General features: G+C 41.6%; 111 protein-coding genes, 1 tRNA gene, 3 pseudogenes and 1 riboswitch (1 of these 116 running past the window's edge). Of the genes and pseudogenes, 92 read left to right on the forward strand and 23 right to left on the reverse strand.

The window, feature by feature from the left end:
- The first annotated feature begins 7 nt into the window (after positions 1-7).
- The 4 genes from RZO55_RS06485 (at position 8) to RZO55_RS06500 (ending at position 3,034) form a co-directional block, all read left to right on the forward strand.
- A complete protein-coding gene (locus RZO55_RS06485) occupies positions 8-160 on the forward strand; it encodes a hypothetical protein (protein ID WP_318063716.1) in 153 nt (50 codons plus the stop codon).
- 40 nt (positions 161-200) lie between these two features.
- Positions 201-1,478: an MFS transporter gene (locus tag RZO55_RS06490; protein WP_318063470.1), complete on the forward strand. Its 1,278-nt coding sequence runs from the start codon at positions 201-203 to the stop codon at positions 1,476-1,478.
- A gap of 193 nt (positions 1,479-1,671) precedes the next feature.
- Positions 1,672-2,130: a helix-turn-helix domain-containing protein gene (locus RZO55_RS06495; RefSeq protein ID WP_318063471.1), complete on the forward strand. Its 459-nt coding sequence runs from the start codon at positions 1,672-1,674 to the stop codon at positions 2,128-2,130.
- Positions 2,123-3,034 carry a HipA domain-containing protein gene (locus RZO55_RS06500; protein WP_318063472.1) on the forward strand — a complete coding sequence of 304 codons (912 nt, stop codon included), beginning with the start codon at positions 2,123-2,125 and terminating at the stop codon, positions 3,032-3,034. Before RZO55_RS06495 ends, RZO55_RS06500 begins: the two co-directional genes overlap by 8 nt.
- A gap of 529 nt (positions 3,035-3,563) precedes the next feature.
- On the opposite strand, the pseudogene RZO55_RS06505 reads toward RZO55_RS06500, so the two are convergent.
- Positions 3,564-3,848 (reverse strand): annotated as a pseudogene (locus RZO55_RS06505) (IS3 family transposase); the annotation flags it as partial.
- Positions 3,849-3,971: 123 nt separating this feature from the next.
- A riboswitch (cyclic di-GMP riboswitch) is annotated at positions 3,972-4,061 on the forward strand.
- 158 nt (positions 4,062-4,219) lie between these two features.
- Between RZO55_RS06505 and RZO55_RS06510 the strand changes: the two are divergent.
- The 5 genes and pseudogenes from RZO55_RS06510 to RZO55_RS06530 all read left to right on the forward strand — a co-directional run bounded on the left by RZO55_RS06510 (position 4,220) and on the right by RZO55_RS06530 (position 7,254).
- Positions 4,220-4,639, forward strand: coding sequence for a sigma-70 RNA polymerase sigma factor region 4 domain-containing protein (locus RZO55_RS06510; RefSeq protein WP_318063473.1), 420 nt, complete (start codon positions 4,220-4,222; stop codon positions 4,637-4,639).
- Between the two features lie 632 nt (positions 4,640-5,271).
- Positions 5,272-5,571 (forward strand): annotated as a pseudogene (locus RZO55_RS06515) (type II toxin-antitoxin system PemK/MazF family toxin); the annotation flags it as partial.
- 71 nt (positions 5,572-5,642) lie between these two features.
- Entirely contained in the window at positions 5,643-5,861 is a 219-nt protein-coding gene (locus tag RZO55_RS06520; protein ID WP_283674579.1) for a helix-turn-helix domain-containing protein, read from the forward strand.
- A 146-nt stretch (positions 5,862-6,007) separates the two neighbouring features.
- Positions 6,008-7,048 carry a tyrosine-type recombinase/integrase gene (locus RZO55_RS06525; protein ID WP_318063475.1) on the forward strand — a complete coding sequence of 347 codons (1,041 nt, stop codon included), beginning with the start codon at positions 6,008-6,010 and terminating at the stop codon, positions 7,046-7,048.
- Complete coding sequence (locus RZO55_RS06530; protein ID WP_318063476.1) at positions 7,003-7,254, forward strand: tyrosine-type recombinase/integrase; 252 nt, start codon at positions 7,003-7,005, stop codon at positions 7,252-7,254. The genes RZO55_RS06525 and RZO55_RS06530 overlap by 46 nt, the downstream gene beginning before the upstream one ends.
- A 160-nt stretch (positions 7,255-7,414) precedes the next feature.
- On the opposite strand, the gene RZO55_RS06535 is transcribed toward RZO55_RS06530, so the two are convergent.
- A tRNA-Ser gene (locus RZO55_RS06535) sits at positions 7,415-7,503 on the reverse strand.
- A gap of 133 nt (positions 7,504-7,636) precedes the next feature.
- On the opposite strand from RZO55_RS06535, the gene RZO55_RS06540 reads away from it, so the two are divergent.
- The 3 genes from RZO55_RS06540 (at position 7,637) to RZO55_RS06550 (ending at position 10,501) form a co-directional block, all read left to right on the forward strand.
- Positions 7,637-7,933 carry an HPr family phosphocarrier protein gene (locus RZO55_RS06540; RefSeq protein ID WP_318063477.1) on the forward strand — a complete coding sequence of 99 codons (297 nt, stop codon included), beginning with the start codon at positions 7,637-7,639 and terminating at the stop codon, positions 7,931-7,933.
- 176 nt (positions 7,934-8,109) lie between these two features.
- Positions 8,110-9,705 (forward strand): ClC family H(+)/Cl(-) exchange transporter, encoded by a 1,596-nt coding sequence (locus RZO55_RS06545; protein WP_318063478.1) that lies wholly within the window; start codon positions 8,110-8,112, stop codon positions 9,703-9,705.
- 67 nt (positions 9,706-9,772) lie between these two features.
- On the forward strand, positions 9,773-10,501 hold the full coding sequence (locus RZO55_RS06550; protein WP_318063479.1) for a peptidoglycan recognition protein family protein: 729 nt from the start codon (positions 9,773-9,775) through the stop codon (positions 10,499-10,501).
- A gap of 28 nt (positions 10,502-10,529) precedes the next feature.
- Here the strand turns inward: RZO55_RS06550 and RZO55_RS06555 are convergent, their stop codons facing one another.
- Complete coding sequence (locus RZO55_RS06555; protein WP_318063480.1) at positions 10,530-10,961, reverse strand: C-GCAxxG-C-C family protein; 432 nt, start codon at positions 10,959-10,961, stop codon at positions 10,530-10,532.
- 39 nt (positions 10,962-11,000) lie between these two features.
- Positions 11,001-11,777 (reverse strand): TMEM164 family acyltransferase, encoded by a 777-nt coding sequence (locus tag RZO55_RS06560; protein ID WP_318063481.1) that lies wholly within the window; start codon positions 11,775-11,777, stop codon positions 11,001-11,003.
- 181 nt (positions 11,778-11,958) lie between these two features.
- Here RZO55_RS06560 and RZO55_RS06565 point away from each other — a divergent pair, with 181 nt between their 5' ends.
- Genes RZO55_RS06565 through RZO55_RS06575 form a run of 3 tightly spaced genes read left to right on the forward strand, consistent with a single transcriptional unit; the run spans position 11,959 to position 14,224 of the window.
- The gene (locus RZO55_RS06565; RefSeq protein WP_318063482.1) at positions 11,959-12,774 is read left to right on the forward strand and encodes a basic amino acid ABC transporter substrate-binding protein; all 816 of its coding nucleotides are present in this window, start codon (positions 11,959-11,961) and stop codon (positions 12,772-12,774) included.
- Positions 12,775-12,792: 18 nt separating this feature from the next.
- Positions 12,793-13,485 (forward strand): amino acid ABC transporter permease, encoded by a 693-nt coding sequence (locus RZO55_RS06570; RefSeq protein ID WP_318063483.1) that lies wholly within the window; start codon positions 12,793-12,795, stop codon positions 13,483-13,485.
- A 16-nt stretch (positions 13,486-13,501) separates the two neighbouring features.
- On the forward strand, positions 13,502-14,224 hold the full coding sequence (locus RZO55_RS06575; RefSeq protein ID WP_369293198.1) for an amino acid ABC transporter ATP-binding protein: 723 nt from the start codon (positions 13,502-13,504) through the stop codon (positions 14,222-14,224).
- Between the two features lie 264 nt (positions 14,225-14,488).
- Here RZO55_RS06575 and RZO55_RS06580 read toward each other — a convergent pair whose 3' ends face one another.
- On the reverse strand, positions 14,489-14,983 hold the full coding sequence (locus RZO55_RS06580) for a GNAT family N-acetyltransferase (RefSeq protein ID WP_318063484.1): 495 nt from the start codon (positions 14,981-14,983) through the stop codon (positions 14,489-14,491).
- Positions 14,984-15,151: 168 nt separating this feature from the next.
- Between RZO55_RS06580 and hemA the strand changes: the two genes are divergently transcribed.
- The 7 genes from hemA (at position 15,152) to ftsH (ending at position 23,204) form a co-directional block, all read left to right on the forward strand.
- Complete coding sequence (gene hemA, locus RZO55_RS06585; RefSeq protein WP_318063485.1) at positions 15,152-16,303, forward strand: glutamyl-tRNA reductase; 1,152 nt, start codon at positions 15,152-15,154, stop codon at positions 16,301-16,303.
- Positions 16,304-16,305: 2 nt separating this feature from the next.
- Positions 16,306-16,947 (forward strand): precorrin-2 dehydrogenase/sirohydrochlorin ferrochelatase family protein, encoded by a 642-nt coding sequence (locus tag RZO55_RS06590; protein WP_318063486.1) that lies wholly within the window; start codon positions 16,306-16,308, stop codon positions 16,945-16,947.
- Positions 16,937-17,839: a hydroxymethylbilane synthase gene (gene hemC, locus RZO55_RS06595; RefSeq protein ID WP_318063487.1), complete on the forward strand. Its 903-nt coding sequence runs from the start codon at positions 16,937-16,939 to the stop codon at positions 17,837-17,839. Before RZO55_RS06590 ends, hemC begins: the two co-directional genes overlap by 11 nt.
- An 18-nt stretch (positions 17,840-17,857) precedes the next feature.
- Positions 17,858-19,369 carry a uroporphyrinogen-III C-methyltransferase gene (cobA, locus tag RZO55_RS06600; protein WP_318063488.1) on the forward strand — a complete coding sequence of 504 codons (1,512 nt, stop codon included), beginning with the start codon at positions 17,858-17,860 and terminating at the stop codon, positions 19,367-19,369.
- 5 nt (positions 19,370-19,374) lie between these two features.
- Positions 19,375-20,649, forward strand: coding sequence for a glutamate-1-semialdehyde 2,1-aminomutase (hemL, locus tag RZO55_RS06605; RefSeq protein ID WP_318063489.1), 1,275 nt, complete (start codon positions 19,375-19,377; stop codon positions 20,647-20,649).
- A gap of 166 nt (positions 20,650-20,815) precedes the next feature.
- Positions 20,816-21,358: a flavodoxin family protein BilS gene (gene bilS, locus RZO55_RS06610; RefSeq protein WP_318063490.1), complete on the forward strand. Its 543-nt coding sequence runs from the start codon at positions 20,816-20,818 to the stop codon at positions 21,356-21,358.
- The gene (ftsH, locus tag RZO55_RS06615; protein ID WP_318063491.1) at positions 21,342-23,204 is read left to right on the forward strand and encodes an ATP-dependent zinc metalloprotease FtsH; all 1,863 of its coding nucleotides are present in this window, start codon (positions 21,342-21,344) and stop codon (positions 23,202-23,204) included. The genes bilS and ftsH overlap by 17 nt, the downstream gene beginning before the upstream one ends.
- 51 nt (positions 23,205-23,255) lie before the next feature.
- Here the strand turns inward: ftsH and RZO55_RS06620 are convergent, their stop codons facing one another.
- From RZO55_RS06620 to RZO55_RS06635, 4 genes are all read right to left on the reverse strand, one after another.
- Positions 23,256-25,808, reverse strand: a complete 2,553-nt coding sequence (locus RZO55_RS06620; protein ID WP_318063492.1) for an ABC transporter permease — start codon at positions 25,806-25,808, stop codon at positions 23,256-23,258.
- Complete coding sequence (locus RZO55_RS06625) at positions 25,805-26,491, reverse strand: ABC transporter ATP-binding protein (RefSeq protein WP_318063493.1); 687 nt, start codon at positions 26,489-26,491, stop codon at positions 25,805-25,807. The genes RZO55_RS06620 and RZO55_RS06625 overlap by 4 nt, the downstream gene beginning before the upstream one ends.
- A gap of 82 nt (positions 26,492-26,573) precedes the next feature.
- Complete coding sequence (locus tag RZO55_RS06630; RefSeq protein WP_318063494.1) at positions 26,574-27,563, reverse strand: sensor histidine kinase; 990 nt, start codon at positions 27,561-27,563, stop codon at positions 26,574-26,576.
- Positions 27,550-28,236: a response regulator transcription factor gene (locus RZO55_RS06635; RefSeq protein WP_318063495.1), complete on the reverse strand. Its 687-nt coding sequence runs from the start codon at positions 28,234-28,236 to the stop codon at positions 27,550-27,552. Before RZO55_RS06635 ends, RZO55_RS06630 begins: the two co-directional genes overlap by 14 nt.
- Positions 28,237-28,404: 168 nt before the next feature.
- Here RZO55_RS06635 and RZO55_RS06640 point away from each other — a divergent pair, with 168 nt between their 5' ends.
- Positions 28,405-28,896, forward strand: a complete 492-nt coding sequence (locus tag RZO55_RS06640; RefSeq protein WP_318063496.1) for an RNA polymerase sigma factor — start codon at positions 28,405-28,407, stop codon at positions 28,894-28,896.
- The gene (locus tag RZO55_RS06645; RefSeq protein ID WP_318063497.1) at positions 28,889-29,668 is read left to right on the forward strand and encodes a hypothetical protein; all 780 of its coding nucleotides are present in this window, start codon (positions 28,889-28,891) and stop codon (positions 29,666-29,668) included. The genes RZO55_RS06640 and RZO55_RS06645 overlap by 8 nt, the downstream gene beginning before the upstream one ends.
- 7 nt (positions 29,669-29,675) lie before the next feature.
- On the opposite strand, the gene RZO55_RS06650 is transcribed toward RZO55_RS06645, so the two are convergent.
- Positions 29,676-30,623 carry a helix-turn-helix domain-containing protein gene (locus RZO55_RS06650; RefSeq protein ID WP_318063498.1) on the reverse strand — a complete coding sequence of 316 codons (948 nt, stop codon included), beginning with the start codon at positions 30,621-30,623 and terminating at the stop codon, positions 29,676-29,678.
- 285 nt (positions 30,624-30,908) lie between these two features.
- Between RZO55_RS06650 and RZO55_RS06655 the strand changes: the two genes are divergently transcribed.
- The 12 genes from RZO55_RS06655 (at position 30,909) to RZO55_RS06710 (ending at position 47,926) form a co-directional block, all read left to right on the forward strand.
- Positions 30,909-31,865, forward strand: a complete 957-nt coding sequence (locus RZO55_RS06655; protein ID WP_318063499.1) for an ABC transporter permease — start codon at positions 30,909-30,911, stop codon at positions 31,863-31,865.
- A 13-nt stretch (positions 31,866-31,878) separates the two neighbouring features.
- A complete protein-coding gene (locus tag RZO55_RS06660) occupies positions 31,879-32,793 on the forward strand; it encodes a carbohydrate ABC transporter permease (RefSeq protein WP_318063500.1) in 915 nt (304 codons plus the stop codon).
- A gap of 33 nt (positions 32,794-32,826) precedes the next feature.
- Positions 32,827-34,500: an extracellular solute-binding protein gene (locus tag RZO55_RS06665; RefSeq protein ID WP_318063501.1), complete on the forward strand. Its 1,674-nt coding sequence runs from the start codon at positions 32,827-32,829 to the stop codon at positions 34,498-34,500.
- Between the two features lie 81 nt (positions 34,501-34,581).
- Positions 34,582-35,787 (forward strand): rhamnogalacturonan acetylesterase, encoded by a 1,206-nt coding sequence (locus RZO55_RS06670; RefSeq protein WP_318063502.1) that lies wholly within the window; start codon positions 34,582-34,584, stop codon positions 35,785-35,787.
- Positions 35,784-37,940 (forward strand): 1,3-beta-galactosyl-N-acetylhexosamine phosphorylase, encoded by a 2,157-nt coding sequence (gene gnpA, locus RZO55_RS06675; protein ID WP_318063503.1) that lies wholly within the window; start codon positions 35,784-35,786, stop codon positions 37,938-37,940. The genes RZO55_RS06670 and gnpA overlap by 4 nt, the downstream gene beginning before the upstream one ends.
- 136 nt (positions 37,941-38,076) lie before the next feature.
- Positions 38,077-40,233 (forward strand): methyl-accepting chemotaxis protein, encoded by a 2,157-nt coding sequence (locus RZO55_RS06680; protein WP_318063504.1) that lies wholly within the window; start codon positions 38,077-38,079, stop codon positions 40,231-40,233.
- A gap of 759 nt (positions 40,234-40,992) precedes the next feature.
- Entirely contained in the window at positions 40,993-41,706 is a 714-nt protein-coding gene (locus RZO55_RS06685; RefSeq protein ID WP_318063505.1) for an AzlC family ABC transporter permease, read from the forward strand.
- Positions 41,703-42,038 carry a branched-chain amino acid transporter permease gene (locus RZO55_RS06690; RefSeq protein ID WP_318063506.1) on the forward strand — a complete coding sequence of 112 codons (336 nt, stop codon included), beginning with the start codon at positions 41,703-41,705 and terminating at the stop codon, positions 42,036-42,038. Before RZO55_RS06685 ends, RZO55_RS06690 begins: the two co-directional genes overlap by 4 nt.
- Before the next feature lie 228 nt (positions 42,039-42,266).
- The gene (locus tag RZO55_RS06695) at positions 42,267-44,321 is read left to right on the forward strand and encodes a methyl-accepting chemotaxis protein (protein ID WP_318063507.1); all 2,055 of its coding nucleotides are present in this window, start codon (positions 42,267-42,269) and stop codon (positions 44,319-44,321) included.
- A gap of 193 nt (positions 44,322-44,514) precedes the next feature.
- Positions 44,515-46,026: a sensor histidine kinase gene (locus RZO55_RS06700; RefSeq protein ID WP_318063508.1), complete on the forward strand. Its 1,512-nt coding sequence runs from the start codon at positions 44,515-44,517 to the stop codon at positions 46,024-46,026.
- A gap of 13 nt (positions 46,027-46,039) precedes the next feature.
- A complete protein-coding gene (locus RZO55_RS06705) occupies positions 46,040-46,843 on the forward strand; it encodes a response regulator transcription factor (protein ID WP_318063509.1) in 804 nt (267 codons plus the stop codon).
- 18 nt (positions 46,844-46,861) lie between these two features.
- Positions 46,862-47,926, forward strand: coding sequence for a TRAP transporter substrate-binding protein (locus RZO55_RS06710; protein WP_336624270.1), 1,065 nt, complete (start codon positions 46,862-46,864; stop codon positions 47,924-47,926).
- A gap of 56 nt (positions 47,927-47,982) precedes the next feature.
- On the opposite strand, the gene RZO55_RS06715 is transcribed toward RZO55_RS06710, so the two are convergent.
- Positions 47,983-48,189, reverse strand: coding sequence for a hypothetical protein (locus RZO55_RS06715; RefSeq protein ID WP_318063510.1), 207 nt, complete (start codon positions 48,187-48,189; stop codon positions 47,983-47,985).
- A gap of 148 nt (positions 48,190-48,337) precedes the next feature.
- Here RZO55_RS06715 and RZO55_RS06720 point away from each other — a divergent pair, with 148 nt between their 5' ends.
- Entirely contained in the window at positions 48,338-48,757 is a 420-nt protein-coding gene (locus RZO55_RS06720; protein ID WP_318063511.1) for a LytTR family transcriptional regulator DNA-binding domain-containing protein, read from the forward strand.
- Positions 48,758-48,969: 212 nt separating this feature from the next.
- Here the strand turns inward: RZO55_RS06720 and RZO55_RS06725 are convergent, their stop codons facing one another.
- Positions 48,970-49,626 (reverse strand): DUF6709 family protein, encoded by a 657-nt coding sequence (locus RZO55_RS06725; protein WP_318063512.1) that lies wholly within the window; start codon positions 49,624-49,626, stop codon positions 48,970-48,972.
- A 188-nt stretch (positions 49,627-49,814) separates the two neighbouring features.
- Here RZO55_RS06725 and RZO55_RS06730 point away from each other — a divergent pair, with 188 nt between their 5' ends.
- The 10 genes from RZO55_RS06730 (at position 49,815) to larE (ending at position 58,774) form a co-directional block, all read left to right on the forward strand.
- Complete coding sequence (locus tag RZO55_RS06730; RefSeq protein ID WP_318063513.1) at positions 49,815-50,864, forward strand: LacI family DNA-binding transcriptional regulator; 1,050 nt, start codon at positions 49,815-49,817, stop codon at positions 50,862-50,864.
- Between the two features lie 362 nt (positions 50,865-51,226).
- Positions 51,227-52,588 (forward strand): ABC transporter substrate-binding protein, encoded by a 1,362-nt coding sequence (locus RZO55_RS06735; protein ID WP_318063514.1) that lies wholly within the window; start codon positions 51,227-51,229, stop codon positions 52,586-52,588.
- Positions 52,589-52,660: 72 nt separating this feature from the next.
- Entirely contained in the window at positions 52,661-53,545 is an 885-nt protein-coding gene (locus RZO55_RS06740; RefSeq protein WP_318063515.1) for a carbohydrate ABC transporter permease, read from the forward strand.
- A 1-nt stretch (position 53,546) separates the two neighbouring features.
- Positions 53,547-54,389, forward strand: coding sequence for a carbohydrate ABC transporter permease (locus tag RZO55_RS06745; protein ID WP_318063516.1), 843 nt, complete (start codon positions 53,547-53,549; stop codon positions 54,387-54,389).
- A gap of 152 nt (positions 54,390-54,541) precedes the next feature.
- Positions 54,542-55,210, forward strand: a complete 669-nt coding sequence (locus RZO55_RS06750) for an exonuclease domain-containing protein (protein WP_318063517.1) — start codon at positions 54,542-54,544, stop codon at positions 55,208-55,210.
- A 10-nt stretch (positions 55,211-55,220) separates the two neighbouring features.
- Positions 55,221-55,397: a hypothetical protein gene (locus RZO55_RS06755; RefSeq protein WP_318063518.1), complete on the forward strand. Its 177-nt coding sequence runs from the start codon at positions 55,221-55,223 to the stop codon at positions 55,395-55,397.
- A 14-nt stretch (positions 55,398-55,411) separates the two neighbouring features.
- Complete coding sequence (locus tag RZO55_RS06760; RefSeq protein ID WP_318063519.1) at positions 55,412-55,930, forward strand: GNAT family N-acetyltransferase; 519 nt, start codon at positions 55,412-55,414, stop codon at positions 55,928-55,930.
- Between the two features lie 36 nt (positions 55,931-55,966).
- Positions 55,967-56,710, forward strand: coding sequence for a nickel pincer cofactor biosynthesis protein LarB (gene larB, locus RZO55_RS06765; RefSeq protein ID WP_318063520.1), 744 nt, complete (start codon positions 55,967-55,969; stop codon positions 56,708-56,710).
- On the forward strand, positions 56,711-57,931 hold the full coding sequence (larC, locus tag RZO55_RS06770; protein WP_318063521.1) for a nickel pincer cofactor biosynthesis protein LarC: 1,221 nt from the start codon (positions 56,711-56,713) through the stop codon (positions 57,929-57,931).
- Positions 57,932-57,937: 6 nt separating this feature from the next.
- A complete protein-coding gene (larE, locus tag RZO55_RS06775) occupies positions 57,938-58,774 on the forward strand; it encodes an ATP-dependent sacrificial sulfur transferase LarE (protein WP_318063522.1) in 837 nt (278 codons plus the stop codon).
- 37 nt (positions 58,775-58,811) lie between these two features.
- Here larE and RZO55_RS06780 read toward each other — a convergent pair whose 3' ends face one another.
- From RZO55_RS06780 to RZO55_RS06790, 3 genes are all read right to left on the reverse strand, one after another.
- Complete coding sequence (locus tag RZO55_RS06780) at positions 58,812-59,729, reverse strand: ketopantoate reductase family protein (protein WP_318063523.1); 918 nt, start codon at positions 59,727-59,729, stop codon at positions 58,812-58,814.
- Between the two features lie 123 nt (positions 59,730-59,852).
- Entirely contained in the window at positions 59,853-60,791 is a 939-nt protein-coding gene (locus RZO55_RS06785) for an FAD:protein FMN transferase (protein WP_318063524.1), read from the reverse strand.
- 1 nt (position 60,792) lies between these two features.
- On the reverse strand, positions 60,793-61,725 hold the full coding sequence (locus RZO55_RS06790; protein WP_318063525.1) for a LysR family transcriptional regulator: 933 nt from the start codon (positions 61,723-61,725) through the stop codon (positions 60,793-60,795).
- 170 nt (positions 61,726-61,895) lie between these two features.
- On the opposite strand from RZO55_RS06790, the gene RZO55_RS06795 reads away from it, so the two are divergent.
- The 30 genes from RZO55_RS06795 (at position 61,896) to RZO55_RS06940 (ending at position 90,652) form a co-directional block, all read left to right on the forward strand.
- Positions 61,896-62,495, forward strand: a complete 600-nt coding sequence (locus tag RZO55_RS06795) for an NADPH-dependent FMN reductase (protein WP_318063526.1) — start codon at positions 61,896-61,898, stop codon at positions 62,493-62,495.
- Between the two features lie 14 nt (positions 62,496-62,509).
- A complete protein-coding gene (locus tag RZO55_RS06800) occupies positions 62,510-64,930 on the forward strand; it encodes a flavocytochrome c (protein ID WP_318063527.1) in 2,421 nt (806 codons plus the stop codon).
- Between the two features lie 222 nt (positions 64,931-65,152).
- A complete protein-coding gene (locus RZO55_RS06805; protein WP_318063528.1) occupies positions 65,153-65,707 on the forward strand; it encodes an RNA polymerase sigma factor in 555 nt (184 codons plus the stop codon).
- The gene (locus RZO55_RS06810) at positions 65,697-66,401 is read left to right on the forward strand and encodes a DUF4367 domain-containing protein (protein WP_318063529.1); all 705 of its coding nucleotides are present in this window, start codon (positions 65,697-65,699) and stop codon (positions 66,399-66,401) included. Before RZO55_RS06805 ends, RZO55_RS06810 begins: the two co-directional genes overlap by 11 nt.
- A 90-nt stretch (positions 66,402-66,491) precedes the next feature.
- On the forward strand, positions 66,492-66,941 hold the full coding sequence (locus RZO55_RS06815; RefSeq protein WP_318063530.1) for a hypothetical protein: 450 nt from the start codon (positions 66,492-66,494) through the stop codon (positions 66,939-66,941).
- An 8-nt stretch (positions 66,942-66,949) separates the two neighbouring features.
- Positions 66,950-67,153: a hypothetical protein gene (locus RZO55_RS06820; RefSeq protein WP_318063531.1), complete on the forward strand. Its 204-nt coding sequence runs from the start codon at positions 66,950-66,952 to the stop codon at positions 67,151-67,153.
- A 212-nt stretch (positions 67,154-67,365) separates the two neighbouring features.
- Positions 67,366-68,271, forward strand: coding sequence for a tyrosine-type recombinase/integrase (locus RZO55_RS06825; protein WP_318063532.1), 906 nt, complete (start codon positions 67,366-67,368; stop codon positions 68,269-68,271).
- A 301-nt stretch (positions 68,272-68,572) separates the two neighbouring features.
- Complete coding sequence (locus tag RZO55_RS06830) at positions 68,573-69,310, forward strand: CpsB/CapC family capsule biosynthesis tyrosine phosphatase (protein WP_318063533.1); 738 nt, start codon at positions 68,573-68,575, stop codon at positions 69,308-69,310.
- A complete protein-coding gene (locus tag RZO55_RS06835; protein WP_318063534.1) occupies positions 69,297-70,082 on the forward strand; it encodes a YveK family protein in 786 nt (261 codons plus the stop codon). The genes RZO55_RS06830 and RZO55_RS06835 overlap by 14 nt, the downstream gene beginning before the upstream one ends.
- Positions 70,036-70,737, forward strand: a complete 702-nt coding sequence (locus RZO55_RS06840; RefSeq protein WP_318063535.1) for a CpsD/CapB family tyrosine-protein kinase — start codon at positions 70,036-70,038, stop codon at positions 70,735-70,737. Before RZO55_RS06835 ends, RZO55_RS06840 begins: the two co-directional genes overlap by 47 nt.
- 29 nt (positions 70,738-70,766) lie before the next feature.
- Entirely contained in the window at positions 70,767-71,012 is a 246-nt protein-coding gene (locus tag RZO55_RS06845; protein ID WP_318063536.1) for a hypothetical protein, read from the forward strand.
- On the forward strand, positions 71,002-72,435 hold the full coding sequence (locus RZO55_RS06850; RefSeq protein WP_318063537.1) for a sugar transferase: 1,434 nt from the start codon (positions 71,002-71,004) through the stop codon (positions 72,433-72,435). The genes RZO55_RS06845 and RZO55_RS06850 overlap by 11 nt, the downstream gene beginning before the upstream one ends.
- A gap of 18 nt (positions 72,436-72,453) precedes the next feature.
- Positions 72,454-73,422, forward strand: a complete 969-nt coding sequence (locus RZO55_RS06855; RefSeq protein ID WP_318063538.1) for a nucleotidyltransferase family protein — start codon at positions 72,454-72,456, stop codon at positions 73,420-73,422.
- A 29-nt stretch (positions 73,423-73,451) separates the two neighbouring features.
- Positions 73,452-74,693 carry a nucleotide sugar dehydrogenase gene (locus RZO55_RS06860; protein WP_318063539.1) on the forward strand — a complete coding sequence of 414 codons (1,242 nt, stop codon included), beginning with the start codon at positions 73,452-73,454 and terminating at the stop codon, positions 74,691-74,693.
- A gap of 21 nt (positions 74,694-74,714) precedes the next feature.
- On the forward strand, positions 74,715-75,179 hold the full coding sequence (gene pssD / locus RZO55_RS06865; RefSeq protein WP_330400771.1) for a PssD/Cps14F family polysaccharide biosynthesis glycosyltransferase: 465 nt from the start codon (positions 74,715-74,717) through the stop codon (positions 75,177-75,179).
- Positions 75,180-75,200: 21 nt separating this feature from the next.
- Entirely contained in the window at positions 75,201-75,728 is a 528-nt protein-coding gene (locus tag RZO55_RS06870; protein ID WP_318063540.1) for a glycosyltransferase, read from the forward strand.
- Positions 75,716-76,861: a polysaccharide pyruvyl transferase family protein gene (locus RZO55_RS06875; RefSeq protein ID WP_318063541.1), complete on the forward strand. Its 1,146-nt coding sequence runs from the start codon at positions 75,716-75,718 to the stop codon at positions 76,859-76,861. The genes RZO55_RS06870 and RZO55_RS06875 overlap by 13 nt, the downstream gene beginning before the upstream one ends.
- Positions 76,854-78,011 carry a Coenzyme F420 hydrogenase/dehydrogenase, beta subunit C-terminal domain gene (locus RZO55_RS06880; protein WP_318063542.1) on the forward strand — a complete coding sequence of 386 codons (1,158 nt, stop codon included), beginning with the start codon at positions 76,854-76,856 and terminating at the stop codon, positions 78,009-78,011. Before RZO55_RS06875 ends, RZO55_RS06880 begins: the two co-directional genes overlap by 8 nt.
- Positions 78,012-78,025: 14 nt before the next feature.
- The gene (locus RZO55_RS06885; protein ID WP_318063543.1) at positions 78,026-79,120 is read left to right on the forward strand and encodes a glycosyltransferase; all 1,095 of its coding nucleotides are present in this window, start codon (positions 78,026-78,028) and stop codon (positions 79,118-79,120) included.
- A gap of 10 nt (positions 79,121-79,130) precedes the next feature.
- Positions 79,131-80,261: a polysaccharide pyruvyl transferase family protein gene (locus tag RZO55_RS06890; protein WP_318063544.1), complete on the forward strand. Its 1,131-nt coding sequence runs from the start codon at positions 79,131-79,133 to the stop codon at positions 80,259-80,261.
- Between the two features lie 16 nt (positions 80,262-80,277).
- Positions 80,278-81,312: a Coenzyme F420 hydrogenase/dehydrogenase, beta subunit C-terminal domain gene (locus tag RZO55_RS06895; RefSeq protein ID WP_318063545.1), complete on the forward strand. Its 1,035-nt coding sequence runs from the start codon at positions 80,278-80,280 to the stop codon at positions 81,310-81,312.
- A gap of 35 nt (positions 81,313-81,347) precedes the next feature.
- Complete coding sequence (locus tag RZO55_RS06900) at positions 81,348-82,553, forward strand: glycosyltransferase family 4 protein (RefSeq protein ID WP_318063546.1); 1,206 nt, start codon at positions 81,348-81,350, stop codon at positions 82,551-82,553.
- A gap of 8 nt (positions 82,554-82,561) precedes the next feature.
- Positions 82,562-83,458 carry a glycosyltransferase family 2 protein gene (locus RZO55_RS06905; RefSeq protein ID WP_318063719.1) on the forward strand — a complete coding sequence of 299 codons (897 nt, stop codon included), beginning with the start codon at positions 82,562-82,564 and terminating at the stop codon, positions 83,456-83,458.
- Positions 83,418-84,752: an O-antigen ligase family protein gene (locus RZO55_RS06910; protein ID WP_318063547.1), complete on the forward strand. Its 1,335-nt coding sequence runs from the start codon at positions 83,418-83,420 to the stop codon at positions 84,750-84,752. Before RZO55_RS06905 ends, RZO55_RS06910 begins: the two co-directional genes overlap by 41 nt.
- Positions 84,730-86,175 (forward strand): lipopolysaccharide biosynthesis protein, encoded by a 1,446-nt coding sequence (locus RZO55_RS06915; protein ID WP_318063548.1) that lies wholly within the window; start codon positions 84,730-84,732, stop codon positions 86,173-86,175. The genes RZO55_RS06910 and RZO55_RS06915 overlap by 23 nt, the downstream gene beginning before the upstream one ends.
- 5 nt (positions 86,176-86,180) lie before the next feature.
- A complete protein-coding gene (locus tag RZO55_RS06920) occupies positions 86,181-87,380 on the forward strand; it encodes a polysaccharide pyruvyl transferase family protein (protein WP_318063549.1) in 1,200 nt (399 codons plus the stop codon).
- The gene (locus RZO55_RS06925) at positions 87,377-88,588 is read left to right on the forward strand and encodes a Coenzyme F420 hydrogenase/dehydrogenase, beta subunit C-terminal domain (protein ID WP_318063550.1); all 1,212 of its coding nucleotides are present in this window, start codon (positions 87,377-87,379) and stop codon (positions 88,586-88,588) included. The genes RZO55_RS06920 and RZO55_RS06925 overlap by 4 nt, the downstream gene beginning before the upstream one ends.
- 27 nt (positions 88,589-88,615) lie before the next feature.
- Positions 88,616-89,131, forward strand: a complete 516-nt coding sequence (locus RZO55_RS06930) for a VanZ family protein (protein ID WP_318063551.1) — start codon at positions 88,616-88,618, stop codon at positions 89,129-89,131.
- 140 nt (positions 89,132-89,271) lie between these two features.
- The gene (locus RZO55_RS06935) at positions 89,272-90,117 is read left to right on the forward strand and encodes an SGNH/GDSL hydrolase family protein (RefSeq protein ID WP_318063552.1); all 846 of its coding nucleotides are present in this window, start codon (positions 89,272-89,274) and stop codon (positions 90,115-90,117) included.
- A 52-nt stretch (positions 90,118-90,169) separates the two neighbouring features.
- Positions 90,170-90,652, forward strand: coding sequence for a hypothetical protein (locus RZO55_RS06940; protein ID WP_318063553.1), 483 nt, complete (start codon positions 90,170-90,172; stop codon positions 90,650-90,652).
- 31 nt (positions 90,653-90,683) lie between these two features.
- On the opposite strand, the gene RZO55_RS06945 is transcribed toward RZO55_RS06940, so the two are convergent.
- Positions 90,684-91,628, reverse strand: coding sequence for a LysR family transcriptional regulator (locus RZO55_RS06945; protein WP_318063554.1), 945 nt, complete (start codon positions 91,626-91,628; stop codon positions 90,684-90,686).
- A gap of 181 nt (positions 91,629-91,809) precedes the next feature.
- On the opposite strand from RZO55_RS06945, the gene RZO55_RS06950 reads away from it, so the two are divergent.
- From RZO55_RS06950 to RZO55_RS06985, 8 genes are all read left to right on the forward strand, one after another.
- Positions 91,810-92,643 carry an ABC transporter permease gene (locus tag RZO55_RS06950; RefSeq protein WP_318063555.1) on the forward strand — a complete coding sequence of 278 codons (834 nt, stop codon included), beginning with the start codon at positions 91,810-91,812 and terminating at the stop codon, positions 92,641-92,643.
- Positions 92,636-93,418 (forward strand): ABC transporter permease, encoded by a 783-nt coding sequence (locus RZO55_RS06955; protein ID WP_318063556.1) that lies wholly within the window; start codon positions 92,636-92,638, stop codon positions 93,416-93,418. Before RZO55_RS06950 ends, RZO55_RS06955 begins: the two co-directional genes overlap by 8 nt.
- A gap of 12 nt (positions 93,419-93,430) precedes the next feature.
- The gene (locus RZO55_RS06960) at positions 93,431-94,468 is read left to right on the forward strand and encodes an ABC transporter ATP-binding protein (protein WP_318063557.1); all 1,038 of its coding nucleotides are present in this window, start codon (positions 93,431-93,433) and stop codon (positions 94,466-94,468) included.
- A 48-nt stretch (positions 94,469-94,516) separates the two neighbouring features.
- Positions 94,517-95,587 carry an ABC transporter substrate-binding protein gene (locus RZO55_RS06965; protein ID WP_318063558.1) on the forward strand — a complete coding sequence of 357 codons (1,071 nt, stop codon included), beginning with the start codon at positions 94,517-94,519 and terminating at the stop codon, positions 95,585-95,587.
- A gap of 11 nt (positions 95,588-95,598) precedes the next feature.
- Positions 95,599-97,311 carry an adenine deaminase C-terminal domain-containing protein gene (locus RZO55_RS06970; RefSeq protein ID WP_318063559.1) on the forward strand — a complete coding sequence of 571 codons (1,713 nt, stop codon included), beginning with the start codon at positions 95,599-95,601 and terminating at the stop codon, positions 97,309-97,311.
- A gap of 5 nt (positions 97,312-97,316) precedes the next feature.
- The gene (locus RZO55_RS06975) at positions 97,317-98,657 is read left to right on the forward strand and encodes an amidohydrolase (protein WP_318063560.1); all 1,341 of its coding nucleotides are present in this window, start codon (positions 97,317-97,319) and stop codon (positions 98,655-98,657) included.
- Positions 98,658-98,842: 185 nt separating this feature from the next.
- Positions 98,843-99,109 carry a 30S ribosomal protein S15 gene (gene rpsO / locus RZO55_RS06980; RefSeq protein WP_097002902.1) on the forward strand — a complete coding sequence of 89 codons (267 nt, stop codon included), beginning with the start codon at positions 98,843-98,845 and terminating at the stop codon, positions 99,107-99,109.
- A gap of 228 nt (positions 99,110-99,337) precedes the next feature.
- Positions 99,338-101,476 carry a polyribonucleotide nucleotidyltransferase gene (locus RZO55_RS06985; protein WP_318063561.1) on the forward strand — a complete coding sequence of 713 codons (2,139 nt, stop codon included), beginning with the start codon at positions 99,338-99,340 and terminating at the stop codon, positions 101,474-101,476.
- A gap of 55 nt (positions 101,477-101,531) precedes the next feature.
- Here the strand turns inward: RZO55_RS06985 and RZO55_RS06990 are convergent, their stop codons facing one another.
- From RZO55_RS06990 to RZO55_RS07005, 4 genes are all read right to left on the reverse strand, one after another.
- Positions 101,532-102,230, reverse strand: coding sequence for a hypothetical protein (locus RZO55_RS06990; RefSeq protein WP_318063562.1), 699 nt, complete (start codon positions 102,228-102,230; stop codon positions 101,532-101,534).
- Positions 102,214-103,617, reverse strand: coding sequence for an AAA family ATPase (locus RZO55_RS06995; RefSeq protein WP_318063563.1), 1,404 nt, complete (start codon positions 103,615-103,617; stop codon positions 102,214-102,216). Before RZO55_RS06995 ends, RZO55_RS06990 begins: the two co-directional genes overlap by 17 nt.
- 146 nt (positions 103,618-103,763) lie before the next feature.
- Positions 103,764-104,534 (reverse strand): tetratricopeptide repeat protein, encoded by a 771-nt coding sequence (locus RZO55_RS07000; protein ID WP_318063564.1) that lies wholly within the window; start codon positions 104,532-104,534, stop codon positions 103,764-103,766.
- Positions 104,535-104,536: 2 nt separating this feature from the next.
- Positions 104,537-104,713 carry a helix-turn-helix domain-containing protein gene (locus RZO55_RS07005; protein ID WP_318063565.1) on the reverse strand — a complete coding sequence of 59 codons (177 nt, stop codon included), beginning with the start codon at positions 104,711-104,713 and terminating at the stop codon, positions 104,537-104,539.
- Between the two features lie 225 nt (positions 104,714-104,938).
- Between RZO55_RS07005 and RZO55_RS07010 the strand changes: the two genes are divergently transcribed.
- The 4 genes and pseudogenes from RZO55_RS07010 (at position 104,939) to RZO55_RS07025 (ending at position 107,713) form a co-directional block, all read left to right on the forward strand.
- Entirely contained in the window at positions 104,939-105,694 is a 756-nt protein-coding gene (locus RZO55_RS07010; RefSeq protein ID WP_318063567.1) for a DUF3784 domain-containing protein, read from the forward strand.
- A gap of 5 nt (positions 105,695-105,699) precedes the next feature.
- The gene (locus RZO55_RS07015) at positions 105,700-106,083 is read left to right on the forward strand and encodes an SdpI family protein (RefSeq protein WP_318063568.1); all 384 of its coding nucleotides are present in this window, start codon (positions 105,700-105,702) and stop codon (positions 106,081-106,083) included.
- Positions 106,084-106,100: 17 nt separating this feature from the next.
- A pseudogene (locus tag RZO55_RS07020) lies at positions 106,101-106,517 on the forward strand (VOC family protein); the annotation flags it as partial.
- Between the two features lie 515 nt (positions 106,518-107,032).
- Complete coding sequence (locus RZO55_RS07025; protein WP_318063720.1) at positions 107,033-107,713, forward strand: aspartate/glutamate racemase family protein; 681 nt, start codon at positions 107,033-107,035, stop codon at positions 107,711-107,713.
- A 56-nt stretch (positions 107,714-107,769) separates the two neighbouring features.
- On the opposite strand, the gene RZO55_RS07030 is transcribed toward RZO55_RS07025, so the two are convergent.
- A complete protein-coding gene (locus RZO55_RS07030; RefSeq protein ID WP_318063569.1) occupies positions 107,770-108,600 on the reverse strand; it encodes a formylglycine-generating enzyme family protein in 831 nt (276 codons plus the stop codon).
- A 92-nt stretch (positions 108,601-108,692) separates the two neighbouring features.
- A complete protein-coding gene (gene xynA / locus RZO55_RS07035; protein WP_318063570.1) occupies positions 108,693-109,331 on the reverse strand; it encodes an endo-1,4-beta-xylanase XynA in 639 nt (212 codons plus the stop codon).
- Positions 109,332-109,785: 454 nt separating this feature from the next.
- On the opposite strand from xynA, the gene RZO55_RS07040 reads away from it, so the two are divergent.
- Together RZO55_RS07040 and RZO55_RS07045 are read left to right on the forward strand one after the other, a co-directional pair.
- A complete protein-coding gene (locus tag RZO55_RS07040; protein ID WP_318063571.1) occupies positions 109,786-111,087 on the forward strand; it encodes a DUF1576 domain-containing protein in 1,302 nt (433 codons plus the stop codon).
- Between the two features lie 66 nt (positions 111,088-111,153).
- Complete coding sequence (locus tag RZO55_RS07045; protein WP_318063572.1) at positions 111,154-113,034, forward strand: ABC-F family ATP-binding cassette domain-containing protein; 1,881 nt, start codon at positions 111,154-111,156, stop codon at positions 113,032-113,034.
- Positions 113,035-113,089: 55 nt separating this feature from the next.
- Here the strand turns inward: RZO55_RS07045 and RZO55_RS07050 are convergent, their stop codons facing one another.
- Positions 113,090-114,835 carry a methyl-accepting chemotaxis protein gene (locus RZO55_RS07050; protein ID WP_318063573.1) on the reverse strand — a complete coding sequence of 582 codons (1,746 nt, stop codon included), beginning with the start codon at positions 114,833-114,835 and terminating at the stop codon, positions 113,090-113,092.
- Positions 114,836-115,057: 222 nt separating this feature from the next.
- Here RZO55_RS07050 and aspS point away from each other — a divergent pair, with 222 nt between their 5' ends.
- Positions 115,058-115,343 carry the 5' portion of an aspartate--tRNA(Asn) ligase gene (aspS, locus tag RZO55_RS07055; protein ID WP_336624277.1) on the forward strand. It continues 794 nt past the right edge of the window, so only the first 286 of its 1,080 coding nucleotides appear in the window; the start codon lies at positions 115,058-115,060; its stop codon lies off the right edge, out of view.

Here is a 115,343-nt window from a genome sequence, read left to right on the forward strand (position 1 = left end):
GGGTAAGATCAGACGTGTTGCTGGTACAAGCCTTGAAAAATGTAAGAATACCAGAGACTGGGCTAAAATTAAAGCTATGTTAAAGGATGATATAGGGGAATTTCTTTGGAAAGAAATAAAACGCACCCCTGTCATTCTGCCGATTATTATGGAAATATAATTTGTTCACTTTTAATGCTGTAGTTAGAAAGGAAAGAAGATTGAAATTATCTCCAAAAAGTTTATACAGTAATAATAAATTTAATTATGGCTGGATGATTGTCTTTGTGGCTGCACTGTCTTACTTTTTTTCGGCTCCCGGTCAGACATTTTTCATCTCAGGATTTATTGATATCTATGTAAAAGAATTAAAATGGGATCGTACAATAGTCTCCAGCCTTTATTCAATTGCTACGTTATTTAGCGGTCTGTTTATTTTTAGTGTTGGACAGATTGCAGACAGGATTGGTACTAAGATTACCATGATTGCTGTTGGCATACTTTTAGGTCTGGTTTGTATCTGGAATAGTTTTAACTTTAGCCTGTTTAGTTTGTTTATTGGATTTGCGTTCAGCCGTTTTCTCGGACAGGGATCCATGACATTATTACCATCTTTGGTTCTTCCTAAATGGTTTATAAAGAAAAGGGCAATGTCTTTTTCTATTATGTCAATTGGAGGTGTTATAGCATCGACTTTAATTCCGATAATTAACGCAAGCCTCTTTAAAATAATCAGTTGGCGGGAAGTCTGGAGAATATGGGGCTTCCTTGTCTGGATTATTTTTGTGCCAATTACATACTTTTATTTATTTAATAGACCTGAGGAGATAGGACTGTTACCAGATAATGAAAAAAGGGCTGATGAACATTTAAGGAGCATAAAATTTTCCGATAAAGAGGAATATTTTACGCCGAAAGAAGCTATGAAAACCTTTGCTTTTTGGGGGATGCTTTACTGTCAGATCATACTTCCCCTGATAACCACTGGATTAACATTTCATTTAATTTCAATTATGGAATCAAAAAATATGACATCAGGAAATGCTGCTATGATTTTAAGCTTTTTTTCTATGGTAAGTTTCCCAGTCACCCTTATTTCAGGAAAATTTATGGATGGAGTAAAGCAGCATCATGTCGCTGCTGTTATTTCAATGATTGAATTGGCCGCATTGCTGGTACTATTTTTCACAGATTCACTACCAATGGCTATTGTTTTTGCTGTTTTACATGGGACGGCCACAGGATTGCAATCGATTAATAATGGTGTTGTGTGGTCGAATTATTTCGGGACTTTATATCTTGGAAGTATTCGTGGAATTTCTATGGTAGGTAATGTTATCAGCTCCGCAGTCGGACCGTTGCCCTTTGGCATTTTATTTATGAAATTCGGTAATTATAATGCGGTATTGTTGTTAATGATGGTTTTGCCTGTGATCGGGTTCTTAATTGCATTATTTTCTAAAAAACCAAATGCACCTAAGCGGTATTCTGTTGTTTGAAAAAATATCATAATGCATTAAAAATAATAACTATTCTAAAATATGGAAAGACTGTGAAAACAAATCACAGTCTTTCTTACTATAAAGTTTCAATATTATAGAGCCATTAGCAAATCTGTCTAAAGACAGGATCGTATCAACATATCTTGACACTGTATCGGAACACCGATATAATGGTATCAGGTGATTAAAAATGACAATACAGCAACTTATGCAGGACATGAAAATGTCCCGATATCGTTTATCAAAAATTAGCGGAATTCCATGGGCAACTCTAGTAGACATTTATTCGGGAAAAACGAATCTGAAACGGTGTGGTGCTGGTACGATGTCCAAGCTCTCTAAAGCACTTGGACTATCTATTGAGGAACTATTAATATTGGAAATAGCTCCGGAAAAAAATACAGCCGATGGTAAACCCAATATTAAAACATATTTGGAAACTGGGCTATCGGGTAACATTCAAAAGGCGATTAAAGAATACTTGCAAGGTGAAAAGGAACAGGTACTGCATCTTGACTGCCTCTGGGGAGAATTATATGGAGCGATTAATGCTGATCTTTGGGCTGGCTCTATTACTCAGCAACAGGCAAGCTACCTGCGAGAAAAATATCTAGGTTTAGCAGGAAAGGAGGAACAACCTAATGATTGATTTTACGTCATGTGAAGTAAATCGGTTTAGAGCCTATGGCGGAGCAAACGGGAACAAAATCAATATAATTTATGAAGGCAAAAGCTATATGCTGAAATTCCCGCCTACCCCAAATCGTAATAAGGTCATGAGTTATATCAACGGCTGTATCAGTGAATACCTTTCCTGCCATGTCTTTGCTTCTCTTGGATTAAGGACACAGGAAACTCTGCTTGGGACTTATACTGATTCACGCGGAAAGGAAAAGATGGCAGTGGCATGCGGAGATTTTACGGAAGGCGGTAAAAAACTGATTGAGTTCGCACACCTTAAGAATACCTGTATCAGCAGTGAACAAAGTGGATATGGCACAGAGCTTTCATCTATTCTGCAGGCAATTGACGAGCAGACGCTTTTGCCAGCGGATCAGCTTAGGGATTTCTTTTGGGATATGTTTATAGCGGATGCATTCCTTGGTAATTTTGACAGGCACAATGGAAACTGGGGTATTCTTGTAGACGAACAGTCAAAGACTGCAGAAATCGCTCCTGTATACGATTGTGGCTCCTGTCTCTTCCAGCAGCTTGCGGTCAAGGATATGGAAGCAATTTTAAACAGTGATGATGAGATTAATAGGCGTGTATATGTTTTTCCTACCTCGCCCATTGAAGAAGATGGAAAGAAGATCCCTTACTTCGAGTTTATCGCTTCTCTGAAAAATCCAGATTGCAATGCTGCTCTCGAAAGAATCTCTGCACGGATTGATATGGAAAAAATACGCGTATTAATTATTGAAACACCCACACTGCTTCCAGTGCAGAAGGAGTTTTATACGGTGATGATATCAGAACGAAAGGCAAAGATTATTGATTTTACTATGGAACAGCTAATGAAGTTGGAACAACAGGAAACGATGCATGAGTAACAGCAAGATCATGGACAGCAGTTTTCCGTGTGATAACAATTGACTATATTATAGATAGAACCTTAATTTTAAACCAGTATAAAAATATAAAAAGTCAGGCATTCATGCAGACTAAAAAGCAGATCATTTTGAGCAGAGTGGTCTGCTTTTTTCATAGACTGCGCCATGGTTCGTAACGCATCGTGTGGATAACTCCTCACTGTAAGAAAACTTAACGGCAGAAAAAGAACAATTGGTCTGTACAAATAGATTGCTAATACAGCAAATATATAAGAGATATATTTGACATTACCTTCCAGCAGTCTTTTCCTTAAGACGTTACAAAATATGAGATATTTAGTGCATTTCACATATTAATCGATATTATTAATTGTCGTTATCCGTTGTTTTAGAAGTGTATACATATTATAATTTATACAGTTACAGAAAATTACAAACACATTCCTTTTTATTGCTATATTACTCAAAGGATAGCCGTGATTGTAACAAGTATTTTTAAAATATAACAAGGTGGATTGTCAACAGTTTTCTAGACTACTTTTTTAATGGTAATCATTCTATACTTCACCGGTGACAAATATCCTAGCGAAGAATAAATTCTGTGGTTGTTGAACCAATTCATATAATCAGCCAATTCAATCTGAAGATGGTATAAGCTGCTAAAGGTCTGGTTCCTGACGAACTCTGTTTTGATTATTTTAAATGTTGCATCTGCAACTGCATTATCATAAGGACAGCCTTTATGGCTTAGGGAGCGTTGAATTTCAAATGCTTTCAGAGTTTCATCAATCGTCTGATTCTTGAATTCGTTACCCGTTCTACACTCAAGGAGTGGGCATTGATATCACTCACGTTAAATTCCCTATTACTCAATGAGCAATAGGGAATTTTACGATTTGCGGTCGGGGTGTGCATTTTATCAATAGACGGTATTAGAATATAGCAAGGGCAAACTCGGCTAAAGCCGGGGACGCAAAGCTACAGGGTCTAAGACGTTTTCGGACGTTATGATAGTCTGGCTGCCAAAAACCACGCAGGGCCTGCCCTCTCACAATGAGGGCAGGCCCTTGCACTTTTTTACGGCTTTTTACGGATCATTTTGATATAGAGATACCGGCTATCGTTCCGCGCCGAGGCGAAAGGGGCATCCCTATGGGTAATAACAGAAAACGGAGGACAAGCCATATGGCAGAGAAAAAAGAATATCGAATAAAGGTGCAAGGACAGCTCATGCCGGTCAGTGAGGAAATCTATTTGACTTACCACCGTATGAAGCGCCGTGAAACCTATCTGGAAGAAAGAGATACGACAAACGGCGTGTTTTATTACAGTGCCTTAGACACGGAAGGAACCAATGGCGAGGATGTAATTCCTGACCTTATTTCTCCTCGTGTGGAGGAAGCGGTTATGGACAAGCTCCTCTCGGACAAGCTTCACAAGTGCCTTGCACAGCTTACCAAAGAGGAACTGGAGCTCATTTTAACGCTGTTTTTTCAGAATAAAAGTGAGCATCAACTAGCGGCAGAAACCGGAATCCCACGCATAACACTCCATGATCGAAAGACAAAAATTCTACAAACTTTAAAAAAACTTATGGAAAAGTAAAACTTTTTTCGTCCACCCCCCTCACGAAATCGGCTTAGTAGTGAGGGGATTTTTCTATTCTCCCTTACAGCTCTTTGAAAATTTTATATCCGATGACCTGAATACGTTAGCTGACGGACCCCAAAAGGGAAAGCGACCCCGGAGGATGCGCCAAGACCACCTGTAGGCAGGCAGCAAGAAAAGCGAAATCACTTTTTTTCTTTTCGCCTGTTTCTTCCTGCTCCTATCAAAGACGGCCAATTAAGGTGCAAAGCGGTACCCATCCGACGGTCAGACAGGCTGTGGCAGCCTGTCTCGCAATGACCCCGTTAGCCTATATTGATACTTCTGTCCCGTCACAGCCCCCCTTGACCGGGGGATCACGCAATGAGGGCAGCCGGCAGAGATCCTGGCGGGGGTGAGATTCCCATGATGCGGTGAAGCCAGCCGCAGTTTAGGCCATCGCCTTTGTTGTGCAAGGCATTGCTTTGCACAGTGCGCTTGGGGAGTAGTGTCGAATTAAGAGCCTTGATTACAGAAAAATGACTTAATGTCAGAAGCGATGGGGATCGCTCTGCCTTTACAGCAAAGCGGTCCCTATATTTGTGCCATTAAGAAAAATGTAGGAATTACGAATCAAGGAGGTGTGAAGTTTGGATACGATAAAGCAAGGCGTCAGCCACGGCGATATTTACTACGCTAATCTAAACCCCGTTGTGGGCTGTGAGCAAGGAGGCATCCGTCCTGTACTTATCCTGCAAAACGACATAGGCAACCGTCACAGCCCCACCACCATCGTCTGTGCTATTACAGGCAGACCCTGCCAACCCATACCATCATTAATGTGGGCGGACAGATTGGCCAGAGAGTCCTTCGTACTTCTGGAACAGATACGCACTATTGACCGGACACGGCTTCGTGAATGGCTTGGTCGGCTGGATGAGCAGGCAATGTAGGAAATCAATCAAGCACTTTTATCGACGTCGGACTTAATCCGGAGATTTTTTATGAAGGAGGAATTTTTATGAGCAACAAAACAACCATGTTTGAAAAATACCCCGACGTAGTCGAGGTAAATCAATTACGGGAAATGCTCGGAGGCATCAGCCGGAAGCTGGCATATAAACTGCTTTCAGAAAAAGAGATACATAGTGTTCGCATTGGGCGGACCTATAAGATTCCTAAAGCATGCGTCATTGAATATTTACTGAGTGAAGAAATGTGTCATATCAAGATTGGTTGATATGGCTTTTTGCTTATTATTGGCCCAACCGTAGAAAACTCCTTCGGATTGTTTCCGCGTAAATAAGTAGCTATCCTATGCTTTCTATGGTATTGTGATGTTGTCAATGGTAGGCAAATCCGCTGTTATTTCAAAGGAGGATAACAATGATAACAGGCTGTCTACAAGAAAAAAACAATACTTACTATGCCGTCCTATATATCAAAGTGGATGGCAAAAGAAAACCTAAATGGGTTTCTATCGGACTTCCGGTAGCGGGAACCAGCGACAGGAAAGCCCAAAAAGCCTTCGACCAAATCCGGTTGGAATATGAACAGGAGCAGGTAGAAAAGGAGCGTCGGGAAGCTGAGGAAAGAGCCAGAGAACTGATTGAAGGCAAACGGAATCCCCAGGCGGATGTATTATTTACCAACTACCTTCAAAAATGGCTGACCCAATCAAGGCCCACGATAGCCAAAACAACATTCAAAGGCTATCAAACCATGCTGGACGGGCGAATCAGCCGGTACTTTACCGAGCTGAACATCACCTTGGGAGAGGTTACCCCACAGCATATCCAGGACTTTCATCAATCAATCTTTGATGAAGGATACACACCGAACACCGTTATCCATTATCACGCAGTCCTCCGCAGAGCATTGCAGAATGCAGTGAAAAAAGGGATCATTAGCAGCAATCCTGCTGACCGAGTAGACAGGCCAAAGAAGAATGTGTACCATGCTCAGTTTTATTCCGCAGGGGAAATGATGGCACTGTTTGATGCGATATCGGATGATCCCTTGGAGATTTGTGTGAAGCTGGCAGCTTACTATGGCTTGCGCCGAAGCGAAGTCCTCGGATTAAAGTGGGACGCGATCAACCTTGAGCAAAAGACCATCTCCATCAAGCACAAGGTGATTGAGGACACGGTAGATGGCAAATCGATAGCGGTAGGTGAGGATGTACTGAAAACCAAGTCCAGCTTCCGCACACTTCCGTTACTGCCATCAGTAGAAAAGCTACTGCTTGCAGAAAAGGAAAAGCAGGAAATGTACCGAAAGCGATTCAAACGCTCGTACTGCTGTGATTACCTCGACTACATATGCCTTGACCAAACAGGGAAGCTCATGCGCCCTAATTATGTAACGGATCACTTTAGCGGGTGCTTGAAAAAGCCGACCTCAAAAAAATCCGGTTCCACGATTTAAGACATTCATGTGCCAGCTTACTACTTGCAAATGGGATATCAATGAAGCAAATCCAGATATGGCTGGGGCACAGTACCTTTGCAACCACAGCGGACATTTACTCTCATCTGGACTTCCACGCACAAATCGAATCCGGCTTGGTTATGGATGGGATGTTTGAAAGAAACCGAGTGGCAGAACCTACTGGACTTGCAGCGGCCAATTGATTTTCTACGGACTGCTTTATCAGAACACGGAAAAAACTTATAAAACAAGGGTTCAGGCATATCCGTTTTCTACAGAAACAAAAAAACGCCCTCAAAAGAGAGCGTAGAAAAAACTAAAAAAAGAAGAGCCGGTTGTGGACATTGACCACAAACAGGCTCATGGCGGAGGCGGTGGGATTCGAACCCACGTGCCCGTAAGGACAACCTGATTTCGAGTCAGGCTCGTTATGACCACTTCGATACGCCTCCATTTGAAAACACAACGACACAATTATACACGATAATTCAAAATTTGGGTAGTCTTTTCCTTAAAAAAAAATACACTTTTCAGGTATAACTGTTCACCGGATGGAAACAATAGGAATAAATAGTTAAAGTGCACATGATTGAGAAAAAAAACAAGATTTATTTAGTGAAAATCATGAATGAGACGATGAAAAGAAAGATGGTGTCTGAGGTGAGAAAGATCAACCACACATTTTCCACTGTTGAGGAACTGGTGGCATTTGTAGTAAAGGCGGAGCGGTGCAGTTTTGAAATAAAAGTCATCTCAAACCAGTTGGTGATCGACGGAAAATCACTGATGGGGGTTATGATTATTGGAATTGGGATACAGGTGGAGATCATCTGCTATAATGAAACATTTTCACCAGAGCAGTTAGTGGACTATGCAGCATAAACAGAATAATCAGATCAGAAATAAACCGGTTTTTTCCTGTCAGCAGTACAAGATGAAGCCGGTTTATTTTAGAAGTATTCCGGATTTTGCCTTGCAATCGGCACATTCAGGAGCTATAATTTTATATTGTGTGCAAGTCGGCCATAAAAAAATGATTTACAGGAGGAAAAAGCGTTATGCAGACGGAAGGTCATACGGTACAGAAAACGATTAACCGTTACCGAAGTTTTCGTTATGAATTGATATTGGAAGGAATTATAACAGGAGCCTTAGCTGGTTCCGTAGTTGTGTTTTTTCGGTACTTACTCAGCCATGGAGATGAGCTTCTTAAATGGGTGTTGAATGCTGTGAAGGGAAATCCGCTTATGAGTGTCATCTGGTTTCTTGTACTCACTGCAGGTGCTCTCTTTGTTACAATCATGCTTAAATGGGAGTCTTTAATTTCAGGAAGCGGAATTCCACAGGTAGAAGGGGAGATGATAGGTGAACTGGATCCCTGCTGGTGGAAAACCCTTGTTGCAAAGCTTTTGGGCGGACTGGTATCACTTGGCTTCGGACTTTCCCTGGGACGGGAGGGTCCAAGTATTCAGCTGGGCGCCATGGCAGGAAAAGGACTTTCCCGCATATCAAAAAGGTCTAAGACAGAAGAAAAGCTGTTAATCACATGTGGTGCAAGTGCAGGCCTTTCTGCCGCTTTTAATGCGCCGATCGCCGGTGTTTTGTTCTCCCTGGAAGAGATACATAAACATTTTTCACCGGAAATCCTCTTATCCACTATGGCGTCATCCATCACTGCAGATTTCGTTTCCCGGAATGTATTCGGTTTAAAGCCGATTTTCAATCTTAATATTACAGAAATGATTCCACTTAAATGTTATGGATATGTAATCTTATTTGGCGTGATTATCGGTGCGATGGGTGTGTTGTATAATACATCCCTTTCAAAAACCCAGGATCTGTATCAGAAAATTGCAAGTCCGTTTCTAAGGTTGATGGTTCCGTTTATACTGGCGGGAGTGTTTGGCCTTTATTATCCCCAGGTACTGGGCGGTGGTCATCCGCTGGTAGAGGTGCTGACCTCCGGCGAGATGTTATTTGGAGCAATGTGTCTTCTGTTCCTGCTTAAATTTTCATTTTCCATTCTAAGCTTTGGCTCCGGTGCTCCGGGCGGCATCTTTCTGCCTCTTCTTGTGCTTGGCGCAGTCATCGGAAGCATATACTTCAGCGGAATGGAACTCATGACCAATTCACTTGGTGGGCTTTTAGGAAATTTTATCATACTGGGAATGGCCGGATATTTCTCTGCGATTGTCCGTGCCCCTATTACCGGCATTATTCTGATCAGTGAAATGACAGGCAGCTTTAGCCACTTACTTTCCCTGTCCCTTGTGTCACTGATTGCCTATGTGATTCCTGACATGGTCCGGTGCGCTCCTGTTTATGACCAGCTGCTTCACCGGCTGTTAAGAAAACTGAATCCCAACAGGGATACGTCCCTTACCGGAGAAAAAGTGCTGGTGGAGGGGAGGATATTTCATGGAAGTATTGCGGAAGGGCGAAAGGTTTCTGAAATCCAGTGGCCGCGTACCTGTCTGCTGATCTCTCTATTCCGTGGAGAAGCTGAATTTGTCCCCAGAGGTGAAACGAAATTTTTTGCAGGGGATAAAATCGTCATTCTCTGTGATGAATCAGCCCAGGGAAAGCTTCATGCGGTTCTGCAGGATGTGTGTGAGACGGTTAAGATGGAAGCAAGAACCCAGACAGAATCCTGAAAATTGATTGACTTTTTCCTTGGTAAAGACGTAAACTGTTAGAAAAGGCAGATCAGGAGTTTTCACCATGAATAATCAGACAAAAGATGGAATAGATGAACTGGAACGCCGGCGCAGATCAAGGCTGCGCCGGTATAAACAAAAGAAAAAGAAGAAAAGAAGAGCATTCTTATACATATGCTTCCGTTTTTTGCTGTGGACAGGAGTGTTATCCTTAATGATATGGGGATTGATTTCTCTGTTTGGCAGAAACTATGTGGATATACAGTCAATTACCATGCCGGATTATGTAGAGCCGGATTACATTGAAGTCAATCCCTACTCAAGACCCGGAATCAATATGAAGCGGATTAATGGCATTGTGGTTCACTATGTTGCTAATCCCGGCACAACTGCGAAACAGAACAGGGATTACTTTGCCAGCTTAAAAGACCAGACAGGAGAGAAAAAGATTTCTGCAAGCAGTCATTTTATCATCGGACTGCAAGGAGAGATTCTTCAGGAAATACCAGTCTATGAGGTAGCTTATGCGACCAACAGGGAAAAAAATAAAGATACGATTTCCATAGAATGCTGCCACCCGGATGAAACCGGTAAATTTAATGACCAGACCTATGCCTCTTTAGTGAAGCTGACAGCCTGGCTGTGCAGAGAACTGAAACTGACAGAAAAGGACGTAATCCGGCATTATGATGCCACTGGGAAGGATTGTCCCAGATATTTTGTGGCACATGAGGATGCATGGAAGCAGTTCTTAAAAGATGTAAAGGCGGAAAGAACAGGGGATAAGAAGTGAATGATGAAAGAATAGAAGAATCGGATTTTTATTCCGATTCTTCTGAAAATAGCTTCTGTTCAATGATTTTTACCGCATCTGTGATACAGTCATTGCAGGAACGCAATACGTTACCTGTCTCAATTCCTTTTAAATCCTTACATACAACACTTCTATTTTGTTCTTTAAAGCTTGCAAGGCATGCTCTGGAAGCTTCATAAGACACTCTTTTGGAGTCAGGCTTGTCAAGTTTTGCCGTACTGTTTTTTAATCCGGATAAAACGGCAGCAGCACCTATGGCACCACATGTGCCTTCCATTCCTCCCATCCCAAGTCCCAGGCCTTCTGTAAAACGGAACATGGTCTCTTCATCCACTCCGGTTATGTCACAGAAAACGCAGGAAACAGCCTGTGCACAATTATAACCGCTGGCGTGTTTTTTGAGAGCTTCCTCAGCTCTGTTATCAATAAAATCTGACATGTGTCATTCCTCCTGATGATGTAAAAAATATATACCCGGTCACGAATTCTGCCGGGAAGAATAAAGATGAAATTTTCCAAATATCACATGAAACACAAACCCTCCCAGGCAGGTAGCTGCCAGATAGAAGGAGTTCCCCATGGAAATCCCATAGTTTATCGCAATATCATGAAAGACCATCTGGGCGGACGGATAATAAGGAGATATGTAGAACATATCTGCCTGCCCTAAAGGTTTTGCTGTCCGGTTGATGACGGACGCCACAATACAGCAGATAAAAAACAAAGGAAGTGTGCGGGCAAATCCCCGTAAAGTGGTATCGGAACAGCGGGAAAAGGCAATTACCAGACCAATATAAATCAGCAGCAGATGCCAGATCAGTCCATGGATGGTCAGTACCCAGTAAGGATGAAACAGCCCCGATGGCTCTGCCAGAGCCATAATTCCTCCTAAAAGGTTAAAGTCCTGCATAAAAGTGTAGAGCACCGTCTTTTTGCCAGGCGCGGACACGAATGGCAGCACCAGACAGAAATACATGGGCAGACTGCACAGCTGAAATGGAAAATACCACCAGTTGTATGTCTGGTCATTCACCACATAATATAAGAATAATTGTTTGTAGCATTCAGAGGCAGCCAGTACAATACCGCAGAGAAACAAAAGTCCGGGTATCCGGTCATTCTTAATTCTGCCTGTGGTGTAATAGGACAAAAAAACTACGCAAATTAGCCCTGCAGAGACAAAAAAAAGGTGGAAAAGCGAATAGGGGGCAGGCGGTGTCATGGGCCATGCCGTTTTTACAAGGATATCCTTCATAGCGGTTCCCTTTCTTCCCTGATTATTAATCAGCTATATTATAATAGATGGGGGAAAAACATGCAAGGCAATTGAACAATCTTCCCCCGAAGTACTTGATTAATTCTGAAAATGATATATAATGTATAACTGATACAATTTTTATAATTATGCAAATTTATGTATAAGAGGAGGAACTATTATGAAGAAAAATAAAATTGCAATTGCAGTGGCACTATGTATGGCAGCTGTATTAACTGCATGCGGCACACCAGCAAAAACAGAGACTACAAAGGCAGCAGAAGCTGAAACAACAAAAGCAGAAGCAGAAAGTTCAGCAGCAGAAAGCTCAGCAACAGGCGGCAAGCTGGTTATGGTTACCAATGCAGAATTCCCTCCATACGAATATCATGAGAACAACGATATTGTAGGTATTGATGCTGATATTGCGAAAGCCATTGCAGATAAGATGGGTATGGAGCTGGAGATCCAGGATATGGCATTTGATTCCCTGATCCCTGCTGTTCAGTCCGGCAAGGCAGATTTTACAGCAGCTGGTATGACTGTTAATGAAGACCGTAAGAAAAACGTGGACTTTACTGATACTTATGCACAGGCAGCTCAGGTTATTATTGTAAAAGAAGGCAGTGAGATCAAGACTCCGGCAGATTTAGACGGAAAGAAGATCGGCGTTCAGACCGGAACAACCGGAGATATTTATGCAGGAGACATTAAAGACGCAGCTATCAATCGTTATAATAAGGGAATGGATGCAGTTATGGCTCTTACCCAGGGTAAAATAGATGCTGTGGTAATTGACCGTGAACCAGCGAAAGTATTTGTAAAAGAGAACGCAGGTTTAAAGATTCTTGATGAGGCATTTACAGAAGAAGAATATGCCATTGCTGTTAAGAAAGGCAATACGGAACTGTTAGATAAGATGAATAAGGCAATCAAGGAATTAAAAGATTCCGGTGAGCTTCAGAAGATTGTGGATCAATACATCACAGCAGAATAAGAAAAAAGGAAGAGTGCTATGTGGGAAAAGCTAAGAGATGATTTCTATCAGAATTTTATCGTAGACGACCGTTGGAAATATATTACCGACGGATTGCAGAATACGCTGAAAATCACGTTTTTTGCAGTATTAATCGGAATACTGCTGGGATTTTTGGTGGCAGTTATACGGTCAACCTATGAAAATACGCATAAGCTGAAAGTACTCAACTGGATCTGCGGCGTCTATCTGACGGTAATCCGCGGAACGCCGGTGGTGGTTCAGCTCATGATCATGTATTTTGTGATCTTTTCCTTGCATGATCCGGGACAAATATTTACTGCGGTTGTAGCATTCGGTATCAACTCAGGTGCCTACGTGGCAGAAATCTTCCGAAGCGGTATCAGCAGCATTGAAAAGGGACAGTTTGAAGCAGGAAGAAGTCTGGGCTTTAATTACGCCCAGACCATGTGGTTTATCATCATGCCCCAGGCGTTTAAGAATGTAGTTCCTACTCTTGCCAATGAGTTTATTGTTCTTTTGAAGGAAACATCTGTTGCAGGTTACATAGGACTGCAGGATTTAACCAAAGGCGGAGATATCATTAAGAGCCGCACTTATTCTGCGTTCATGCCTCTGTTAGCAGTGGCAGTCATTTATCTGGTTATGGTTATGTTGTTTTCACAGCTGGTAAAAGTACTGGAGAGGAGGCTGCAGAGAAGTGAACATTAATAACATGGAAAAACCTCTGATTCAGGTACAGAATCTGGGAAAGAAGTTTGGTGAGATGGAAGTCCTTAAAGACATTTCCGTCGATATATACAAAGGTGATGTGGTTTGCGTCATCGGTCCCTCTGGCTCTGGAAAAAGCACATTCCTCCGCTGCCTAAACCGGCTGGAAGAACCAAGTGGCGGCCACATTCTTTTTGAAGGCACTGATATCGTAGATAATAAAACCAATATTGATAAGCACCGTCAGAAAATGGGGATGGTTTTCCAGCAGTTCAACTTATTCCCTCACATGACGATTTTAAAGAATCTGACGCTTGGCCCTGTAAAGCTTCAGGGGAAAAGTGAGAAAGAGGCCAGAGAGCAGGCCTTAAAGCTTCTTCAGAAAGTAGGGCTTGCTGACCGGGCGGATTCATATCCAAATCAGCTTTCCGGTGGTCAGAAGCAGAGAATTGCCATAGTGCGTGCTCTGTGCATGAATCCGGATGTGATGCTTTTTGATGAGCCGACTTCAGCTCTGGATCCGGAGATGGTAGGAGAAGTTCTAACCGTTATGCGGGAACTGGCTGATGAGAAGATGACTATGGTCGTGGTCACTCATGAGATGGGATTTGCCAGAGAAGTGGCGACCAGAGTTATGTTTATGGATGGCGGTTATTTTCTCGAGGAGAATGAGCCTGAAGAATTTTTTGCGAATCCGAAGAATGACAGGCTGAAATTGTTCTTAAGCAAGGTGCTCTAAATAAAATAGTTACAAAATTTAATATTATAGTTTGAAATGTCACTGATTTGTTGCTTGATCAGTGACATTTTTTCTTTATTTATGATAATATTCCAAAGTATAAAAAAATACATCTTACAATTTGAAAAACATATGATATACTACAAAAAATATAGCAATATACGTTTTTGTGACAAATATTCAAAGAATATTGGTAAGGTCAAATTTTGATAAATGCTGCTTTTTTGCGTTTCTCAATCAGGGGAATTTCTTATACCTCAATACTTATAAAAGTTTTGCCATATAAAATTCATCAACAGCGGTTCCATCAACAATCATGGAACGTTCTTTTTTTCCCTCAATGACAAATCCCATTTTTTCATACAGATGACGCGCCTGTTCATTTTCACTTACTACGGTCAGTTCAAGCCTTGTTATTCCGCTTTCCTTTGCCCACTTTTCCATTTCCTCAAAAAGCATTGTTCCGTATCCCCTGCCCCTGTAGTCCTTTAATATTCCGATGACAAGATAGGCACTGTGACGAATTCTTTTTGGTTCCCCTCTGGAAGCAGAAAGAAAACCTGCTAAATCCCCCTCATTTTCCAAAAGAAGAAAAAGGGAACCAGAGCTTTCCCAATGTTCAATTCTATGTTTCATATCATCAGCAGTAGAGGTCCGTTCTCCAGGTTCATACATCATAAAGCTTGTTTCTGTATCCAGCTGTTTTAGCATTTTAATCAGCAGGTCCGAGTCTTCTGGTCTGACAGTTCTGATCTTCATAAGTAAGCTTCTCCTTCTCAGATTATTTTTTCTTATTATACATCGCATTTGAAAAAATGCAATTGTAGTTTTAACACTCCATTGCCCTGTGTATGGGGTTGTGGTAGAATAGGAACGTGGTTTTAATTACGATGTTAAGAGAAGAAAGCTGGAACGAACATGTATTGTATGAGTGTGAGCCATAAGAAGGCTCCAGTGAGTATCAGAGAAAAATTTGCTTTTACTACGAAGGAAAAAACGGAACTAATATACCGGCTGATGAAAAAGGATTCCATAACCGGCGTTGTGGTTCTTTGTACCTGTAACCGCAGTGAGATTTATGTTTCCGGATCCAGATATGCTATTGGCGAGCTTCAGCGGGAGGCTGCTGATTTAAAAGGAGTCCGCCTGGGAGAGCTGATTAAATACCTCAATGTTTACAACGATGAGAATGCCATACGGCATCTGTTTAAGGTTACCTGCGGATTTGACTCCATGGTTTTAGGGGAAGATGAGATACTGGGGCAGGTAAGGGAAGCTTATCAGTTTTCAAAAGAATCAGCAGCTGCGGATTATGAGCTGAATGTGCTGTTTCAAAAAGCGATGGCAGCGGCAAAGCGGATAAAAACAGACACCAGACTGTCTAAGACCCCTCTTTCCATAGCAACCCTTGTGGCAAATGAAGTATTTCATTTCAGTAAAGAGGGAGAATACAAGAATGTTATGGTGATTGGCATGACCGGAAAGATGGGTGGCACCATAACAAAGAATCTGTTAAGCAAACCGGGAATCCGTGTGACCGGCACAATGCGGACCCATTCCTCCGATCTTCTGCTGAAGGCAGACAGCAGCCGGATCAGAGAAGTGGATTATAAAGAACGATATAATTATATGAATGAGATGGATGTGGTAATAAGTGCAACTTCAGGACCTCACTATACTGTGACCAGAGAAGAAGTGGCCGGCTGTATGAGTGCAGAGAAGAAGCGGCTTTTTATTGATGTGGCGGTTCCGGTTGATATGGATCCGGAGATCGGGAAATTTTCCGGACTAACGTTATATGACATTGATTATTTTGAAACATTATCAAAAAATAATACGGAGATCAAACTGAAAGAACTGGACTGTGCAAAAGTGATTATGGAAGAAGAACTGGATGGGGCATTAAAGGAAGTTTTGTTTCATCCTTATATTTCCCAGATGGGTGAATTAAAGGAAGCACTGTCCGGGAAACGGTTTGACACCCTTCTATACCGAATTCGGGATCATGTTACCAGCGATGATTTAAAAGTGGTACTGCGTACGATAGATGGTTTAAAGGACTGGATAAGAGAGGAGTGACAATGGCTTATTTTCCGTTTTTTGTAGAGCTTGCAGGGAAAAAGTGCCTGATTACAGGCGGTGGAATGGTAGCTTACAGAAAGGCACTGGTGCTAAAGGATTTTGGACCAAAGATCACCGTGGTTGCCATGGAGATGATTCCTGAAATGGAACAGCTCACCGCACAATGTAACGGATCAATGACTTTATTGAAGCGGAGCTTTGAGGATAAAGACATACAGGATGTGGATTTTGTGATTGCTGCAACTTCAGATGAAGAGCTGAACAGGCACATATCAGTATCCTGCAGACAGCAGAAAATTCCTGTGAATGTGGTGGATGTACAGGAGGAATGCAGTTTTATTTTTCCTGCTCTGATTAAGGAAGAAGAGATTGTTGTGGGAATATCCACGGGAGGAAGTTCCCCTACCATTGCCCAGTATTTAAAAAAACGCTTTCGACAAGCCATCCCCTCAGGATTTGGTATGCTGGCTGTCCAGCTCGGCTCCTATAGGGAGCTGGTAAAAGAAAAGGTGTCATCTCTTCCGGTCAGGACTGAGATTTTTAAGACCATGGTGAAAGAGGGAATCCGTCAGGGTGGAATATTTACCAGAGAACAGGCCATAGAACTGATAGAAAGGAAACTTGGGGAACATGAACAGTGATACAATCCGCATAGGAACCAGAAAAAGTGCACTCGCCGTAGCACAGACACAGCTGGTTGCAGATGCTTTAACCAGGTTTTCTCCTGGTATGACAGCGCAGCTGGTGAAAAAGCAGACAGAAGGAGACAGGGTCCTCAACAAGCCGCTTCTGGAATTCGGCGGAAAGGGAGTGTTTGTAACAGAGTTTGAAGATGCTCTCCTTCAGGGTGAGATTGATCTGGCTGTTCACAGCGCAAAGGATCTTCCCATGGATTTAAAGGAAGGTTTAGCAATTGTGGCGGTCCCGGAACGTGAGGATCCAAGAGATGTGCTCATTACCTTAAAAGGCAGTGAATTGAATGGGAAAGAGGAGATCGTAATCGGAACTTCCAGCTTAAGAAGAAGAATTCAGATCGAGGAAATAGGTACTTCCTTATGGAAGGGGATACCGGTCCGGTGTGAGAATTTAAGAGGCAATGTTCAGACACGTTTAAAACGGCTTTTGGAAGGTGATTATGATGGAATTATACTTGCAGCAGCAGGATTAAACCGTCTGGGTATACAGTCAGACCCAGCCTTTTCGTATCACTATTTTGACTGTGAGACCATGATTCCTGCCGGCGGACAGGGGATTCTGGCTGTAGAAGGCAGAACGGGAATGGAGACCTGGCCAGAAATATGGGCAATTGAAAATAAGGAGGCAAGGCTCTGTCTGACACTGGAACGCAGGATATTAAGGCTTTTAAATGCCGGCTGTCATGAACCAGTAGGAGTTTATTCCCGCATTATCAGGGAAGGACAGATTGAAGTCTTTGGAATCATCAGGAGAGAAGACCAGATAAAAAGGATTCATCTTCAGGGGAAAACAGAGGAACTGGACAGTCTGGCAGAACAGGCTGCAAAAGGACTTTAACAGAGAACGGAGGAAATCATGAAGAAAAACGGAGTGGTATACTTAGTAGGTGCGGGACCCGGTGATCCCGGTCTGATTACCCAAAAAGGATTAAAACGGCTTGAAAGCTGTGATGCTCTTGTTTATGACTCTCTTGCTTCAGATTGTTTCCTTGATAAGGTGCCGGATCACTGCAGAAAGATTTATGCAGGCAAGCGGGCCGGCGCCCATTCCATGAAGCAGGAGGAAATTAACCGCCTCTTAGTGGATCTGGCACAGGAAGGCTTAAACGTGGTTCGTTTAAAGGGAGGAGATCCTTTTGTATTTGGACGGGGAGGAGAGGAGATTTCAGCACTTTTAAAGGCGGAAATTCCCTTTGAGGTGGTGCCCGGTGTAACCTCAGCCGTGGCAGCACTTTCCATGGCAGGAATTCCGGTGACGCACAGGGCGGTCAGCCGCAGCTTTCATGTCATGACAGGACATACCGTTTCTGAAAATGGAACGCTTCCGCCTGATTTTGATTCTTTTGCAAAGCTTTCCGGAACGCTTGTATTTTTAATGGGTCTTTTCAATCTTCCCCTGATTGTCAATGGACTTATAAAAAATGGAAAGCCTGCATGCACACCGGCAGCAGTGATTGAAAACGGCACGCTTCCACAACAGAGAACGGTTCGTGGGACACTGGCAGATATTGAAGAAAGGGCGAAACAGGCTGAAATAAAAAGTCCTGCAATTATTGTCGCCGGAGATGTGGCAGCCCTGGATTTTTCTTCTACAATAAATCTTCCGCTTAAGGGGTGCCGGATTGGAATTACTGGAACCGATTCCTTTACGGCCAGGTTTAACCAGGAACTTTTATCCCTCGGGGCAATAACAGACAGTGTTTTGACGCTGTCTATTCAATCCAGCCGTCTGGGTGATGAGATGAAAGAAGTGTACAAAGAGCTTAGGACTTATTCCTGGCTGATTTTAACCAGTGCCAACGCAGTCCGGGAATTTTTTGCCGGTCTTTTGGAAGGCGGGTATGATTTGCGTTCACTGGGAGGGATAAAGTTTGCAGTGATAGGAAAAGGGACGGAAAGCGAACTGCTTAAGTCTGGTTTTCATGCGGATTATATTCCGGAACGTTATCAGGTAAAGGATCTTGCACAAGGACTCATATCCCGGCTGACAAAAGAGGAACGGCTTCTCATTCCCCGGTCAGCAGGCGGATCACCGGAGCTTAATCTGGCTTTTGATGAAGCTGGGGTATACTACGATGATAAGGTGCTTTATGAGGTGGTACTAAAAGAGAAAGAACAGGAGCATATGGAAAAAAGCCTGGCTCCCCTTCACTATTTAACCTTTGCCAGCGCTTCGGGTGTGGATGCATTCTTTCAGAGAGAAAAAGCCCTGTCCTTACCAGTCTCTTTAAAAGTAGTCTGCATTGGTGATATAACCGCAAAGGCTCTTTCCAGTTATGGAAGAGAAGCGGATTTAATTGCATCGGTTTACAGTGTTTCAGGGCTGACAGAAGTCATATGCCAGGACTGGTGCAGAAAAAAGGAGTAATGAATATGAACACAGAAGAGTCAAAGAAACTATTTGAAGAGTCCGGAAACCATTTCCCCGGAGGGGTCAACAGCCCAGTGAGAGCCTTTGGTTCCGTTGGCGGAGCTCCTGTTTTTATAAAAAAAGCAAAAGGTTCCCATATCTATGATGAGGATGGGAATGAATATATTGATTATGTGAATTCCTGGGGGCCCTGTATACTGGGACATGCATATGAGCCAGTGGTAGAAGCGGTCAGAGAAGCCTGCCTTTCCGGATTGTCCTATGGTGCTCCAACCAGAAGAGAGCTGGAGCTTGGAAAACTGATTACAGAATGTATTCCGTCCATGGAGATGATGAGAATGGTCAGCTCAGGTACAGAAGCGGTAATGAGCGCGATTCGTGCAGCAAGAGGATTTACAGGACGAGATAAAATCATTAAATTTAAGGGATGCTATCATGGGCATTCCGATGGACTTTTGGTAAAGGCAGGGTCAGGAGCCCTGACAGGCAGTGCACCAGACAGCGCCGGTGTGCCTGCTTCTTACACGAAACACACACTGTTAGCCGGATACAATCAGGAAGATACCGTAGAAGAATTATTTAAACAGTATCCCGGGGAGATTGCAGCCATAGTAGTAGAACCAGTCGCAGCGAATATGGGGCTGGTCGCACCAAAACCAGGCTTTCTTCCATTTTTAAGAGATATCACAACCAGATACGGTGCCCTTCTGATTTTTGATGAGGTAATAACAGGTTTTCGTATGGCTCTTGGCGGAGCTCAGGAATATTATCAGGTGAAACCAGATCTGACCACTCTTGGCAAGATCGCAGGAGGAGGCATGCCCATGGGAGTTTACGGCGGACGAAAAGAGATCATGGAAGTTGTATCACCCCTTGGCAGGGTGTATCAGGCTGGAACTCTGTCAGGCAATCCCATTGCAACAGCTGCAGGGACTGCAACCATAAAAGCCCTGATGAATCAGCCTGGTCTCTATTCTGCTCTGGAGAAAAAAGCAGATTTCCTGGTACACACATTAAAAGAAGTTCTGCCAAAGGCACAGATAAATCAGGCGGGTTCTTTATTCAGTGTATTTTTTGCACCCCAGCCAGTAGTGGACTATGAGTCAGCACTCCGATCGGATACAAAGATGTATGCCCGGTATTTCCATTACCTCCTGGAGCATGGGATCTATACAGCACCCTCCCAGTTTGAGATCCTGTTCTTATCAGCCGCTCATACGCAGGAAGATTTGGATGAGACAAAGAGAATCATGAAAGAGGCTGCAGCAAATTTATAATCAGACATGAAACGGGGATGTTACAATCTGTATCATCCTCTTTTTTTATTGTTCTAAAAGAAGTGGTATAAATTCTAAAAGAACCATAAATTGTATTAACATTTAGCGGAATCTATTGATAAATAATCCGATTTGGTATATTTTATTGATAGAGGAGGCGAAATAGATGGACTATTTAGTTGTGTATACAAGTAAAACCGGAAATACTCAGAAGGTAGCCATGAAGATTTTTGAAGCGCTTCCGGGAAAATCAAAGGATATTATTAATCTGGAAGAATATCATGGAGAAGAAGCTGATACGTATTTTGTAGGATTCTGGAATAACAGAGGTGTCTGTACAACAGAAGTCATGGATTTCCTCTCCGATCTTCATGGCAAAAAGATTGCTTTATTCGGAACCTGCGGAATATTTGAAAATAAAGAATATTTAAAACAGGTGGAAAAAAAGGTTTCTGCTTTTCTGCCGGACGATAATGAATACCTGGGCTGCTTTCTATGCGGAGGAAAGATGGGAACGAAGGTGCTGGAAAAATGCAGACAGATGCAGGCAAAGCTTGATACACCTCAGATTCGGGAGATGATATCAGCCTATGAGGATGCCATGCTCCATCCCAATAAGGAAGATTTAGACCAGGCATGTGAATTTACAGAATCTGTACTATACAGGATTCGAAGGAAAAAGGAGGAGTCAGATGGGATTAAAAGATGATGGAAATTCAGGAAAGAACCATAAAAAACCATTCATTTATTATTATATGATTGTATTGATACTGATGATTATATTCAATGCAATGGCAGTGCCGTGGCTCCAGGCTAAGACAGTGACGGAGGTTCCATACAGCACCTTTTTAGAGATGGTGGATCAGGGAAAGGTTCAGGCGGTTGCCAAAACGGATACAGAGATTCAGTTTAAAACCGAGTCCGAAAAAAAGGACTGGGAGGGAAAGCCGGTTTACAATGTATACAAAACAGGAAACTGGCCGGATAATACGCTGATGGAAAGGCTGATCAGCCACGATGTACAGTTTGAGAAAACCATTGTAAAGGAGATGTCGCCGTTACTTTCGATTCTCTTAACCTGGATTGTCCCAATTCTGATTTTCGTATTTCTGGGTAACTTTTTATCCGGACAGATGCAAAAGCGTATGGGCGGAAATACCATGTCATTTGGTAAATCAAATCCGAAAATTTATGCAGAATCTGAAACAGGAAAAACGTTTCAGGATGTAGCTGGTCAGGAAGAAGCAAAGGACGCATTAAGGGAGATCGTGGATTTTCTTCATAATCCCAACAAATATGTCTCCATTGGAGCGACTCTTCCCAAAGGAGCTTTACTTGTGGGACCTCCCGGTACCGGTAAGACACTTCTGGCAAAAGCAGTGGCAGGAGAAGCACATGTGCCCTTCTTTTCTATCTCCGGTTCGGAGTTTGTAGAGATGTTTGTAGGTATGGGTGCTGCAAAGGTTCGGGACCTGTTTAAACAGGCGAATGAAAAAGCTCCCTGTATCGTATTTATAGATGAGATTGATACCATTGGTAAAAAGCGTGACGGAGCCGGATTTTCCGGAAATGATGAGCGGGAACAGACGTTAAATCAGCTTCTGGCTGAGATGGATGGATTTGACGGCAAAAAAGGAGTTGTAATACTGGCGGCAACCAACCGTCCCGATTCCTTAGACAAAGCACTTCTGCGTCCCGGCCGGTTTGACCGCCGGATTCCTGTGGAACTCCCGGACCTGAACGGACGAGAGGCCATTTTAAAAGTACATGGAAAGAATGTAAAATTATCTGACGATGTGGATTTTCATGGAATTGCACTTGCAACCTCAGGAGCAAGCGGAGCTGAGCTGGCGAATATGATTAATGAGGGTGCCTTAAGAGCTGTCCGCATGGGAAGACAAACAGTGATTCAGACGGATCTGGAGGAAAGCGTGGAAGTGGTCCTTGCCGGTTATCAGAAAAAGGATTCTGCCGTCAACGTGGAAGAAAAGAAAATCATTGCGTACCACGAAGTAGGGCATGCTCTGGTGGCGGCATCCCAGACCCAATCTGCACCAGTTCATAAAATTACCATTATACCCAGAACCTCAGGTGCCCTTGGATATACCATGCAGGTGGACGAAGAAGAACGCCATCTGCTGACAAAGGAAGCTGCATTAAATAAGATTGCTACATTTACCGGTGGAAGGGCAGCAGAGGAGCTGATATTTCAGACAGTTACAAGCGGTGCATCAAACGATATTGAACAGGCCACAAGAATCGCAAGGGCAATGGTTACCCGTTATGGTATGACCGACGAATTTGACATGGTCGCCCTTGAAACAGTGACAAACCAGTATCTGGGCGGTGACACGACCCTGGCATGCTCTCCTGATACCGCAAAACGGATAGATGAAGCCGTGATAGACATAGTACGGCAGCAGCATAAGAAGGCTTATGGGATCTTGAAGGATAACATTCTTAAGCTTCATGAAATCGCAGAGTATTTGTTGGAACGTGAGACGATTACGGGTGAGGAATTCATGGAGATATTTAGAGGAACTCGTGCGTTATAATAAAAAAGAATCAGAGCCGGTTATGACTCTGATTCTTTTTTCGATGCCCCGTCATGTTATATCATCCCGAAGTGCATCAATGATATCTTCTTTTTTTATCTTGTTTGTGGCATACAGCATGGTAATGAATACGATAAAGAGCACGCTGAAGATACTGACTACCATACTGCCCCAGGGAAATACAAATTTAAAATGATCCATCTTTTCTACAGACGCCAGCCCATCGTAAATAAGCCAGGAGAGGATTCCGGCAATTGGAAGTCCGATCAGCAGGGTTCTCATACCATAAAAAATACACTCAAAATTCATCATCTGATGGAACGATCGGTCTGACATACCCACTGAGCGGAGCATGGCAAGTTCCCGTCTGCGCAGCCTGATATTTGTGGAAATTGTATTGAACACATTGGCCACAGCAATCAGTGAGATCATGATAACAAATATATAGGTAAAAATATTAATAACAAAGGACATACTGTGGTATTGTTCCAATATCTCATATACATTGTGCAGCGTGTATTCTGATGTAATCCCCATGCCCTGAATCATTGATTCCATTTCAGCTGTTGATTGGGAGGGATTCTTTGACCGGAAGGACAGACCTATATTCGCGTGGTTATTCTGGGTCTCAAACCTCTCTTTTACCGAAAAGGGAGCAACCATCATAAAGACGCAAGGATTCTGTTTTAATTTTGAATCTTGTTTTGGAGGAGGATCCACTGGATACGTATCAACAAAAGTAATAGTCAGGCTGTCATTGGTTGCGGTAGGGGCTTTAAAATTCATGGTACGGTTTGCAAAAATGTCAAACACTTCGTCTGCTCCATCTTTGGTGTTCACCCGCTGTTTGGCAACGGCAATCATTTTCCCGTCCGGTCCGGTATATTCTTCGGGTGATAATCCTGATTCTTTGATAAAATCAAGATATTCACTGTCAGGAATAAACTGGAGATCCATGGGCAGATTCACTGTTTTATCAGATGTTGTATAACCAGAGAATGTACGGAAGCGGTCTGAGAAATCACTTACATTAACTGCGCACGAATACGGGAAAACCTCTTGGTATGAGCTTTCGTAAACCCCGTCAGCTGATTTTAATTTGTCATAAAGTGGATACATTTCCCTGTCGTCCATGTCCTCGGCAGCAAAGAGAATATCATAGTCAATATCCACGATGTACTGTTTAGAGAGCCGTTTCAGAGTCAGACCAAAGGTGCTTCCAGATAGAAACAAAACCACGCTTAAAACCAGAGACAGAACAATGCTGCGGTAGCGCTTCTTGTTTCTCTTGAAATTTTTTAATGCAAGAGTTCCTTCTAAACCGTAAATACGCTGTGTGAATTTTGATGTTTTAACAGCTTTCGCTTGGGTTTTAACTTCATTGGTCTGGCGTATACTTTCCATTACAGGTGAGTTTGCTGCTTTTCTGGCTGGAATATAGGCCGAAATTAAAATGGTAATTAAGCTGACAACAACCGCTCCCACAACTGCAGACAATGATACTGATAAGGTTAAAGGTATCGTGCTGTAGAGGATGTTTTTTAACTTGCCGGCAACAATGGGAAGAATAAGCCAGATACTGCCAATACCTGTTATAACACCAATCGGTATGCCGACTGCTCCAATTAAAAGTCCTTCAAATAATACTGAATTTCGCAGCTGTTTTGCAGTAGCTCCTACTGATGCGAGTATACCGAACTGGCGTGTGCGTTCGTTCAGTGATATGTTAAATGAGTTATAAATCAGAAAAATTGATCCTGTCATGATGATTGCAATCAAAATTCCTCCAACTGTGTACAATAGTGTGTTAAACAGTTTATCGTTGGAAATGCCCATAAAGCGCAGCACATAATCATTCAGAATATAAGTTGGCGTTCCGGCTATGCCTTTTGCGTAAGTGCTGACCTTACGCGGATTCTTCAGTGTGACAAACAGGCTGAAGCTGCCCGCCTGGTCCGTGGTGCCGGTATTCGTTATCAATGTATATCCAGGTGCGGAGTGTTCCTCAAATCCGGGCCTTTCACATGTTCCCACTACCTTGTAGGTTTTCTCTGATTCTGGAACAAGGGACTCTTTTTGGGACTGATAGGGATCGTGCTGACCTAGATTTTTATTTTCCTCCATGCGGTTACCGACCAAAAGTGTAAGCGTATCTCCCACCTTGAACCGAACACCGCCTTTTGCTGCTACGTGAGCAGGAACAATAATCTCACTGCTGTTTTCAGGCAACCTTCCGGAAATCAGGCTTATGGGCAGTGTCTGAAAGGTATTCTCATTAAATCCAGCTATAAAAAGATAGGGTTTATCAGGGCTTTTTACACCATTAAGCGCAGCATAGCCGATATTTTCAAACGACGCGGCATTCTTAACCTCTTTGTCGCGGTTTCGATCCTGCACGAAAGAGGAATCCACATCTGAAAAAGCAACGTGCCAGCCCCCATATTTTGCAATAGAACTGTTGACAAGATAATTTAATAGTGAGGTGCCAAATGAGGCTACTGCAGTTATCATGGCTGCGGACAGTATCACTCCAATAATTGTAACAACTGTCCGGGTGCGGTTTTTTTTCATGCTCTGCAGGGTGACTTTATGGAATATATTCATGGCCGCACCAGCCTCTCATCCCGTGTCACTTTACCGTCCGATATGCCGATAATGCGGTCTGCCTGCAGGGCTATGTTTTCATCATGGGTGACGAGCAGAAGAGTCTGCCCGTATTTTTTATTGCTTTCCTTCAGCAGCTTGATGATTTCATGGCCATTATGGCTGTCCAGACTGCCTGTGGGTTCATCGGCAAGCATGACAGCCGGAGCGTTCATCAAGGCACGGCCTATGGAAACGCGCTGCTGCTGGCCGCCTGATAGCTGATTGGGTAAATGAGATCTGCGGTCCTTAAGACCAAGCATGACAAGCAGATCATTCAGCCGCTCTTCATTGACTGAACGTTTATCCATCAGGATCGGAAGTGTGATGTTTTCCACCACATTCAGAGTTGGTATGAGGTTATGAAACTGGTAAATCAGTCCTACCTGCCGTCTGCGGAAGATGGCCAGCTTTTCATTACTCTGAGCATATACATCCTGCCCTTCTAAATATACCTTTCCGCTTGTGGGTACGTCCACACCCCCGATCATGTGAAGCAGTGTGGATTTGCCGGAACCGGAGGAACCGATGATAGCAGTGAATCCTCCTTTTTCGATTGTGAGGGATACATGGTCCAGTGCAGTAACCTGATTTTCACCCTTTCCATATACCTTACAGAGATTATCAATTTTTAAGAACTCCATTATGTGAGTCTCCTTTCTAATGGTTTACCCATATAATAGAACTTTGAACTTACATCTGTGTGACTTTTTGGTGAGAGATCTGTCACTTTGGGAAACGAATGGTAAATACGGCTCCTCCCTGTGGGTGGTTTTTTGCGGTAATTGTACCTCCATGCCCGGTTATAATCTTCTTGCTAAGAGAAAGGCCGATCCCGTATCCTGCCGCTTTGTTATTTGTGCCGCGGTAAAACCGGTCAAACAGACAGGGGAAATCCTCTTGCCTAAAACCGGTACCGTTGTCATGGATGGAAAGTTCGGTAAAGAGGGGGTTATCCGTACAGTTTATTTCAAGCTTCCCATTCTCACCGGTATTTTCTATGCAGTTTTTGAGGATGTTCTGAACTGCTTCAGAAAGCCAGCTTATATCGCCCTGTATCGTAATCTCCTTTGGTGCATTGATTTGAAAATTAATATTGTGTAGTTCCATTTGAATCAGAAATGGGCGGAGTGCACCATGGATTAAGTCGTTGAAATCCAGCTGCTCACGTTGGAATACCACAATGCCTGCGTCTAAGCGGGATAATTTTAACAGGGTGGTGATGAGCCAGTCCATACGCAGGAGCAATCCGTCCATTTCCCGAAGAAATTCCTTCCTCTGGTTTTCGTCAGGATTATTTGCCAGCAATGACAGAATAAGATTCAAAGATGTGAGTGGAGTTCGAAGCTGGTGGGCGATGTCCGCCAGCAAATCGGCAAGAAGCTTTTTCTCTTTTTTTAACGCTTCGTTTTGTTCCCGTATGCGCCGCGTCATCTTGGCTATCTCGCTGTGCAGTATGGACAGCTCGCCTTCGTCCGACTCACCAATATAGAGAAGGTCCGCATTGTGAAGTACAAGATCAATCTGATCTGAGATCCGGGCAATGTTCTGATAGCGGGTGTTGGTAAATGCATAAAATGCAGCACCAAATGCTAAAGCAGTGCATGCAGCGAGGATTCCAGCCAGCCAATTGATTATAAACCCAAGAATAATGGAAGCAGCCGCTATGAAAAAGAACAATATGGCAAACTGCCGAAACTCTCTATTGCGCAGCATATCCGCCTCCTAACCGATAGCCTGTCCCTCGGACAGTCAGGATAATCTGGGGATCTGCCGGATTATTCTCGATCTTCATGCGCAGACGTTTGATGTACACAGTCAGTGTATTGTCATTAACAAATTCACCCGCAGCATCCCACAATTCGTCAAGCAGCATTCCCCTGGTTATAATATTTTTCGGGTTGTTGATAAAAACCAGAAGCAGGCGGTATTCTAAGGCCGAAAGGAAAATCTCTATGCCGTTTTTTTTCACAACGCCTGTGGCTGTGTCCACATGCAGTCCCTGAATTATAAAATCCGAATTGGAACGGCCGCTTTTGCGCAGGGCGGTACCAATACGGGCGACCAGCTCACGGGGGCGAAACGGTTTGGTAATGTAATCATCTGCACCCATGTTCAGACCAGTAACTACACTGGCCTCATCTCCGGATGCGGTGAGAAAAATAACTGGAATATCCTGGGTTTCTTTAATTTCAGAGCAAACAATAAAGCCATTTCCATCAGGCAGAGAAATATCAATGAGCGCCAGGTCAAATTTATTACCGCCAAGCGCAGCGAGAGCTTCTCCCTGGGCAGAAGCGTGGGTGACTGTAAAGCCTTCTGATTTCAGCAAAAGCATAAGGTTTTTAGCAATTGCCTTATCGTCTTCAATTAAGAATATACGCGGCATTCGTCTATCCTCCGATTTTTCGTTTTTTAATACTATCACGCCCTATTATATTTCTTTTGACGGGCAGATACAAGCCGAAGTATAATTTAATAATGAAAAAATGAACCGTTCAGGGTATTAATGACTCTTAATATATAGATGCATCTAAAAAAGGAAAGGAAACAGGTTATGAACGAAGAAAAGAAGGCTTTGGTGGAACGCATGCTTGGCGGAAGCGAAGCTGCATTTGACGAGTTATACCGTTCCTGTTCCGGAAAGCTATACCGTATGGCGTATTTTATTACTGGCAACCGGTCTGACAGTGAGGACATCCTGCAGGAGACCTTTGTAAAATGCTTTCTTCACAGAGATAAATTAAGAGAACCGGAACGATTTGAGCCGTGGCTCTATCAGATTCTGGTGAGAACTGCCTGGCGGGCTGAGAAAAGGAAGAAGAGCAGGTCTGAACTTTCATTTGAAGGTATTCTGGATCACGAGGAAGATCAGATCAAAGCAGAGTGGATTAATGAGTTAAGTACAAAGGAAATCGCCAGGGTAACCGGAACGATGGAGGGCACAGTGAAATCCCGCCTGTTTAAGGCAAGGAAACTGTTAAAGAGTCTTCTGGAAGCTGAAAACATCTCGGAAGGGGAAAAGGAGAGGGGGATTTGCCATGGCTAGGACCTCAGAGAACGATTTTAAACGCTTTATAAAAACAGAACTGGATTCCATAACCCCGGAAATGGATGAAGACCGACGGCTTCTGGAAATCCATAAAAAATTAACTAAAAGGAGTAATTTCATGAAATTTCGAAATAATAAATTTGCAGCAGCAATTACAGCAATGTTGGTTATTACAGTGTTGGGAACAGTTACAGCAGTCGCAGCCGGTAAAATTACAGGCTTTGTCAGTGTAAGTGATAATGATAAAAACGTGCATTCCATAATGGAATTACGTGAACTGTCAAAAACTCAAATGAAAGCATCTCCGAAGCTTCCCGACAATTTCACCAATGGTATGGCATTTGTAAAAGGCTATATTTCACAGGTAAAGGGAGTCGATGAAAATAATAATCAGGTTATTACCTATTCAGAAGCATACGCGGAATATGGTGAGAATCCTCAGGTGACTCTGGCCAGCCATGTGCATCTGGATGCAGTTTCCGAAGGAGATCAGCCAGGTCAGAAAGAGGTATATCAGGGCGTTGAACTGAATTCTGCTGAAGTACAGTATGTATTTCTTCCGGAGGGGCAGGAGCCTTCTGAGGAAGATAAGAAACTTCAGGATGAAGGAAAACTGATGATCAGCTATGGATCCAATCAGGAAGAACGCAAGCTTTTCAAATCAGTAAATTGGTCTGAGAATGGAATTGATTATCTGCTGTTTACATTTGAAAATGTTGAATTAAATTCTCTGACTGCTATGGCAAAGGAAGTAATAGGTTCAAAGTAATAGGCAGCTATTTTTTCTTCAAAATCTCCGCATACATCCATCCATTATATTTAAACAGCGACTGCTCCTTCAGGATAGACATTTGTTTTCTCCATTCTTTGGGAGTTTCTCCCATAATGGCGAGAAAATGACGGTTAAAGCTTGAGATGGAGTGGAACCCCACCCGCTCGGAGATATTTAAAACAGATTCTTCCGTCATGCGGAGTAAATCTGCAGCCTTTCTGATGCGGGTAGTATTTAAGTATTCCAAGGGCCGGTTACTCATGATAGTAGAAAAAAGCCTTCTGAAATGGGCAGGGCTTAAGCAGCATAAGGCAGCAAGCTGTTCCATGGGGAAGTCTTCCATATAATGATACCGGATAAATTCCAGGGCCGGTGCAATGACCAGCGCATTTTCAGGCGTCTGGTCTTTTTTCTTGTGGTTTAAGGATGCAGCTCTCATAAGATTGGCCGCCAGTGCCAGAAAAAGTCCCCGCACAGCAAGCTCATAACCAGGTTCTCTCTTTTTCAGCTCTTCTATGATTTCGGTGACAATAGAATAAATGACCGGATATTTTGTTTTTCCCATAATCAGACTTAAATGATGTTCCAAAAAGGAAAAAAGTTCTACATTGTGAAGATCTGTACCAGAAAAGAATGGGTGGAGAAGCTCGCCCATATCCACAAATAAATATGACCATTTGCTATTGGTTCCAGGTGCGCTGTATGTGGTGTGGGGGATATCACAGGATACGGCAGTAACGTCTCCGGCATTAAAGAGGTGAGTGGTATCTTCAAATTTAATCGTTCCGCTGTCCGTTTCGCATACCCCGATCTCCAGGCAGTTATGGATGTGGAGGCGCCCGGATGGAACATCTGAGATTCTCCAATGATCTCCAGTCAAAAGAAGAACTGGAAAGTGAGCGGGTAAATCATAATCTCTGAATTCAATTACAGTTTTTTTCTTTTTAGGCATATATTCCTGATACCTCCTCATTTCACTTCTGTAATTATACATGATACCTAATTCTTATTTCAATCAATAATAAATCAATAAATGCATTTATGATTAAAAAGAAAACCATAAAATAATAAAATTCACAGGAATGCTCGAAAAACAAGGAAAAAATGCTTCGATTTTTCCATGTCCCGTAATGATAAATGATTGAAATTGCATAGTTTTCAGGTTGATTTGATTGGAAACTGAATTGTGCATTTCTTATAATATAATTATTTAGAATTGGGGAGATGGGAGGATATTATGGTTAAATCTGATATAAGGGCAGGCAGCGGTCAAAGAAAACAGAAAAACAGGAACCAGTTCCTACGTTATTTACAGCGGGACTGGCAGCTTTATGTACTCATGGTTCTTCCCATGCTGTTTATCCTGGTATTTAAATTTCTGCCATACCAGGGGCTTACCATTGCATTTAAGGATTATAAGGTAGCTAAGGGGTATGCCGGGAGTTCCTGGGCGGGACTTTCCATTTTTCGGAAGGTTTTTGGTAAAAGAGATTTTGGTCAGGCGTTCAGTAATACTCTTCTGTTAAATATCCTGGACCTGGTATTTGGTTTTCCCATGCCGGTTATTTTAGCTCTGATTCTTAATGAAATCAAAAACAGATATTTTAAAAGTATTATGCAGACATTGCTATACCTGCCTCATTTTCTATCCTGGGTTATTGTCGGAGGAATTGGATACTCCCTGTTCTCTGTCAGCAGCGGTGTAGTGAATGTCCTGATCAGGAATGCAGGACACAGTCCCATCCCGTTTCTTCAGGAGAATACCTGGTGGTTGATCAGCTATGTACTTATCGGAGTCTGGCAGTCCATGGGCTGGGGAACCATTATTTACCTGGCAGCAATTACAGGTGTGAATTCCGAGCTTTATGAGGCGGCAAGAGTGGATGGTGCCGGCAGGCTGAAACAGTGCATTCATGTCACGCTCCCCTGTATTCGAAGTACCATTGTCACACTGCTGATCATGAATCTTGGAAAACTGATGGGAGGTTCCTTTGAACGGATATATGCTCTGGCCAATGCCAAGGCGACAGAATACACCACAACAATTCCGGTTTTGGTATACCGGTGGGGAATTGAGAGCGGAAAATTCAGTGAAGCAACTGCGCTGGGACTGTTCCAGTCAGTCATTGGTCTGGCACTTGTGGTGGCAGCTGATCTTATAGCAAAACGGCTGGGTGAAGATGGTCTTATTTAAGGAGGGGAAGAAAATGAGCCGAAATCAGCATAAAAAGCCCTGGGCATGGACCAGGACCAGAAAAAAGGATTTTGTGGTTGATGTATTTTTTCATATCCTGATATTTGTGATATCCATGACATGCCTGCTCCCGTTTATTCATATATTTGCCAAGTCCGTCAGCAGGGAAGCTTATGTAATTGCAAATAAGATCTTTCTGGTGCCAAAAGATATTAACTTTGATGCGTACAAAAAAGTTTTACAGGATTCATCCATTGTAAAATCTTTATATGTATCCATAATTGTAACTGTTTCGTTTACAGCAATTGGGACATTTCTCACCATAAGTGCTGCCTATGCCTTAAGCAGGGTCCAGCTTAGAGGGAGAAAGCTAATGACTTTTTTAATCATGTTTACCATGTATTTTACAGCAGGCACCATACCGGATTATTTACTGATGAATAATCTTCATATGCTGGATACCTGGTGGTGTATGATCCTTCCGTTGTCTTTTGCAGCCTATAATTTCCTGATTATGAAAAATAATTTTAAGGCTTCCATACCAGACAGCCTGATTGAGTCGGCTTTAATAGACGGCGCCAGTCATTTTAAGATATTAAGTTATATCGTGGTACCGCTTTCCAAACCCATTATAGCAACAATTTCTTTGTTTTACGCTGTTGGACGGTGGAATGCCTATTCCGATGCGCTGTTTTATATTAAGCAGCGGGTAGATTTACGGCCGCTTCAGCTGAAACTTTATTATCTGGTAGTTGCTGCCAGCGAGTCCTTTAAGGCAGAAGGAGGAAATGCTGCAGGACAGATTACTAATCCGGAGGTCTTAAAGGCTTCCTGTATTATTTTTGCAACATTGCCCATTATCTGTGTCTATCCATTCATTCAAAGATATTTTGTACAGGGAACTATGATAGGTGCAGTTAAAGGCTGATGATATTGGAATGATAAGAGAAGGAGGATATTCATGAGGAAAAGGATGAGTTGGAAAAGGGCTGCTGCCTGGGGGACTGCTTTTGTAATGACAGCAGGGCTGGTGTCCGGATGCAGCGCAAAGAAGGAGGTATCTGTTCCTGCTGATGCAAGTAAGAAGGAGGAAACCAGTCAGGCAGCAGAAACCGGAACAAAAACGGAGGGGGAAAGTTACACGGATTATTCTTCGGGCTTTCCGGAAAACGTAACCATCAAGATCCCAGTGTATGACAGGGGCTTTGAAGGCTGGGATCCGGTGAATAATTATTACACCCGTTGGATCCAAAAAGAGTTTGGAGATAAATACAATGTGACGGTCCAGTATGTGGCAATTAACAGGCAGAATGAGATCGCTGATTACATGCAGATGATTGCTGCAGGCAATGCACCTGATATCATTTTCCATTACGACATGCCTCAGGCAGTGAACTACAATTCTGAGGGTGCTATGCAGGAACTGGATCTTGATGAAATAAATTATTATGCACCGGATTATTATAAGAATGCGGAGAAAATCATAAATCAGTACGGAAAACTGGATGGGAAGAACACCTTCTTTTTTGCACAGCGAAATCCTATTTATTATAACTGGGTGACACTCGTCCGCCAGGACTGGCTGGATCAAGCAGGAAAAGAGAAACCGGCCACAAGAGAGGAACTGCAGGAAGCAGCAAAAGCATGGAAGGAGGCAGGACTTGGTAAGCTGGGAGCGCAGATTGTAAATAAAAGCTATACTTATGAGTATCCTTTTATTGGATCCTCACCGGATAAAAAAGATTTAAACCTTTATCTGGATCTCAATGCAGCTCCTCTTACCTGGAGTGCCACAAAAGCTTACCTAAAAACCATGAACAAGGAATTCAATGATGGAATTCTTGATCCGGAATTTTATTTAAATGCAGATGATGCTGCATGGAAAGCCGATTTTGTAGCCGGAAATGTGGGCACCTATTCCTTTTATATTTCTGCGAATACAGATGTAATAAGCAGCTTAAAGGCAAATGACCCAAAGGCCGAGGTTTCTGTTTTAAGTCCCAGTGCACTGTCACCAAAAGACAGTCACCCATACTACTATAAATACCCGCCCTATGGAATGGTAATGGGAATCAACTCAAAGACAGATGAAAAGCAAAGAGCAGCAGTCTGGATGTTTTTAAACTGGATGTCACAGCCTGAGAATCTGTTCTACTTACAAAACGGAGTAGAGGGGGGCAATTATACTCTTGATTCCGATAAAATTGCAGTACCTGTCAAGGATTTCAAAGGAGAATCCAGGCTGTCTAATAATAATAACAAAGATTACTGGTGTCTGGTTACAGAAATGGCTGATTATGGTGACGATGCAAAAAACTTAAAGGCAAATATCAGGACGCTGGCTCCAGCCGGATATGAGGATCTGGTGAAACAATCCTATGATTATGCAAAGGAAGTGGAGCAGTATGGACTGGTCAGCCCTGTTTTCACCAGGAGTGTTGAGGCAACAAGCGAGTATGCGTCAGATTTAACAGCAATGTGGCAGGAGTTTTATGTGGATATGATCACATGCAAACCGGAGGAACTGGATGCGAAGTATGATAAATATTGTAAGGAATATTTAGACAACGGATATCAGGAGATTCTGGATGAAAAACAGAAGCTGATCGATTCCGGCGATTTTATTGCTCAATAAGAACATGGGGCTGTTGCAGATCTGGCATCAGCCCTTTCTTAAAAATATATCCATTCTAATACAGAAAAAAGGGAGTTTTTCATGACAAAATATGTTTTTTATCAGACAGAAACTGTAAAGGGAAAGGAAATCAATGTGAAACCATCCCGGTATTATAAATCCGGCGGAGACTTTGGCTTTTTTACGGAAAGGTCTCTTGAGTCGTCTCATTCTTGCAGTCTGCCGGAACTGAATACAGGCTTCATTCCCAGTCCGGGGTTTCAACAGGAGATAACAGTAAGGCAGGATGAGTACGGCTGTTATGTGGATTCTAAGTCCATATTAATTCCCTTATCTTTTCAGGCGGATACAGGGGACCAGGGAAAATACCTAATGACCATTACCCTTTTTGCAAAGGAAGAAGAGAAAGAGGTCCTTTTATTTGTTGGAAGGAGACAGTTGGTCTGGCGTGGTTGTCTAAAGCCGCAGGAAGAATGGAGCGGAGCTTTTCCGGTTTTCATCAGTGATTTTATACCAAGAGGAGAGACCGGGCGTTTTCGGGATGAGGCTGTTAAAGTAACAGTAATCAGCCGCTCAGTCCGTTTAAAAACTCTGAATATTGAGAAATGGGAAGGAAAAACCTTGTATCTTGCCGGGGATTCTACCGTGACAGATCAAAATGCCCAATATCCATATAATCCAGCAGAGAGCTACGGAGGCTGGGGCCAGATGCTTCCTGTCTTTTTAAATGGTAATTATGCTGTTTCCAACCATGCTCATTCTGGTCTGACTACAAAAAGCTTCCGGTCAGAGGGGCATTATAAAATTCTCATGGAACAAATCAGTGACGGAGATATCTGTTTGTTTCAGTTTGGCCATAATGACCAGAAAATTGATGACTTAAAAGCAGAGGGTGGATACCGGAATAACCTGATTCAGTATATTTTAGAAATACGGGAAAAAGGAGCCATTCCTGTATTGGTGACACCGCTGGCCAGAAACAGCTGGCTGGAGAATGGCAAAATATATAATGATCTTTTAAAAGAATATGCGTGTGAGGTTATAAAAATTTCACAGAGCATGGGGGTTCCTGTTCTGGATCTGCATGATTACAGTATGAAGTTTATAAAAAAGCATGGAATTAAGGACTCCGGGCGCTGGTTTTATCCATCCGATTATACGCATACCAATGATTATGGCGCATGGAAGATGGCTGGCTTTATATGGAAAGGGCTGGCCCATGCCGGTGTAATACCACCGGACGGGAATGAGGACCGGTTATCAATAGTTAAAGGAGAACATTTATGAGAGAGACAGAAAAAGGAAGCTTTACCCTTCCGGGAGAATCCGGCTATGAGGAACTGACCCTTCAGCTTGCCAGACGCTGGGGGGCAGATATGATACGCGACAGTGACGGAACAGTACTGTCTGATGAACTGACAAACGCTGGATATGGGATCTATTCCACCATCTGCCTGATCAGAGACCACAATGAGTGGGCAAAAGCACATCCGGAGCAGCTTCAGCAGACTTTTTTAGTCACAGAACCCAGATCAGGTACAGAGGTCTGCTTAAGTATTCCTTTGCTGGAAGACTTTTATAAGGACCAGTTTCGCGTCAATGAAAGCCCCGAATCCATAAAATACTGGCAGGTCTATGACCGCACGTCAAATCAGGAGATATCCCGCACTTCATGGAACTTTGATTCCAAAATCCAGTCAGTGATAATCAGTGAGACCCGGCCCTTTCATGAGTATACTGTCAATTTTATGGCTTACCGGATATGGGAAGAAATCTCCATGTATAATCATGTCACCAATCACTGGGAAAAGGAACACTTAATGCCTCTGGATCCAAGACATGAGGAAACGAGAAACTATTTATACAACTGGCTTAAGACATGGTGCGAGGAGCATCCTTTTACAACTGTGGTTCGTTTTACTTCTCTTTTTTACAATTTCACATGGATATGGGGAAGCAGAGAACGAAGACGGAATCTTTACAGTGACTGGGGCTCTTATGATTTTACTGTAAGCCCGGCAGCGCTTAAAGAGTTTGAAGAGGAATATGGCTACTGCCTTGTTTCTGAGGATTTTATTAATCAGGGGAAATTTCACGTAACCCACATGCCGCCCGGCAGACGCCAGCTTGATTATATGGAGTTTATAAACCGTTTTGTGGTTGATTATGGAAAAAAGCTGGTAGAGCTGGTTCACAGCTTTGGAAAAAAGGCCAGTGTGTTTTACGATGACAGCTGGATTGGTCTGGAGCCGTATCACAGCAGCTTTAAGGAGTTTGGATTTGATGGAATTATCAAATGTGTATTTTCCGGCTATGAAGCCCGGCTTTGTGCAGGTGTACCGGTTAAAACCCATGAATTAAGACTTCACCCATATTTATTTCCGGTGGGGCTAAAAGGAACACCCACATTTGCACCAGAAGGAAATCCTGCAAAGGATGCGCTGGAATACTGGAACAGAGTACGGCGTGCAATTCTCCGCCAGAAGATTGACCGGATTGGTCTTGGGGGCTATCTCCATCTGGTAGCTGATTATCCGGATTTTTGCAGATGTATTGAAAAAATCGCAGATGAATTCCGCTCCTTTAAAGAATTGCATGAAAAAGGAGAGGTTTATACTCTGCCCATAAAAGCTGCGGTTGTTCATGCGTGGGGCAAATTAAGATCATGGACGTTATCCGGACATTTTCATGAAACATATATGCACGATCTGATTCATATAAATGAGGCATTATCCGGGCTTCCGGTGCAGGTAGAATTCATCAGTTTTGAGGATGTAAAAAATGGTGTCCTTAATGATGTGGATGTTCTTATTAACGCAGGAGCGTCCGGCACAGCGTGGAGCGGAGGATCCGCCTGGGAAGAAGATGGTATCTTAGAGGAGATACTCCGTTTTGTACATAGAGGAGGTGTTTTTATAGGAGTCAATGAGCCTTCTGCCTTTGACGGTCACCATACCTTTTTCCGTATGGCTAACGTGCTGGGACTGGATCAGGATACCGGTGCGAGGGTGTGCCATGGACGAATGGAATATGAGGTGGAACGTGTTCCGGGACTAATACCGGATCATGCACGGGTGAAAGGCAAAAAAGGATTGTACTTAACGGATCAGGAAACCATTGTCCTGGGGGAAGAAGACAAGGAGCCTACAATTACTTATCATGCTTATGGGAAGGGAGCAGGAATTTATTTAAGCAGCTTCCAGATTTCTAATTCAAATACAAGATTGCTGCTAAGTCTTATGCTTTATGGCAGGAAGATGAACCTGAAACAGAAATATTTAACGGATAATCCGGAAACGGAATGTGCATGGTATCCGGACAGTGGGACACTGGTAATTATTAATAACAGCGAAAAACAACAGACAGTTTCTGTAGAGACCGATACGAGAAGTATCATGGTTTCACTAGCCCCTTATGAGACCGTATTTGAAAAACTATAACCGCAGTCTCAACCAGAGTGAATGACATAATTGGTTAATTGTTATGAAAAATATCAAAAAAACATTACAATTATTGTATAAATATGGTATAATCTGGTAGAGATACAGACATGCTGCGGAAGGGGGATTACGTAATATGTGGAAACGGTTAGATAAAAAGAAAAAAATACGGGTAAAAAGCAGGGTGAAGTTTACCCATCTCTCAACCAGGATTGCATGCATGGCGGGAATCATGCTGGTGGTGGTATTTGGTATATTAATAGGTATTACATCCAGAATGACAAAACGGGCAATGCAGCAGTCAGCTTTCGGAGAACTAAAAACGCTTGCATCAGAAAATGGAAAGGATATTCAACAGATTTTTGATACAGCACAGCAGGTTTCCAACCGGATTACCTATTATCTGGAGAATTCATCTGACAACCGAAAGCTGATGCTGGATCTGAGGATCAAGGCGGGTAATACGGCAGAACCATTTTATAAAAGCCGCGTTTCTGACAAAGTAACACTGGACACCAATGGTATGAGAATTGAGGATTATATGGCTTCCACCATTCGGTCTTCCATTATGTATTCCGAGGATATTAAGGGAATCAGTATTTTGTTCGAGCAGTATGGGTTAAGTTCAGCAGCCAGAAGCTATGGTATTCATGCCGGCCAGGATGGGAATGTGACCAGCAGCGGTAACTACGAAGATTATTCCATAAAAGACTATTATCAAAAGGCTCTTGAGACGGGGCAAAGAGTCATTACGGAACCTTATGAATCAAACGGTGAGATGATAATTACCATGGCTGTACCGGTAATTGTCAATGGCCGGACTCTGTGTGTGGTTTCCGTTGATGTGGGACTGGACCGGTTTAGCCAGGCGAAAACAGCCGCATCTTATCCAAGCATGTATACATTTATTCTGAATGAAGCCGGAACCATCATATCTGAAAGTACGGGAAAAGGGCTTGCCGGGACCAACGTTTCTGATTTTGTAACTACCCAGTCATGTAAAGACGGGATAAAAGCAGGTGCAGCAGCAGGAGAAGCATTCCATGTAATTGACGGGAATAAAAAAGGAGAAGTTTATTACTTTTTTGAACCGATTCAGTTAAATGGTGCCATCTGGTATTCTGTTACGGCCGTCAATGCCCGGGATATGAACCGTGAGGCGGAGCGTATGGCTACCCTGATGGCTGTTATATCCGTGGCGGCGATGATCATGATTCTGTTTATGATTACTGTTGTTATAACAAAGCAGTTAAAACCCTTACATAAATTATCTGAAGCAGCGGAACAGATTGCAGATGGAAACTTAAGCGGTTTTTCTGGTGTGGATTCGGGAGATGAGATCGGTCAGACAGCCCAATCCTTTGAACGGATGTCGTCCAACTTAAAAACCATAATTGACCGGATTTCCCTGGCACTTCATGAAATTGCAGAAAACCATTTGGATTTAGATGTGGATATGGGACTTTCCGGAGATTTCTTTAAGCTGGAAGAAGCTGTTAAAAAAATCACATTGAATTTAAATGCGGTTATGTATGAGGTAAACCAGTCGGCCGGCCAGGTGGCAGCAAGCTCCGGTCAGGTAGCAGAAGGGTCCCAGGTTCTGGCAGATGGAGCAGACACTCAGGAAAAAACCGTAGAACTGCTGTCAGGATCTGTCAACCATGTTTCCGGGAATATTAAGAAGCTGGCTGAAAAAGCAGGAGAAGTTTCCTTCCAGGTTCAGCAGACCGGAACGGAAGTGGTAAACTGTGATATGTCCATGCAGAACTTGTCAAAGGCCATGGATCAAATCCGTATATCCTCTGGTGAGATTGAAAAAATTATTAAAGTGATAGAAGATATTGCATTCCAGACCAATATACTGGCCTTGAATGCCGCTATTGAAGCAGCAAGAGCAGGAGAATTTGGAAAAGGTTTTGCAGTGGTAGCAGGTGAAGTAAGGAATCTGGCAGCCAAAAGTACGGAGGCGGCAAAGAATACAACCGATCTTATTCAGAGCTCTATGACGGCCGTTGAGAATGGAAACAGCCTTCTTGATGAAACGGTTCAGTCCATGATGAGGGTATTAGAGGACTCAGCAATGGCAGTGGAAGCAGTAGATTCGATCTCTGCTGCAGCGGGAAAAGAAGCCAGAGCTGTGGAGGAGATAACGAAGGAGCTTGACCGGATATCACTGGCTGTCCGTAATAATTCTGCAACAGCGGAAGAAAGTGCAGTATCCAGTCAGGAGTTATCCAGACAAGCCCAGTTAATGCGTGAATTAGTGGAACGGTTCCGTTTGAGAAAAGAATAGTGGAAAAACGCAGAGCAATGGAGTTACTTTTGCTCTGCGTTTTCTCTTTTTCGACAGAAAACAACAATTATTGTTTTAATTGAGTTAAAAATATATTCTGTTTTTAAATACAATAATGCATATTAAATCTAAATTAATGCATACAACTCGATAATTATCAATTTAATTATAAAATAAATAAAAATATATTGACAAATATAGGGCGTTCCGCTATAATTATGACATAACAAAGGGAAACCAGAGTTACAAAGAAGAGGAAAATTTAACGAAAGGAGGTACAGTCCACCAGAAAGAGCAGACTCGTTTCATTTGAAAAGATGAAACAAAGGCCCCACAATCTGCCGATGTGAATAACCAGCGGATACGAATTTCGTGATTTGTAATGAGATGAATCAATAAATAAAAGATAGTTTTATATTATAGAAGCTGGTTTGCAGCAACGGAGAGCGTAAAAAATTTATATAGATCATGTTGGTACATAGGTTACTTGTAAGGAAACATGACGGAAAAGAGGTATCAATTCCAATGGACGAGATAAATAGATAGGGATATCGGTGAGCATCAGTCAATCGATATCCCTATCTATTTGTGAATCAGTCATCAAGCCCTTCCAAATCAAAGGTAGGAGTGTATTCTTCTTTTGCACTGCTTTTTTCCTGCATAAATCTAGCCACAATATATTATTGACAAATAGAATTTAGTACTTTAATATAATAAAAAATATGCTGGAAAAAAGCAATCAAAAATGACAGGAACGTGATGATGAAAAAACAACATAAACGTATGGAGGCATTACAATATGCTTTTCCGAAAACAGTCCCGGTTATGGCTGGGTATCTTGTTTTAGGCGCAGCATTTGGAATCTTAATGAGAGTGAATGGCTTTGGCATTGTGTGGGCGCTCTTATGGAGCGTTTTTGTATATGCGGGAAGCCTGCAGTATCTTGGAATTACATTTTTTACTGCTGCGGTTAATCCATGGTACGCGTTATTGATGTCCGTAATGCTCAATGCAAGGCATTTGTTTTACGGACTGTCCATGCTTGATCGATTAAAAGGAGCGGGGAAGTTCAGACCTTATCTGATATTTTCGTTAACAGATGAGACATTCTCAGTTCTTTGTAGTGAAGAGGTTCCCGATCATCTTCCGGGAGACTGGGTTTATTTTTTTATTTCTTTACTGGACCAGTTCTACTGGGTTATGGGGACTCTTTTGGGTGCAGCTGCAGGAGCCATGCTCCGGTTTGACACTGCCGGAATGGATTTCGCCCTGACTGCTCTGTTTACGGTGATTTTTATTGATCAGTGGAAAGCCAGAAAGAACCGAAGGGCAGAACTGACTGGTGTTTTTTCTTCTGTTATATGTGTTTTGATTTTTGGTAAGGATGTTTTTATTATACCTGCCATGCTGATGATTTTATCTGTTATTACCATCGGCTATCTGAAAAGAAAAGATAAGGAGGAACCGATTTGAAACAAAATTACATAAATTACATCCTCATTACTCTGGCTATGATTGGAGCGACATTATTCACCCGGTTTCTGCCTTTCCTTTTTTTCCCTGCAGGAAAGAAGACACCCAGATATGTTACTTACCTAAGTAATACTCTGCCTTATGCTACCATAGGTCTGCTGGTGGTTTACTGTTTGAGAGGGATCTCTTTTACAGCCCGTCCTTATGGCCTGCCGGAGATTCTTTCCATTGGTGTCATTGCAGTATTACACGTATGGAAGGGGAATTCGATGCTTAGTATTGGAGGAGGGACCGTGTTTTACATGGCATTGATTCAGACTCTTTTTCGTTAGTTCTGGAACTTAAATTGTAAAAAGATATCTTATCCTTTAGTGAAAAAAGGAGAGGGATATCTTTTTTTTATAAGATTATAGACATTTGTCAATAAAAAGATAAATAAAATTCTAATGTCAATTTATGGATACGTTGACAAATAGTTACAAAATATCGTATAATATAACAAACCATTTAATAAATGTCATGGTTTATATTACCATTGATGAGACAAGGAGCATAAGACTATGAAGACACCGGGGGATAAGAAGTGGAATCGGAAAACCCAAAAGACAAAAAGGACTGGTCAGGGAAAGACAAAGAATGTGGGAACATCAATTAAGGCAAAGCTATCCGTAAAATCGCTTAAGATGAAGATGCTGATGTTTATTATTGCAATCATTCTTGGGCTATCCGTGACCAATATGATTGTCAGTATTTCAGTAAGTTTTAGCGGTATTACAGATGTCGTAAAAAGTGATCTGGAATCTACCGGAAAGCTGGTAAACAATTTAGTAGTGCAGAATTTAGACCAGATGAAAGTCAGCATCGAGGCAAGTGCTCAGGGGGGAAGCTTAAAGTCAATTAACTCCAGAGTAGTTACAGAATACTTAAACAATCAGTGTACTCTCTATGGTTATAAAGACCTGGCAGTAATCAGTAAGGAAGGCGTTGTTACACGTACCGCCAGCGGAGATCACATCGGTGACAGCTTTGCAGGAGTGGATTACATAACAAAAGCATTAAACGGACAGACCACTATTTCAACGACAGAATACGACAGCAACAATGAACTGGTAATCAGAGTGGCAACGCCCTATGATTTCGGAATTCTGGTTGGAACCTATGACGGTGCAATTTTAAGCAATCTGATTAAAGATTTCAAAATTGGCAAGACCGGCAATGCATTTCTTTTAGACAGTACCGGTACGTTAATTGCCGGTAATGATGCAGATCTTGTACAGCAGCGAAATAACATGATTGAGAAATCAAAGAGTGATTCTTCTTATTCCTCAATTGGGAAGATGTTTAAAAAGATAACTTCCGGTGCAACAGACGTTGGAAAATATGAATATAAGGGCATAAGCAGATACTGCTATTATAGTCCGGTAAGCGGCAGTGACGGCTGGTCACTTGGAGTGGTTGCTCCGATTAATGAGACCACTACATCTATTTATACAGTAATAGCTGGAATGGTAATTCTTCTTATAATATCCATCGTTGTAGGCTGCTTCCTGGCATTTTGGTTTGCAGGGTCCATCGCAGGTCCGGTTTCTGCAATTGCAGACAGAATGAAGCTTCTGTCAAACGGTGATTTAACCAGTGATGTACCGGTTGTCAAACGGAAAGATGAGATTGGACAGCTGGCAGAGGAAATCGGCAATTATGTAACCAGTGTCAGAAAGTATAACAACACCATTGCAGCATCTATGGACAAGATTGCATCTGGTGATTTCAGCACCTCTGAATCTATGGATTTCAACGGCGATTATGTTGTGATTCAGGATGCGGTACGTAAGGCGGAAGATATGCTTTCAAAAACAATGGAGACAATTAATGTATCTGCAGATGAAGTTGCAAAGGGCAGTGCCCAGGTATCCCAGGGAGCGCAGAATTTAAGCCAGGGCGCAGTGGAGCAGGCTGCATCTGTTGAGGAATTATCCTCATCCGTTAATGAAATATCAAATAGTCTTTTAAGTACAGCTAAGACAGTAGAGGGAATCAATAACCAGGCCGGCAGGGTTGGTAAAGCCATGGAAGACGGCAATGCACAGATGCAGGTTATGATGCAGTCCATGGGTCAGATCAGTCAGAAATCCAAAGAGATTGAGAAGGTTAATAAACTGATTGAAGATATTGCCTTCCAGACCAATATTCTTGCACTGAATGCAGCAGTTGAGGCAGCAAGGGCAGGAGAAGCAGGAAAAGGTTTTGCAGTAGTGGCCGATGAGGTGCGTAACCTGGCAGGCAAGAGTGCCAATGCAGCAAAAGATACTTCAAGCCTGGTTTCTGATACCATTGCAGCAGTCGAGAAGGGAACCGGAGTGGCTTCTTCCACAGGAGAATCATTAAATAGCATTCTTATGGAGACAAGAAGTATGGTTACTGCCATTGAAAAGTCTGCTGATGAGTTGCAGCAGCAGAGTGATAAGGTGACACAGGTAACCGTGGGAATCGAGCAGATCTCTTCAGTAGTTCAAAGCAACTCTGCCACAGCAGAGCAAAGTGCTGCAGCCAGTGAAGAACTTTCTGGTCAGGCAGAGAATTTACGGGAGTTAATGAGTAAGTTCCGTCTTCACTAAAAAGTAACAGATTATCAAACAACGAATAGGGTGCTGTCATACTAAGTAATTAGTGCGACAGCGCTTTTTGCTTTGAATAGGGTTCTGTTAAGATGATAATCTACAGGTGCATAAATATATAAAATCTGCTATAATAATAAAAGCTGGTTACTTTCCAAAATGATATGGGAGTATAAAAAGAGAGGGGAATGCGGTGAACGTGGGACTATGGGGGACAAAAAAGCTGCATGAGAAGTGGCTTTCTTTTACGTTAAAGCAGAAGATTAAGACAATCGCAGCCATGGTCATTCTGATCGTGGCACTTTCCATTATATTTAATATTGTAATACTGGATTTTGCGCTAAATGGATTCAATCAGATTCTGGAGGATAATTCCATGTGCCATGATTATCAGGCAGCTATGGAGGAAGAAGCCACAGCGTTTAAAAATTATGTGAGAGACCGTTCCGATGAGAGCAGGACCTTGTATGAGTCCGCATGCAACCGGACGAAACGAAGTGTATCTGAGCTGCCTTTTGACTATGACAGGGTGGGCAAAGAGCGGTATTCCATAACCTGGTCGATTCGAAATGGATATGAGAACTACAGTAAGTTTCGGGATTTATTTCTTATGGGTAAAGATGAAAATGGATTTTCTATTACCCAGTATATCAACGAACTGTATCGGATTTACCGGATGCAGGATTATCTTTCGGACTACGGGAAACGTCTGGTTCAGAGTACGTTAAGGGAAGGTACAGACGCTTATCATGCCAAGGTACCGATTTTGTACCGTTTTCCAGTAGTAATCCTGGTTCTGGCTGTATTGAGTATCAGCGCAACCTATTACGTCAGCCGTATGATGCACCGTGATATGGTAGTTCCTGTCGTTCGCCTGGCGTGTATATCCAGGAAAATAGCAGGGAATGATTTCAGCAATGAGGATGTGATAGTGGAAAATCAGGATGAGATCGGAGAACTCGTCCGAGCGTTCAATAAGATGAAACATGCAACCAGTCAGTATATTACCACTCTGAAAGAGAAAAATGAAATGGCAGATCTCCTGCATAAAGAGGAGATAGAAAAAATGGAGATAGAAAAAAGGCTTGATGCCGTTAAGCTGGAACTGTTAAAAAACCAGATTAATCCCCATTTTCTGTTTAACACCTTAAATATGATTTCCTGTATGGCGAAGCTGGAGGATGCAGGTACAACTGAACGTATGATTGAGTGTCTGGGCAATTTGTTCCGGTACAACTTAAAGACTCCTGAATCGGAGGTGTTGTTAAAGAAAGAGCTTCAGGTCGTGAGCGATTATATGTATCTGCAGCAGATGCGTTTTGGCAGCAGACTGCATTATGATATCCAGTGCCTGGTGGACAGCAGCCGGATTATGGTACCTACTTTTACGCTTCAGCCTTTGGTAGAGAATGCGGTAATACACGGCATTTCAAAGAAGGAAGTGGGGGGAAGCATACGCATAAGGATATGGGAAAAGGGCCAGAAAGTGATTATATCGGTTGCAGATACTGGGGTAGGAATGAGCGAGGAGAACTTAAATGAACTGAGAGAGGCGCTGGCTGTTCATTCCACTTCCAGGGTAGGAATCGGAGCAGGTAATATCTACCAGAGAATTCATCGTATGTACGATGATGGTGATTTTCAAATATACAGCAGACAGGGGCATGGAACAGCAGTCCTTCTTACCATACCGGTCAGACTGTAAAGAGGGAGCTTATATGTATCGGGTATTGATTGCAGATGATGAATTAATAGAAAGAAAGGTACTGTATAAAACACTGACAAAGGAACTGGGAGACCAGTGTAACATCTGGCAGGCGGAAAATGGACGGGAGGCATTGGAACTGTTTGATGAGCACGATATACAGATTGCGGTGCTTGATATAGAGATGCCTGGAATTAATGGAATTGAAGCGGCACAGGAGATGCGGCGCAGGAAAAAACAGTGCAGTATTATTTTTCTGACCGCTTTTGATGATTTCTCTTATGCAAAGAAAGCCATTGGAATCCGGGTTCTTGACTATCTGTTAAAACCCTGTAAGAAAGAGGAACTGATCAGTGTCCTGGATGAGGCGATGCGTCTCGCTGACAAGGCGGAGCTGGAAGAGAAAGAAGAGGAAGTGCCAGAGATGGTGGAATCTGCTCTTTTTAAACCGGCTGCTGAGTTGAATACAGGCGAAGGACAGGTGAGACTCCATAAGGTGGCTGAAGCCATACGTACCTACATGGAAGAGAATTATGTCAGGGAGCTGTCCATGCAGGAGGTTGCAAGGGTGATGAATTACTCAGAGGCCTATTTCTGTAAATTATTTAAACAGTGTTTCGATAAAAATTTTACAACATACTTAACAGAATGCAGAGTGGAAGCCGCCAAAAAACTCTTAAAAGAACCGATGGTAAATATAAAAGAGATTGGTGAGGCCGTAGGTTATAATGATTCCAATTATTTTGCCAAGGTATTTAAGCGGGTAACAGGTATCAGTCCCACGGAATACCGTATGAGCATATTTAACAAGAAATAAGTTAGGAGGAAGGGCTATATGAGAAGAGAACTACTAGGTTTGTTACTTGCTGCCGGTATGGCGGTAGCTCTTTCAGGCTGCAAAAACCCAGGCAAAACTGCTGCGAATGGAAGCTCATCCAGTGACAGGACAGCAGTGGAGGGAACAGGAAAAGGGATGTGGGAAAGCCCGGAATTTGTATTTACCTATGCTGAAAATCAGGCGGAAGATTATCCTACCACGCAGGGAGCTTATAAGTTTGCGGAACTGATCAGTCAGAAAACCAACGGAAGGATCTTAATTAATATCCAGGCAGGCGGGATATTAGGGGATGAGAAGTCTGTATGCGAGCAGCTGCAGTTTGGGGGAATTGACTTTATGCGGATATCCCTCTCCCCACTGGCCGAGTTTGTTCCGAAACTGAATGTACTTCAGCTGCCCTATCTTTACCGGGATGCAGACCATATGTGGCAGGTACTTGACGGGAAGATTGGAGAGGACTTCATGAATTCCTTTGAAGGCTCTGATCTGGTTCCTCTGTCCTGGTATGACGCAGGCGCCAGAAACTTTTACAGTTCGGTACGTCCAATCAGAAAGCTGGAGGATATGAGGGGGCTTAAGATCCGCGTTCAGGAGTCAGAAATGATGATTGGAATGGTGGAAGCCCTGGGAGCAAGTCCGGCACCCATGCCTTATGCAGAAGTTTATTCTGCGCTGCAGACTGGTGCCATTGACGGTGCAGAGAATAACTGGCCGTCCTATGAATCTACCAGTCACTATGAGGTGGCAAAATATTACACGCTTGACGAGCATAACCGCGTTCCGGAAATGCAGCTTTGCTCTCAGCCGACCTGGGACAAGCTGTCTGAAGCAGACCGGAAGATCATCAAAGAATGTGCATTGGAGTCAGCAGAATATGAGAGAAAGCTGTGGTCTGAACGGGAGAAGGAATCAGAGGAAGAGGTCCGGTTGGCGGGTTGTCAGATTATAGAGTTATCGCCGGAAGAAAAACAGAAATTCCAGAATGCGGTAAAGCCGATGTATCAGCGATACTGCAGTGATTATATGGATATTGTGAATGCCATTATTGAAACAGGAAGATAAAGAGGAAAACCCAGACGGATATCTTATGGATATTCTGGCTGGGTTTTTTTGTGAGATTACTGTTTATTATCTTTTACCCTTGCTTTTGGCAGATAAGGGTAGAGCTCCTGATATGATTCCAGTTCATCTTCTGATACCGGTTCTGAAGGAATCAGTCCGGTTAAATCGGTAGTGGAACAGGCTTGAATATCAATATCATAATTATTTTTTGCTGTGATACGGTCGGAAGATTTTGTGGCTTTTTCATTTTTTTCAGATTTCATATTTTATCTCCTTTCAGTGCGGTTAGGAATCTCATTGTTTTAGTGTGGAGAATTCTGTTGGAAATATTCATGGTTTCTTTCAGTTCCTTTTTGAGTTATAAATATATTAATGGCAATTTGTCATAACAGATTTACAGGGGGGGAAATTATGAGAATAGCCTTTTTGATTGATGAAAGGACGGATTTAATCGTATTATATCCGAAAAACAGGAGTATGGCGGATCTGGAAAAAATGAAATATTCTGCTTTTTTTAATGGTAAATTTTTTGCTTTTATGATCAGGGAAATTTATTATCTGGAATCCTATGAAAGGAAAACAAGTCTCATGCTAAAAGAAGGAAGAATTCGAATAAAAGCAAGATTGAATGAAGAAGAAAGAAAGCTTCCTAAAGAGTGGTTTGTCCGGATCAGTCGTCATAATATCATAAATATGCATCATGTCAGATCTGTAAAAGGTGAAAAGGTGGAAATAATCAATGGAGATATTCTGTATGTCAGCCATAACAGAAAGAAGATGTTTCAAAAAGAATACCGGATATTTTTAGAATTTTATAACCTGCTGGTGTAAGTAAAACGAAAAACGCAATGAAAATGGCAAAAAACGCACACCCCATTGTCAGGGCTGGCTGCAAATGCTATTGTTAATGTAACAGAAGTGAAACAAATTTATTTGTGGATTCTTCCTCGGCAGTTCTTATCTAATTTAAAACCTATCTTACGAAAATCTTTATGCAGGCAGCGGGAATTCAGCCGATTCCGTTGTCTGCATCTTCTTTTTGTTCATGCTACCGGCATATCTTTGGAAAATTCTTCTAATATGCAGAAACGTCTGTATATCTTCCTGAAGATTGCGGCTGAGAATAAAAGAAGTACAATGCCTGCTGTGAATAAAATACGATTAATAAGAAAGGCTCTGGGACGTATTAGAAAAGGAGAGCCCATTGCACTTATCTCCTCTTTACTGTATCCTGCCTGAGATAAATAGCTATGAAAATAGGGAATAAGATTCCGATCCATAGGAATGATTTCACCGTCAATAAATATTTTAAAACTGGGCTTTGGTCCCCCTTTGAGAAACGCATAAGTTTCCTTTGTCAGCTTGTCAAATGCCATATTATGGCTTCTGTCAGTTTTCAGCCCCAGATATCCGCTATTGAACGGAATAATATAATAATTTCCCGAATTTTTCCTGGGAATGATGATTCCTTCGCTGCTTTTTTCGTAAGTATTATCAGATGCAAAATAGTCAAGTGCATAGACCACATCCCCTTCTATGTGGCTCCCTGTTTTAATTTCTTTCCCTTCTAAAAGATCTTCGAAGGTGACAGGAGGGAGAAAAGATGTGATAAAACCAGAGAAAGAGAACAGTATGAGAATCATACCTGCTGCAAAAAACACTAGTATTCTGCTGTTTAAAGAATATATTAATTTTTTCATTGTTTTATAAACTCCTTCTCATAAGTCTATACTAAAACATGGTAACAAAAATATAAAAAAATGTCAATATATAAGGATGAATGAAACTGAATTATAAAAAAAACGCTTTTGTAAAACGTTTAACATTTATAGGTTGACAAATAATTAAAAATTTGAGTTAATAATACAAAAGATCACTGGAGGAAATAATGGCAACAATTAAGGAGCTTGCAAAGTGCTGCGGCGTATCAGTGGCTACCGTTTCCAATATATTAAATAACAAACCCGGAGCAAGTGAAAAAACCAGGAAGCTGGTTTTGGAAATGGCAGAACAGTTAAATTATACGCCTAATATTGTGGCAAAAAATTTGAAGATGCAAAAAACCAGAAGTATCGGTGTAATCGCAGAAGATATGACAATATTCAGCATACCAGATATTATTGACGGGATTACAGAATATTGCCAGAACCAGGAATATCAGATTCTGCTGACTAATTTAAGACTGTTTAAAAAATACAATGATACTTACTACAATAAAGAGGATTATTATGGACTGGTCAGACAGGAAATAAAAAAGCTCATGGAAAAACAAGTGGAAGGGATTATCTACGTGGCAGCTCATGAACGGGTTATCCGCTGTATACCGGATGATCTGCCCATTCCTACAGTGATGGCTTATGGGTATTCCAAAAGCAGCAGGATCCCGTCGGTTGTGGTGAATGATATCAGCGGAGCAGCCGAAATTGTAAAGCACATTCTGGACCATGGACACAGGAACGTTGGGGTAATAACCGGAAAGCCGGACAGCCTTCATGCCCAGGCCAGACTGGTGGGATACCAGCAGGTTCTTTTTCAAAATAAAATTCTTTATGATCCTGGACTTGTAGCAGAAGGGGACTGGACAAGAGAATCCGGGTACCGATGCGCCAGTGAACTGATAGAGAAAGGAGTCTCTGCCATATTTGCCATGAATGATCTGATGGCAGGCGGAGTTTACGACAGAGCGGAGGAATTAAAACAGACCATAGGCAGTGAGATATCCGTAGCCGGATATGATAACAGAGAACTGTCAGGATACTATCACCCACCCTTGACGACAGTCAGCCTGCCTCTCCACGATATTGGATATAAGGCAAGTAAATGGTTGATTGAGCTTCTTGGCGGCAGACAGCTGGAGCAGGAGGAGGAGAATGTCTGTGCACTGGACTGCACGCTTCTGGTCAGAAAATCTGTGAAGGATATTCCCCGGAGTTTGTAATTATGAGGGCGTTTATCAGTTATAAAAGGATAGACGTTCTTTTTTTTACGGAAAATCACAAAAGAAGACAGGATTTGACTGTAAAATGTGTAATATTACATAGTTAAACGATTAAAAAGTAATAAAAATTATGCAAAAATACTTTACATGAGTGTTTTGATGTGTTAGTATGCAATTATATTTAACGAATTTCATGCAAAAACAGTTGAAAATTAAACAGAAACACATGAAAATGCTGGTTTAAATAAAATACATATAAAACGTTTAATAAGCCGGCGCACTCTCCTGGGGGGACTTTTTTAGAATCATACAGATGGCAGGATCTGTCTTGATATCAAAGAATTTAAAAGGAGGATTCAAACATGAGAAGAAAAGTATTGGGGGCTGTTGCATGTGCGGCTATGGCAGTGTTTTTGGCTGCCGGATGCAGCAGTGCAAATGGCGAAGCGGGCAGCAAGGGAGCTTCTGCCGGAAAAAAGGCAATGGAGGTGGCAGGCGATAACGTGACTACATTAAATGTCTGGACGTTTATCGAACTTCACCAGGATTTTTATGTCAACATGGCTGAAAAGTGGAATGAAGCGCACCCCGATAAAAAGGTTAAGCTGGTGTTAAGCAACATGCAGTATGATGATATGCATAACAAGCTTTCACTGGCACTGGAATCGGGAGAGGGAGCTCCGGATATAGTGGATATCGAGCTTGGTAAATTTCCGGCTTTTATGGTTGGAGATATCGGGTTAATGGAACTGAATGATGTGATTGATCCTTACCGTAATAACATTGTAAAGTCCAGGCTGGAAATTTATTCTAAGGATGGTAAGGAATATGGTCTCCCCACCCACGTTGGTACCACAGTGGCATTTTACAATGAAAAACTATTAAAGGACGCAGGAATCAACTATCAGGATATTAAAACCTGGGATCAGTTTAAGGAAGCAGGAGTGAAGTACCATGAAGCTACAGGAAAATATTTTTCCTGTGTGGAAACATCGGCTTCCTGGATGGTCAACCTGATGCTGGCACAAAAGGGCGGAGATTATGTGGATAAAAATGGAAATTTAAACATTAACAGCCCTGAACTGACAGAAGTATTGGAATACATAAAAGGAATGCAGGAAACAGGGGCCTTTGCAACGGTTCCTGGCGGACAGCCTGATAATGAGGAAGCATATCCCTCTTATAATTCCGGAGAATATGCAGTACAGATCATGCCATTCTGGCAGACGTCCAGATTTGTAAATTACATGAAGGATTTAAATAAGCAGGTTGCCATTGCACCTGTACCTGTATGGAATACAGATGATAAAGAAACAGCAACAATTGGCGGAGGCGGAACCGGCACAGCAATTGTTAAATCTGGTAAGAATGCCCAGCTGGCTGCAGAGGTTATGGCTTACATCAAGCTTTCCGAAGAATCCAACCGTGAGGTATGGAATGTACTTGGATTTGATCCTGTTAATACCGCTGTATGGACAGATAAGACACTGACCCAGAATCCAGATAACAAATTTATCCAGTATTTTACCAATTATCCTTTTGATACTCTGTTAGAGAAAAAGGACAGCATTGGACTTTTAAGGGCTTATACGGATGAAAAATATCCTTCCATCAACAATGAATTATGTACGGTTACCTTGAACAGTATTTTTGAAGATGGTATAGATGTGAAACAAGTTCTTGAGTCTTCCCAGGAAACTTTAAATAATGAATTTAAAAAATAAAGACCAGCAATGCCGCAGGGAATGACAGCCCTGCGGCTGCTGTATCAGTAACATGACCGGAAGGGGGACAAAATGAAGAAATTCTTCTATTCAAAAAAAATAGCTCCTTATGTGTTCATCTGCCCTTTTGTAATTACAGTGCTGATTTTCTGGATGCTTCCTGTCTGCAACGGGTTGGTTTTGAGCTTTGAGGATGTATTAAAAAACAAATGGGTGGGGTTTGATAATTATTCCAGACTGGTGACAGATAAGATTTTCAGAAAAGCAATTTGGAACAGTTTTAAATACATGACAGGGACCCTGGTTTTGCTGATTCCATTCCCCATGCTTTTTGCAGCCATGCTAAACAGCAGATGGATTAAGAAAACTGAATTTTTCAAATCAGTATATTTTATACCGGCACTTACCTCTGTAGTGGTTGCAGGTACCATTTTCCGGCTTATGTTTGGAGAATCCACAACCTCTCTTTTTAACCAGGTGCTGGGATTTTTTGGATTGAGTCCGGTAAAATGGCTCAAGGGTGCAGGAACCAGCTTCTTTGCTCTGCTATTGCTGGCATGCTGGAGATGGACCGGAGTAAATATTCTCTATTTTCTGGCAGGTTTGCAGAGCATACCTTCTGATTTGTATGAGGCCGCTTCCATTGACGGGGCTTCCGGCTGGCAGCAGTTTCTTAAAATTTCAGTTCCTCTTGTGAAACCCACAACGGTCTATGTGCTGACAATCAGCATTTATGCAGGTCTTTCCATGTTCCTGGAGAGTAATATGCTGTTTAAAGGAAATAATTCACCTAATAACATTGGGTTGACTATCGTAGGGTATCTTTACAGACAGGGAGTGGAAAAACGGGCCCTGGGCTATGCATGTGCGGTAGGCTTTATTCTCCTTCTTGTGGTTATGGCGGTAAATTTAGTCCAGCTTAAGGTTACCGGAACATTTAAAGAGGGGAGGGACTGATATGAATAAAAGCACGACACACCGCACTGTTACACTTGTTTTCTATTTGTTTTTTACCCTTCTTGCTGCAGGGATTTTTCTTCCTGTCTGGGTTCTTTTCATAGCCAGCTTTAAACCTGGAGAGGATCTTCTTCAATACGGCCTGAATTTAGACATTCACCTTTCCGGTATGAATCTTAATAATTATACTCTTTTGTTTTTTGGTCAGCATGAATACTGGCGATGGTTTTTTAACAGCATTATTTTAACTGTATTCACCGTATTCGGAACCCTGCTGATCAGCTCTTTTGTAGGGTATGGTTTTGCTGCTTATGATTTTAAGGGGAAAAAGTTCCTGTTTATTCTGGTGCTTTTAATCTTATCCATCCCTCTGGAAGTGGTTATGCTGCCTTTGTATAAGCAGATATCCTCATGGAAGCTGATGGATAATTACGCTGCCATCATCCTTCCGTTCCTTGCTCATGCTTCAACCATATTTTTCTTCCGTCAGTATCTGCTCAGTATTCCTGCCTCTTTAATAGAAGCAGGGAGAATTGACGGGGCCACAGAGTACGGGATTTTTTACAGATTAATTATCCCGCTGATGAAACCGGCCTTTTCAGCTATGGCCATATTAAACGGAATGAACGCCTGGAACAACTATTTGTGGCCGCTTCTTGTAATCAGGTCTTCACAGAAGTATACTCTTACTTTAGGTCTGAATACACTGATTAATCCTTATGGGGATAATTACAGTCTTCTTATCGTAGGATCTGTTTTTTCTGTTATTCCGATATTTCTGCTTTTTGTAGCATTTCAGAAATATTTCATTCAGGGAATGATGGCTGGAGCAGTAAAGGGATGACTATTAATTTCATAACAGAGGTACGGATCAGCATTCCTTTTAACAGGGGTGCTGTTTTTTGACTTGATGAACGTAGCGTAAAACGTTATAATAGAAATGATACAACGGATATAAGGATTAAAGTCCTGTAACATACAGAAATGGAGGCAACTATGGCTGCAACAGAGCTGACAGGCAGACGTTTGAACCAATACATAGAAGATTACGTAGTATTTGATTTGGAGACAACGGGAGTGGATACTCAGGAAGACTCCATCATAGAGATATCTGCAGTGAAAGTGAAACATCATGTAATTACAGAAGAGTTTAACCAGTTAATTAATCCAGGCACACATATTCCGGCAGGAGCAACAAAAATTAACGGCATTACGGATGAGATGGTGAAAGAGGTGCCGTTTCTTTCTGAGGTTCTTCCGGATTTTCTTTCTTTTATAGGCGGAGAAGTTCTGGTGGGACATAATATTCAGTCGTTTGATCTGCGTTTTTTATACAGGGCAGCCGGGGAACTGATGGGAGTTTCATTACCAAATGATTATATAGATACCTTATTTATGGCAAGAGAACGCCTTCCGCAGCTGTACCGGCACCGGCTTACAGATATCTCTGCACATTTTAACATATCAACGGAGGGAGCCCACCGGGCACTTAATGACTGCACGATGAATCAGCAGTGTTATGAACAGATGGGAAAGCTGTCCGGGACGGAAGAGGTTTTTACATGTCCTCAGTGTGGTGGATTATTAAAGAAACGAAATGGCCGGTTTGGTGTATTTTATGGCTGCACCAATTATCCCCGGTGCCGGTTTACAAAGAATGGGTAGGAGGAGCAGTATGGATGATAAAAAAACGTATAATAAGGTCATGCTGATTGTGCTTTGTATTATTTTGATCTTGCTTTGCGCTGGAATTTATAGTTACATACAGGGATATGGCGCTGTGGAAATTCCTCTGGGGAGGGCCAAAATTGTCAGGGTCGGGATGGTTGTTCCTCCCGTACATATTCCCTGACAGAAAGGGAGCGAATGGAATTCAAGATTGAGCGTGCAAATGAAACAGATGCTGCTGTTATGGCAGATATCATTGAAAGAGTCTGGAAAGGCATCAATGATAAGCAGTGGTTTGTGGCGGATGACATAGAATATACAACTCGTATCTTATGCGGGAATCATGGTCTGGGCTATAAAGCAATAGAAATGGATACCAAAACGGCTGCTGGAATTTTCATTGTCTCTTTTCCTGGAATGAAGGAAGAAAATTTAGGCAGGGATATAGAACTTGCCGGTGTAGAATTGGAAAAAGTGGCGCATATGGAATCGGTTGCAATCCTTCCTGCATACAGAGGAAATGGGCTGCAGTATGCCCTGATGCAGCGGGGAGAAGCTGATTTACGAAAAATGGGATACAGGTATCTGATGTGTACAGTTCATCCGGATAATTCCTACAGTAGAAACAATATAATCAGACAGGGGTATGAGGTGGTTTTAACAAAGGAAAAATATGGGGGCTATATTCGGGATATACTACTAAAAAAGCTGTTTTAAGCGTTTATTGGGTGCAGCAGAGGAAAGGTGAGAGGGATGGACATTAAAGAAATGCTTAACCTGGTTAGAACCGGTGAGATGGGGGTAGATGAGGCACAGAAGATCTTAAAGGACCTTCCCTATGAAGATTTGGGATATGCCAAACTGGATCATCACCGGGCACTTCGCTCAGGCTTTGGGGAAACTGTCTTCTGCCAGGGAAAACCAGATGAATATCTGGTGGAAATATATAGAAAATTTTTTGAGCGTGATGGGGAAGTATTTGGAACCAGGGCTACGAAAGAGCAGTTTGAACTGGTAAAGGCTGTTGTACCGGAAGTTACCTATGATTCCATTTCAAGGATTCTGAAAGTGGAGAAAAAGGATAAATTAAGGAAGGGATGTGTGGCAGTCTGCACGGGAGGAACTGCAGACATACCCGTTGCGGAAGAAGCAGCCCAGACTGCAGAGTACTTCGGATCGTTTGTGGACCGGATTTATGATGTTGGTGTGGCAGGCATTCACCGTCTGCTTTCTAACCGGGACCGGATCGGACAGGCCAGTTGTATCATAGCGGTAGCAGGGATGGAAGGCGCTCTTGGAACGGTAATTGCAGGAATGGCGGACTGCCCGGTGATTGCGGTGCCTACATCGATAGGATACGGAGCCAGCTTTCACGGCTTGTCAGCATTATTAACCATGCTCAACTCCTGTGCTAATGGTATTTCTGTTGTAAATATTGATAATGGTTATGGAGCGGGATACATTGCAACACAGATTAATCGACTGGCGGTAAGATAAATGAAAAAAATACTATATTTAGAATGTAATTCAGGAATCAGCGGTGATATGACGGTGGGAGCTCTTCTGGACCTGGGAGCCGATAAAGAGGTCCTGGTTAAAACGCTGGAGAGTCTTAAATTAAGTGGATATCATCTTCATTTTGGAAGAACTAAAAAGTGCGGATTGGATGCTTATGATTTTGATGTTCATCTGGAAACAGATGCGGTGCATAACCACAGCCATGAGCATGAGCATAGCCATGAGCACAGCCACGGGCATACTCACGAGCATCGGAACATTGCAGACATCTATGAGATCATAGACCGGCTGGAAGCCAGTGAGCGGGTAAAGGCGATGGCAAGACAGATGTTCGATATTGTAGCAGAGGCGGAGGCAAAAGCACATGGTATTCCTTTGAATGAAGTACATTTCCATGAGGTTGGAGCGATTGACTCGATTATTGATATTATCAGCACGGCTGTCTGCGTAGATAATCTGGGAGTGGATAAAATCATTGTTTCCCCTCTGGCAGAGGGATCCGGAAGCATCCGGTGTCAGCATGGAGTTATTCCGGTTCCTGTTCCCGCTACAGTCAATATCGCATCTGCACACGGTTTAAAACTGCGTATGACGGACAATGACGGAGAGATGGTCACGCCAACTGGTGCGGCGATTGCGGCGGCCTTAAAGACAGATGACGAGCTTCCGTCCTCCTGCCGGATTTTAAAGACTGGCATGGGAGCAGGGAAAAAGGAATTTAAACAGGCCAATGTCCTGCGTGCCATGATTCTTACTGAAGAAGAAACGTCAGCAGGAGATGAGATGTGGGTTCTGGAATCCAACATTGATGACAGCACAGGTGAAGCGCTTGGGCTTGCTATGGAGTCTCTGCTTGATGCAGGCGCTGCAGATGTGTGGTATACCCCCATCTTTATGAAAAAGAACCGGCCTGCCTATATGCTTTCGGTTATTTGTAAAAAAAACCAGATAGATTTTATGGAAGAGATCCTTTTTATTCAGACAACGACCATAGGCATCAGAAGATATGCTGTTGAGAGAACGGTTCTCTCTCGTGAAAAAAGAACGGTTATGACACAGTGGGGAGAAGCAGAGGTAAAAGTCTGTCAATATAAAGACAGGGAATTCTGCTATCCGGAATATGAAAGTGTGAAAAACCTCTGCAAAAAGAGCGGACTGGACTACCAGACTGTTTACCGTATTCTTCAAAAGGAGGGATAAGATCACATGGATGAAAATTTGCAGAATCTCAAATCAAAACTTGAGCAGGCTATGAAGGAATATGCCAGAGAGGACATCTGTCTTGCATTTTCCGGCGGGGTTGATTCCAGTCTATTGCTGAAGGCAGCAGCGGAGGCGGTGAAAATAACAGGAAAAAAAGTATATGCTGTTACATTTGACAGCAGACTGCATCCCTCCTGTGATCTGGAGATCGCTTCTGAAGTAGCAAAAGAGCTGGGGGGCATTCACGAAATAATTACTGTAGATGAACTGGAACAGGAGGAAATCCGTTTCAATCCTGTGGACAGATGTTATTTATGCAAGAAAAAGCTGTTTCAGAGTCTGAAGGAGTTTGCGGGAGAAAGAGCGATTCCTGTTATTATGGATGGGACCAATGAGGATGATATGCATGTGTACCGCCCGGGGATCAGGGCGTTAAAAGAACTGGGTATCATTAGTCTTCTGGCAGAGCTTCATATTACGAAAGCGCAGGTCAAGGCGCTGGCAGGGGAATATGGAATCTCTGTTGCAAAACGGCCATCAGCTCCCTGCATGGCGACCAGGCTGCCGTATAATACGGAAATAGATTACGATATCTTAAGCAGAATCGGTGAAGGGGAGGAATTTCTCCGCTCCCGTTTCAGGGGAAATGTGCGGCTGCGGCTTCATAAGGATATTTTGCGGATTGAAGTGGATCAGGATTCGTTTGAAAGTGTTTTAAAAGACAGGGAGATTGTGATATCTTACTTAAAAAAGCTGGGATTTGCATATATTACTCTGGATTTAGAAGGGTTCCGGTCTGGAAGCATGGACCTGGGGATTGAAGAAACCGGGATTCAATAAGAAATGCGCGGCTGACTGGCCGCGCATTCCTTATTGATCAATAGGATGCTTCCAATTCTTTTATCTTTTCATAAAGCATGTCATTAACAGGGACGGAAAGACCATGTTTGGCAGCGAGTCTGCGTATTGTGCCTGAGAACATCTCAACCTCCGATGGCCTGCGGGCGATGCCATCCTGGCGCATGGAGGGAACGCCTTCGGGTGAAAGAGTTTTTAAGAGTTCTATGTAAGATTCCAGGTCGCTTTCCGCAAGGTTAATGCCTTCCTTTTGTGAAAGTGAAATTACTTCTCTCATGGCTCCGATTAACGTGTCATAAATCCTGCCCGGAGTGAGGGCCTGGGCATAATTGGCCTCATATGCCAAGCAGGTCTGATTAATTCCCACGTTTAACATGAATTTTCCCCAAAGCCGTTTTAGAATATCGTTTTCGGTACGATAGGCGATACCGGCAGAATCAAAATATCTGGTTAAGGCTCTCAGACGATGTTCCTGACCCTTTATTCTGGTTCCAAGACACAATTCTCCTGATCGTGTATAGGTTAAATTAGAATCAAATTTCATGGCATCCATACCCTGGGCGATACAATAGAGCACTTTTTCATCTCCGAAGTGATTACCTGCGATAGCTTCGCTGTCAATTCCGTTCATAACTGAAATAATTGTGGTATCAGGACCGACAGCGTGCTTCATCGTTTCAAGAGCTGAAGGCAGAGTGCTGTATTTGACTGCTATAATTATGAGATCTGCAGGATCTGCGTCTACAGGAGCTTTTATCGGAAAGGACCAGGGAATTCCGTTAATTGTAAAAGTCATTTTTTTATAGCGTTCGATTCGTTTCTGGTCTGCAAGGAAGTATACAGCATCAGATCCCAATACAGAACTGATCTGACTTGCATAGAGCATTCCCAGCGCGCCCATTCCTATGATGGCAGTCGTTTTTATTTGATGGTCCATTAATTGTCCTCCGATTTCTGAACTTATAAATTCTGCTATTAATCTATATCCTATCACAAATTTACAACATATGGAATATTGAAAAACGGAACAGTAATAAATACCACCTTATTCTTTGAAATATTACTTTAATACTGGATGAATTCTCCCTATAAGATTATCTGTACAGGCCAGTTTTCCATCCACAGTGATTACAACCGCACCCAGATCATTCATTGTGTTAACTTTACGGATTATTGATGCAGCATCTAATCCAAAAAATTTAGTCGTATAGATATCGCAGTCCAGCGACCGGTCAGCTATCACTGTTAAAGATGCGATGTTATTATCGATGGGTAAGCCTGTCCGGCTGTTAAAGATGTGGTGGTATTTGCTGCCTTCTTTTTCAAGTACTCTCTCATAGATTCCTGATGTTACAACGGATTGGTCTCTTATGCTCACAAGTGCCGCCACGTTGCCTCTGGGCAAAAACGGATTTTGTATTCCGACTTTCCAGCCGCCGCCTTCGGAAGGGGATTCTCCATAAACCAAAACATTGCCTCCCATATCCACCATAGCGGAGACAGCTCCGTTATCTTTAAAGAATTCCATCACTTTATCAGCAAAATACCCCTTCGCTATTGCTCCAAGATCTATCTCCATGCCACTTTTTAAGAGATATACAGTTTTATTATCGTCGTCCAGCTGTATATTTTCAGGTTTTAAAAGCGCAAGAACGTTCTCGATTGCTTCTTTTTCCGGTATGTGTGCCTCATCAAATCCGATTCTCCATAACTTGATTAAGGGACCTATTGCGATATTTAAATAGGAATTTTCGCTTAGACTATGAGCTTTTCCTATTTTTATCAGTTCATACAGCTCTTCATCTACCTGTTGCGGAGCAATTGCAGCCGATTTTTTTAATGAGGCCAGCTGTGAGTGATCACTGTTAGCACTAAAAATTTCATTATAACGAATCAGCATGGCTTCTGCCTTGTCTGCAAGAATTTGGGCACCTTCCGTCTTTAAATAGAGGGAGATCTTTGTCCCCATAAGATATATAATTTTTGTATACTCAGTCATTTCAGTCTCCTGTATCATTTTCTGCATGTGTTAGGAAAGCATCTAATAAGTCATTATCAATACCGGTCAGTGTTCGTTCATTGTGATATGCTATAAAATAATCTAAACTCAACTCATCAATGGGAATTGGGTATATATTATACTCAGAGGGGCATTCTTTCAGATAGACGCTTTCTGGTATAATGGTCAGTCCCATATTGCTCGTGGAAAGCTTAAGTATAGTATTTATCTCTGTGCTTTCCATTATGATGTTGGGTTCCACCTTATAAATGTTTAATAATTGGTCGATCTGTTTTCTGATAGCAGAGCCTTTGGAAGTCAGCACCAGCTTTTGACATAATATTTTACTTATATCGATGGAACCTTCTTGTATAATGGAGGAATCTTTCTGATAAAGATCGCAGCACCGGGGGATCACTGCCCGGTATCTGTGTCTGCCCCAGCTCACTGAGTTTAAATTTGGTGAGATATTCCTGGAATTTTGTCCAATCCAAAAATCCAATTCATTATTTTGAGTGAGTCTCTCACATTTTTCAGGTAAAACTTCTGTAAGTTCGATTCTGCAGTTTGGATGCTTATCCAGAAAATCTGGTAAAAAAAGAGGTAAAAGGTAGGTGCCAAGGCTGGGCAGAACGCCTATCTTTATGACCGTCCGATCGATATCTGATACATCGGATATATCTCGAAGCAGCTTTGCGTAGTTATTTTCTAATGAAGTTAAATATTGATAATAGATCTTCCCCTGCTCGGTTAACCGGTATGGCAGCTTGCTGCGGGTAATCAGTTCGCAGTTTAACTGGCTTTCCACCCGTTTAATGACCTGGGTCAGATAGGGTTGAGAGATATAAAGAGATTTAGCAGCCTTGCCATAATTGCTGTATTTTAAAATGGCATCAATATAATACAGAATCTCCTGAGAGCCGATTTTTGACATTTCATTCCTTCCTTTGAAATATGATAAACTTTAAGGTCTGTTTTTGATTATAACAAATTTGTTATTAAACTTCAATAAATTACTATTAGATAATGTGTACATAATATGTTAAAGTTATATCAAACACATAAATTAACTGTGAAAGCTTAATGTACAGGAAGGAGATTACTATGAAATATTTAGCAATCGTAGGCACGAATTCTGATGTGTCAACTAATCGTATGCTGCTTCAGTTTATGCAAAAGCATTTTGCTGGCGAGGCAGAAATAGAACTATATGAAATTAAGGATTTACCTGCTTTTATGGAGCCTGAGGATTCAGAAGTTCCGGAAAAGGTAGCAGAGTTATCTGATAAAATATTGAAAGCTGATGGAGTAATTATGGCAACCCCAGAGTATGATCATGCCATACCTGCTGTTTTAAAGAGCGCTCTTGAATGGATTAGTTACACAACTCAGGCACTTACGGATAAGCCTGTTTTAATCGTAGGAGCATCTCATGGTACCCTTGGCTCTTCCAGAGCACAGGCACATCTACGACAGATACTTGATTCCCCTGAGCTTGCTGCCAGAATTATGCCAAGCAGTGAGTTCCTTTTAGGAAAATCGCAGGGTGCATTCGATAATGGAGGTAATCTCATTTATACAGATAAGCTTTCAGAACTTGATGAAATTTTCAGGGAGTTTGTTCTGTTTACAGATATCACAGTGAAACTTTTGGAAAAGAAAACTCTTAGTAAAAAAGAGAAAAAATACACCTGGCAAGAGTAGGAGGATTATTAACAATGAAATTTATAGCAATTGTTGGAACCAATGCAAAAAAATCTTATAATCGTAAACTCCTTCAGTTTATGAAAAAACATTTTGAATCAAAAGCAGATATTGAAATACTTGAGATTACAGATGTTCCCATGTTTAACCAATCCGATAATCAGTCCTACGGTGAAGTGATACAGATGTTTAATGATAAGATTACAGAGAGTGACGGTGTTATTATGGCAACTCCTGAATACAATCATTCCATCCCCTCTGGACTGAAAAGCCTGATTGAGTGGCTGAGCTTTGATCTTCATCCCCTTGCAGGAAAACCGGTAATGATCGTTGGCGCATCTTTAGGAACCCAGGGTTCCTCCCGTGCCCAGCTGCATCTTCGTCAGATTCTGGATGCACCCGGAGTGGATGCCAGCGTTATGCCTGGATATGAATTCTTACTGGGAAGTGCAAGCAAGGCATTTGATGACGCCGGTAACTTAAAGAATGAGGGAACCATTGATTTCCTGGATATCTGCTTCCTGCGCTTTATGCGTTTTGCTAAAATTGCAAATCAGCTTAATGAGGAAGAGGAGTTTAGCTTTACACCAGGTGAATATGAAGTAAATGCTATCGGTCACAGCGGAAATCTTCCAATGAAGGTATCCTTTAGTGAAAAACGTATCGAAAGCATAAATATAGATACAAAGGGCGAAACAGAAGGAATTGCAGATGTTGTATTTGTAAGAATCCCGGATAAAATCATTGAAGGACAGACTCTGAATGTAGATGCGCTTTCTGGTGCATCAGAAACCAGCAATGGCGTTATCGATGGTGTTGCCAAAGCAGTGAAGCTTGCCGGAGTCAACCCTGATATTCTTAAGAGACGTCCAAAACCTGCCAGCAGCCGAAACAGACAGGACGAAGAGTATACCTGTGATGTAGTAGTTGTAGGCGGAGGCGGAGCAGGACTCAGTGCGGCTGCAACTGCATTGCAGAACGGTTCCAGCGTTATTGTTCTCGAAAAATATCCGGCAGTAGGTGGAAATACCATACGTTCCGGTGGTCCTGTCAATGCGGCAGATCCTGAGTGGCAGAGGCAGTTTGATGAAAATCCAGGAGAGAGACATACTATTGAGTCATTGCTGGATACTGATGAGAGCCAGATTCACCCAGAATATTTAGATGATTTCCGTGCACTTAAAAAAGAGTTTTCTGATTACCAGAAAGAATTCGGCACTGGAAAAGGTCATTTATTTGATTCCCCCCTTCTTCACAGAATGCAGACTTATTTCGGTGGAAAACGAACTGACTTAAACGGCAGCACCATCTATGGGCAGTACGATCTGGTCAAAATTCTGACAGACAGAGCCTTAGAAAGTGTAAAATGGCTGGAAGAGATCGGTGTTGAGTATGATAAGAGCATCGTATTTGCACCGGTTGGTGCTCTTTGGCGCCGCGGTCATAAACCGGTTAAAAGCTATGGTACCGCATTTATCCTTTCTCTTAAAAAATATGTTGAGGAGAAATCAGGAAAGATTATTACTGACAGTCCTGTTAAAGAATTTATCATCGAGGATGGTGAGATTGCAGGAGTGATAGCAACTGGTGTCAACGGCCAGAAGATCACAGTTCGTGCTAAAGCAGTTGTACTTGCAAGCGGCGGGTTTGGTGCTAATACAAAGATGTTAAAAGAATATAACACCTATTGGAGTTATATTGACGATAATATCAGAACCACCAATTCCTTCGCCATGACAGGAGATGGAATCCAGCTTGGTAAAACAGTAGGAGCAGCGCTGACTGGTATGGGATTCACTCAGATGATGCCTGTTGCCGATCCGGATACGGGAGAACTGTTCAGTGGAGTTCAGGTACCACCGGAAAACTTTGTAATTGTTAACAAAGAAGGCAGACGTTTTGTAAATGAATTCTCAGGCCGTGATGTTTTAACAAAAGCTGCCATTGATCAGGGTGGCTTATTCTACCTGATAGCAGATGATGAGATTAAGAAAACTGCAGCCAATACAAGTCAGGAAAAGTTAGATCGTCAGGTGGAAGCAGGTACCTTATTTAGAGCCGATACCTTAGAAGAACTGGCGGTAAAAGTTGGTATGGAGCCAGCCGTACTTTTAGATACCATTAATAAATATAATTCCTATGTAGATGCTGGATTTGATCCGGAGTTCCATAAGGATACATTCAGCCTGAAAGTAGAGAAAGCTCCGTTCTATGCAACCCCCAGGAAGCCAGCCGTTCATCATACCATGGGTGGACTTAAGATCGATGCAAACGCCCATGTATTAGACGAAAATGGCCTGCCAATTAAACATCTTTATGCTGCAGGAGAAGTAGCTGGAGGTATCCATGCAGGTAACCGTCTTGGCGGTAATGCATTAACGGATATCTTTACCTTTGGACGGATTGCCGGTAAAACTGCTGTTGATGAAATGTAATAGATTAAATTAAATATGTAAGTAATCAAAGAGCACGATAACTCGCATAAATGAAACTGCGGTTATCGGCTCTTTTTTTGATAACAACTAATTCATTAAGGTCTAAAATTACAGCCTCAGGTCCGGTTTGATTTTGGGTATGGTTGGAAAATAGAAAGTATAGTATAATTTACTTCATATATCAGATCTAATACATGGTTACATGCCAAGGAGGAAAAAACGTTGCTTGCTTTCATAATGACGCTTGAAAATGAACGAGATCGGGATAAAGTAACCGAAATTTATGAACTTTACAGTGGAACAATGCTTTACATAGCCAACACCATCTTAAATGAAGTGCATCTTGCAGAAGATGCGGTATCAGAAGCATTTATAAAAATAATTGATAATCTGGAAAAAATTAATATAGTAGACTGTTACCAAACCAGGGGATTCGTCGTTATTATAGTGAGAAACGTTGCGATTGATATGCTCCGAAAACAAAAGAAGAAACAAATAGTACCATTGGAAGAAGATGATTATGGATTAAGTTATGAAGATCCAGCTTTTGATAACTTTTCAGTTAAGGAAGCCTGTGATAAAATAAAATGCTGTATTAGTAATCTTAAAAAAAGTTATTCGGATATTTTATATCTGAAAATAGAATTTGATTGTTCATTTGATGAAATAAGCAAAATACTGGGTATCAGTACGGAGAATGCTAAAATGCGCCTTAGCAGGGCACGTAAAGCTCTGAAGAAGGAATTGAAAAAGGAGGGAGTTTACAGTGACCAGTGAAAATAGAAATAAAGAATTGTTTGATTCGCTGCTAAAAGCAGCCATATCTGATGCGCTGAGAGATGAAATGGATGCATTGCCCTCCAATAAAGAATTAAATGAGGAATTTCCAACGTCCGTGGAGTTGGACAAACGGATAGAAAAGTTAATATCTAAACACAAGATGAAATCTAAAATAAGGTCTTTCATTAAAAGTAACCATAAAACAGCAGCATGCTTTATTGTAATTATTGTTCTGTCGTCTGCCACACTGCTCAGCGTTGAAGCAACCAGAAATGTAATACTGAATGCTTTTGTTAATCAGTTTGGAAAATATACACAAATCCAGTATGAGGATTCTAAAGATGACGAACAGCAAATGGATATTTTCAGGCCATCATATTTGCCGGAAGGCTATAAAAAAATATCAGAGGAACTTTATGGAAATTCTGCTTTGCTGGTATATTCCGATGAATCAGAGACAGAGATTGTATTAAAGCAGAGAAAGGCGGAAGATGGAACGGCATTGATTGACAATGAAAATACAAATTATACAGAAGTCGATATTTCTGGTAATACAGCATATTTATTTAAAACAGTAAAGGATGACAATTATAATGTTCTTCTCTGGAAATCACGGGATGTTGTTTTTGAACTGACATCTAAAATAAATAGTGATGAATTAATCCGCATTGGCAGGAGTATGGAAAAATAATTGAATTATTTTTCAAAAAAGTGTTATCATTTTTAAACTATGACGTTTATATAATAGAGGGTATTATTTTAAAAAAAAAGGAGGAAGATTATGTTTGTAAAATTGAAAAAAAGTACCTTTATTATGTGTCTCGTCATGTCCTGTTTCCTGATGGGAAAGGATGCGTTAGCCTCAACCCAATATTCCTATGTGCCGGTTAACACTTTAGGTCAACCGTCAATCCAGTGGGCCAACACTTCTTCTATTGATATCAACCTTTCTTTTTCTGGAAGCAAGGCTATTTGCGGCGCCTGTGTACAAGGCTGGTCAGATGTGAAGAATATAACGGGCACCGCGGTATTGTCAAGAAAAAATTCTAACGGATCCTACACCACTGTAAAGACGTGGAAAAACTTAAACGTAGCGGGTAACAGACTGATCTTTGATGGCAGATATTACGTGTCAAGAGGTTATACTTATCGGCTGACTATTACTGCTACGGTATATCGGAATGGAGTTGGTGAGACAGTATCCGGTTATTTTGAAAATTATGCGAAATAATAAATTAAATGAAAAAAATAATATTAAAAATAATTGATTATCTGGGGTATGTATTAATTTTTGCATCAATAATAATTGGAACAAAAGTATCAACACATGCTACATGGATAAACGTTATCAGATCAGAATTTTGGAATATGATTTTTGTTCTGGTTGTTATAATAGTTGCAGAAGTTATAATAAAAATTGTAAAAGATAAAAAAAGAAGGTAGAGTAATAAAGGCTTCTTTTTGGGATTGAATTAGATAAATAATTCATTTCAGAAGGGAGCTTTTTCTATGGTAATTGCAAAGAATAGAAAATATTTATATTTTATTAATGGTGAGTTTATGAAATGTTTATAGGGAAAAGTGTTATCAATTTATGTCTGATTCGTTTATATAGTATAGATTAAAATAATTTTAATACAAACTAAGGAGAAGACATGGAGAGAATATTGACATTAGAACTTATGAAACAGTATGAAGATTATTTATATGAAGAAGAGAAGGCAAAATTAACAATAGAGAAATACAAAAGGGATCTAAAGAAGTTTTATAATTTCTTATCAGGAGATAAAGTGATTGAGAAAAGAATGGTAATTGAATATAAGGAATACTTAAAAAATAATTATCAGGTATCAAGTGCGAATTCTATGATCGTTGCTTTAAATCGTTTTTTGGAATATGCCGGATGGTTTGAGTGCAGAGTTCGTCAGTTTAAAGTTCAAAAGACATTATTTTGTAAAAAGGAGACATGTCTGACGAAAAAAGAATATGAAAATCTGATCGTAACTGCAAAAGAATCAGGGGATATTCAGCTGAGTCTTTTGATGCAGACCATATGCAGTACTGGGATAAGAGTCAGTGAACTGCAGTTTATTACTGTGCAATCATTAAAAACAGGATATGCACAGATTAACAATAAAGGTAAAGTAAGGGTTATATTCATACCCAAACAGCTTATTAAATTATTGAAAACTTATTGTGTTTCACAGAAAATAGAAGCTGGTCCTATATTTGTTTCTAAAACAAATTCTCCGATTAATCGTACGATTATCTGGAAAAAAATGAAAGGTCTCTGTCATAAGGCAAATGTGGATGAGAAAAAAGTATTTCCTCATAATCTGCGTCACTTATTTGCCTTTGTTTTTTATCGCCTGGAAAAGAATTTATTACGTCTGGCGGAAGTTCTTGGCCATTCCAGCATTGAAACCACCCGCATTTACACGGCAACAACAGGGGAAGAACATCAGAAACTTATATCAAAGCTGGGATTAGTATATGATTACAGTAAAAATGAAGATCATAATGTAAATTATGTTTACAATAGTGAGGTAATACCGAATTAAATTATCACTACATTCATAATATAATACATATTCTGATAAATTACAAGAGAGAACTTAGAATTTTTTATAAAAATTGGTAGATAATGGTATAAAATCGTAATCAAAACCAGGTATGGTATTAGCCAAGGCATGAAAATCTAAATTCATGCTTTTTTATTACCCTAAAAACATACCATTTTCTCCCAATATGGAAAAATTTACTCTGTTTAAGTAACATAATTTACATTATGTTACTTAAATAGAGTTTTTTTGTAACTAAAACCGGCGCTGATTATTAACTGTAACAGTAAGGAGTGATGAGATGCAGGAAATCATTGATATTCATGCGCATGTTCTTCCCGGACTAGATGATGGGGCTGCCGATATGGAAGAGGCGAAGGCCATGCTTAAGATGGCTTATAGCCAGGGGATACGAAAGATTATAGTTACTCCTCATTATAAAAGGGGTCAAGATCCAAAACAGATTATGGAATTAAGCAGAAGACTGCAGTGGGAAGCCCGTAAAATAGATAAATGTTTCAATTTATATCTGGGACAGGAAATTCTGTATTGTGAAGATATCCTGCAGGATCTGAAAGAAAGAAGGGCGCTTACCATGTGCGGGAGTCATTATGTATTGATCGAGTTTCCACCTTTGGTTCCCTACTCCAGAATGTTCCAGAGCCTTCGGAAAATAATATTAGCCCGTTATATTCCCATACTTGCCCATATGGAGCGTTACACTTGCCTGCGCGAGAAAGGAAGGGTGAAAGAGCTGATCAATTCCGGATGTATCATGCAGATGAATTACTGCAGTATTGCCGGAAGCCGTTTTAAAAGACAGGTACGCTGGTGCAGGCTTCAGATACAGGAGGGGAATATACATATGCTGGGAACTGATATGCATCACATGAATGAAAGGACACCTGAGATAGAGAAAGCATTGGTATGGATTAAAAAAAACTGCAGTCTGGAAATGTATCAAAATCTGACAGGCAATTACGCCCTGAATATACTGACAAAAAAGAATAATAACAGGAGTAGAAATGAGAACAAATAACATGGATGATAACCAGGAAATTCAAATTGATTTATTGGAATTGTTTTACAAATTAAAGGGAAAGCTGTGGCTGATTCTTCTTATAACCTTCTTATCTGGCATTGGTGCAGGAGCTTACAGCAGATATGTTTTAACGCCCCAATATACATCTACAGCTATGCTTTATGTCCTTTCAAAGGAATCTTCAATGACTTCACTGGCTGATTTACAGGTTGGCACCCAGCTGACAAAGGACTATAAAATCATGATAACCAGCCGTCCGGTCATGGAAGAGGTAGTAAATTCACTGGGACTTGACATGTCTTATAAAGATTTAAAGAAAAAAATCAGTGTAGCCAATCCGACAGACACCCGTATACTGACACTGGCAGTCCAGGATAAGGACCCAGAACAGGCAAAAAAAATCGTAGACGAGATTGCAACGACTGCATCAGATTATATTGGTGACATGATGGAAATGGTGCAGCCTAAAATTTTTGAAGAAGGAGAAGTACCATCGGTCAAGACAGGACCTGATAACAAAAAAAATGCCATGATTGGGGCTGCGGCCGGTATGTTCTTTGTTTTAGCGGTTCTGACAGCCGGAGTACTAATAGATGATACCATTCGCACCGAAGAGGATGTGGAGCGTTATCTGGGGCTGACAGTACTTGCTGCTGTTCCCAACCGGGAAGGTTCTGCTGACAAAAAAACAAAAAAATTCTGGAAGAAGGGGATTGGTAAACATGAGAAATTCAGTAAAGCTGGAAAATCTAAAGAAAGGAAATTATAACTTTGAGGAAGCGATTAAGACGTTAAGAACCAATATCCAATTTTGCGGCAGTAATATAAAGGTCATTATGCTGGAAAGTGCATTTCCAAATGAAGGGAAATCCAGTATGACTTTTTCCCTGGCATCTTCTCTTGCTCAAATTGGTAAGAATGTTCTTTTAATTGATGCAGATATCAGAAAATCGGTTATGGTTTCCAGATATCAGCTTGATAAGGAGGTGAATGGATTATCTCAATTTCTCAGTGGACAGAAAAATAAAGAAGAGATTATATATGAAACAAATTTGAAAAACTTAAATATTATATTTTCCGGACCTTATTCTCCTAATCCGGCAGAGCTTTTGGAGGAACCCATGTTTGCTCTGCTGATTGAGGCGGCAAGAGCAGAATATGACTATATTATCATTGACACACCTCCCATGATGAATTTAATTGACGGAGCAATCATCGCCAACCACTGTGACGGTGCAGTACTTGTTATTGAAAGCGGAAAGGTCAGCTACCGAGTGGAACAGAAGATAAAAAATCAGTTGGAGAAAAGCGGATGCCGTATGCTTGGAGTGATTTTGAATAATGTCGATATGGAGAGCGGCAGGTACTATGGAAAATACAAAAAGTACGGAAAATATGAGGATGAACACCAGGAGAATGAATAATAACGCGATTGATTAAGGAGGGTGAGCTTATGGGCAGAAAGATCAGATACTGGATCATGGCAGCGGCGGTTATAGGAGTAATGGCCTGGTCAGCAGTTCAGATTTACAGCAAAATAAAGCCTCAGCAGATATTGGTTCAGTCTGAGTACCACTGGGATATTCTTGCATATGAAGTTCTTCTTATCATTGGAAGTTATGCACTGCTGATTTTGTGGGGGAAAGGAAAGTCAGTAAACGGAACAAGGAAGATGGGACGGTGGACACATGCTGAGTAAAAACCGGATGTTTTATGTATTCATAGATTTTGCAGCCATTGTATGTTCCTACGTTCTGGCAATGCTTGCAAAATTTGCTTCCCTGCAGTCAGCAGAATTTATAATCGGGCGCTGGTATGGTGCAGTTCCTGTAACCTTTGCATATTTAACTGTGGTCATGTTTTACCAGTATGGTAAGCCTCTCATGGAACGTTCCCTGTGGAATGAACTTAAAAATATATTTCTGGTCAATATGTACATAGCCCTTGTACTGGCGTTCATCTTGTATCTTTCAAAGCTGGGGGGGCGGTCTTCAAGGGCTTTTTATCTGTTATTTTTCTTCTTCAATTATTTTTGCATGGTTCTTGGAAGACTGTACTGTAAATATTTACTGATCTCCCATTACCATAAGCCGGAAAACCGAAAAAAGCTGCTGGTTTATGCCAATAGAAGCAATGAATTAAAGGTGATGAATCATTATGTAAATTCAATGCCATATGACTGCGATGTGGTGGCTGTAGCAATTGTGGAGGCTGACCAGAACTCAGAAGAAGCAAAGACAAAGCTCTATCTGGTGAAAAAGGATGAGAATGGAATTTATATGGATATCAGCTCGGACAGTGTTGCAGAGTATTTAAAAAAGCAGGTAGTGGATGAAGCTTTGATTAGTATACCGGAGAACAGCAGGACGTACTTAAACAATTTAATCTGCCGTCTTGAAACACTTGGAATTGTAGCCCATGTAACTGTAAATACATTTGGTCTCAGTGAAAGAGAGAAGGTGATTGATAATTTTGGAGGAGAACGGGTCCTTACCTATTGTACCAGGGCGTTTGAACCAACGGAATTATTTCTGAAACGTTTTGTGGATATCCTGGGTGGAGTAACCGGAATGCTTTTTACAGTAATTTTGGGGATTTTCGTTGCGCCTGCTATCTATATGGAATCGCCTGGTCCGGTCATATTTAAGCAGACCAGGGTAGGGAGAAACGGAAGGCTCTTTTCAATTTATAAGTTCCGTTCCATGTATATGGATGCAGAAGAAAGAAAAAAGGAGCTGATGAGCAAAAACCAGATGAATGGTCTCATGTTCAAACTAAAAGATGACCCAAGGATTACAAAGGTAGGTAAGTTTATCAGAAAAACCAGCATTGATGAGTTTCCCCAGTTTTTTAACGTTCTGAAAGGAGATATGAGCCTGGTGGGGACCAGACCGCCCACCATGGATGAATTTGTGAAGTATGAGGAGCACCATAAACGCAGGCTGAGCCTGAAGCCGGGAATTACCGGCTTGTGGCAGGTGACCGGCAGAAGCGATATTCAGGATTTTGAAGAGGTAGTAAGACTGGATTTAAACTATATTGATCACTGGTCCATCTGGTCAGATTTACGGATTCTGAGTCAGACCGTAATCGTAGTTTTGCTTCACAGGGGAGCTGAATAAATGGAAGGAAGGGTAAAAATGAGAGATACAGCAGTTGTAATTATGGCAGCAGGAATCGGAAGCAGGTATGGAAAGGGAATCAAACAGCTGGAGGCGGTTGGACCAACTGGAGAAATCATTATGGATTATTCCATTTTTGATGCCCTGGAAGCAGGTTTTAATAAAATTGTTTTTATTATCCGGAAAAGTATTGAAAAAGAATTCAAGGAGGTAATTGGCAAAAGAATTGAAAAACTGGCACCTGTAGAATATGTTTTTCAGGAACTGGACGATTTGCCGGAGGGGTTTTTCCTGCCGGAAGGAAGAGAAAAACCATGGGGAACAGGACAGGCTGTACTGGCGTGCAAAGGAATCCTCAAGGAGCCGTTTGTAGTCATTAATGCGGATGATTATTACGGCAAAGAGGCTTTTGTTAAAATACACGATTATCTGGTTACCCATGAAGAGGCAATACCCTTAAGCTTTTGTATGGCAGGTTTCATGCTGGGCAATACGTTAAGCCCTAATGGTGAGGTGACGAGAGGTGTCTGCTCAGTGGATGAAGGAGGAAATCTGTCGTCTGTGACTGAAACATTTCATATTAAGAAGCAGGCAGACAAAACGGTAAAAGGTGAGGATGAAAGCGGAAAGCAGATGATTTTATCTGTTGATAATCTGGTGTCTATGAATATGTGGGGGATGACTCCCGGATTTTTTACAGAACTGGAAGCCGGATTTATTTATTTTCTGAAAAGCATAAATGATAATGAAAAAAAGAAAGAGTATTTACTTCCAGTACTGATGGATGACTTAATAAAACGGGGAAAGGCGAAGGTGGCGGTTTTAAAAACCAATGACAAATGGTTTGGTGTTACCTATCAGGAAGATAAAGAAGAGGTGAAAAATCAGATCACTCGTCTGATAGAGGAAGGGCAGTACAGTGCAGATCTGTATCAAACAATGAGATGGTTCTGGAATAACCGGGCTGGTGGAAATCTACAGAGTTAAATAATGCCAGATAAATGGAGGTGCACAAGATGTATAAAATAGCAGTTGCCGGTACAGGGTATGTGGGGTTATCCAATGCAATTTTACTGGCACAGAACAATGAAGTAAAAGCGGTAGATATTTTAGAAGAAAAGGTTGCTTTCATCAATAACAGGATATCCCCGATTATAGATAAAGAGATTGAGGAATATCTGGCTGCAGGAAATCTGAATTTAACAGCGACAACAGACGGAGCTGCTGCATACAGGGATGCTGATTTCGTTATTATCTCCACTCCCACCAATTATGATCCGGTAAAGAATTATTTTGATACCAGTTCAGTGGAATCAGTAGTGGAGCTGGTCATAAAGACGAATCCGGATGCAATTATGGTGATTAAATCCACAGTTCCTGTGGGGTATACAAAATCTATAAGAGAAAAATATAACTGTGAGAATATTATTTTCAGTCCTGAGTTTTTAAGAGAAGGACGGGCACTCTACGACAATCTGTATCCTTCCCGGATTATAGTGGGTGCGCCAAAGGCTGACAAAAGACTTAAGAAAGCGGCAGAAACCTTTGCCGGATTACTGGCAGAGGGAGCAGTCAAAGACAATATTCCCATACTTTTAACCGATTTAACGGAAGCGGAAGCCGTGAAGCTGTTTGCCAATACATATCTGGCTCTCAGAGTCAGCTACTTCAATGAATTAGATACCTATGCTGAGATGAGGGGATTGAATACCCGGGACATCATAGAGGGAGTGGGTCTGGATCCGAGAATCGGCAATTACTATAATAATCCCTCCTTTGGTTACGGCGGTTATTGTCTGCCCAAGGATACGAAACAGCTGCTGGCTAATTACTACACTGTGCCCCAGAATCTCATGAGTGCAATTGTGGAAGCAAACAAAACCAGGAAAGACTTTATTGCAGACCGGGTTCTACAAAAGGCCGGGTATTATACATACTCAGATAATACGGGATTTGATGCAGGGAAAGAGAGGCGGGTTGTGATCGGAGTATTCCGGCTGACAATGAAGGCTGATTCTGATAATTTCCGTCAAAGCAGTATTCAGGGAGTCATGAAGCGCATCCGGGCAAAAGGAGCGGTAGTGGTGATTTACGAGCCGACGCTTAAAGATGGCAGCATCTTTTTTGGCAGTATGATTGTAAATGACCTGGCCAAATTTAAGAAGATGAGCAACGCAGTCATTGCAAACCGCTATGATTCTCTATTGGATGATGTGGCGGAAAAGGTTTATACAAGAGATTTATATAGAAGAGACTGATGTCAGACGGGAGGTGGGAAAATGAGAAACGAAACTATGAAAATTTGCCTTGTGGGATCATCAGGGGGTCATCTGACTCATCTATATATGCTGAAATCATTTTGGCAGGACAAAGAGCGGTTTTGGGTTACCTTTAATAAAGACGATGCAAAAAGTCTGTTAAAGGATGAAAAGATAATATCCTGTTATTATCCTACGAATCGCAGCTTAAAAGCATTGCTTATTAATACGCGGCTTGCCTTTCAGACCATCCGGAAAGAAAAGCCGGATATCATCATCTCTTCGGGAGCGGCTGTAGCAGTTCCGTTTTTCTATATAGGAAAGCTGTTCGGGGCAAGGCTGATTTATATTGAGGTTTATGACCGGATCGATAAGTCTACGATAACTGGTAAACTGGTATATCCTATCACGGATAAATTTATTGTCCAGTGGGAGGAGATGAAAAAAATATATAAAAAGGCAATTAACCTGGGGAGCATATTTTAAATATTTACAGGGGGAAGATGAATGATTTTTGCGACGGTTGGAACACATGAACAGCCATTTAACAGGCTGCTTGAAGAAATTGACAGATTAAAAGAAACTGGGATCATTCTGGAGGATGTGATCATTCAGACCGGTTACAGCTCCTATGAACCCCGGCATTGTGAGTGGCATAAGCTGCTTCCTTATGACGACATGGTGAAAAATGTTGAGCGTGCACATATCGTAATCACCCATGGCGGTCCCGCCAGTTTTATCATGCCGCTTCAGATCGGTAAGATTCCGGTGGTGGTGCCGAGGCAATATGAATTCCATGAGCATGTAAACGATCACCAGGTGGAGTTTACAAAAGCAGTTAAGGAGAGATACGGAAACATCATTCCTGTTTATGATATCCTGGAGCTTGCAGATGTGATTGTAAACTATGACAGTATGATTACCAGTATACCGGCAGGCATTATGAGTAATAACGGGGCATTCAATAAACAGATTGAACTGCTTGTTAAGGGATTGTTTAGAAAAGACCAGGAGACTGACCGATGGCAAAAGTAGGAATTTTATCCATGCAGAGAATTGTTAATTACGGCTCTTTTTTACAGGCTTACGGGTTAAAGATGCTTCTGGAGAAGTCAGGGCATAACGTGGAGTTTGTGGATTATCACATAGAAAAACCTTTAATTGCCCAGTCACAATTTCAAAAGCCGGGTTTGTTTTTTAAAGTCCAAAAGGTGTTGAATGCATTTCAGTATGATGCATCATGGAAGCATCGGATTCAGTTTGTTTTATATAAAAAGAGGTTTGCCGGAAAGTATCTTCCTATCCTTGGAATTACACCGGTCATGAATTACCTGCCGGAATTAGATGCACTGGTGATTGGCAGTGATGAGGTTTTTAATTGTATTCAGTCCAATCCAAATGTTGGTTATTCTTTAGAATTGTTTGGAAAAAACAATAGGGCAAAAAAAATATTAACCTATGCGGCTTCTTTTGGAAATACAACAATGGAAAAATTAAAACAGTACCACAAGGATCAGGAAATCGGCTGGTTTTTAAAGAGATTTGATGGGATATCGGTTCGTGACAAAAACTCAGGCATTATTGTAAGTGAATTATCGGGTGTAAAACCGGAATATCATCTGGATCCTGTTCTGGCGTATGACTACATAGGGGAGTGCAGGCTGATTCCCCAAATAAAGACAAAGGAACGGTATCTGATTCTTTACGCATATTCCGGAAGAATCTCAGGAGAAATAAATGACTGGATTTCGGCTTACGCAAAAAAGAAAGGGCTGAAGGTATATTCCTTTGGCGGAATCCACAGATGTGCGGATCATTTTATCGATTGTTCCCCGTTTGAGGTGCTGGCATATTTTCTGAATGCGGAAGCTGTCATTACAGATACCTTTCATGGAACCATATTCTCCATGATAACAAAGAGAAAATTTGTAACGATTATCTGTAAGAGTAAAGGTAATTCCTATGGAAATGAGGAAAAGCTCAGTGATCTGCTTGAGAGGACAGGACTATCTGACCGGGTGGCTAAAGCTGCCAATGAGATTGAAACAGTTTTGAAAAGAGCAATTGATTACACAGAGGTGGATAAGATTATAGATGCGGAGCGGTTGAAAACCCTGGATTATCTGAAGAAGCAGACTGGTTGTTATAGTGAGGACAGGCATGGATAATATAATGAAAATCGGGAAGGCATGTGTTGGCTGCAGAAGCTGTGAACAGTCCTGTCCTCATAAATGCATACGTTTAAAGCCGGATCAGGAAGGCTTTTTATATCCGTCCGTAGATGAGACGCGGTGCACCGGATGCAACCTGTGCTTAAGAAAATGTCCGGTTTTTGATTTTAAGCCTCAGGGGCGCAGACCGGTCCGGGTATTAGGATTGAAAAATAATGATAAAAAGCATTTGTTACAATCCGCTTCCGGAGGTGCTTCAGACTTATTTGCCCGCTTTGTCATTGGGGCAGGAGGCAGTGTCTATGGATGTGCTTATACGGGGCAGCTGGAAGTAAAGCACATAAAAGTGGATAAGGAAGAGGAATTATATCGTTTACAGTCATCAAAATATGTCCAGTCAGATGTAAATGACTGCTATCAATCAGCAAAGCATGAACTGGATCAGGGGAGGTTAATTCTGTTTACAGGTACACCCTGTCAGATTGCCGGACTGTATCAGTATCTGGGAGGCAGATCCTATGATAATCTGTTTACTCTGGATCTTATCTGCCACGGGGTCCCTTCCCCGGAATTTTTAAGAAAGTATTTTGAGTATCAGGAGAAAAGGCTGGGGGAGAAGCTGGTATATTATAATTTCCGATCAAAAGAAAAACGGGGCTGGGGTACCCAGTATCTATTAAAGACAAAGAGCAAAACAGATACAAACCTCCTTACTCTCGATAAATATGGAAAGCACTTTATAAATGGAGATTGTTACAGGGAGTGCTGCTATGAATGCAGCTATGCCAGTACAGACCGGGTTGGTGATATTACTGTGGGGGACTTCTGGGGAGTGGAAAAAAGTAATCCCGGGTTTGCATCGGCAGCAGGCGTTTCGGCTGTTTTAATCAATTCTATGCAGGGAAATAAATTATTTGAGCACGTGAAAGGACAGGCCAGTGTAATAGATACCGATCTGGAAGCAATTCTACCAAAGCAGGGGAACTTGCAGCATCCCACAGGCAGACCCAAAGGTAGGGATCGTTTTTATGAGAGAATCCAGGACGAAAAATTTATTGAAAATCTAAAGGTGGGAGTCTGCATGAAGGAAAGACTGAAAGCACTTCTGCCTGGAAAGCTTGTTCAAATACTGAAAAGTGTGAATTAGAAGGAGGGCTCTGTTTGCGGGTTTTAGTAATTAATACAACGCCATTTACCTATCAGGGAATTGCCTGCGTTATTCGAAATTATTGCTTTCGGATCAACAGTCCCAGGCTGGAAATCCAATATGCGGTATTTGATCTTCATCCGGAACTGGAGGAAGAAATGAAACAGGCAGGTCTTGTTTATTACAGGCTGGCCAGCAGAAGGTCTGATTCCAGGATATATTTTAAACAATTAAAGCTGCTTTTAAAAAACGGACATTTTGATTGCGTTCATATTCATGGAAACAGTGCCATGATGCTGCCTGAACTTATGTTAGCAAAGAACTGCGGCATTAAAAGACGGATTGTGCATTGCCATAACACAACCTGCAGCAACCTTCTGTTAAACAGTCTGCTGCTTCCGTTGTTTTACAGATTGAGCACAATCAGACTTGCCTGTAGTGAAGAAGCGGGGAACTGGCTGTATAAAGGCAGATCTTATACTGTTTTAAATAATGCCATTGATACGGAAGTATTTTGTTTTGATGAATTAAAAAGAAATTTATACAGAAAAGAACTGGGGTTGGAAAATCAATTTGTAATCGGGCACATAGGCCGGATTAATGAACAGAAAAATCATGAGTATCTTGTCAGGGTTTTTAAGGAATTTCACGACCATGAGCCGGATAGTAAGCTGATTTGTATCGGAGAAGGGGCATTGCGTCCAGATCTGGAACAATTAATCTCAGATCTGGGTCTGGAGGAACATGTCATGCTGCTGGGCGAGCATAAGAATGTGGAAAATCTGTTAAATGCCATGGACTGCTTCGTTTTTCCTTCTAAGTGGGAGGGGCTTGGAATGGTGCTGTTAGAGGCACAGGCCGGGGGATTGCCATGCATTGCTTCAGATGCAGTGCCAGAGGAAGCGGATATGGGATTAATCAAGTATCTGCCGTTAGGAAACATGTCACCCTGGTGCCGTGCAATTGAGGATATAAAAAACAGAGAACAAAACAGATGCAGAGACAGTGAGCGTTGCAGAAAGACATTAAAACACAAATCATATGATTTGAATGAAAATATTAAACAATTAGTTCATATCTATTTGGATATTTCACATGCAGGAACATAAGGAGGTTGCCGTGAAAATAGCAGGTTTAACTTGGTGGAGGAACAACTATGGTTCTGTACTGCAGGCATATGCTCTGCAACGTGTAATGAATGAATTCGACAATATTGATTATGAAATTCTGAACCAGTATAGCGGGAAAGTAGCCTCTATGGATAATTTTTACCATAAAATCAAGAACTTTGGTATCAAAAAAACCATTCACAGGATTGTGTGGAAATTTGGTACAAAAAGGTTAAGGGACCGTAACCGGGCGCTTCAGAAGTTTGTGGATGAGAATCTTAGTATATCCCATAAGCGGTATAAGGTGAATTTTATTGATTCGGCTAATGAATGTTATGATGGGTTTATCTGCGGAAGTGACCAGATCTGGAATCCCGAACTGGCTTCTTTAGACAGTATTTACTGGCTGACATTTGTAAAGCCTGGAAAATTAAAAATTGCATACGCACCCAGTATCGGCATTAGCCAGGTTACAAAAGAACAGAGTAAGATGATCACAAACAATTTAAACACATTTCATGCAGTCTCCTGCAGGGAGGAAAGCGGACGCAATCTGATCTCTTCTATTCTTGGAACAGAAGACTGTGAAACCGTTTTAGATCCCACGCTTCTGGCGGACCGTACTGTCTGGGATAATCTCTGCCCGCCCAGGCGTTTTACAGAAAGGTATCTCTTTGTTTATTTATTAAGAGGGACGAAGCAGCAACGAAAATTAATCGAAATGTATGCCCGTTTTATCAATTTAAAAATAGTAACAATGCCTTTTCTGGATCATGAACATATCAATCGATATGATAAAAAATTTGGTGATATAAAATACTGGGATGCGTCCCCTTCTGACTTTATCAGTGTTATCCGTTATGCGGATGCTGTATTTACAGATTCATTCCACTGTATGATTTTCAGCTGTCTTTATCACAGGAAATTTTATCTGTTTCCCAAAATCGGAGCACACCAGATGAACCGGTTAACCGATTTGCAGAATATGCTTCATATATCGGCAAGAATGCTTGGTGATAATGCGACAGTGAGAGATATATTGAGTATGGGAGCCATAGACTGGGACATGGTGGACGACATAATAAGGGAAGAAAGAATGAAATCAAAAGCTTATTTGAAAAAGGCTTTAGGGATGGCATGATTGCTGGTGGTGACTGATGAAAAAACAAGTATATGCATTTAAAAATACGGATGAACAAGTGATGAAAAGTACTTCCGGCGGTGCATTTATAGGGCTGTGCCATGCGTTTGAGCTATTACATAAGAGCTGTAAAAGATATATTTACGGCGCTGAACTGACAGGCAGTATGAAAGTGCGGCATACGGGTGTTGCATCTGCAAAAGAATGCAGTATTTTTCAAGGTTCAAAATATGTGAAAAGTGACTGTAAAGATTGTTACTCTGAGATTGCCAGTCAATTGAAAAATGGCTGTTTTGTATTGTTTTCCGGCACTCCGTGCCAGGTTGCGGCGCTTAAAAACTATATTGACGGGGAAGGAATAACAAAAGACCAGCTTTTTACGGTTGATTTGATTTGTCATGGAACACCCAAAACCCGTGTATGGGATGATTATAAAAACTGGCTGGAAAAAAAGGTTCATGCAGGATTAAAAGAATATTCCTTCCGTTATAAGCCGGAGGGCTGGAAGGCATACCCCGCCCGTGCACGGTTTGACAATGGGGTGGTATTAAAGAATACGGCTTTACTGTCTGTATTCTCCCGTCTGCATATGACCGGTTATATCACGTCCAAAGCCTGCTTTTCCTGTCCGTTTTCTAACATGGAAAGGCCAGGTGACATTACTTTGGGAGATTTCTGGGGAATTGAAACCATGAACACTGCAATACCATGGAAATACGGCGTTTCTCTTTTATTGGTTAATACAGAAAAAGGGCTGGAGTTAATAAAGAGCTTGTCAGATATGGCGCATAAAAACCAGGGAATGTTATTGGAGGAGGTGAAAAGCCAGGAATACAGGAAATACCAGCATAATCTCAGCAGGCAGACAGAAAAACCGCAGCTCTATGATGAATTCTGGAAAGATTATGATCAGACCGGTTTTGAGGCCATCATAAAGAAATATATAAATTATGGAATGAAATATAAAGTGGTGTTTCTGATCAAAAAGGTTGTAAGAAAGACTCCTTTCATACATTTGTATCGAAAGAAACGGCGGGGAAAAATACGGTAATACAATAAATTGCATGAAAGGGACAGGAACGTACGATGAGGATTCTGATTGTAAATACATTTTATTATCCTAATATGCAGGGCGGGGCAGAGCAAAGTGTTAAATTACTGGCTGAGGGGCTTGTGAAAAAAGGGCATGAGGTTGGAATCTACAGCGTAGATTCACGAGACGGGAATGTTGAAACAGCTATGCATAATGGTGTTAAGATATATCGGTTTACAGCCAATGATTTTAATTTATACCGGTTTAGCTATGATAAAAAAAATGTTGGTAAATTTGAAAAATTCCAGCAAAAGTTACTCTGCTATTGCAATGTGAAGTGCAGGAGAGATTTTGAATTTGTCTGTAATGAATTTAAACCGGATATTGTTCATACCAATACTATTTATGGGATGTCGTATCTGATCTGGAAAGCTGCATATAATAAAAAAATTCCCATTGTACATACCATCAGGGACATCGCAGTTGTATCACCGGTCCAGTATGGGCATAAAGCCAATCCGGTAATACGGCTGATACACAGGATCTATATGCGAACCTTTACAGAATATGTTTCCTGCGTTACCGCTCCTTCCAGATATACCCTTGAAACCTCTCTTTCAGCCGGTTGTTTTAAAAGCGCCGGAGGAAAGAAATGCATTTTTAACAGTGTAGCCATAAATCACAATGAGACAGAAGCAATCATGAGAGAAAAGCAAAACCGTACATCAGCGCACATTAAGTTTATGTATGCAGGACGTCTTGTGTATTTTAAAGGCATTGAACATATGATCCGCGCTTTTGAATGCATGCAGTACAAAGATTGTGAGCTCTTTGTCTGCGGAAATGGGGAAATGGAGGAATATGTGAAAAAATGTGCTGCACAAAATCCACGCATTGTATTCTGCGGAAAGCTTGACAATGAGAGGCTGGCGGAAAAATATAAAGAAAGCGATGTCCTTATTGTTCCATCTGTATGGCCGGAGCCGTTTGGCCGGGTACTGATAGAGGGAAATAAATATGGTTTGCCGGTAATTGCCGGACGCTGCGGCGGAATGCCTGAGATTATAGAAAACACACATGGCGGAGAAACTTACGAGGCTGGAAATGCCGGTGAGTTGGCAGGTTTAATGGATCATATGGCAGAACGCAGCCGTTATAAAAAGTATTTTAATTCAATCTTACAGACCATTGATATTTATAATATAGATCGGCAGATAGATAAATTTGAACAGGTATATAATGAGATTTTAAGGCGGTGAGATAATTGATGGATATTGTTTTTGTGATTCTTCACTATACTGCGATCGATATGACAATCAGCTGTGTGGCATCTATACGCAGGTATGTTGATACTGGGAACTATAAAATAATTATTGTTGATAATTGTTCCCCGGATGATTCCTATCGGGAATTAAATGTGATTCTGGGGAAAGATGATGATATAATTTTGCTTCACAGTGATGTTAATGTTGGATTTGCACGGGGCAACAATATAGGATTTTCTTACGCAAACGAACACTTCCATCCTGAATTTCTTGTTTTAATGAATAATGATGTTCTTCTAATTGAGAAATGGATCTATAAAAAGTTAAAAAAGAAATATGAGGAGACAGATTATGCTGTTCTGGGGCCTATGATTATAACAGGTGAAGGCAGCATCTGTTCTTCACCCCTGCGTAAGGAGATATTGTCTGTGAAGGCGGCCAGGCGGGCGGTCCGAAGATATTATCGTCTATATCGATTAAACTTCTTCGGTCTTGATAAGCACTACCGGTGGCTGATGTCAAAAACCCATAAGCATATACCGCAGTTTTCTGTGGAAGAACGGCTGGTTTCTCATGAAAATGTGGGAATTCACGGCTGCTTTATGGTTTTTTCAGAGAATTACAGTTTAAAGTTTGAAGGGCTGGATCCCAGTACGTTTCTATATATGGAAGAAGATATTCTTTTCCTGCATTTAATGAAAAATAATATGAAATCCATCTATTATCCTGAAATCACTGTATATCATAAAGAAGATGCTTCCACGGATTCTGTATTGAAAAGCAGCCACAAAAAGAATGGGTTTGTGTATAAAAATTGTATCAATTCCCTGAAAAGCTATTTGAAGATTTTAACTACATATGAAGAAAAGGAAAATTGTAATGGCTATAATGGGCAATAAAATTTTATTAAAAAATTTCACCATCGATATATTTGCATTTCTTGTTATGTTTCTGCCAAGGCGGTTATATTTTTTCGGTGCATTTAGTTATCGGATCGTTATTTTATTTGTCTTAGTTCTTTGTCTCATTCTTAGAAAAGGCAAACTATCCATATCCAATACGATCATTGACATTCCTATGATACTATATTTTGTAATTACCGGAATTATTTCGTTTATACACCTGCAATTTTCTACAGGCATTGGTTATATCATTGATACGTGTCTGGTTTTGATTATAATAAATAATTTATTGCAGAAAGAACAGGATATCAATCGGTTTATCAATGTATTTCTGGTTTTTTTAGGAATATACGCAGCTCTGGGTATACTTGAGTGCTTAACAGGATTTAATATATGGGATCTGGTGCATTCTTCCGGATATCAAAGATATAGATTTGGTTTATACAGAAGCTATGGTTCCAGTACAAATTTTACAAATAATGGTGCATTTCTGATGCTGTGTTTACCTGTTGCTGTGTGGAAAATGCAGCAGGAAGAGGTTAACAAAAAAAGATACGGGGTTATATACGGATTAGTATTCTTAAATATACTTGCAACGCTGACCAGATCAATTATTTTATGTACATTTTTCCTGCAATTCATCTGGCTGCTGAAATCAGGAATGGTCCAATATATCAAAACACATTTTATGCAGGTGATAGCAGTAGCAGCGGCTGTACTTCTGCTGGTTCATATCCCGGTTATATATCATTTTTTAAATCAGTTTATATCCATGTTTGTAGCTTTGTATGATTATGAGACTGCCAATGAAATTTCCGATTCCTTTGGTTCCAATGCAAATGGAATCGGGCAGAGATTTTTATTATATACCTGGATATTTGACGCAGTGAAAGACAAAATTTTATTGGGATTAGGTCCGAATTGTCCGTTCGAATATACTTTCATGACTTTAACCGGGAAACGCATGATTAAGACTTCTATTGAAAACCAATATCTGGTACATCTATACCGGTATGGTTTGGCAGGTTTAATCAGTTATATGTTTATGTTAATCAGTATTATCTTAAAACTGTGGAAAAATAGGGAGAATGACCTTACTGGGAAAGGCGGAAAATGTACATTTGGTTTTATGATATTGACGACAGCCTTAATTTACTTTACAAGCGGTCTGTCTTTTGCTGCATCAGATGATTTTCGTATGCTGTTTCTTATATTATCATTATTTTTTGTCCATTGTCAGCTTTCAAAACGAGGAGAACCTGCGAATAATGAATTGTCTAGTGAAATATAAAAAAAAATGGAATGCTATGTCTCCGGTTGCGAAATCTTCCGTGGCGATGATATTTGCGAAATTTTTTCAAAAAGGCCTGAGCATGATCAGCGGACCTGTTTTTACCAGAATCATGTCATCATCGGAATATGGTATCATCTCAACATTTACTTCCTGGCAGAGCGTGCTCTATATTATTGCAACGTTAAATATGGCCAGCGGTGTTTTTAATAATGGAATGATCGATTTTAAAAAAGACAGGGAATCGTTTACATATTCTATCATGTGCCTGGCTAATCTATGTACATTTCTATGTATGGGTGTTTATTTATTGTTTTACAGGTGGTTAAATCCTCTGTTTGATATGCCTGTCAGCCTTATGGCATTAATGCTTTTGTACTTTATTTTTACCCCGGCTTATAATTACTGGATGGGAAAACAGCGGTTTGAGTATCAATATAAAGGGATTACTGCTGTTACCATAGTAACATCCTTACTTTCATTTGTGTTATCGGTCGTTTGCGTACTGATGGCATCCGATCAGTCTAAGGCCGTAACAAAAGTAATGGCAGCTGAGTCTGTTTCCATTGTCATCGGTATTTTCTTTTTCATTTCCATACTAATAAAAGCAAAGGGGAAAATTAAATTTGCTTATTGGAAATATGCATTAAAATTTAATCTGCCGCTGATTCCCCATTATCTGTCCATGTATGTTCTTTCAAGCTCAGACCGGATCATGATCAGCAAATTGATCAATACAAGTGCAACCGCTGTTTATAATGTTGCTTATACAGTGGCAGGTATCATGCTGATTTTCTGGAATGCGGTAGATGCATCGTATGCTCCATGGATCTACCAGCAGATGGAACGGAAAAATTATCAGTCAATAAGAGCCAGAGGTAATCAGGTACTTTTGTTTTTTTCAGGACTTACCATATTATGTACTTTGTTTGCACCTGAAATTATCTGCATTTTAGCGCCTGAAAGTTATTACAGCGGAATTTATGTAATTCCATCGGTGGCAGCAGGAGTATTTTTTACAGCCTGTTATTCTTTATACATGAGGCTGGAATTGTATTTAAAAAAAACTAAAACAGTAATGGCAGCCACATGCTCGGTTGCAGTTTTAAATTTAGTTCTGAATTATATATTTATTCCTGAATTCGGATTTATTGCTGCAGGATATACAACACTGGTATGCTATGGGCTGCTGGCATTTTTTCATTATTGCTGTATCAGGCATTTAGGTTTTCACCATGTCTATGATAATAAGAGGATTTTAGGTTTGTCCTGTTTTGTGGTTTTGATTTCGGTGATTATTTCAGAAATTTACAGTTTCACGATGATCCGTTACAGTCTGATCGCTGCACTTGGAGTAATCATGGTAATAAAAAGAAATGAAATCGTTAAGATGTTAAAAAATAAGCGAAAGGCCGGGGAGTAGTACATATGAAAATTGGAATAACAGGTTTGCTGTTTCATGCAGGCAATAAGGGCTGTGAGGCTCTTTCCTATGCTTTTTTAAATCTCATTGATGAGATCGCAAAAAGGAAGAAAGACAAAATAGAAATAACAATCATAACAACGTTTCCGGCAAAGAAATTTCTAAAAGCAAAAGGAAATTACGAAATATGTATGAGGGAATTTCTTCCAAAGTATACCTATAAGAATTTAAACATTGGATTTTGCTTCTATAAAATGGTTTGCGGAAAATATATGATTTCATCTGAGATAAAGACATGCAATGTTGTTTTTGATTTTACAGCAGGAGACAGTTTTACAGATATCTATGGACGCAGGCGTTTTTTTGTACGAACTGCTTTAAAACAGAAAATTATTGATATGGGAATTCCGCTGGTGCTTGGAAGCCAGACAATCGGACCCTTCAGGGATAAAGATGTCAGGGATATGGCTGTAAAGGTTATTCGTGGCTGCAAAGAAGTCTATGCCCGTGATCAGTTATCAGCAGACTATACGTTTAAAATAAGCGGAAGAAAACCGGTCCTGACTACTGACGTGGCATTTGCTCTGCCCTATACAAAAAGGGAACATAGAAATAATATTGTAAGAATTGGATTCAATCCCTCCGGTCTGCTTTGGAATGGAGGTTACACCGGAGATAATCAATTCGGACTCACCGTTGATTATCAAAGATATTGCAGGGAGGTTATAAAGAGTCTCCTGAAAAAATACAAGGTTTTTTTAATTCCCCATGTTCTTTCTTATAAAACACAAAATGTGGATAATGATCTGATTGCAGTACATGCATTAAAAAAGGAATTTCCGGATTTGGAGGTGATTGATGATTTTACCACACCTATGGAAGTAAAGTCTCATATTGCACGCATGGATGGTTTTATTGCAGCACGCATGCATGCAGCAATCGGGGCATTTTCTGCAAACGTAGCCTGTGTCCCGTTTTCTTACAGCCGAAAGTTTGAAGGATTATTTGACAGCCTGGGGTACGGCAGGGTCATACATGGATGTTCAGATACCACTGATTCGGCAATAGAAAAAACACTGGAATGGATTGAAAAGCATACAGAGCTTAAAAATGAAGTGATTGCGTGCAATGGGCTGGCAATAGAAAAAACCAATCAATTAAAAGATAATCTTGAGACACTGCTATATGGAGGGGGAGGAAATTGATCAGACAGGAAAATACAGTTTATACCGGGAGTAATGAGATGTACAGGGAATTCTGTTCAGGCTGTGGTTTGTGCATATCACAAAAGAAAGCACATTGGGAAAAAGATAAGAAAGGATTTTCATACGCTGTCGGCAATGATAAGGACTTTCATACGTTTTGTGATAAAGTTTGTCCAGCCAGTGGAGTGCAGTGCAGGGAGTTGGAAAAGGGAAGTGTATGGGGACGCAGTACTGGTGTCTATCTGTCACATTCGACAGATGAACGTATCTGGTTTGAGGCCTCCAGCGGAGGTGTTCTGACTTCACTATGCTTATTTTTGCTGGATAATAAAATGGTGGATGGAATTATACAGACGAAAATGGATCCGGACAATCCAATCGGTACGAAGACATTTTTAAGCAGAACCCGGGAAGAATTACTGGTTTGCTGTGGTTCAAGATACTCGGCTTCGGCTCCGTTAACGGATATCAATAATTATTTAAATGGAGATGAAACATATGCATTTGCAGGAAAGCCTTGCGATGTGACTGCTCTGCGGAATTTTGCAAAAACAGATAAAAGAGTCAGTGATCGTATCAAATATATGTTTTCATTTTTTTGTGCGGGTGCACCAAGTGAACAAGCCAATATCCAGCTATTAAATAAGATGGGGTGCGGGAAAGATGGGTGTGTTTATTTAAGGTACCGGGGCGATGGGTGGCCTGGCTATGCAACTGCTATTAACCGGTACGGCGTGACGTTTCAATTGGATTACAGAAGTGCGTGGAGGGATACGCTGGGTCGGGATATACGTAAAATGTGCCGGTTCTGTCTGGATGGGATTGGAGAAATGGCGGATATCAGCTGCGGAGATGCCTGGTATCTGGGAGAAGATAACAAGCCGTTGTTTACGGAAGCAGCGGGAAGAAATGTTGTCTTTTGCAGGACCCAGAGTGGAAAAGATTTATTTTTAATGGCATCTAAAGCAGGCTATCTGACGAAATCAGATTACCCTCAATTTGAAAAGGAGCTGCCTTTGTATCAGTCGTATCAGTATGAAAGACGCACAACAATGGGTACAACCATACTTGCTTTAAAAGCAATGGGGAGAAGGTATCCCGGGTATAGTGCCGAACTTTTGAAATCTTATGGAAAACGGGTTGGATTAAAGCATAAAATCAGCCGATTTAAGGGCACCATTGAAAGAATTGCTAAGAAGAAACTATAAACTGTTATAGAAAGAGGATCTGTATAATTGATTACGTATATTTTAGAAGATATGAAACAGCCGGTTTCTTATTTAGTATCGGGGATTGGAGCGGGCATTGCGGCATATTTCTTTATGAAAGGGGTAAGGTGTTGTCTCGGAAAAAAACAAAAGTGTAAAAAGCATAGCATCAGCCTGTTTCTTTGGGTTGCATACTTAGTGGTACTTGCAAGAACGGTTTATTTTTGCAGACCTTCCTTATCGAGGAATAAAGTAAATTTGGCAGTGATGGGTACCTGGGGGACATCACTGCGTTCCCATGTCTATGTAATTGAAAATTTTATCTTATTCATACCTTTTGGGATATTATTACCCTTATGCTTTCCAAAAGCCCGAAAAAGCCAGAATTGCATTTTAACAGGATGTGTGTTGAGTATTTTTATTGAAACAGTTCAGTATATGACCCAGAGAGGGAACTGCGAATTGGATGATGTAATCATGAATACATTAGGGACATTAGTGGGCTGGGTGATTTATACTGGTTTCATAAATAGTAAAAAATAATAAATTGTGAGAAATGCTGTGTTACAAAAAACGAATTAAATTTGTGAAAATTTACTAAAAAGTAACAAAAATGCAAATATCGCTATTCTATTCCTCATTTATGCCGATAAAAATAAGAGACAAATTAGAGGAGTAGGATTATGAAATCATCTACAGTAAAAAAGATAGTTATCGTTATTTTAGGAGTGTTGGCAGCAATTCTTTTAGGTGGATATCTGCTGATATCCGGCGCAATTAAGAAAAACAGAATACAGCCTATGGATTTTACGCAGGATCTGAATTTAAAGAAACCAGATCCGGTAAAAGAGCAGCCTTTTGTCCTGTTTTTGGGAAACAGTCTGACTTATTATAATGACCTTCCATCTGTGTTTACGCTACTCAGTCAAAGCGCGGGATATATGCCGGAAGTCTATGAACTGACAGAAGGTTCCTATCGTCTGCAGTATTTTGCAGATCGTGAGGACGAGGTGGGAAGCCAGGTGTATGATGCACTGGAAAACTACACCTGGGATTATGTGATTTTACAGGAGCAAAGCGTAACTGCCACAATGGGGGAAGACGTGATGTATCCTGCAGCAAGGACTCTCGACGCCATGGTACGTCAGGCCCAGGGGGAATCGGTATTTTTCATGACATGGGCTTTTAAAGAAGGAATTAACATAAAATTATTTCCAGGTCTTAATTATAAGGAAACAAGAGCGGAGATGCAGACTAAAATTGCAGATAATTATATGAATATCGCAAAGGAACTGGATGCCATGCTGGCTCCTGCAGGAATTGCTTTCATGCGGTGTTCATCACAGTTTCCTGAGATTGAATTATGGGATGAAGATGGAAATCATCCGTCGCCTGCGGGGACGTATCTTTCTGCGTGTGTCTTATATAAGGTTCTTTATGACCAGTCTCCGGAGGGGCTTGAGTATTCAGGAGAATTAGATCCACAAACGGCTGGGAAATTACAGCTGATTGCGGCAGGTATTAAGTAGCAGAGTATTCTGCTATTTTGATATAATCAATAATCAGATGGAGAAAATACGTATGAGAAACAAATGGAATGTTACGGTAAACGGAATTAATCATGAGATTGCGTTTAAGACAGGAGTATTTAAGGGAAAGGCTGTAGTTGACGGTATTTCAACCCCAGTGAAGAACAACAGCATGTTTATCCGGCTTTTTGATTTCCCGATCAATCTAGATGGAACTATAGTCCACCTTACAGCAATTGGCAATAAAATTGACCTGGCTGTGGATGGGGTGTATGTAAATTCAAAGAAACCTTATGTGCCTTTTGAAAACATACCTAAGTGGTCTTACCTGTTATCTGCAATACTGATTGTAGCGGGCTGGGCATCGTGTGGTTTAATTGGAATGCTTCTTGGATTGCTGTCAAGTACTCTTATTATCAGCAGATCTATTACACCACAAAGAAAGAATCTGGTTCCTTTTACTATATGCGTTACTGCTGTATGCATAATTTTAGATTTACTAATTACATTTGGTGTTGTTTTAATGACCGTATAAAATACGCGTCCGGATCTCCGGACGCGTATTTTTAGATTACAAAGCATGCGGCGTGTTCTGTTTTATAATATTCTGTGAGAATATCCAAAAAAGCTTTAGCATACTTGGGCAAATACCGGTTTTTCTGATAGGCAGCAATCAGTGTATTATCGTTTCGCTTTTTTCCTACAGAAAGGCAGACAGAGGTGGAGGGTTCTCTGTTTCTCAAATAATGATAATAACTTTCCGGAGCGAATGCGGCCCCCAGACCCTCCATGGCCAGGCGGATAGACATCTCACTGTTGCGGGTATGAAGAAGAATCCCTGGCTCCATCTCATATTCTTCAAAGAGTCTTAATGCAATTCCCCCTGTGTTTTGATCGGGATAAAGCAGAATAAAGGATTCCTCAGACAGAAGGCTTAAATCAATCCACGGATATTGAAAGCCTTCTTTTTTTATTGCTTTTTCTGACAGTGGGTTGTCTGCGGATAACACAAGAACCATTTCCTCTTTTCCGATGATCTGATAATCTAAGTCAGTAGGAAATTTATGCACATTATAGAAGGTTAAGTCAACCGTGTGATCCGTTAAGGTATGCTCGGCCACAAAACTTACTTCCTCCATCATATTCACGGTGACGTGAGGGTAAAGACTGTGAAATTTCATCAGAGTGGGACCGATCAGACTGTTACCCAGCATGATGGGGAGGGCAATGTTTAAACGGCCGTGGTTATGGTGCATAATATCATCAAATTCATTATTCCATTCAATTCCGTATTCCACAATCTTTTCCGCATAATGAATATAACGTTCTCCGATATAAGTGGGAAAATAACCGCTTCCCACCCGGTCAAATAGCCGGGTTCCCAGCTGCTGCTCTAAATTTTTTAAATATTTGCTTAACGATGGCTGGGAAATAAAAAGTGTTTCTGCAGCTTTGCTGATGCTTTTATTTCTGTAGATGGCCAGAATGTATCGGGCTTCTTTTAAATCCATGGCGTTCTCCCCTTCTTACTATTAGCATTATAGATTTACTGCATACAAAATATAGATTATATGTATTTGACGTACAGTATATCATAAATTATAATAAATGTATAGATATAAATTAGTATAACTTATAAATAGTTATAAGAAACAGCCACATTTGGAGTGCAGAAAGTATGGAGAGGTAAAAATGAAGAAACGCAGTGCTTTTGTAATGATAATTCCCGGGCTGGTGATTCTGACGGTATGTCTGTTCCTTCCGCTTTTGAAAGTATTGATACCCTCCCTTCATACAGGGGCGTATCCCTTAAGCGCGTATGTTGAATTTTTCCAGGATGAATATTACCGGAAGATTTTTGTAAGAACAGTAAAAGTTGCATGCCTGACCACCGTTACCTGTATGGTGCTCGGTGTTCCCACCGCATATTTTATCAGCCGTTGCAGCAAAAAATGGAGAGGGATCCTGCTGTCCGTTTCCATATTTCCCATGATGACCAATTCGGTGATACGAAGCTTTGCATGGATTAATATTCTGGGAAGCAACGGACTGGTCAACCGGCTGCTTATAACAGCTGGTATTGTGGAAAAACCGGTGAAGCTGCTGTATACAGACTTTGCCATTATCATTGGTTCGGTTTATTTATTTCTGCCTCTTATGATTGTGACAGTGGCAGGAGTTATGGAGAATATAAGCGATGATATGATGGAAGCGGCCTTAAGTCTTGGTGCAGACCGGATTCGGGCTTTCATGAAAGTGATATTCCCCATGAGTCTGCCAGGAATTATTGTGGGAGGAATCCTGGTATTTACCGGAACTTTAACCGCTTATACAACTCCCCAGCTTTTAGGCGGCAATAAGCACATGGTTCTTTCCACCTTTATTTATCAGAGAGCCATGAGCGTAGGGGACTGGGATGGAGCAGCTGTTATTTCCCTGATTATGATTGTTGTAACAATGGCTGTTATGAAAGGATTTAATTCTCTGGCAGCGAGACTTGATAAAAGAGGAGGAGACCATGCGTAAAAATAAGATGCTCACCATTTTTGCTGTTTTGGTATTTGGTTTTTTAATTCTGCCCCTGATCATCATCGCTGTTACCGCCTTCGGCAAGGGCAGTGCCATAACTTTTCCCATTGATTCATTTTCATTTAAGTGGTTTTTAAATGTATTTGCAATAAAATCATTCCGGATCTCATTCTTAACCAGTCTGCAGATTGCCATGCTGGCGACGGTTATTGCACTTCTGGTGGGAATACCCGCTGCCTATGCACTGGCCAGAGCGGGATTAAAAGGCAAAGGTTTGATTAAATCAGTCTTTCTTTCTCCTACCATAGTGCCAGGTATCGTAATCGGTTTTGTGCTCTATCAGTTTCTGGTACTGTCCTTTCGAGTGCCAGTATTTCTGGGACTTTTAGCAGGTCATTTCATGGTAACACTGCCCTATGTGATTCGGGTGGTGGGGTCCAGCCTGGAACAGTTTGACTTCTCCACAGAAGAAGCGGCGTGGAGTCTGGGGTGCGGTAAGATCCCTGCTTTTTTCCGGGTTGTTCTTCCCAATATTACTTCTGGAATTTCTGCCGCATTTATGCTGGCATTTATCAATTCCTTTAATAACATACCGGTATCCATGTTTTTGTCCGGGCCGGGAGTATCCACCTTTCCGGCAACTCTGATGAATTACATTGAATATAATTATGACCCTACGGTGTCGGCAGTATCCGTATTGTTAATGGCTGTTACAGTTCTTATGATGGTAATTGTTGACAAAACACTGGGAATAGCCGCCCTGGCGAAATAGGAGGAATTCGAAATGGCATATATGACACTGAAGGATATTGATGTCCGTTATGATAAGAAGAAGCAGGTGTTAAAAGGATTAAATCTGGAAGTTAAGGAAGGGGAACTGGTGTCTTTGTTAGGTCCCAGCGGGTGCGGAAAAACCACAACTCTTCGCGTGGTAGCCGGATTTATAGAGCCTGAGTGCGGTATATTTTCCATTGACGGAGAAGAATTGACAAAAGTTCCGGTTCATAAAAGAAATTTCGGTATTGTATTCCAGAGTTATGCGCTGTTTCCTCATCTGAACGTTTATGACAACGTTGCATTTGGTTTAAAAATGAGAAAACTTGATAAAGACCAGATCGACCGGAAAGTCAGGAATATCTTAGAAGTCTGCGGTCTTGCGGAGTTTGATAATCGTTTCCCCCAGCAGATGTCAGGCGGACAGAGACAAAGGGTGGCTCTTGCCAGAGCTCTTGTAATTGAGCCAAAGCTTTTGCTTCTAGACGAGCCTCTTAGTAATTTAGATGCAAAGCTGCGTATCAACATGCGCATGGAGATCAAACGCATTCAAAAAAAACTGGGAATTACCACTTTATTTGTCACCCATGACCAGGAGGAATGTTTCTCCATCTCTGATAAGGTAGCAGTTATGAATCAGGGAGTCATTGAGCAGTTTGATACTCCGGAAAACATTTACCAGAGACCAAATACGGAATTTGTAGCCAGATTTATTGGATTTGAAAATTTCCTCACATTAAAAAAAGAGGGAAGTGTATATAAAACGCAAGCCGGTGCAGTATTTACGGTAGAGGCCGAAAAAGAGGGAGATTTAGTTGCCGGCACAATTAGGCCTGAGGATATACGGATCGCAGGAGAGACGGAAGTTCATAATGTTCTTACCGGAACCGTGGGAGTGCGGACATTCTTAGGAAAAAGCTATCAATATGAAGTTCTGACAGAGGAAGGCAAGTTTCTGGTAAGCAGACCGGCAGAAGAGGTTTATGAAGAGGGCAGTACAATCCGCCTGTATCTTCCAGAGTCGAAGCTCATTCTTGTAAATAAGTAACAACGGCTGTATAAGCCGGCAAATGATAAAAAGAGAGGATAATTAATTATGAAAAAAGTATTGGCATTATCTTTATGTGCAGCTATTGCGCTCTCAGGCTGCGGTACGGCTAAGAGTGCAGGAGATACCACTGCAGCAGCGAAGAGCACAGCTGGCGGAGAAAAGAAACTGGTATTATCTACTTATGGATTGAGCGAAGATATTTCTGAAGAAGAGGTATACAAACCATTTGAAGATCAGTTCGGCTGCAAGATTGTAACAGAGACAGGAAGCACCAACGAGCGTTATACAAAGCTGTCAGCGGATTCCCAGAGCACCATCGATGTAATCGAATTATCCCAGGCTATGACTGCCAAGGGAATAGAAGCAGGGCTGTTTGAGACTTTGGATTTGTCTAAGATTGAAAACAGCAAGAATTTAATCGGTGCAGCAAAATCTATGGCAGATGCCGGACAGGGTGTTGCCTATACCATTAACAGCATTGGCATTATGTATAATCCGGAAGCAGTTGGATTTGAAATAACCAGTTTTGACGATCTGTGGAAGGCAGAATTAGAGGGAAGCATAGCGATCCCGGACATCACAACTACCTTTGGCCCTGCTATGGTCTACATGGCAAGTAATCATGCAGGTGTTGATGTTACAACAGACAAAGGGGAAGCAGCTTTTAAAGCTCTGGAAGAATTAAAGCCAAACCTGGTTAAAACCTATGCAAAATCTTCTGATTTAATTAATATGTTTACCTCTGGGGAGATCAAGGCTGCGATTGTAGGAGATTTTGGTGTACCTACTATTAAAGAAGCGAATCCGGATCTGGTTTATGTAACTCCTGATATAACTTATGCAAACTTTAACACAATAAGCATTACCAAAAACTGCAAGGATAAAGAACTGGCTTATGCTTATATCAATTACCGCTTAAGTAAGGAACTTCAGGATAAGACCAGCAAGGCGTTAAATGAAGCACCAACCAACAACCAGGTTCAGGTTGAAGAAGAAAATGCAAAAAATATGACATACGGAAAAACTGCGGAAAATGCAAAAGTTCTTGATTATTCTTTTGTAAATCCTCTTTTAAGTGATTGGATTGACCAGTGGAACCGTATTATTAACAGTTAAGGAAAGAGAATATGAAGGTTGACTTACTTGTTCAGAATGGATGGGTCTACCGGACATACAGGCAGTGTTTTGAAAAAGCGGACATTGCAGTAGTGGGGGAAAAGTTTTACGACGTTTCCCCTGCTTCCTGTTATGAGGCGGACCTTGTGGTAGATGCAGAGGAAACATATATCATACCGGGACTGATTGATGTTCATATGCATATAGAAAGCTCCATGATCGGACCGGCGGAATTCTCCAGGGCAGTTCTTCCCTGGGGTGTCACAACGGTGGCGGCAGATCCTCACGAGATTGCCAATGTATTTGGGATTACGGGAATAAAGCGTTTTATGGATGTAAAAACAGATCTGGATATTTTTTATGCCATTCCTTCCAGCGTTCCTGCGGCAGGCCCGGATTATGAGACATCCGGCGGAGTTATGGGAGAGGAAGATGTCCTTAAGCTTCTGGAAGACGGCAGGGTCATCTGCCTGGGAGAAGTGATGAACTACCGGGATTTAGTTTCTTTGCAGGATACTAAAATAAAACGCATCATTGAACAGTGTCAGACAGCAGGACGTGATATTAGGATAGAGGGACATTGCCCCTCCCTGACAGGAAGGGATCTGGCTGCCTTTATCAGAGCCGGAGTGGACGCGGATCATACCCAGCAGACCGGGGAATCCGTACTGGAAAAAACGGACATGGGAATGTTTCTGGAACTTCAGGAGAAATCCCTGACTCCCGATGTCATAAATACTGTGGTAACTCACCGGCTTTATGAGAACGTGGCACTTGTGACTGACGATGTCATGCCGGATCATCTGGTAACTGGGCATCTAAACCGGGTACTACGTCTGGCAGTGGAGCGGGGGATGGCTGCGGAACAGGCAGTTTATTGCGCAACCTTTACCGGGGCCAGAAGAATGGGATTACATGACAGAGGGATGATTGCGCCTGGAAAGCAGGCTGATTTCGTGATATTAAAGGATCTGGTTCATTTTAATCCACTGGCAGTTTATAAAAGCGGAAAACGGTATGAGAATGGATCAGGGGAAGAAAAAACAACATATCCGGATGAGTTTTACCAGTCTGTGAAATGCCGACTTGCCCTGGAATCCGACTTTAAACTGAACCGCTGTAAAATAAAAAATGGAAAAGCTCTTGTTTCAGTTATGCAGGTACAGGAGTCCGGAACCAGAATCTGTCACGGTAAACGCTGGATTCCTGTAAAGAACCACTGCCTGTGCTGGCAGGAAGCAGGATTGTGCCTGGCTGTCGTATACGAACGGTATGGGAAACACGGCGGCGTGTCCAGCGGTCTGGTGGAAAACGGATTAAAACTGCCCGGTGCAGTGGCAACTACATGGAGCCATGACAGCCACAATCTTCTGGTTCTTGGAAATTCACCAAAAGATATGCTTCTTGCGCAGAACCGGATTGTTCACATGCAGGGAGGCTATGTAACAGCCAGAGAAGGTGCTGTATCTGCTTCTGTCAACCTTCCGGTAGGCGGTATACTCACCGATGGGGGATTGGATAAGCTGGCCGAAGATCTTAGTGCAGTACGAAAGGAGCTGGAGGATATGGGATATAAAAACAGCAATGTGATCATGTCCGTTTCAACCTTAACTCTTCTGGTTTCTCCCGAGTTAAAACTCAGCGACAAGGGATTATTTGATACGAAGGAACGGCAGGGAATACCCCTGGTGGAAAAATACGAGTGTGAAAAAGGAAAAGGTTGATCAGTGTGAGAACGGTAATTGTAAATGCAACAGTAGTAACCATGAATAAAAATGGGGATGTCTACCACCCCGGCTTTGTGATGTTTGAAGATGATGTGATCACAATGGCGGGTGAAATGAAGGACTTGGAAGAGAAGGCGGGGCATTTGGATGCAAAGCTGATTGACGGAAAAAACGGAATTTTAATCCCAGGAATGGTAAATCTTCATACCCATATGGGAATGGTTCCATTTCGGGGACTTGGAGATGACTGCAAGGACCGACTGCGTGTCTTTTTAATCCCTATGGAGCAAAAAGCCATGGATCAGGAACTGGTTTATCTCTCCACCCGCTATGCAGCAGGGGAAATGCTTCTGGCCGGAGTCACTACGGTTATGGACATGTATTATTATGAAGAAGAGGCTGCAAAAGCCATGGATGAAATGGGGATGCGTGCAATTGCCGGGCAGACAGTTATGGACGAGGGAGCCTGCGATTTTAAAGATCCGAAAGAGGCGCTTTCTTACGGGGAAAATCTTATTAAGAAATATTTAAACCATCCCAGAATAACAGCCTGTATTGCACCTCACGGCACAACGACTTGTTCTCCTGAAGTGTTAAAAGAGGCATACCGCATTGATTCCTCATATGAAGTTCCATTCACCCTCCATACCGCAGAAATGGACTATGAGATGGAATATCTGGAAAAAGAGAAACAAATGACTCCGGTTGGCTATTTAGACAGTATCGGGGTTCTTGGGAAAGATACTCTGGCTGCTCATTGTATTCATATGACGGAAGAAGATTTAGATCTTTTAAAGGAGCGCAGGGCATCGGTTGCCCACTGCATCGGATCCAATACCAAAGCGGCCAAGGGAGTGGCTCCTGTGAGCGGTATGAATAAGCGGGAAATTGCGGTCGGATTGGGAACAGATGGCCCTGCAAGCGGAAACACATTAGATATCCTCACTCAGATGAAACTATGCGCGGACTTTCATAAAAATGAGACGAAGGACAGAAGTGCATTTCCTGCCAGTGACATTGTTAAGATGGCAACTATTCAGGGGGCGGCGGCTCTGGGACTTGACGGCATCACAGGCTCTCTGGAGCCGGGAAAGCAGGCGGATCTTGTGCTGATAGAGACGGATTCTGTCAATATGTTTCCTGTTTATGACCCTTATTCGGCACTTGTATACAGTGCCAATCCGTCCAATGTGGAGGCTGTTTATGTAGCCGGAGAGTGTCTGGTTGAGGGAAAACGATTGAAAAAAAACGATATGGAAGAAATACGCAGATCCCTTATTAATAAGATGAAACATACGGATTTTGGAAAATATATTGAAAATAAACAGGAACTGGATGTGTAAATTTAAGTAATCTGGTATCAGATTTCATGATCCGGCAACAATATAAGTACGCGGAAGTGTTTGACAACTATTTTCCCCTGTGGTAAACTATATTCGTATGAATACACGCCGGTACCCGGTATTTCGGACACTCCAGCCATTGCTTGGTACAAGGTGAGAATTTAAAATTTAAGGAGGAAATCAATATGATTTCAAAGGAAAAGAAAGCAGCTATTATTTCTGAATACGGCAGAAAGCCTGGCGACACAGGTTCACCGGAAGTACAGATCGCAATTCTGACAGAAAGAATTACAGAATTAACAGATCACCTTCAGCAGAATCCAAAAGATCATCATTCCAGAAGAGGACTTCTGATGATGGTTGGACAGAGAAGAGGACTTCTTAATTACTTAAAGAAGACTGATCTGGATGGATATCGTGCTTTAATCGAGAAGTTAGGAATCAGAAAATAATAAACCATTTAGGGTGGAGAACTTCTCCACCCTATCTGTCTATTAAGTAAAGGATGTTAAAAGTAGAAGTATCCCCCGAGACCGCTGATGTACACGTAAAGTAATCGGTTCAGACACATAGTACGAATGTCTCCTGCAGTCTGCCGAACCGTAATTTATTTACGTGCAGATCAGTAGTTTCGGCATCTTCTACTGTTAATATAAATTTAATTTTAAGGAGATACCAGTATGTACAAGAGTTTCAGTATGGAGCTTGCAGGCAGAACCCTGACCGTAGAAGTGGGCAGAGTGGCAAAGCAGGCGAATGGTGCAGCTTTGATGCACTACGGAGATACCGTTGTATTAGCAACTGCAACGGCATCCGACAAACCAAGAGACGGAATTGATTTCTTCCCTCTCAGTGTGGAATATGAAGAAAAATTATACGCAGTAGGAAAGATTCCGGGAGGCTTTAACAAAAGAGAAGGAAAAGCATCTGAGAATGCGATTTTGACCTCACGAGTGATTGACCGTCCCATGAGACCTCTGTTCCCAAAAGATTACCGCAATGATGTTACTCTTGATAATATCGTAATGTCTGTTGATCAGGACTGCAGCCCGGAATTAACAGCCATGTTAGGTTCCGCTATTTCCACCTGCATCTCTGACATTCCTTTTGACGGACCATGCGCGTCCACTCAGATAGGTCTTGTTGACGGAGAACTGGTGATTAATCCGACTCAGGCGCAGAAGCAGGTTTCCGATATGGCTCTTACCGTTGCTTCCACAAGAGAGAAAGTCATCATGATAGAAGCCGGAGCCAATGAGGTTCCTGAGGATATTATGATTCAGGCCATTTTTAAGGCACATGAGGTAAACCGGGAGATTATTAAGTTTATCGATACCATCGTTGCAGAGTGCGGAAAGTCAAAGCATGATTATACCAGCTGTGCAGTGCCGGAAGAATTATTTGCAGCGATCAAAGAGATCGTAACTCCACAGGAGATGGAAGTTGCTGTCTTTACAGACGAAAAGCAGGTAAGAGAAGAGAATATCCGTAATATTACAAAGAAACTGGAAGAGGCTTTTGCCGATAAGGAAGAGTGGCTGGATGTACTTGGAGAAGCCATTTACCAGTATCAGAAAAAGACGGTCCGCAAGATGATTTTAAAGGATCATAAGCGTCCGGACGGCCGTGCGATGAACGAGATCCGTCATCTGGCAGCAGAGATCGATATGCTTCCAAGAGTTCATGGTTCTGCTATGTTCACCCGCGGACAGACACAGATCTTAAATATCTGTACTCTGGCACCATTATCAGAAAGCCAGAGACTTGATGGTATTGATGATATGGAAACTTCCAAGAGATATATGCACCACTACAATTTCCCATCATTCTCTGTAGGAGAGACAAGACCTTCCAGAGGACCGGGACGTCGTGAGATCGGTCATGGTGCGCTGGCAGAAAGAGCCCTTGTTCCGGTTCTTCCGTCAGCAGAGGAATTCCCGTATGCAATCCGTACCGTTTCCGAGACCATGGAATCCAATGGTTCCACTTCTCAGGCCAGCATCTGTTCTTCCTCTATGTCTTTAATGGCAGCAGGTGTGCCGATTAAGTCAGCAGTAGCAGGAATTTCCTGTGGTCTGGTAACCGGAGATACTGATGATGATTATATTGTTTTAACTGATATTCAGGGTCTGGAAGATTTCTTCGGAGATATGGACTTTAAGGTAGGCGGTACCCATAAGGGAATCACTGCGATTCAGATGGATATTAAGATTCACGGTTTAACAAGACCGATTATTGAAGAAGCAATCCGCACTACAAGAGAAGCAAGACTTTACATTCTTGATGAGATTATGGCAAAAGCGATTGCTGAGCCTCGCAAGGAAGTTGGAAAATATGCTCCTAAGATTGATCAGATATCCATTGATCCTCAGAAGATTGGTGATGTTGTGGGCAAGCAGGGCAAGGTAATCAACAAGATTATCGAAGAAACCGGCGTGAAGATTGATATCTCCGACGACGGAAGTGTGTCTGTATGCGGAACCGATCAGGAGATGATTGACCGGGCTATTCAGATCATCAAGAGCATCGTGACTGAGATTGAAGCTGGACAGATCTTTACCGGTAAGGTAGTAAGAATTATGAATTTTGGTGCGTTTGTAGAGCTTGCTCCGAGCAAAGACGGTATGATTCATATTTCAAAGCTTTCTGATAAGAGAGTGGCTAAGGTTGAAGATGTGGTGAACATCGGAGATATGGTTACTGTAAAAGTCATGGAAGTAGACAAGATGGGCAGAATCAACTTAAGCATGAAGCCAGGCGATCTAGCTCCAAAAGCAGAAGAGCCGAAGGAAGCAAAAGAAGAAACTGCAGAAGAATAAAAGCTGTGATATCGATCAGGCATCAGACAGAAGTAATCTGTCTGATGCCTGTTTTTTACTTTCTGGAGATATCGGTGAACAGAAGATGAAAGTTACTGTAGCGGTTTAATGAGTTTGCCCCCTCACTGATAAACTCCCAGGTATCCCTGTAATCGCCGGGAACTGTAAAATCATTACCGGAAAGGAAAGAGAGAAAAGCGGCAGGGTCTAAGGAGTAGCGGTCTGCAAAGGCATCTGCGTAATTGACTTTCTCTTCATTGGTTAAATTATTACTGCTGTTGTGAAGCACATGTTCCAGATTTCTGGAAAAATAGTAGATGGAATAGGGGATGGAACCGATTTTTCCGGTAAGGGAAAGCCGGGATAATATCTGGGATTTTTGTTTGTTGCGTTTGATGACGGTTTCCGGAGAACGGGTTTCTATGTGGTCTCTCAAATACAGGATTTCCTCGTGCGCTCCATATACCACTTTCTCTTCCATGATAAAAGCACCATCTATATCAACCAGATGTATTACTTTTAATATATCTTTTTTCTCAAATCCATAACGTTTTCGTTCTGTATCAATGTGCCGGTTGACTGTTTTTATTGCATTCTGGGCAGTAACCGACCAGTTGCTGGTGAGATCGCCATGCACGATATGAAACCTGACATCTTCTTTCTGAAAAATCTTCTTTAAAATCGGGCTTAACGTTTCTTCGTCAGTAGGTCCTTCTGCAATAAAGAGAATGATTTTCTTAGTCCTGTTTATCATAGGGAACCGCCTTTCCGGCACGCCGGAATGCGCGTCCTATCTCTACACTGTCTGTTTCTTCATAAATTTCCTCCGGCTGTCCTCCCAGCGTAATGCTGCGTAAATATAAATCCCGCAGGTTGTTATTGCTTTTTACGTTCTGAAGGCGGATATACCGGTTGGCTGGATTGGCTGTAGAGAAAATAATGCTTCGTTTGTGGATCATCTCAAGTGCTCTTAAATTATGAGAGGTAAAAATCAGCTGTCCCTTTGCTCCTTTTTCAAAAACAGATAAAATCTCTCCTAGCAGATATTCGTAGATACCGGAATCAAGTTCATCAATGATCATGCACATGGAAGGCTGGTTATACACACACATCATTACGTTCAGCACAGAGATGATCTTAATGATCCCTTCCGATTCATATTTAAGAGGGATCACAACCTCTCCCCGTTTTGATATCAGCTGAATCCGGTAGCCGGGCGTTCCATTTTCCCGCAGCTGTTCTCCGAAGTTGTGGATTCCGATGGTCAGGCCTGGTATCAATGAAGATAATACCGCATTCATTTCTTCGATAATCTGAGAAACAAGCTGAAACTGATCTTTGCTTATGACTGACGGGTCATCAAGGCGGATCATTAAATCACCTTTTGCGATTCGGTTTCCCAGGTTTAAGCGGAATGCGAAAGGAAGCCTGGAACTAGTGGCGATGGAACCGGAATGAGCACTTGAGATAACAAACAGGTTTAAGGAAGCATACTGATACAGAGCTTCTATGACTGGCGTGTAATCCTGTGTGATCTCATCCGGCGCTGACAGAAAAATGCTCCTGATTTCCTGGCTGAATAGAAAGGAAGCGGTATTTTTCTGGGCAAGCTTTTTGGCTACGCTTAAATTAACGCGGACATCTTCTCCGCTTTTTGCCAGGGATTCAAAGCGGTATTTTGGTGTGAAGACCGGTCCGTCTGGTGATGAGGAATAATCAATTAGTGTTCTCTTGTTTTCAAACCGGGTTCCGTTCCATATGGCAGTACTTAACGTTTCTCTTGAGATTTCTATGGGAAGGCCGGTCCCTCGTTTCAATTCGGCAGCATATTCTGCCAGGATGGACTTCTCAGGAAAACGAATCAGAAATTTTACAGCGATACTGCAGTTTCCTGATTCTTCCGATATATAGTGAACTGTGTCGTCCGGCAGAGGCTTTCCTGCTAAAAGCATCTGAATGATGTCCATGGCTTCAATTACTGCAGTTTTTCCGGAACCATTCTGTCCATAAATACCGAGAAGATCTGCTTTATCCGAAAAATAATTCTTTTCTGCATAGGCCGGCATTTCTATTTTTCCATATTGTGTATTTTTTAAATTTCTTAACTGGATTTCGCTGATGCGGACAATCGCTTCTTGCATATGTTCCTCCTATAAAAATTTTATATTAAAATTATAGTAACACAAAAAAATAAAAACTCAATGTAAATAATTAATTTCGATACAATTTGTATCAAATTATAGTATTGCACGTAAATAATAGGATAATACATCGGCTTAAATCTGCCTCACTTCACAGATCTGAATTTGTGCATTAATTGTTCAAACTCTTCACTTGAATGAAGATAAGAATACTTATGGTCGTCTTCAAGTTCCCCGAGTATGATTTTAATCATATTATTACGGACATCTTTTGTATGGATCGGCATTGAAATGTGCTGGAAAAGTACGGAGTTGTCAAGATCCATGGGGTGAAGAAGGGAGGACAGCATAGATTTTAAGAGGGATATGCTTTTTGGAACATCTCTCTGGTCAATGGCAGTTTGAAGGGGAGCTGCGTAAGTATCATATTCTTGCATCCCAAACATCTCTGCCAGTTTGGAAGACCGTTTAGAAATTTCTGCTGCATTCTGAGGCTTTCCCTCCTTTATAGCAATGTCCGATAATTTCATTAATAATAGCTGAATCTCCTGGTTTGCCATAAGAAGTCTTTGTTCTATCAGTTTTCCAGCCGTATCTGATTTCCCCTGTTGAATCATAAGTTCAGCTAAAAGAGGCAGCTTGTCTATGGCGTTACGCTCTGGCAGCAAATCTAACAGCTTCTGTGCCTTTTCATAATCACCGTTTTTTATATAGATGGTGGCCAGCATAAAATTTGCCTGGCTGCGGGTTTGTTCATCTCCATATCTGGCGGCCTGCATATAAAGGGAGATAATCTGACTGCAATACTTCTTTTTTTCTACGTTACTCATACCTGTCATCAGCATGACACCGTATAACAACAGTGCAGCAGTGTGAATAAAATGGCCGCAGGTCGGATATTCACGAACTTTTTCCATAGTTAAGAGTAAACCTGTTTCAAATCCTTTGCTGTGAATGACATCCATAATCTCTTTGCAGAGCAAGCTTTTTCCCATTTGCTGACAGCAGGGGCAGAGACTCCTAAATAATCGGCTATTTCTTCCTGTGTAAGACCGGTCTCTTTTCTTTTTTCCCGAATAACGATGTTTAATGGCATTGGTCTGTCCTCCTGTTCTATCAAGAAGTTTAATAATGTAATGGTATCAGATCTGGAATGATACTTCAACTGAGTATAGATTAATCTGATACGGAAAAATATAACTGCAGGTTAAAATAAAGTGGTCAAATTACTTGATCTTATTTGCTATTTGTACTATCCTGATAATAAATAGTTCCATTTGTTTTCAAATATATTATGGCAATGGAACAGGAGGTTGGTATAATGGTTGCTGTTTGGATTATATTTATACTGCTGTTAGTTTTGTCTGTTGTTTTATTGACAGGACATGGATCGTTCCTCATAGCAGGGTATAATACGTCAAGCCAGGAGGAAAAGGAAAAATACAATGCTAAAAAGCTGTGCCGTACAACTGGAGTTTCTTTATTGCTTATTCTTTTCGCTACGGCGGGATTGTTTATCATTCCATTAGAAAGCATCTATCGTACCCCATATTTCATTTTCTATTTTATTTTTATGATAGCAGACATTGGATTTACCATGTATTTTACAAATACCCACTGTTATAGAAGGGGGTATGAGAAACAAAAAGATGATGAAAAAAATAAGAAGCAGACGCTTTTTATAATTGCCGGAATCAGTATTGTATTGTCGCCGGTTTTATTGTTGGTTAGTATTACTTTATACCAGGCATCGTTGCCGCCTGTTTTCACAATCGCAGGAGATTCGCTGAAGATATCTTCCTCTAATGGTGAGACCATACCGCTTAAAGGGATAAAAAATATAAAGCTGGAAGAATCTCTGCCTTATGAATTAACAAAGGAGAATGGATCTGATTTGGGCTCTATATTGAAAGGAAGATTTCGTGCAGGAACGGAAACTGCCCACGTGTACATAGATGCCTCCAGGCCCCCTTTCATAATAATTGAAACTGAGGAAGGTCTGCATGTGTTAAATGATCAGACGCGGGGAAAAACCGAGGCGCTTTATAAACAATTGGTGTCCATCAGACAGGAGTGAAACATATGGCTTTTTGGATTTTTATGACAGCAATGGAATTGCTGCTTCCACTTATAATGATTGTAATTGGTTATCTTTTTAGAAAAAAACCGCCAAAAGAAATAAACGATCTGGCAGGATACAGAACTACAATGTCCATGAAAAATAAGGATACCTGGGAGTTTGCACATCATCATTGCGGCAAGGTCTGGCAGATGGTGGGCTGTTGCATGCTTGTTCCGTCATTTATTGCAATGCTGGCTGTCTTCGGAAAGGGGACAGATACAGTTGGTAATTTCGGCACACTGGTTATAATCGTACAGACGATTATTCTGATTGGTTCTATAATTCCTACAGAAATTGCATTAAGAAAGCATTTTGATAAAGAGGGAAAACCTTTACAGTTATAAAAAAAGGAGAAAATCACATGACACAGGCATTGGTACACATTGCATTGGTTGTAAGGGATTATGATGAAGCTATTGATTTTTATACTAAAAAGCTTCATTTTATATTAATAGAAGACACATATCAGCCAGAACAGGATAAGCGCTGGGTTGTGGTTTCTCCGCCCGCTGCTTATGGATCCACAGTTTTACTTGCAAAAGCCTCAAAACAGGAACAGGAGCCATTTATCGGCAATCAGGCTGGAGGAAGGGTGTTCCTTTTTTTGGGAACGGATGATTTTCACAGAGACTATGAAGAGATGAAAGATCTGGGGATTACTTTTATCCGGGAGCCTAAGGTCCAGGATTACGGTATCGTTGCAGTGTTTGAAGATCTGTACGGGAATTTGTGGGATCTGGTTCAGTTTCATGAAGGACATCCGATGGCAGGCAGGGTGGTAGAAAAAGAGACTGCAATGACTGAAATAATAACAGAACAGACGAAACGGGCGTTATGGGAAGTAAAGAATGTGATTGATTGTGTTACTGATGAATTATGGAATAAGGAATATTGTCAAATGCCTTGCTGGAAACATATTTACCACATGCTTCATTCTCTGGATCTGTGGTTTATCAATCCCAGGGATAAAGAATATGTGGAACCGGATATTCATGAAAAGGATTTAAATAATCTGGATACGGTATCGGTTAAACGGCTTACAAGAGAAGAGATCAATGACTATTTTGATGAAATCAGCCGTAAGATTACGTATTATCTTTTGAAATTGACTGATGATGAATTAACGGATAAGACCATGGGCTGCGAATACAGCAGACTAACGCTGATATTAGCGCAGTTTCGGCATTTACATACCCACATGGGGATGGTAATGGGCTTTATTACGGCAGATACCGGTTTGTGGCCGAGAGTATTAGGTTTGGAAAACCCTGTTCCGGAAGGGGAGTACAGCAAATACTTTTAAAATCAAGTTTATATTATCAGATTATGAATGAGACGATAAAGCAGGAACTGGGGGGACTTCATTCAGCGAAGATACTTTTATACAGCGTGGATTTTTCTGAAATTGAGCGCTGTCAGGCGGAAGATGACTGGGAGAAAAGCGGGAATATTTTATCCGCGGCTGCAGAAGCTCTTGAAAGAGCAGGAGCTGACTTTCTTCTAATTGGCACAAATACCATGCATAAAGTGGTGCCCCAGATTCAAAAGAGAATTAATATTCCGATTATACACATTGCAGAAGTGACGGCAGAGGAACTAAAAAAGAATCATATTACAACAGTAGCTTTGCTGGGGACGAAATATACCATGACTCAGGAGTTTTATAAAGAAAAGCTGGAAAATGCAGGTATTACCGTTCTAATTCCTGAAGCGAAGGATATTGAGGTAGTAAACAGTATTATTTATGACGAATTATGTCTTGGCACTGTTTTGGAAACATCGAAGGAAGCGTATTTTCGTATCATTGATAGCTTAAAGAACCGAGGGGCCCAGGGAGTTATTTTAGGCTGTACGGAAATTGGACTTTTAATTCAGCAGAAAGATGTGGATCTGCCTGTATTTGATACTACGAAAATTCATGCAGTAAAGGCGGCAAGGCTTTCCTTAGAGGCGGGGCTGTCAGAGGATTACTGAAATATGAGTATGAGACCGGACGAAAGACCGGTCTCATATAAATTATATATTTAGGGTTATCTGTCCCTGCATACACGGATCCCCATATCTGCGCCTCTGCCATTTGGTTCGAATTTACCACGGTAGGATATCTGACAGCTGGTAATATCTCCGACCCAGCCGCCCCCTTTCCATACCCGGTAAAAGCCCATTGGAATCTTTGCATCCTGATACCATTCAAAACACCATTCCCGAACATTTCCGGACATATCATAGATACCCAGCTCATTGGCTTTCTTCTTGCCAACGGGGTGGGTTTTCGTTAGATTGGCCTCGATGTCAGGCCAGTACCAGTCACCCTTCAGATACTTGTTTCCGGCATTTCTCCAATACCACACAGCTTCTTCTTCATCAGAGCTGCCGCTGTATGTAAAATTCCGGCTTTCTGTTCCTCCGCCGGCTGCGTAAGTCCACTCGGCTTCTGTGGGCAGGCGGTATCCATTGGCGCCTTCTGAAACAGTTACGGTCCAACGAATATCATCATAATCACAGATATTCTCCGGATCACGGTTTTTTTTATCAATCTTATAATAGGGGTTAAGACCCTCCTTTTCACTTCTCTTGTTGCAGTATTCGATGCTGTCATACCAGCTTACAGATTCTACCGGCAGATCACTGCCTTTAAAAGCGGAAGGATTATTTCCCATCACCTCAGTCCATTCCTCTTGTGTTACTTCATATTTACCGATGTAAAAGTCATGGATTGCCGGTTCTTCCTGGACCCTGTCGGTTGATGCCGCAATTGCAGCCCTGCCTTCCACCAGCACAAAACGATCCTGTTCCTTTTTGGAACATCCGCAGGAGGCGATCATTGCAGCGATTAAAAGCAAGATCAGCTTCTTCCTCATAGACAAGTCCCTTTCTCTGTCTGATCATATAATATTTAAATAGTATGTAGGTAAGTGCATTTGATAAATGGTTTCTTAAAATACAGTCCGAATTACCAGACTGTTACATTAGCATACCCGCTGCTCTGATATCCTTCTACGCAGAATGCCTGATAGGACCAGGAATTACCTAAGTTCATCCCTTTGCTTCTCCATGCATTCGCATGATTTCCAAAGTTAATCTGAGCATTGCTTCCAGTCGGTCTCTTTGACTGTCTGACACTCCAGTACTGCGGAAATGTCTGATAACCATCAATGGAAGGAGCGTTGTAACGCATGGTTGTATAGATATCATAATTGGCACCATCGCTATATACGGTTCCTTTATAGGTTCCGGTTGGTCTGTAGGTTCCCCAGCTGTCAACCACATAATATTCAATCAGGGAATTCCTTGTCCAGCCATAGAACGTTAAATAACTGTTGCCGGATGGAGAGAAAGCACCAGCGTTATAATTCACGATTCTGGATGGACTTCCGGCACCCCATCCTTTACCAACTACGAAATTACCACAGTTTGTCCAGCTTACACTGAAATTACCTCCAGAACCATTCACCATATTAACGGAACCGCCTCCGTCAGTATAATTCTGCCAGTAATCGGTAGCTGCAAATGAGGTACTGGTAAATATACTCGAAAAACACATTGCTAAAGCGAAAATAATCGACAAGACCTTTTTGCTTAATTCATTCATTTTAACCCCTCCTGTTTGATATTACTGATTGATACACTTACCTACATACGATATAAATATTATTTGCGCCCTCCTTTAATTTTTCAATGATTTTGTGTGAATTACTGTCGTCTGGATTTAACTTTGGTTGAGAATCAGCCTGGTGAAGTCATAAATGTCACAGAAAAGTCGGATATTTGTGTTATATGAAAGAATTGTTTCTATATTAGTCATAATATCAGATGAGAAAGACTTTGTAAATAAAATAACGTAAAAATTAGAATGTTTGGTTAGATTAACCAATTTATACTTTATATTTCAATGTTCAAAGAAACAACTCCAGGCACTTTTCCTAAAGTTATAAAATATTTATAAAAAATAGTTTTGGAATTAAAAAATAGTTGAACCTTTTTTTCTGAAATGATAAGATATCATTGTTACGAAAACTAAATATAGGAGAGGAAAACGAAACGACATGACAGGACAACTTTCAGTCAGATTCAGAACTTATGGACCGCTTTCGAGACGGGCCAAATTCCAGATTCTTGCCCTGGTGCCGATTTATTTTATTGTTGCAGGATTTTTACTGCAGCCGTTTGATGAAATCTGGAGGGGAATCATCACGATCGTACAGGAGCCGGATTTCCTGATTACGGATTACATTGCCATTGGAGGCATTGGAGCTGCATTTATTAATGCAGGTGTATTAACGTTATTGAGCATTGCAATCGTTTATTTTCTGGGGATGGATATGAGCGGTCATACCATTACCTCTAGCTTTCTCATGTTTGGCTTTTCATTGTTTGGGAAGAATATCTTAAACATATGGGCTATCATGATGGGAATCTGTTTATATTCTTATTATCACAAAACATCCATAACTCGTTATATTTATGTTGGGTTTTACGGAACCTGTTTATCTCCGGTTATTACCCAGATCATGCAGATCGGAAATCTGCCCCTTGGACTCCGGTTGGTTTTAAGTTTTTTTGTAGGTATAAGCATTGGCTTTGTGCTTCCGCCTCTTTCTACACACACGCATTATGCTCATCAGGGATATTCTCTTTATAATGTGGGCTTTTCCTGCGGAATTATTGCTACCATAATTGTGTCACTTATGAAATCCTTTGGGATTGAAATAAAGGCACGTCTTATCTGGTCAACCGGGCAGAATGTGTTATTTGCCAGACTGCTCATCGCTTTATTTTTTGGGATGATCGTATTTTCATTCTTTATATCCAAACAGGTGTGGACAAGATATCTGGAGATCTTAAAATCCTATGGAATCAGCGGAACTGATTATGTGAAGAGCGAAGGATTTGCCCCCACACTGTTTAACATGGGAATTAATGGTATAGTTTCAACGCTGTTGGTCCTTATTGTAAGAGGTGATTTAAATGGTCCTACTATAGGAGGGATTTTTACCATTGTAGGTTTCAGCGCAACGGGAAAGCATACCCGTAATATACTGCCCATTATGATTGGCGTCATTATTGGAGGATATTTGAAAAATTGGAGCATTACAGATCCCAGTGCTCAGCTGGCCCTTCTTCTTTCCACCACACTGGCACCCATCGCGGGTGAATTTGGAGTGGGGGCCGGAATTCTTGCAGGTTTTCTGCATTCCTCAGCGGCACTTAATGTAGGTATCGTTTACGGAGGATTGAATCTTTATAACAATGGTTTTGCAGGCGGTCTCATCGCCACCTTTCTGGTTCCTGTATTAAAATCCATCAGGGACAGGAAAGCCCATGCGAAAACCCATGTCTCTCTTTAAGGACAGCTTGTATTATTCCGATTTTGTGATAGAATAAGACAAAAAGAACAATTGAGGAAGTCAGTTATGCTGTACCAGATTATAGAAGGAACCGTTTCTGCAGGAGGAAACGTCATCCTGTCCCATATAAATTTCGAAATACGCGGCAATGAAAAAATTGCGGTTGTAGGAAGCAACGGAGCCGGAAAGACCACCCTTTTAAAGCTAATTGCAGGAGAACTGGAACTGGACCGTGACGATAAGCGGCAGAATTCAGGAATTAATGCTGCGAGAAAATTAACAACAGGATATTTAAAGCAGCAGGCATCGGAAGAAAATGAGCGTACGGTAGAGGAAGAGATCTTCTCTTCCTGCTCTTTTTCGGATGATTTTTCACAGGAACGGTTTGAATACGAACAGGAATATGACAGACTGTTTACCGGATTTGGATTTTTAAAATCGGATAAAAAGAAAAAAATTTCAGAATTTTCAGGAGGAGAGCAGACGAAGATTGCGCTGATCAGACATCTTCTCCTGAAACCAGATATATTACTGCTGGACGAACCTACCAATCATCTGGATATTCAGACAGTCCAGTGGCTGGAGGAGTATTTATCCGGATATAAAAAAGCGGTGGTTATGGTATCCCATGACCGCTTTTTTCTGGATCAGACTGTTTCAGTGATATATGAGCTTTCAGGTAAAACCCTGACCCGCTATACAGGCAGCTACACCCAGTTCAGGGCGGAAAAGAGAAAAAGAATACGGCTCCAGACGAAAGCCTATGAGATGCAGCAGGAAGAGAAAAAAAGATTAAATGACCTGGTGGAACGATTCAAGCACAAACCCAATAAAGCCGCATTTGCCAGGTCTAAACGAAAGGCAGCTGAGCGGCTGGTTCCGGTGGAAAAACCGGTGGAAGATGAAGTTCATCTGTTTGTAGAGCCGCTGGAGCCGGCTATTCTGGGGAGTAAATGGGTGTTTGAAGCAGAGCATTTAAAAATTGGTTATGAAAAGCCGCTTGCAGAGCTTAGTCTGCGGATTCGAAGAGGACAAAAAATAGGAATTCTTGGGGCAAACGGAGCAGGGAAAAGTACTCTTTTAAAGACTGCCGCAGGTCTGATTCCAGGATTGACCGGGGAGTATTCACTGGGCAATCACATTACCATCGGATATTTTGATCAGCAGTCCTCCCAGCTTCTTTCTGAGAAGAGCGTTGCGGATCATTTTCATGATTTGTTTCCTGCATTAACAGAAAAAGAGGTTCGAAGCATTCTTGGGGCTTATTTATTCGGAGGAAAGGAAGCCAGCAAACGTGTGGACGTTCTTTCAGGGGGAGAGAAGGCAAGGCTGGTTCTGGCGGAGCTTTTGCAGAGCAGACCAAATTTTCTGATATTGGACGAGCCTACCAATCACATGGATATACAGGCAAAGGAAACCCTTGAATCTGCGTTTTCTGCTTTTACCGGTACAATTTTGTTCGTATCCCATGACCGGTATTTTCTTGACCGGGTAGCGGAATCGATTCTGATTTTTGAAGACCAGTCTGTTTTTTATTATCCCTTTGGATATGCTCACTATCTGGAACGGAAAAGGAGGGGCAGCAAAGAGGGGATTGCAGCGCAGATGCGGGTAGAAGAACAGGCACTGATTGCCGGGATCAGGGCGGTTCCAAAGGCGGAAAGACACCGCCTGAAGGAAATATCCAGTGAGGAAGCCTATGTGGATTGGAAAATGGGACCGGTGACGGAGCGTCTTATGAAGGCCGGGGAACTGGTGGAGGAGCTTACTTACGCTTGTGAGAAGCTGCTTAAGGATTGGCAGGAATCCCAGGAAATCTGGTCAGCAATGGAATGGAGTGATGCTTCGGCCTATGAAGAGCTTAAGCGTCAGCAGGAAGAAGCCTGGGAGAAATGGACGGCTCTTTGTCTGGAATGGTATGATGAAACTTTGAATATGCAGTTATAGGAGAAAGCAGGGAAGGAAATCCGGTTCTGGAGTCCTTCCCTGCTTTTTATGTAAATTAATATTTTTCAGATCTGTTCATGACTGCCGGAACTGATGTGTCCCACGGATCATAAGTGGAAGCTGACTGATCACCTTTTAGTTTAAACTTACCGACTGCCTGCTGAAGAGTCACAGACTGTGCTGCCAGCTCTTCACTGGAGGCAGAACTTTCTTCTGCAGTTGCTGCGTTGGTCTGGACAACGGATGATACCTGGGAAAGTCCCTGGTTAATCTCTTCAATTGCAGTTACCTGCTGTGAAGAAGCATTCTCGATTTCCTGAATGGCCTGTTCAACCAGCTTGGATTTTTCAGATACTTCACGGAGAATTCTTGCAGCTTCTCCTGCCATATGTCCGCCTTCTGATACGGCTTCTACTGAGTGCATAATAAGGGTCGCGGTCTCTTGTGCAGCCTCTGCAGATTTAGTTGCCAGATTTCTGACTTCATCAGCAACTACAGCAAATCCCTTTCCTGCATTTCCTGCACGGGCAGCTTCGATTGCAGCATTTAATGCAAGAATGTTTGTCTGGAATGCGATGTCTTCAATTACTTTTGTAATATTGGATATTTTCTCAGAAGCAGTGCTGATGCGTTCCATGGCACCATTTAAGTTCTTCATGTGATTATTGCTTTCTTCCACGCCTTCACCGGTCTGGTGTACATAACCGGCTGCAAGACGTACATTGGTTGCATTCTGGTCTGCCTGAGTGGCTACAGTGGCAATTGATGCATTCAGTTCTTCTACAGTGGCAGCCTGTTCGGTGGAACCGGAAGCCAGGGCCTGAGCTGCTGAGGATACCTGCTCAGCACCTGTATTGACCTGTTCGGCAGCTGTACTGATAAGAAGAAGGGTTTTATTTAAATCGTTTTCAATCTTGCGGAGTGCAAGTCCAAGGATATCGTCTTTGGAACGAAGTGGCACTTCCTGGGTGAAATCACCATTACTGATCTTCTCAGCAGCTAATACCTGCTTGCGGATTCCGTCCAGCATTTCATTAAAGGCAATTGCAAGCTGTCCGGTCTCGTCCTTGGAATTGATTTCATTTAAATCAACATCCACGTGTCCAAGTGCTATCTTCTTAGCTGCTTCAACCACCTGGCTGATAGGCGTGCTGATCATACGGGATATTTTCAGACTTAAATAAATGGCAGCGGCGGTTCCTGCTGAAACAAAAATAATGAGAACTACGGTGAGAATGCCGGCAGTCATATCATTACTGTGGCTGGTCTCCTGAGCAGACTGTAAACGGTTGTCAATCAACTTATCAAAGTCTTCAAATATCTTGTTGATACTATTCTCCTGATTGGTTAATATGGCCAGTGCTTCCTTGGTATTCCCCTGTTTTGTTTCAGCAATTGATTTTTCTATTGCGGGTGCATAGGTCTCGGTGAAAACCTGTTTTATTTCGTCCATAATCATAATCGTATTTTGGCTTTCCATAGTAGTCCTATAAAGATCCAGGTTTTTTAGTAACGTATCCTTGTGTAACGTATAATTCTGTTCCAGTACTTCCAGTTCCTTAGCATTTCCGGCATAAGCGATTATTCCGAGGGAATCAGAACGTATCTGATTAAGGCTGTTGGTAGCGGCAATCAGTTCACGAAAAGGAGCTGTACGGTTTTCATATAAATATGTATCCAGATTGTTGATTTTGATCATTCCAAAAATTCCAACAATGCCCACCAAAAGTATGATCGCAATCATACTGATGAAAGCTGTAAGCAGCTTCCTTGTAATGCTGAAGTCTTTAAATTTCTTCATGCTGAATTCCTCCTGAGTTTATCTCGTGGTAAGTGACTTAATTAGTGAAAAAAGAGTTTCGCAGTTTAACTAAAACTGTGTCAAATACCACAAAAACCTCATTTTTACTGGGAAAACCATAGTGAATGACGGGGATTATGACGGCTATTCTCATGGTAAACTTATAATTTTCTTTAATAATAGGATCATTGTTTTAATTATCTGCCTTGCAGGCATACTGGTATTAAAGTACGGTCTAAAACAGGTTTTGAGCTGCAGCTGTTAGATATGGAAGTCTTGTCAAAACCGGATCAGCAGATTCCCATTGTTATTAATAACAAACGGGTGGATACTTCCCAGGAAAATCTCCTGAATTACAGACCGGTGACGTTGCGTAATGAAAGAGAACGGGCCATATTTTTATTACAGGAGGGAATTACCCTGGGGATCCGTGAGTTTCTGAAGCAAGAGAATTTTACAGAGATCCATTCTCCGAAAATTGTTCATACAGGTGCCGAAGGAGGAGCCA

The organism is Clostridium boliviensis (assembly GCF_033342255.1).
GTDB lineage: Bacteria > Bacillota > Clostridia > Lachnospirales > Lachnospiraceae > Lacrimispora > Lacrimispora boliviensis.

Bases quoted from the DNA above. Each gene is read 5' to 3' on its own strand.
- RZO55_RS06495 (WP_318063471.1), top strand. From the start codon at position 1,672: ATGACAATACAGCAACTTATGCAGGACATGAAAATGTCCCGATATCGT.
- RZO55_RS06500 (WP_318063472.1), top strand. From the start codon at position 2,123: ATGATTGATTTTACGTCATGTGAAGTAAATCGGTTTAGAGCCTATGGC.
- RZO55_RS06510 (WP_318063473.1), top strand. From the start codon at position 4,220: ATGGCAGAGAAAAAAGAATATCGAATAAAGGTGCAAGGACAGCTCATG.
- RZO55_RS06520 (WP_283674579.1), top strand. From the start codon at position 5,643: ATGAGCAACAAAACAACCATGTTTGAAAAATACCCCGACGTAGTCGAG.
- RZO55_RS06525 (WP_318063475.1), top strand. From the start codon at position 6,008: ATGATAACAGGCTGTCTACAAGAAAAAAACAATACTTACTATGCCGTC.
- RZO55_RS06540 (WP_318063477.1), top strand. From the start codon at position 7,637: ATGATTGAGAAAAAAAACAAGATTTATTTAGTGAAAATCATGAATGAG.
- RZO55_RS06545 (WP_318063478.1), top strand. From the start codon at position 8,110: ATGCAGACGGAAGGTCATACGGTACAGAAAACGATTAACCGTTACCGA.
- RZO55_RS06550 (WP_318063479.1), top strand. From the start codon at position 9,773: ATGAATAATCAGACAAAAGATGGAATAGATGAACTGGAACGCCGGCGC.
- RZO55_RS06555 (WP_318063480.1), bottom strand. From the start codon at position 10,961: ATGTCAGATTTTATTGATAACAGAGCTGAGGAAGCTCTCAAAAAACAC.
- RZO55_RS06560 (WP_318063481.1), bottom strand. From the start codon at position 11,777: ATGAAGGATATCCTTGTAAAAACGGCATGGCCCATGACACCGCCTGCC.
- RZO55_RS06565 (WP_318063482.1), top strand. From the start codon at position 11,959: ATGAAGAAAAATAAAATTGCAATTGCAGTGGCACTATGTATGGCAGCT.
- RZO55_RS06570 (WP_318063483.1), top strand. From the start codon at position 12,793: ATGTGGGAAAAGCTAAGAGATGATTTCTATCAGAATTTTATCGTAGAC.
- RZO55_RS06580 (WP_318063484.1), bottom strand. From the start codon at position 14,983: ATGAAGATCAGAACTGTCAGACCAGAAGACTCGGACCTGCTGATTAAA.
- hemA (WP_318063485.1), top strand. From the start codon at position 15,152: ATGAGTGTGAGCCATAAGAAGGCTCCAGTGAGTATCAGAGAAAAATTT.
- RZO55_RS06590 (WP_318063486.1), top strand. From the start codon at position 16,306: ATGGCTTATTTTCCGTTTTTTGTAGAGCTTGCAGGGAAAAAGTGCCTG.
- hemC (WP_318063487.1), top strand. From the start codon at position 16,937: ATGAACAGTGATACAATCCGCATAGGAACCAGAAAAAGTGCACTCGCC.
- cobA (WP_318063488.1), top strand. From the start codon at position 17,858: ATGAAGAAAAACGGAGTGGTATACTTAGTAGGTGCGGGACCCGGTGAT.
- hemL (WP_318063489.1), top strand. From the start codon at position 19,375: ATGAACACAGAAGAGTCAAAGAAACTATTTGAAGAGTCCGGAAACCAT.
- bilS (WP_318063490.1), top strand. From the start codon at position 20,816: ATGGACTATTTAGTTGTGTATACAAGTAAAACCGGAAATACTCAGAAG.
- ftsH (WP_318063491.1), top strand. From the start codon at position 21,342: ATGGGATTAAAAGATGATGGAAATTCAGGAAAGAACCATAAAAAACCA.
- RZO55_RS06620 (WP_318063492.1), bottom strand. From the start codon at position 25,808: ATGAATATATTCCATAAAGTCACCCTGCAGAGCATGAAAAAAAACCGC.
- RZO55_RS06625 (WP_318063493.1), bottom strand. From the start codon at position 26,491: ATGGAGTTCTTAAAAATTGATAATCTCTGTAAGGTATATGGAAAGGGT.
- RZO55_RS06630 (WP_318063494.1), bottom strand. From the start codon at position 27,563: ATGCTGCGCAATAGAGAGTTTCGGCAGTTTGCCATATTGTTCTTTTTC.
- RZO55_RS06635 (WP_318063495.1), bottom strand. From the start codon at position 28,236: ATGCCGCGTATATTCTTAATTGAAGACGATAAGGCAATTGCTAAAAAC.
- RZO55_RS06640 (WP_318063496.1), top strand. From the start codon at position 28,405: ATGAACGAAGAAAAGAAGGCTTTGGTGGAACGCATGCTTGGCGGAAGC.
- RZO55_RS06645 (WP_318063497.1), top strand. From the start codon at position 28,889: ATGGCTAGGACCTCAGAGAACGATTTTAAACGCTTTATAAAAACAGAA.
- RZO55_RS06650 (WP_318063498.1), bottom strand. From the start codon at position 30,623: ATGCCTAAAAAGAAAAAAACTGTAATTGAATTCAGAGATTATGATTTA.
- RZO55_RS06655 (WP_318063499.1), top strand. From the start codon at position 30,909: ATGGTTAAATCTGATATAAGGGCAGGCAGCGGTCAAAGAAAACAGAAA.
- RZO55_RS06660 (WP_318063500.1), top strand. From the start codon at position 31,879: ATGAGCCGAAATCAGCATAAAAAGCCCTGGGCATGGACCAGGACCAGA.
- RZO55_RS06665 (WP_318063501.1), top strand. From the start codon at position 32,827: ATGAGGAAAAGGATGAGTTGGAAAAGGGCTGCTGCCTGGGGGACTGCT.
- RZO55_RS06670 (WP_318063502.1), top strand. From the start codon at position 34,582: ATGACAAAATATGTTTTTTATCAGACAGAAACTGTAAAGGGAAAGGAA.
- gnpA (WP_318063503.1), top strand. From the start codon at position 35,784: ATGAGAGAGACAGAAAAAGGAAGCTTTACCCTTCCGGGAGAATCCGGC.
- RZO55_RS06680 (WP_318063504.1), top strand. From the start codon at position 38,077: ATGTGGAAACGGTTAGATAAAAAGAAAAAAATACGGGTAAAAAGCAGG.
- RZO55_RS06685 (WP_318063505.1), top strand. From the start codon at position 40,993: ATGATGAAAAAACAACATAAACGTATGGAGGCATTACAATATGCTTTT.
- RZO55_RS06695 (WP_318063507.1), top strand. From the start codon at position 42,267: ATGAAGACACCGGGGGATAAGAAGTGGAATCGGAAAACCCAAAAGACA.
- RZO55_RS06705 (WP_318063509.1), top strand. From the start codon at position 46,040: ATGTATCGGGTATTGATTGCAGATGATGAATTAATAGAAAGAAAGGTA.
- RZO55_RS06710 (WP_336624270.1), top strand. From the start codon at position 46,862: ATGAGAAGAGAACTACTAGGTTTGTTACTTGCTGCCGGTATGGCGGTA.
- RZO55_RS06715 (WP_318063510.1), bottom strand. From the start codon at position 48,189: ATGAAATCTGAAAAAAATGAAAAAGCCACAAAATCTTCCGACCGTATC.
- RZO55_RS06720 (WP_318063511.1), top strand. From the start codon at position 48,338: ATGAGAATAGCCTTTTTGATTGATGAAAGGACGGATTTAATCGTATTA.
- RZO55_RS06725 (WP_318063512.1), bottom strand. From the start codon at position 49,626: ATGAAAAAATTAATATATTCTTTAAACAGCAGAATACTAGTGTTTTTT.
- RZO55_RS06730 (WP_318063513.1), top strand. From the start codon at position 49,815: ATGGCAACAATTAAGGAGCTTGCAAAGTGCTGCGGCGTATCAGTGGCT.
- RZO55_RS06735 (WP_318063514.1), top strand. From the start codon at position 51,227: ATGAGAAGAAAAGTATTGGGGGCTGTTGCATGTGCGGCTATGGCAGTG.
- RZO55_RS06740 (WP_318063515.1), top strand. From the start codon at position 52,661: ATGAAGAAATTCTTCTATTCAAAAAAAATAGCTCCTTATGTGTTCATC.
- RZO55_RS06745 (WP_318063516.1), top strand. From the start codon at position 53,547: ATGAATAAAAGCACGACACACCGCACTGTTACACTTGTTTTCTATTTG.
- RZO55_RS06750 (WP_318063517.1), top strand. From the start codon at position 54,542: ATGGCTGCAACAGAGCTGACAGGCAGACGTTTGAACCAATACATAGAA.
- RZO55_RS06755 (WP_318063518.1), top strand. From the start codon at position 55,221: ATGGATGATAAAAAAACGTATAATAAGGTCATGCTGATTGTGCTTTGT.
- RZO55_RS06760 (WP_318063519.1), top strand. From the start codon at position 55,412: ATGGAATTCAAGATTGAGCGTGCAAATGAAACAGATGCTGCTGTTATG.
- larB (WP_318063520.1), top strand. From the start codon at position 55,967: ATGGACATTAAAGAAATGCTTAACCTGGTTAGAACCGGTGAGATGGGG.
- larC (WP_318063521.1), top strand. From the start codon at position 56,711: ATGAAAAAAATACTATATTTAGAATGTAATTCAGGAATCAGCGGTGAT.
- larE (WP_318063522.1), top strand. From the start codon at position 57,938: ATGGATGAAAATTTGCAGAATCTCAAATCAAAACTTGAGCAGGCTATG.
- RZO55_RS06780 (WP_318063523.1), bottom strand. From the start codon at position 59,729: ATGGACCATCAAATAAAAACGACTGCCATCATAGGAATGGGCGCGCTG.
- RZO55_RS06785 (WP_318063524.1), bottom strand. From the start codon at position 60,791: ATGACTGAGTATACAAAAATTATATATCTTATGGGGACAAAGATCTCC.
- RZO55_RS06790 (WP_318063525.1), bottom strand. From the start codon at position 61,725: ATGTCAAAAATCGGCTCTCAGGAGATTCTGTATTATATTGATGCCATT.
- RZO55_RS06795 (WP_318063526.1), top strand. From the start codon at position 61,896: ATGAAATATTTAGCAATCGTAGGCACGAATTCTGATGTGTCAACTAAT.
- RZO55_RS06800 (WP_318063527.1), top strand. From the start codon at position 62,510: ATGAAATTTATAGCAATTGTTGGAACCAATGCAAAAAAATCTTATAAT.
- RZO55_RS06815 (WP_318063530.1), top strand. From the start codon at position 66,492: ATGTTTGTAAAATTGAAAAAAAGTACCTTTATTATGTGTCTCGTCATG.
- RZO55_RS06820 (WP_318063531.1), top strand. From the start codon at position 66,950: ATGAAAAAAATAATATTAAAAATAATTGATTATCTGGGGTATGTATTA.
- RZO55_RS06825 (WP_318063532.1), top strand. From the start codon at position 67,366: ATGGAGAGAATATTGACATTAGAACTTATGAAACAGTATGAAGATTAT.
- RZO55_RS06830 (WP_318063533.1), top strand. From the start codon at position 68,573: ATGCAGGAAATCATTGATATTCATGCGCATGTTCTTCCCGGACTAGAT.
- RZO55_RS06835 (WP_318063534.1), top strand. From the start codon at position 69,297: ATGAGAACAAATAACATGGATGATAACCAGGAAATTCAAATTGATTTA.
- RZO55_RS06840 (WP_318063535.1), top strand. From the start codon at position 70,036: ATGAGAAATTCAGTAAAGCTGGAAAATCTAAAGAAAGGAAATTATAAC.
- RZO55_RS06845 (WP_318063536.1), top strand. From the start codon at position 70,767: ATGGGCAGAAAGATCAGATACTGGATCATGGCAGCGGCGGTTATAGGA.
- RZO55_RS06850 (WP_318063537.1), top strand. From the start codon at position 71,002: ATGCTGAGTAAAAACCGGATGTTTTATGTATTCATAGATTTTGCAGCC.
- RZO55_RS06855 (WP_318063538.1), top strand. From the start codon at position 72,454: ATGAGAGATACAGCAGTTGTAATTATGGCAGCAGGAATCGGAAGCAGG.
- RZO55_RS06860 (WP_318063539.1), top strand. From the start codon at position 73,452: ATGTATAAAATAGCAGTTGCCGGTACAGGGTATGTGGGGTTATCCAAT.
- pssD (WP_330400771.1), top strand. From the start codon at position 74,715: ATGAGAAACGAAACTATGAAAATTTGCCTTGTGGGATCATCAGGGGGT.
- RZO55_RS06870 (WP_318063540.1), top strand. From the start codon at position 75,201: ATGATTTTTGCGACGGTTGGAACACATGAACAGCCATTTAACAGGCTG.
- RZO55_RS06875 (WP_318063541.1), top strand. From the start codon at position 75,716: ATGGCAAAAGTAGGAATTTTATCCATGCAGAGAATTGTTAATTACGGC.
- RZO55_RS06880 (WP_318063542.1), top strand. From the start codon at position 76,854: ATGGATAATATAATGAAAATCGGGAAGGCATGTGTTGGCTGCAGAAGC.
- RZO55_RS06895 (WP_318063545.1), top strand. From the start codon at position 80,278: ATGAAAAAACAAGTATATGCATTTAAAAATACGGATGAACAAGTGATG.
- RZO55_RS06900 (WP_318063546.1), top strand. From the start codon at position 81,348: ATGAGGATTCTGATTGTAAATACATTTTATTATCCTAATATGCAGGGC.
- RZO55_RS06905 (WP_318063719.1), top strand. From the start codon at position 82,562: ATGGATATTGTTTTTGTGATTCTTCACTATACTGCGATCGATATGACA.
- RZO55_RS06910 (WP_318063547.1), top strand. From the start codon at position 83,418: ATGAAGAAAAGGAAAATTGTAATGGCTATAATGGGCAATAAAATTTTA.
- RZO55_RS06915 (WP_318063548.1), top strand. From the start codon at position 84,730: ATGAATTGTCTAGTGAAATATAAAAAAAAATGGAATGCTATGTCTCCG.
- RZO55_RS06920 (WP_318063549.1), top strand. From the start codon at position 86,181: ATGAAAATTGGAATAACAGGTTTGCTGTTTCATGCAGGCAATAAGGGC.
- RZO55_RS06935 (WP_318063552.1), top strand. From the start codon at position 89,272: ATGAAATCATCTACAGTAAAAAAGATAGTTATCGTTATTTTAGGAGTG.
- RZO55_RS06940 (WP_318063553.1), top strand. From the start codon at position 90,170: ATGAGAAACAAATGGAATGTTACGGTAAACGGAATTAATCATGAGATT.
- RZO55_RS06945 (WP_318063554.1), bottom strand. From the start codon at position 91,628: ATGGATTTAAAAGAAGCCCGATACATTCTGGCCATCTACAGAAATAAA.
- RZO55_RS06950 (WP_318063555.1), top strand. From the start codon at position 91,810: ATGAAGAAACGCAGTGCTTTTGTAATGATAATTCCCGGGCTGGTGATT.
- RZO55_RS06955 (WP_318063556.1), top strand. From the start codon at position 92,636: ATGCGTAAAAATAAGATGCTCACCATTTTTGCTGTTTTGGTATTTGGT.
- RZO55_RS06960 (WP_318063557.1), top strand. From the start codon at position 93,431: ATGGCATATATGACACTGAAGGATATTGATGTCCGTTATGATAAGAAG.
- RZO55_RS06965 (WP_318063558.1), top strand. From the start codon at position 94,517: ATGAAAAAAGTATTGGCATTATCTTTATGTGCAGCTATTGCGCTCTCA.
- RZO55_RS06970 (WP_318063559.1), top strand. From the start codon at position 95,599: ATGAAGGTTGACTTACTTGTTCAGAATGGATGGGTCTACCGGACATAC.
- rpsO (WP_097002902.1), top strand. From the start codon at position 98,843: ATGATTTCAAAGGAAAAGAAAGCAGCTATTATTTCTGAATACGGCAGA.
- RZO55_RS06985 (WP_318063561.1), top strand. From the start codon at position 99,338: ATGTACAAGAGTTTCAGTATGGAGCTTGCAGGCAGAACCCTGACCGTA.
- RZO55_RS06990 (WP_318063562.1), bottom strand. From the start codon at position 102,230: ATGATAAACAGGACTAAGAAAATCATTCTCTTTATTGCAGAAGGACCT.
- RZO55_RS06995 (WP_318063563.1), bottom strand. From the start codon at position 103,617: ATGCAAGAAGCGATTGTCCGCATCAGCGAAATCCAGTTAAGAAATTTA.
- RZO55_RS07000 (WP_318063564.1), bottom strand. From the start codon at position 104,534: ATGGAAAAAGTTCGTGAATATCCGACCTGCGGCCATTTTATTCACACT.
- RZO55_RS07005 (WP_318063565.1), bottom strand. From the start codon at position 104,713: ATGCCATTAAACATCGTTATTCGGGAAAAAAGAAAAGAGACCGGTCTT.
- RZO55_RS07010 (WP_318063567.1), top strand. From the start codon at position 104,939: ATGGTTGCTGTTTGGATTATATTTATACTGCTGTTAGTTTTGTCTGTT.
- RZO55_RS07015 (WP_318063568.1), top strand. From the start codon at position 105,700: ATGGCTTTTTGGATTTTTATGACAGCAATGGAATTGCTGCTTCCACTT.
- RZO55_RS07030 (WP_318063569.1), bottom strand. From the start codon at position 108,600: ATGAGGAAGAAGCTGATCTTGCTTTTAATCGCTGCAATGATCGCCTCC.
- xynA (WP_318063570.1), bottom strand. From the start codon at position 109,331: ATGAATGAATTAAGCAAAAAGGTCTTGTCGATTATTTTCGCTTTAGCA.
- RZO55_RS07040 (WP_318063571.1), top strand. From the start codon at position 109,786: ATGACAGGACAACTTTCAGTCAGATTCAGAACTTATGGACCGCTTTCG.
- RZO55_RS07045 (WP_318063572.1), top strand. From the start codon at position 111,154: ATGCTGTACCAGATTATAGAAGGAACCGTTTCTGCAGGAGGAAACGTC.
- RZO55_RS07050 (WP_318063573.1), bottom strand. From the start codon at position 114,835: ATGAAGAAATTTAAAGACTTCAGCATTACAAGGAAGCTGCTTACAGCT.